Origin of the sequence: Streptomyces canus (assembly GCF_030816965.1) — a bacterium.
GTDB lineage: Bacteria > Actinomycetota > Actinomycetes > Streptomycetales > Streptomycetaceae > Streptomyces > Streptomyces canus_E.
In genome coordinates this window covers 683,334-795,043 of the sequence record NZ_JAUSYQ010000002.1, presented here as the reverse complement: position 1 = coordinate 795,043, position 111,710 = coordinate 683,334, and the positions used below count along the sequence as shown (strand labels likewise).

The 111,710-nt window shown below is 71.1% G+C and carries 106 protein-coding genes and 4 pseudogenes (2 of these 110 cut by a window edge); 61 read left to right on the top strand and 49 right to left on the bottom strand.

The annotated features are described in order from the left end of the window. Positions 1-852 carry the 3' portion of an 8-oxoguanine deaminase gene (locus QF027_RS04640; RefSeq protein ID WP_307072810.1) on the top strand. The gene continues 507 nt to the left of window position 1, outside the view, so 852 of the gene's 1,359 nt are visible here — the last part of the coding sequence; its start codon lies off the left edge, out of view; the stop codon is at positions 850-852. A gap of 64 nt (positions 853-916) precedes the next feature. Here the strand turns inward: QF027_RS04640 and QF027_RS04635 are convergent, their stop codons facing one another. The 3 genes from QF027_RS04635 to QF027_RS04625 all read right to left on the bottom strand — a co-directional run bounded on the left by QF027_RS04635 (position 917) and on the right by QF027_RS04625 (position 3,015). After that, positions 917-1,501, bottom strand: coding sequence for an Rv1733c family protein (locus tag QF027_RS04635; protein ID WP_307072808.1), 585 nt, complete (start codon positions 1,499-1,501; stop codon positions 917-919). Between the two features lie 160 nt (positions 1,502-1,661). Then, positions 1,662-2,417: a ferredoxin reductase gene (locus QF027_RS04630; protein WP_306985770.1), complete on the bottom strand. Its 756-nt coding sequence runs from the start codon at positions 2,415-2,417 to the stop codon at positions 1,662-1,664. Further along, a complete protein-coding gene (locus QF027_RS04625; RefSeq protein WP_307072806.1) occupies positions 2,410-3,015 on the bottom strand; it encodes a sulfite oxidase-like oxidoreductase in 606 nt (201 codons plus the stop codon). Before QF027_RS04625 ends, QF027_RS04630 begins: the two co-directional genes overlap by 8 nt. A 170-nt stretch (positions 3,016-3,185) precedes the next feature. On the opposite strand from QF027_RS04625, the gene QF027_RS04620 reads away from it, so the two are divergent. Both QF027_RS04620 and QF027_RS04615 read left to right on the top strand, forming a co-directional pair. Then, complete coding sequence (locus QF027_RS04620; protein WP_307072804.1) at positions 3,186-4,112, top strand: quinone oxidoreductase family protein; 927 nt, start codon at positions 3,186-3,188, stop codon at positions 4,110-4,112. Then, positions 4,109-4,819: a GNAT family N-acetyltransferase gene (locus QF027_RS04615; RefSeq protein WP_307072803.1), complete on the top strand. Its 711-nt coding sequence runs from the start codon at positions 4,109-4,111 to the stop codon at positions 4,817-4,819. The genes QF027_RS04620 and QF027_RS04615 overlap by 4 nt, the downstream gene beginning before the upstream one ends. Positions 4,820-4,825: 6 nt before the next feature. Here the strand turns inward: QF027_RS04615 and QF027_RS04610 are convergent, their stop codons facing one another. Then, positions 4,826-5,215: a MarR family winged helix-turn-helix transcriptional regulator gene (locus QF027_RS04610; protein ID WP_373432115.1), complete on the bottom strand. Its 390-nt coding sequence runs from the start codon at positions 5,213-5,215 to the stop codon at positions 4,826-4,828. 256 nt (positions 5,216-5,471) lie between these two features. Between QF027_RS04610 and QF027_RS04605 the strand changes: the two genes are divergently transcribed. Beyond that, positions 5,472-6,263, top strand: a complete 792-nt coding sequence (locus tag QF027_RS04605; protein ID WP_307072798.1) for a putative protein N(5)-glutamine methyltransferase — start codon at positions 5,472-5,474, stop codon at positions 6,261-6,263. Here QF027_RS04605 and QF027_RS04600 read toward each other — a convergent pair. After that, positions 6,260-7,186 carry a LysR family transcriptional regulator gene (locus QF027_RS04600; protein WP_307072795.1) on the bottom strand — a complete coding sequence of 309 codons (927 nt, stop codon included), beginning with the start codon at positions 7,184-7,186 and terminating at the stop codon, positions 6,260-6,262. The two genes, QF027_RS04605 and QF027_RS04600, sit on opposite strands and share 4 nt — an antisense overlap. A gap of 133 nt (positions 7,187-7,319) precedes the next feature. On the opposite strand from QF027_RS04600, the gene QF027_RS04595 reads away from it, so the two are divergent. Then, positions 7,320-8,567, top strand: a complete 1,248-nt coding sequence (locus QF027_RS04595) for an MFS transporter (RefSeq protein WP_307072794.1) — start codon at positions 7,320-7,322, stop codon at positions 8,565-8,567. 568 nt (positions 8,568-9,135) lie between these two features. Here the strand turns inward: QF027_RS04595 and QF027_RS04590 are convergent. Next, positions 9,136-11,217, bottom strand: coding sequence for a SpoIIE family protein phosphatase (locus QF027_RS04590; protein ID WP_306985786.1), 2,082 nt, complete (start codon positions 11,215-11,217; stop codon positions 9,136-9,138). A 261-nt stretch (positions 11,218-11,478) separates the two neighbouring features. On the opposite strand from QF027_RS04590, the gene QF027_RS04585 reads away from it, so the two are divergent. From QF027_RS04585 to QF027_RS04570, 4 genes are all read left to right on the top strand, one after another. Further along, positions 11,479-12,354 carry a hypothetical protein gene (locus tag QF027_RS04585; protein ID WP_307072791.1) on the top strand — a complete coding sequence of 292 codons (876 nt, stop codon included), beginning with the start codon at positions 11,479-11,481 and terminating at the stop codon, positions 12,352-12,354. 176 nt (positions 12,355-12,530) lie between these two features. After that, positions 12,531-13,766 carry a cation:proton antiporter gene (locus QF027_RS04580; protein WP_307072789.1) on the top strand — a complete coding sequence of 412 codons (1,236 nt, stop codon included), beginning with the start codon at positions 12,531-12,533 and terminating at the stop codon, positions 13,764-13,766. Between the two features lie 21 nt (positions 13,767-13,787). Further along, on the top strand, positions 13,788-14,057 hold the full coding sequence (locus QF027_RS04575) for a DUF3040 domain-containing protein (RefSeq protein WP_306985792.1): 270 nt from the start codon (positions 13,788-13,790) through the stop codon (positions 14,055-14,057). A 106-nt stretch (positions 14,058-14,163) separates the two neighbouring features. Next, positions 14,164-14,532 carry a hypothetical protein gene (locus QF027_RS04570; RefSeq protein WP_306985794.1) on the top strand — a complete coding sequence of 123 codons (369 nt, stop codon included), beginning with the start codon at positions 14,164-14,166 and terminating at the stop codon, positions 14,530-14,532. Between the two features lie 83 nt (positions 14,533-14,615). Here the strand turns inward: QF027_RS04570 and QF027_RS04565 are convergent, their stop codons facing one another. Next, entirely contained in the window at positions 14,616-15,383 is a 768-nt protein-coding gene (locus QF027_RS04565; RefSeq protein ID WP_306985796.1) for an SDR family oxidoreductase, read from the bottom strand. A gap of 128 nt (positions 15,384-15,511) precedes the next feature. Between QF027_RS04565 and QF027_RS04560 the strand changes: the two genes are divergently transcribed. From QF027_RS04560 to QF027_RS04550, 3 genes are all read left to right on the top strand, one after another. Then, positions 15,512-16,375, top strand: coding sequence for a helix-turn-helix domain-containing protein (locus QF027_RS04560; RefSeq protein WP_306985798.1), 864 nt, complete (start codon positions 15,512-15,514; stop codon positions 16,373-16,375). Between the two features lie 107 nt (positions 16,376-16,482). Continuing rightward, complete coding sequence (locus tag QF027_RS04555) at positions 16,483-18,498, top strand: NADPH-dependent 2,4-dienoyl-CoA reductase (RefSeq protein WP_306985800.1); 2,016 nt, start codon at positions 16,483-16,485, stop codon at positions 18,496-18,498. Positions 18,499-18,519: 21 nt separating this feature from the next. Continuing rightward, on the top strand, positions 18,520-19,062 hold the full coding sequence (locus QF027_RS04550) for a PadR family transcriptional regulator (RefSeq protein ID WP_307072787.1): 543 nt from the start codon (positions 18,520-18,522) through the stop codon (positions 19,060-19,062). 81 nt (positions 19,063-19,143) lie between these two features. Here the strand turns inward: QF027_RS04550 and QF027_RS04545 are convergent, their stop codons facing one another. Both QF027_RS04545 and QF027_RS04540 read right to left on the bottom strand, forming a co-directional pair. Then, a complete protein-coding gene (locus tag QF027_RS04545) occupies positions 19,144-19,695 on the bottom strand; it encodes a hypothetical protein (RefSeq protein WP_306985804.1) in 552 nt (183 codons plus the stop codon). A 167-nt stretch (positions 19,696-19,862) separates the two neighbouring features. Continuing rightward, complete coding sequence (locus QF027_RS04540) at positions 19,863-20,852, bottom strand: fibronectin type III domain-containing protein (RefSeq protein WP_307072785.1); 990 nt, start codon at positions 20,850-20,852, stop codon at positions 19,863-19,865. Positions 20,853-20,964: 112 nt separating this feature from the next. On the opposite strand from QF027_RS04540, the gene QF027_RS04535 reads away from it, so the two are divergent. Beyond that, positions 20,965-21,126, top strand: coding sequence for a hypothetical protein (locus tag QF027_RS04535; RefSeq protein ID WP_307072783.1), 162 nt, complete (start codon positions 20,965-20,967; stop codon positions 21,124-21,126). Between the two features lie 75 nt (positions 21,127-21,201). Further along, positions 21,202-21,918, top strand: coding sequence for a glycoside hydrolase family 75 protein (locus QF027_RS04530; RefSeq protein WP_307072781.1), 717 nt, complete (start codon positions 21,202-21,204; stop codon positions 21,916-21,918). 15 nt (positions 21,919-21,933) lie between these two features. Here QF027_RS04530 and QF027_RS04525 read toward each other — a convergent pair whose 3' ends face one another. Continuing rightward, on the bottom strand, positions 21,934-22,695 hold the full coding sequence (locus tag QF027_RS04525; protein ID WP_306985811.1) for an SDR family NAD(P)-dependent oxidoreductase: 762 nt from the start codon (positions 22,693-22,695) through the stop codon (positions 21,934-21,936). A 160-nt stretch (positions 22,696-22,855) separates the two neighbouring features. Between QF027_RS04525 and QF027_RS04520 the strand changes: the two genes are divergently transcribed. Further along, the gene (locus QF027_RS04520; protein WP_307072779.1) at positions 22,856-23,494 is read left to right on the top strand and encodes a TetR/AcrR family transcriptional regulator; all 639 of its coding nucleotides are present in this window, start codon (positions 22,856-22,858) and stop codon (positions 23,492-23,494) included. 37 nt (positions 23,495-23,531) lie between these two features. Here QF027_RS04520 and QF027_RS04515 read toward each other — a convergent pair whose 3' ends face one another. The 6 genes from QF027_RS04515 to efeU all read right to left on the bottom strand — a co-directional run bounded on the left by QF027_RS04515 (position 23,532) and on the right by efeU (position 29,143). Further along, entirely contained in the window at positions 23,532-23,942 is a 411-nt protein-coding gene (locus QF027_RS04515; protein WP_307072777.1) for a PTS-dependent dihydroxyacetone kinase phosphotransferase subunit DhaM, read from the bottom strand. Beyond that, on the bottom strand, positions 23,935-24,534 hold the full coding sequence (dhaL, locus tag QF027_RS04510) for a dihydroxyacetone kinase subunit DhaL (RefSeq protein ID WP_306985817.1): 600 nt from the start codon (positions 24,532-24,534) through the stop codon (positions 23,935-23,937). Before dhaL ends, QF027_RS04515 begins: the two co-directional genes overlap by 8 nt. Positions 24,535-24,571: 37 nt before the next feature. Then, positions 24,572-25,564, bottom strand: a complete 993-nt coding sequence (dhaK, locus tag QF027_RS04505) for a dihydroxyacetone kinase subunit DhaK (protein ID WP_306985819.1) — start codon at positions 25,562-25,564, stop codon at positions 24,572-24,574. Positions 25,565-25,659: 95 nt separating this feature from the next. After that, on the bottom strand, positions 25,660-25,782 hold the full coding sequence (locus QF027_RS04500) for a hypothetical protein (protein ID WP_306985821.1): 123 nt from the start codon (positions 25,780-25,782) through the stop codon (positions 25,660-25,662). Positions 25,783-25,802: 20 nt separating this feature from the next. After that, complete coding sequence (gene efeB / locus QF027_RS04495; RefSeq protein ID WP_307072775.1) at positions 25,803-27,074, bottom strand: iron uptake transporter deferrochelatase/peroxidase subunit; 1,272 nt, start codon at positions 27,072-27,074, stop codon at positions 25,803-25,805. 38 nt (positions 27,075-27,112) lie between these two features. Further along, a complete protein-coding gene (efeU, locus tag QF027_RS04490; RefSeq protein ID WP_307072773.1) occupies positions 27,113-29,143 on the bottom strand; it encodes an iron uptake transporter permease EfeU in 2,031 nt (676 codons plus the stop codon). Positions 29,144-29,378: 235 nt separating this feature from the next. On the opposite strand from efeU, the gene QF027_RS04485 reads away from it, so the two are divergent. Continuing rightward, positions 29,379-29,570, top strand: a complete 192-nt coding sequence (locus QF027_RS04485; RefSeq protein WP_307072771.1) for a hypothetical protein — start codon at positions 29,379-29,381, stop codon at positions 29,568-29,570. Positions 29,571-29,867: 297 nt separating this feature from the next. On the opposite strand, the gene QF027_RS04480 is transcribed toward QF027_RS04485, so the two are convergent. Together QF027_RS04480 and QF027_RS04475 are read right to left on the bottom strand one after the other, a co-directional pair. Further along, complete coding sequence (locus tag QF027_RS04480) at positions 29,868-31,241, bottom strand: Tat pathway signal sequence domain protein (RefSeq protein ID WP_307072769.1); 1,374 nt, start codon at positions 31,239-31,241, stop codon at positions 29,868-29,870. Between the two features lie 337 nt (positions 31,242-31,578). After that, positions 31,579-32,574 (bottom strand): Lrp/AsnC family transcriptional regulator, encoded by a 996-nt coding sequence (locus tag QF027_RS04475; protein WP_307072767.1) that lies wholly within the window; start codon positions 32,572-32,574, stop codon positions 31,579-31,581. A gap of 149 nt (positions 32,575-32,723) precedes the next feature. Between QF027_RS04475 and QF027_RS04470 the strand changes: the two genes are divergently transcribed. Both QF027_RS04470 and QF027_RS04465 read left to right on the top strand, forming a co-directional pair. Next, positions 32,724-34,331 carry an MFS transporter gene (locus QF027_RS04470; RefSeq protein ID WP_373432402.1) on the top strand — a complete coding sequence of 536 codons (1,608 nt, stop codon included), beginning with the start codon at positions 32,724-32,726 and terminating at the stop codon, positions 34,329-34,331. Positions 34,332-34,853: 522 nt separating this feature from the next. Next, the gene (locus QF027_RS04465; protein WP_307072765.1) at positions 34,854-36,587 is read left to right on the top strand and encodes a glycoside hydrolase family 15 protein; all 1,734 of its coding nucleotides are present in this window, start codon (positions 34,854-34,856) and stop codon (positions 36,585-36,587) included. Between the two features lie 128 nt (positions 36,588-36,715). On the opposite strand, the gene QF027_RS04460 is transcribed toward QF027_RS04465, so the two are convergent. Further along, the gene (locus QF027_RS04460) at positions 36,716-37,093 is read right to left on the bottom strand and encodes a DUF6479 family protein (RefSeq protein ID WP_306985834.1); all 378 of its coding nucleotides are present in this window, start codon (positions 37,091-37,093) and stop codon (positions 36,716-36,718) included. A 107-nt stretch (positions 37,094-37,200) separates the two neighbouring features. Between QF027_RS04460 and QF027_RS04455 the strand changes: the two genes are divergently transcribed. Both QF027_RS04455 and QF027_RS04450 read left to right on the top strand, forming a co-directional pair. Further along, positions 37,201-37,575, top strand: coding sequence for a ferredoxin (locus tag QF027_RS04455; RefSeq protein WP_306985836.1), 375 nt, complete (start codon positions 37,201-37,203; stop codon positions 37,573-37,575). A gap of 128 nt (positions 37,576-37,703) precedes the next feature. Further along, on the top strand, positions 37,704-38,882 hold the full coding sequence (locus QF027_RS04450) for an acyl-CoA dehydrogenase family protein (RefSeq protein ID WP_307072763.1): 1,179 nt from the start codon (positions 37,704-37,706) through the stop codon (positions 38,880-38,882). Between the two features lie 61 nt (positions 38,883-38,943). Here QF027_RS04450 and QF027_RS04445 read toward each other — a convergent pair. Next, positions 38,944-39,917, bottom strand: a pseudogene (locus QF027_RS04445) (AMP-binding enzyme); the annotation flags it as partial. Between the two features lie 180 nt (positions 39,918-40,097). Here QF027_RS04445 and QF027_RS49995 point away from each other — a divergent pair. Then, positions 40,098-40,256 (top strand): hypothetical protein, encoded by a 159-nt coding sequence (locus QF027_RS49995; RefSeq protein WP_444876085.1) that lies wholly within the window; start codon positions 40,098-40,100, stop codon positions 40,254-40,256. Between the two features lie 73 nt (positions 40,257-40,329). Then, positions 40,330-41,340 carry an enoyl-CoA hydratase/isomerase family protein gene (locus QF027_RS04435; RefSeq protein ID WP_307072759.1) on the top strand — a complete coding sequence of 337 codons (1,011 nt, stop codon included), beginning with the start codon at positions 40,330-40,332 and terminating at the stop codon, positions 41,338-41,340. A 53-nt stretch (positions 41,341-41,393) separates the two neighbouring features. Here QF027_RS04435 and QF027_RS04430 read toward each other — a convergent pair whose 3' ends face one another. Continuing rightward, positions 41,394-42,407, bottom strand: coding sequence for an NADP-dependent oxidoreductase (locus tag QF027_RS04430; RefSeq protein ID WP_307072757.1), 1,014 nt, complete (start codon positions 42,405-42,407; stop codon positions 41,394-41,396). Positions 42,408-42,706: 299 nt separating this feature from the next. Continuing rightward, the gene (locus tag QF027_RS04425) at positions 42,707-42,859 is read right to left on the bottom strand and encodes a hypothetical protein (protein WP_307072754.1); all 153 of its coding nucleotides are present in this window, start codon (positions 42,857-42,859) and stop codon (positions 42,707-42,709) included. Here QF027_RS04425 and QF027_RS49520 point away from each other — a divergent pair. After that, entirely contained in the window at positions 42,847-43,083 is a 237-nt protein-coding gene (locus QF027_RS49520; protein WP_373432401.1) for an AMP-binding protein, read from the top strand. The two genes, QF027_RS04425 and QF027_RS49520, sit on opposite strands and share 13 nt — an antisense overlap. Here the strand turns inward: QF027_RS49520 and QF027_RS04420 are convergent. Continuing rightward, positions 43,043-43,510, bottom strand: a complete 468-nt coding sequence (locus QF027_RS04420) for a winged helix-turn-helix transcriptional regulator (protein ID WP_306985848.1) — start codon at positions 43,508-43,510, stop codon at positions 43,043-43,045. The two genes, QF027_RS49520 and QF027_RS04420, sit on opposite strands and share 41 nt — an antisense overlap. Positions 43,511-43,614: 104 nt before the next feature. Here QF027_RS04420 and QF027_RS04415 point away from each other — a divergent pair, with 104 nt between their 5' ends. The 5 genes and pseudogenes from QF027_RS04415 to QF027_RS04390 all read left to right on the top strand — a co-directional run bounded on the left by QF027_RS04415 (position 43,615) and on the right by QF027_RS04390 (position 47,745). Continuing rightward, positions 43,615-44,115, top strand: a complete 501-nt coding sequence (locus tag QF027_RS04415) for a PaaI family thioesterase (RefSeq protein ID WP_307072752.1) — start codon at positions 43,615-43,617, stop codon at positions 44,113-44,115. 346 nt (positions 44,116-44,461) lie between these two features. Next, positions 44,462-45,052, top strand: coding sequence for a TetR/AcrR family transcriptional regulator (locus QF027_RS04405; protein ID WP_307072750.1), 591 nt, complete (start codon positions 44,462-44,464; stop codon positions 45,050-45,052). 140 nt (positions 45,053-45,192) lie between these two features. After that, positions 45,193-45,372, top strand: a pseudogene (locus QF027_RS04400) (PaaI family thioesterase); the annotation flags it as partial. A 131-nt stretch (positions 45,373-45,503) separates the two neighbouring features. Continuing rightward, positions 45,504-46,409: an aminoglycoside phosphotransferase family protein gene (locus QF027_RS04395; protein WP_307072748.1), complete on the top strand. Its 906-nt coding sequence runs from the start codon at positions 45,504-45,506 to the stop codon at positions 46,407-46,409. A 502-nt stretch (positions 46,410-46,911) separates the two neighbouring features. Beyond that, a complete protein-coding gene (locus tag QF027_RS04390) occupies positions 46,912-47,745 on the top strand; it encodes an alpha/beta fold hydrolase (protein ID WP_307072746.1) in 834 nt (277 codons plus the stop codon). A gap of 173 nt (positions 47,746-47,918) precedes the next feature. Here QF027_RS04390 and QF027_RS04385 read toward each other — a convergent pair. After that, a pseudogene (locus QF027_RS04385) lies at positions 47,919-48,040 on the bottom strand (TetR/AcrR family transcriptional regulator); the annotation flags it as partial. Positions 48,041-48,252: 212 nt separating this feature from the next. On the opposite strand from QF027_RS04385, the gene QF027_RS04380 reads away from it, so the two are divergent. After that, positions 48,253-48,726: a winged helix-turn-helix transcriptional regulator gene (locus tag QF027_RS04380; protein ID WP_030618018.1), complete on the top strand. Its 474-nt coding sequence runs from the start codon at positions 48,253-48,255 to the stop codon at positions 48,724-48,726. A 16-nt stretch (positions 48,727-48,742) separates the two neighbouring features. On the opposite strand, the gene QF027_RS04375 is transcribed toward QF027_RS04380, so the two are convergent. Beyond that, a complete protein-coding gene (locus QF027_RS04375) occupies positions 48,743-48,823 on the bottom strand; it encodes a hypothetical protein (RefSeq protein ID WP_307082274.1) in 81 nt (26 codons plus the stop codon). On the opposite strand from QF027_RS04375, the gene QF027_RS49515 reads away from it, so the two are divergent. After that, entirely contained in the window at positions 48,801-49,361 is a 561-nt protein-coding gene (locus tag QF027_RS49515) for an alpha/beta fold hydrolase (RefSeq protein ID WP_373432400.1), read from the top strand. The genes QF027_RS04375 and QF027_RS49515 overlap by 23 nt on opposite strands. On the opposite strand, the gene QF027_RS49510 is transcribed toward QF027_RS49515, so the two are convergent. Together QF027_RS49510 and QF027_RS04365 are read right to left on the bottom strand one after the other, a co-directional pair. Continuing rightward, positions 49,257-49,580 (bottom strand): poly(ethylene terephthalate) hydrolase family protein, encoded by a 324-nt coding sequence (locus QF027_RS49510; RefSeq protein ID WP_373432491.1) that lies wholly within the window; start codon positions 49,578-49,580, stop codon positions 49,257-49,259. The two genes, QF027_RS49515 and QF027_RS49510, sit on opposite strands and share 105 nt — an antisense overlap. Further along, positions 49,516-49,881, bottom strand: a complete 366-nt coding sequence (locus tag QF027_RS04365) for a hypothetical protein (protein ID WP_306985861.1) — start codon at positions 49,879-49,881, stop codon at positions 49,516-49,518. Before QF027_RS04365 ends, QF027_RS49510 begins: the two co-directional genes overlap by 65 nt. A gap of 210 nt (positions 49,882-50,091) precedes the next feature. Here QF027_RS04365 and lpdA point away from each other — a divergent pair, with 210 nt between their 5' ends. The 4 genes from lpdA (at position 50,092) to QF027_RS04345 (ending at position 56,841) form a co-directional block, all read left to right on the top strand. Next, entirely contained in the window at positions 50,092-51,504 is a 1,413-nt protein-coding gene (gene lpdA / locus QF027_RS04360; RefSeq protein ID WP_307072744.1) for a dihydrolipoyl dehydrogenase, read from the top strand. Positions 51,505-52,103: 599 nt separating this feature from the next. Further along, on the top strand, positions 52,104-52,886 hold the full coding sequence (locus QF027_RS04355; RefSeq protein ID WP_307082272.1) for an oxygenase MpaB family protein: 783 nt from the start codon (positions 52,104-52,106) through the stop codon (positions 52,884-52,886). Positions 52,887-52,947: 61 nt separating this feature from the next. Next, positions 52,948-55,197, top strand: a complete 2,250-nt coding sequence (locus QF027_RS04350; RefSeq protein ID WP_307072742.1) for a serine/threonine-protein kinase — start codon at positions 52,948-52,950, stop codon at positions 55,195-55,197. A gap of 72 nt (positions 55,198-55,269) precedes the next feature. Beyond that, positions 55,270-56,841, top strand: coding sequence for a phytoene desaturase family protein (locus QF027_RS04345; RefSeq protein ID WP_307072740.1), 1,572 nt, complete (start codon positions 55,270-55,272; stop codon positions 56,839-56,841). A gap of 522 nt (positions 56,842-57,363) precedes the next feature. On the opposite strand, the gene QF027_RS04340 is transcribed toward QF027_RS04345, so the two are convergent. Continuing rightward, the gene (locus QF027_RS04340) at positions 57,364-58,173 is read right to left on the bottom strand and encodes an SDR family NAD(P)-dependent oxidoreductase (protein ID WP_373432079.1); all 810 of its coding nucleotides are present in this window, start codon (positions 58,171-58,173) and stop codon (positions 57,364-57,366) included. A gap of 54 nt (positions 58,174-58,227) precedes the next feature. Here QF027_RS04340 and QF027_RS04335 point away from each other — a divergent pair, with 54 nt between their 5' ends. Continuing rightward, positions 58,228-59,079, top strand: coding sequence for a helix-turn-helix transcriptional regulator (locus tag QF027_RS04335; RefSeq protein WP_307072736.1), 852 nt, complete (start codon positions 58,228-58,230; stop codon positions 59,077-59,079). Positions 59,080-59,083: 4 nt separating this feature from the next. Here QF027_RS04335 and QF027_RS04330 read toward each other — a convergent pair whose 3' ends face one another. Continuing rightward, on the bottom strand, positions 59,084-60,847 hold the full coding sequence (locus QF027_RS04330) for a serine hydrolase (RefSeq protein WP_307072733.1): 1,764 nt from the start codon (positions 60,845-60,847) through the stop codon (positions 59,084-59,086). Positions 60,848-60,932: 85 nt separating this feature from the next. On the opposite strand from QF027_RS04330, the gene QF027_RS04325 reads away from it, so the two are divergent. Together QF027_RS04325 and QF027_RS04320 are read left to right on the top strand one after the other, a co-directional pair. After that, positions 60,933-62,042, top strand: a complete 1,110-nt coding sequence (locus QF027_RS04325) for an NAD(P)H-dependent flavin oxidoreductase (protein ID WP_306985876.1) — start codon at positions 60,933-60,935, stop codon at positions 62,040-62,042. Continuing rightward, entirely contained in the window at positions 62,039-63,592 is a 1,554-nt protein-coding gene (locus tag QF027_RS04320) for an acyl-CoA synthetase (protein WP_307072731.1), read from the top strand. Before QF027_RS04325 ends, QF027_RS04320 begins: the two co-directional genes overlap by 4 nt. Positions 63,593-63,595: 3 nt before the next feature. Here QF027_RS04320 and QF027_RS04315 read toward each other — a convergent pair whose 3' ends face one another. Next, the gene (locus QF027_RS04315; protein ID WP_307072729.1) at positions 63,596-65,992 is read right to left on the bottom strand and encodes a penicillin acylase family protein; all 2,397 of its coding nucleotides are present in this window, start codon (positions 65,990-65,992) and stop codon (positions 63,596-63,598) included. Between the two features lie 63 nt (positions 65,993-66,055). On the opposite strand from QF027_RS04315, the gene QF027_RS04310 reads away from it, so the two are divergent. Then, positions 66,056-67,552 carry an acyl-CoA synthetase gene (locus QF027_RS04310; RefSeq protein WP_307072726.1) on the top strand — a complete coding sequence of 499 codons (1,497 nt, stop codon included), beginning with the start codon at positions 66,056-66,058 and terminating at the stop codon, positions 67,550-67,552. Here the strand turns inward: QF027_RS04310 and paaK are convergent. From paaK to QF027_RS04295, 3 genes are all read right to left on the bottom strand, one after another. Next, positions 67,549-68,844: a phenylacetate--CoA ligase PaaK gene (gene paaK / locus QF027_RS04305; protein WP_306985883.1), complete on the bottom strand. Its 1,296-nt coding sequence runs from the start codon at positions 68,842-68,844 to the stop codon at positions 67,549-67,551. The two genes, QF027_RS04310 and paaK, sit on opposite strands and share 4 nt — an antisense overlap. A 97-nt stretch (positions 68,845-68,941) precedes the next feature. After that, positions 68,942-70,723: a sulfatase gene (locus QF027_RS04300; protein ID WP_373431028.1), complete on the bottom strand. Its 1,782-nt coding sequence runs from the start codon at positions 70,721-70,723 to the stop codon at positions 68,942-68,944. A gap of 144 nt (positions 70,724-70,867) precedes the next feature. Further along, positions 70,868-72,481, bottom strand: coding sequence for an acyl-CoA synthetase (locus tag QF027_RS04295; protein WP_306985887.1), 1,614 nt, complete (start codon positions 72,479-72,481; stop codon positions 70,868-70,870). A gap of 177 nt (positions 72,482-72,658) precedes the next feature. Between QF027_RS04295 and QF027_RS04290 the strand changes: the two genes are divergently transcribed. The 8 genes and pseudogenes from QF027_RS04290 (at position 72,659) to QF027_RS04255 (ending at position 79,354) form a co-directional block, all read left to right on the top strand. Next, the gene (locus QF027_RS04290; protein ID WP_306985889.1) at positions 72,659-73,459 is read left to right on the top strand and encodes a crotonase/enoyl-CoA hydratase family protein; all 801 of its coding nucleotides are present in this window, start codon (positions 72,659-72,661) and stop codon (positions 73,457-73,459) included. A 149-nt stretch (positions 73,460-73,608) separates the two neighbouring features. Continuing rightward, a complete protein-coding gene (locus QF027_RS04285; RefSeq protein ID WP_307072725.1) occupies positions 73,609-74,550 on the top strand; it encodes a Zn-ribbon domain-containing OB-fold protein in 942 nt (313 codons plus the stop codon). 187 nt (positions 74,551-74,737) lie between these two features. Then, positions 74,738-75,781, top strand: a complete 1,044-nt coding sequence (locus QF027_RS04280; protein ID WP_307072722.1) for a thiolase domain-containing protein — start codon at positions 74,738-74,740, stop codon at positions 75,779-75,781. Continuing rightward, complete coding sequence (locus QF027_RS04275; RefSeq protein ID WP_306985895.1) at positions 75,778-76,944, top strand: thiolase domain-containing protein; 1,167 nt, start codon at positions 75,778-75,780, stop codon at positions 76,942-76,944. The genes QF027_RS04280 and QF027_RS04275 overlap by 4 nt, the downstream gene beginning before the upstream one ends. 95 nt (positions 76,945-77,039) lie before the next feature. Next, on the top strand, positions 77,040-77,282 hold the full coding sequence (locus QF027_RS04270) for a DUF397 domain-containing protein (RefSeq protein ID WP_007379863.1): 243 nt from the start codon (positions 77,040-77,042) through the stop codon (positions 77,280-77,282). A 64-nt stretch (positions 77,283-77,346) separates the two neighbouring features. After that, a pseudogene (locus QF027_RS04265) lies at positions 77,347-77,940 on the top strand (CGNR zinc finger domain-containing protein); the annotation flags it as partial. A 10-nt stretch (positions 77,941-77,950) separates the two neighbouring features. Then, positions 77,951-78,556, top strand: a complete 606-nt coding sequence (locus QF027_RS04260) for a hypothetical protein (protein WP_307082781.1) — start codon at positions 77,951-77,953, stop codon at positions 78,554-78,556. 300 nt (positions 78,557-78,856) lie between these two features. Then, positions 78,857-79,354 (top strand): hypothetical protein, encoded by a 498-nt coding sequence (locus QF027_RS04255; protein WP_306985902.1) that lies wholly within the window; start codon positions 78,857-78,859, stop codon positions 79,352-79,354. A gap of 193 nt (positions 79,355-79,547) precedes the next feature. On the opposite strand, the gene QF027_RS04250 is transcribed toward QF027_RS04255, so the two are convergent. Beyond that, positions 79,548-81,506 carry an N-acetylmuramoyl-L-alanine amidase gene (locus QF027_RS04250; protein ID WP_307072720.1) on the bottom strand — a complete coding sequence of 653 codons (1,959 nt, stop codon included), beginning with the start codon at positions 81,504-81,506 and terminating at the stop codon, positions 79,548-79,550. A gap of 266 nt (positions 81,507-81,772) precedes the next feature. Next, positions 81,773-82,912 carry an aminoglycoside phosphotransferase family protein gene (locus QF027_RS04245; protein WP_307072718.1) on the bottom strand — a complete coding sequence of 380 codons (1,140 nt, stop codon included), beginning with the start codon at positions 82,910-82,912 and terminating at the stop codon, positions 81,773-81,775. 243 nt (positions 82,913-83,155) lie between these two features. Between QF027_RS04245 and QF027_RS04240 the strand changes: the two genes are divergently transcribed. Further along, positions 83,156-84,649: a DNA-binding protein NsdB gene (locus QF027_RS04240; protein WP_306985909.1), complete on the top strand. Its 1,494-nt coding sequence runs from the start codon at positions 83,156-83,158 to the stop codon at positions 84,647-84,649. 46 nt (positions 84,650-84,695) lie between these two features. On the opposite strand, the gene QF027_RS04235 is transcribed toward QF027_RS04240, so the two are convergent. Then, entirely contained in the window at positions 84,696-86,126 is a 1,431-nt protein-coding gene (locus QF027_RS04235; RefSeq protein WP_306985912.1) for a PP2C family protein-serine/threonine phosphatase, read from the bottom strand. A 483-nt stretch (positions 86,127-86,609) separates the two neighbouring features. Between QF027_RS04235 and QF027_RS04230 the strand changes: the two genes are divergently transcribed. Continuing rightward, complete coding sequence (locus QF027_RS04230; RefSeq protein ID WP_306985914.1) at positions 86,610-87,023, top strand: SsgA family sporulation/cell division regulator; 414 nt, start codon at positions 86,610-86,612, stop codon at positions 87,021-87,023. Positions 87,024-87,082: 59 nt separating this feature from the next. Here the strand turns inward: QF027_RS04230 and QF027_RS04225 are convergent, their stop codons facing one another. The 4 genes from QF027_RS04225 to QF027_RS04210 all read right to left on the bottom strand — a co-directional run bounded on the left by QF027_RS04225 (position 87,083) and on the right by QF027_RS04210 (position 92,597). Next, entirely contained in the window at positions 87,083-88,180 is a 1,098-nt protein-coding gene (locus tag QF027_RS04225) for a baeRF3 domain-containing protein (protein WP_307072715.1), read from the bottom strand. Between the two features lie 340 nt (positions 88,181-88,520). Continuing rightward, positions 88,521-90,107 carry an alpha/beta hydrolase gene (locus QF027_RS04220; protein WP_307072713.1) on the bottom strand — a complete coding sequence of 529 codons (1,587 nt, stop codon included), beginning with the start codon at positions 90,105-90,107 and terminating at the stop codon, positions 88,521-88,523. A gap of 781 nt (positions 90,108-90,888) precedes the next feature. Beyond that, the gene (locus tag QF027_RS04215) at positions 90,889-91,368 is read right to left on the bottom strand and encodes a nucleoside deaminase (protein ID WP_307072710.1); all 480 of its coding nucleotides are present in this window, start codon (positions 91,366-91,368) and stop codon (positions 90,889-90,891) included. A 26-nt stretch (positions 91,369-91,394) separates the two neighbouring features. After that, positions 91,395-92,597, bottom strand: coding sequence for an MFS transporter (locus tag QF027_RS04210; protein WP_307072709.1), 1,203 nt, complete (start codon positions 92,595-92,597; stop codon positions 91,395-91,397). A 58-nt stretch (positions 92,598-92,655) separates the two neighbouring features. Here QF027_RS04210 and QF027_RS04205 point away from each other — a divergent pair, with 58 nt between their 5' ends. The 3 genes from QF027_RS04205 (at position 92,656) to QF027_RS04195 (ending at position 94,849) form a co-directional block, all read left to right on the top strand. Beyond that, entirely contained in the window at positions 92,656-93,033 is a 378-nt protein-coding gene (locus QF027_RS04205; RefSeq protein WP_307072706.1) for a MerR family transcriptional regulator, read from the top strand. Positions 93,034-93,074: 41 nt separating this feature from the next. Then, positions 93,075-93,848 carry a GNAT family N-acetyltransferase gene (locus QF027_RS04200; RefSeq protein ID WP_306985927.1) on the top strand — a complete coding sequence of 258 codons (774 nt, stop codon included), beginning with the start codon at positions 93,075-93,077 and terminating at the stop codon, positions 93,846-93,848. A 77-nt stretch (positions 93,849-93,925) separates the two neighbouring features. Beyond that, positions 93,926-94,849 (top strand): NAD-dependent epimerase/dehydratase family protein, encoded by a 924-nt coding sequence (locus QF027_RS04195; protein WP_307072703.1) that lies wholly within the window; start codon positions 93,926-93,928, stop codon positions 94,847-94,849. Here the strand turns inward: QF027_RS04195 and QF027_RS04190 are convergent, their stop codons facing one another. After that, a complete protein-coding gene (locus tag QF027_RS04190) occupies positions 94,850-95,731 on the bottom strand; it encodes a GNAT family N-acetyltransferase (RefSeq protein ID WP_306985932.1) in 882 nt (293 codons plus the stop codon). Positions 95,732-95,934: 203 nt separating this feature from the next. Next, a complete protein-coding gene (locus QF027_RS04185) occupies positions 95,935-96,198 on the bottom strand; it encodes a GlsB/YeaQ/YmgE family stress response membrane protein (protein WP_307072701.1) in 264 nt (87 codons plus the stop codon). A gap of 232 nt (positions 96,199-96,430) precedes the next feature. Between QF027_RS04185 and QF027_RS04180 the strand changes: the two genes are divergently transcribed. Then, positions 96,431-97,867, top strand: a complete 1,437-nt coding sequence (locus QF027_RS04180; protein ID WP_307072700.1) for a hydrolase — start codon at positions 96,431-96,433, stop codon at positions 97,865-97,867. Here QF027_RS04180 and QF027_RS04175 read toward each other — a convergent pair. Together QF027_RS04175 and QF027_RS04170 are read right to left on the bottom strand one after the other, a co-directional pair. Next, positions 97,860-98,405, bottom strand: coding sequence for a hypothetical protein (locus tag QF027_RS04175; protein WP_307072698.1), 546 nt, complete (start codon positions 98,403-98,405; stop codon positions 97,860-97,862). The two genes, QF027_RS04180 and QF027_RS04175, sit on opposite strands and share 8 nt — an antisense overlap. Before the next feature lie 43 nt (positions 98,406-98,448). Further along, positions 98,449-99,000 (bottom strand): GNAT family N-acetyltransferase, encoded by a 552-nt coding sequence (locus QF027_RS04170; protein ID WP_306985940.1) that lies wholly within the window; start codon positions 98,998-99,000, stop codon positions 98,449-98,451. A gap of 29 nt (positions 99,001-99,029) precedes the next feature. Between QF027_RS04170 and QF027_RS04165 the strand changes: the two genes are divergently transcribed. Beyond that, entirely contained in the window at positions 99,030-99,767 is a 738-nt protein-coding gene (locus QF027_RS04165) for a phosphotransferase (RefSeq protein ID WP_307072696.1), read from the top strand. 68 nt (positions 99,768-99,835) lie between these two features. Here the strand turns inward: QF027_RS04165 and QF027_RS04160 are convergent, their stop codons facing one another. From QF027_RS04160 to QF027_RS04150, 3 genes are all read right to left on the bottom strand, one after another. Beyond that, positions 99,836-100,276 (bottom strand): SPW repeat protein, encoded by a 441-nt coding sequence (locus tag QF027_RS04160; RefSeq protein ID WP_306985944.1) that lies wholly within the window; start codon positions 100,274-100,276, stop codon positions 99,836-99,838. Between the two features lie 169 nt (positions 100,277-100,445). Then, positions 100,446-101,819 carry a cryptochrome/photolyase family protein gene (locus QF027_RS04155; RefSeq protein ID WP_307072694.1) on the bottom strand — a complete coding sequence of 458 codons (1,374 nt, stop codon included), beginning with the start codon at positions 101,817-101,819 and terminating at the stop codon, positions 100,446-100,448. Between the two features lie 36 nt (positions 101,820-101,855). Beyond that, the gene (locus QF027_RS04150; RefSeq protein WP_306985946.1) at positions 101,856-103,382 is read right to left on the bottom strand and encodes an SDR family oxidoreductase; all 1,527 of its coding nucleotides are present in this window, start codon (positions 103,380-103,382) and stop codon (positions 101,856-101,858) included. A gap of 218 nt (positions 103,383-103,600) precedes the next feature. Between QF027_RS04150 and QF027_RS04145 the strand changes: the two genes are divergently transcribed. Further along, complete coding sequence (locus QF027_RS04145; RefSeq protein WP_059208846.1) at positions 103,601-103,789, top strand: hypothetical protein; 189 nt, start codon at positions 103,601-103,603, stop codon at positions 103,787-103,789. 26 nt (positions 103,790-103,815) lie between these two features. On the opposite strand, the gene QF027_RS04140 is transcribed toward QF027_RS04145, so the two are convergent. Beyond that, on the bottom strand, positions 103,816-104,736 hold the full coding sequence (locus QF027_RS04140) for a LysR family transcriptional regulator (RefSeq protein WP_307072692.1): 921 nt from the start codon (positions 104,734-104,736) through the stop codon (positions 103,816-103,818). 138 nt (positions 104,737-104,874) lie between these two features. On the opposite strand from QF027_RS04140, the gene QF027_RS49505 reads away from it, so the two are divergent. The 7 genes from QF027_RS49505 to QF027_RS04110 all read left to right on the top strand — a co-directional run bounded on the left by QF027_RS49505 (position 104,875) and on the right by QF027_RS04110 (position 111,294). Beyond that, positions 104,875-104,958 (top strand): putative leader peptide, encoded by an 84-nt coding sequence (locus QF027_RS49505; RefSeq protein ID WP_350760414.1) that lies wholly within the window; start codon positions 104,875-104,877, stop codon positions 104,956-104,958. 121 nt (positions 104,959-105,079) lie between these two features. Then, positions 105,080-106,180, top strand: coding sequence for a dimethylsulfone monooxygenase SfnG (gene sfnG / locus QF027_RS04135; protein WP_307072690.1), 1,101 nt, complete (start codon positions 105,080-105,082; stop codon positions 106,178-106,180). A gap of 29 nt (positions 106,181-106,209) precedes the next feature. Beyond that, a complete protein-coding gene (locus QF027_RS04130) occupies positions 106,210-107,427 on the top strand; it encodes an acyl-CoA dehydrogenase family protein (RefSeq protein ID WP_307072688.1) in 1,218 nt (405 codons plus the stop codon). A gap of 63 nt (positions 107,428-107,490) precedes the next feature. Then, positions 107,491-108,045, top strand: coding sequence for an NADPH-dependent FMN reductase (gene ssuE, locus QF027_RS04125; RefSeq protein ID WP_307072686.1), 555 nt, complete (start codon positions 107,491-107,493; stop codon positions 108,043-108,045). Between the two features lie 5 nt (positions 108,046-108,050). After that, the gene (locus QF027_RS04120) at positions 108,051-109,235 is read left to right on the top strand and encodes an SfnB family sulfur acquisition oxidoreductase (RefSeq protein ID WP_307072683.1); all 1,185 of its coding nucleotides are present in this window, start codon (positions 108,051-108,053) and stop codon (positions 109,233-109,235) included. Between the two features lie 31 nt (positions 109,236-109,266). Next, a complete protein-coding gene (locus QF027_RS04115; RefSeq protein WP_306985959.1) occupies positions 109,267-110,412 on the top strand; it encodes an LLM class flavin-dependent oxidoreductase in 1,146 nt (381 codons plus the stop codon). A gap of 57 nt (positions 110,413-110,469) precedes the next feature. Beyond that, positions 110,470-111,294 carry an alpha/beta fold hydrolase gene (locus QF027_RS04110; RefSeq protein WP_307072681.1) on the top strand — a complete coding sequence of 275 codons (825 nt, stop codon included), beginning with the start codon at positions 110,470-110,472 and terminating at the stop codon, positions 111,292-111,294. On the opposite strand, the gene QF027_RS04105 is transcribed toward QF027_RS04110, so the two are convergent. Beyond that, on the bottom strand, positions 111,291-111,710 hold the final stretch of the coding sequence (locus QF027_RS04105) for an acyl-CoA dehydrogenase family protein (RefSeq protein ID WP_307072680.1). Its footprint extends 630 nt past the window's final position; the window shows 420 of its 1,050 coding nt (coding positions 631-1,050); the start codon falls outside the window, past its right edge; its stop codon occupies positions 111,291-111,293. The genes QF027_RS04110 and QF027_RS04105 overlap by 4 nt on opposite strands.

The following is a 111,710-nucleotide window of genomic DNA, read 5'->3' as shown; positions in this document are numbered from 1 at the left end:
AGCGTCACCCAGACCGAGGAGGAGGTCCTCGCCGACAGTGAGCGACTCATCAAGGCCCACCACGACGCCTCGCCTGGCGCGCTCATCAGGGTCGCCCTCGCTCCCTGTTCGCCTTTCTCCGTCACCAAGGAGCTGATGACGGCGAGCGCCGAACTCGCGGAGCGCTACGACGTCCGGTTGCACACCCACCTCGCCGAGGACCGCGACGAGGACACCTACTGCCTTCAGACGTACGGCTGCCGGCCCGTCGAGTACTTCGAGGAGACCGGCTGGATGAGCGACCGCACCTGGGTCGCGCACTGCATCCACCCGAACGACGCCGAGCTGCGCCGCCTCGCGGCCGCGGGCGTCGGCGTGGCCCACTGTCCGAGCTCCAACATGCTCATCGGCGGAGGGACCGCGCGGGTCACGGAGATGCGCGAGCTCGGGATGCCCGTCGGTATCGGCTGCGACGGTTCGGCCTCCACCGACCACGCCTCGCTCTGGATGGAGACCAGGGGAGCGCTGCTGCTCGGCCGTTACCGGGGCGGGCCCGGAGCGATGACCGCACGCGACGCACTGGACCTCGCGACCAGGGGCTCGGCCCGCTGTCTGGGCCGCGCGGACGAGATCGGTCACCTGCGCCCGGGGGCCTGCGCCGACCTGGTCGTCTGGGACCTGCACGAGGTGGCGCTCGCGGGCGCGCTGACCGACCCGGTGGAGGCGTGGCTGCGCTGCGGTCCGGCCCGCGCTTGGACCACGGTGGTCGGCGGACGCACCCTCGTCGACCGGGGCGAACCCGTGCTGCCCGGGCTGACGGACGCACTGCGCACGCACGGGACGATCGCGCGCCGGATGCAGCAGCGGGCGTAGGCGTCGGCCGTCGGTGATGAGGCCGTCGGTGATGACATGAGGAGCCGGCCGGTGCTCGGCTCGGTCAGGCCCGGCGGCGGGTCCACTGCGGTTCGGTGAGAGCCCAGTCCCGTTCCCACTCGGCGAGCCGGTGGCGGGCGGCCGCACCGCGGACGAGGGAGTGGCCGAGGAGGATCACGGCGATCGTGGCGCCCGCCCCACAGGCACCCATCGTCACCGTGTGCTGCCAGACCGCGGTCTCGTCCGGCGGCGGGGCCACGCTCCGGCCCCGGGAGTCGAACCACACATCGACCTTGTCGCCCTGGTCGGTACCCGACGGGACGCGGGCGGTGGCCGTCTTCGCGGCCCCCCCGGCCTCCGTCCAGCGCACGGTCACCCGGTACGAGCGCTCCCGGCCGGCCTGGACCGAGGGCAGCGCGTCCGGGACCCTGCCGACGACCTCCGCGCGAACGCGGTGGCGTTCGGAGCGCTGTGCGGCCGCCACCGTACGGGCGTCGTCGTGCGCCCACCAGCCCACGACCGCGCCCACCAGCGGGGCGCCCAGCAGCATCAGAGCGGTGACGGCCAGTACCGTCCACGCCTCGACGACGTCCGACCGGCGCCTGAGCGGATTACGCCGCCAGCGCCAGCCGCGCACCCGGGTTCGCATGTCGACCTCCGCACCACGCCCGCCTGCGAGTGGTCACACAGATGTAGTACCCCTCCATCCGCGTCGTTCACTTGTGGGGGAGCGCACATACGCCCGGAGGGAACATGCACGGAGGGAACATGTGGAGGGAACATGTACGGAGGGCACATGAGCACCACCGTCAGCCGAAGCGCTCGATCCGGATACGGTCCACCGGCTGACCGGCCTCCACCAGCAGCCGCGAGGCATGCTCGGCGAACGCGTTGGATCCACACACATAAGCTTCCCACCCGCCCTCGGGCTGCGCAGCCAGGAGCGGCGCCACATGTGCGGCCGCCATACGTCCCACCGGCACCCCCTGGGGAGAGTTTCGAGTGAAGACAGGGGTCGTCTCGGCGCCGAGTTCCCGCGCGTAGATGAGTTCCTCGGGGCTGCGCGCCGACACCAGCATCCGCAGTGGCACGGACAGCCCACGCGCCCGGTGGTGCCGCACCATCGACATCAGCGGTACGACACCGGAGCCGGCCCCGATCAGCAGCGCGGGCCGGTCACCTGGCCAGGCGAAGAACCCGCTGAGCGGCCCGCGCACCTCGACCTCGTCACCGGGCCTCGCGACCGTATGGAACCACCCCGAGACCTCACCGCCCTCGACATGGTCCAAGGTCAGCTCGATGTGCCCGGAGTCCTCAGGCGGGGACGCGATCGAGTAGTGGCGCTGGGCCGTGTAGCCGTCCTCGGCGGTCAGCCTCAGCATCAGATGCTGGCCGGGTAGATGCCCCTGCCAGGCGGGCACGGCGAAACGGAACGTGGAGGCGTACGGGGTCTCGCGGCGGACCTCGGTGAGCGTGGCGGTCTGCCACTCGGCGGCGGCGCGGCTGCTCACCGCGATACGTCCTGGCACCGCGAACCGCGTGACGGGGGCGAAGGTCTCAGTCACCGGAGTACCGCTGCTCCTCCCACGGGTTGCCCCGCGCGTGATAGCCGTTCTGCTCCCAGAAACCCGGTTCGTCGTGGTCCAGCAGCGTCAGCCCCGCGACCCACTTGGCGCTCTTCCAGAAGTACAGGTGCGGCACCAGCAGCCGCGCCGGCCCGCCGTGTTCGGCCGGCAGCGGCTTCCCGTCGTACTCCCACGCGATCCACGCCCGCCCGCCGGTCAGGTCCGCGAGCGGCAGGTTCGTGGTGTACCCGGTGTGCGAGTACGCGACGGCATGGGTGGCGGACCCATGGGGCCGCACCACAGCCAGGAACGCGTCCAGCGACACGCCCGCGAACCGCACCCCGAACTTCGACCAGCTCGTCACACAGTGGATGTCACCCTCGTAGGCCGACGCGGGCAGCGTGTGCGCCTCGTCCCAGTCCCAGGTGCGCGGTTGTTCCACCAGGCCGTCCACCCGGAACGTCCAGTCGGCCGACGAAAGGTCCGGCGTGACCTCGGCGGAGAGCACCGGCCAGTCGTCGCCTGCGTCGTACTGGCCTGGCGGGAGCCCGGTGTTCTGGACGCGGGGGCGTCCGGTGAAGCCTCGGGTGACGTTCATGCCTTAAACCGTACGCTGTCGCCGCGCGTGCTCCGTCCCAGGTCAGTGCCCCGATCATTGCGGCCGTATGAACACTGCGCGGGGCCGGGAATAGCCGTCGCGCACCGCTCCTTGGCGCTGGAGTGCCGGGTCGGTGCCCCGGTGACAGTGCGAGGAGAGCGAGGAAGCAGATGCCCAAGGCGTACGTCTTCACGCGGTACGGCGGACCGGAGACCGAGGCGTTCGTGGACGTGGACCGGCCGAGTCCCGGGCCCGGTCAGCTCCTGGTGGCCGTCCGTGCGGCGGGTGTGAACCCCGTGGACTGGAAGATCCGCTCGGGCTACCGGCGACCCGGCGACAGCGGTGACCGCGCCTTCCCCGCGGTGCTCGGCAGCGAGATCTCCGGCGTCGTGGCGGAACTCGGTGAGGGTGTCGAGGCGTTCGCGGTCGGGGACGAGGTCTTCGGCAACACGCTCAGCGGGGGCTACGCCGAGTACGCCCTGGTGCCGGTCGTCATCGCCGCGCACAAGCCCGCCGAACTGTCCCACCTGGCCGCCGCCACCCTGCCTGTCGCCGCCGCGACCGCCTACGACGGCGTCCGCCAGCTCGATCTGCCCCCGGGCGCGACGCTGCTGGTGACCGGCGCGGGCGGGGGAGTCGGCGCGGCGGCCGTGCAGATCGCCCGTGCCTTCGGGCTCCGCGTGGTCGGTGTCGCGAGCGAGGGCAAGAGGGACTTCGTCGAGTCGCTCGGCGCCGACCACGTCCCCTCCGGGCCGGACTGGGGCGAGCGGGCCCGGGCGGCCGCACCGGACGGCATCGACGGGGTCTACGACCTCGTCGGCGGCGAAGTGCTCGCCGAGGCCGCCGAGTTGGTCACCGACCGGACGAGGCTGATCACCGCCGGCGCACCGGAGGAGGACGTGCGGCGGCTGGGCGGTACCCGCGTGACACGGGCTCGCAACGCGGCCGTACTGGAGGAGCTGGCGCGGCTCGTGCTCAAGGGCGACCTGGACCCGCACATCACCGGAACCTTTCCCCTCGACCGCGCCGACGAGGCGCTGCGCGCGGTCGAGGAAGGCCACGCCCGCGGCAAGACGGTCATCGAGGTTGCCCGATGACCGCCGGCACCCCGCACGTCCTCGACAACCCCGCCCTCGCCTCCTTGACCGGCCCGCACGCCCACTTCGCCGAGAAGCGCGGCCGGGTCCTCCGCTACCCCGTCGACGTCTCGCCGTGGCTGGCCCTGCCCGACGAGCCCGACGCCGGCGACTGGGCCGACCTCGCGGCGCTCGCGGGCCCCGGCACAGAGGTACCGCTGACGGCTTACGCGGGACAGGTCCCGGAGGGCTGGGAGATCACGTTCCACGTCGAGGGCGTGCAGCTGGTGGACGACGGCCTGACCACCGCACCCGACCCGGAGGTGGTCCGACTCGGCCCCGCCGACGTGCCCGAGATCCTCGACCTGATTGCCCGTACCCGACCGGGACCCTTCCTGCCCCGCACCATCGAGATGGGTACCTACCTGGGCATACGCCGGGAAGGCGCCCTCGTGGCGATGGCGGGGGAGCGGCTGCACCCGCCGGGCTGGACCGAGATCAGCGCGGTCTGCACCGACGCCGCTGTCCGCGGCCAGGGCCTCGCGACCCGGCTGATCCTCGCCGTCGCGCATGGCATACGCGAGCGTGGCGAGACCCTGTTCCTGCACACCGGCGCGAAGAACACCGGTGCCATCCGGCTCTACGAGTCCCTCGGCTTCCGGCTCCGGCGCACCACCGCCTTCCTCGCCGCACGGGTGCCCGAGCGGTTGCCGGAGGCGGTGTCCTAGGCACCGTCAGCCGGACCGTGGCCAGGCGTTGTAACGCACCAGGTAGTCGGCGAACCGCTCCAGGTCCTCCTGCGACCAGTCCGCGAGCCGCTCGCCGACGGCCGCGCGGCGGCTCACGGTGACCTGGCCCAGGATGTCCCGGCCCGCCTCGGTCAGATGCAGCACCTGGACACGGTGGTCCTCCGGGTCCTGGCGCCGTTCGACGAGGCCGGCCCGCTCCAGAGCGGCGACCTGGCGGCTCACCGTGGACTTGTCCAGGGCGTAGTGGGCGGCCAGGTCGGTGGCGCGGCAGCCGTCGCGCTCCTCCAGATGCCCGAGGAGCGTGTACGACACCAGCGACAGCTCGGGATGCAGACGGCCCGCCGAGGCCCGGGCCCGTCGCGCGAAGACCGTCATCTCGCGCTGGATCGTCTCCACTGCCGTTGCTGCTTCCACCGGACCTCCCTCGCAGTACTGGTTGCAGAATACAACTCGCTCCGTTCTGGGGTAGGGTGGCGCTCCGGCTGAGGGCGGTCCCAGCCGTGCGGGACCAAGGAGGTGAGACCCATCAACGCTGTGTCAGATCGGGTGCTCTCTCCTCGAATCGGCGCGGATCACCGCCTGTAGGTGACCGCGGGAGCGCCCTTCGGCTCCCGAAAGGCTCTCGGCTTCCATGCCTTCACTCTCTCCCCGCTTCACCTCTCCCGACTCCGTCGTCGCCGCACTCCGCACCGCGGGCTGTGTCTTCGCCGAGGACGAGGCCCGGCTGATCCTCGCCGCCGCCCGCACCCCCGACGAGCTGGCCGACATGGTGGACCGCCGGGTCACCGGCCACCCGCTCGAACTCGTCGTCGGCTGGGCGGAGTTCCGCGGACTGCGCATCACCGTGGGCCCCGGCGTCTTCGTGCCCCGCCGCCGCACCGAGTTCCTCGTCGAACAGGCCCTCGCCCAGGCGCCGGACGCCTCGGTCGTCGTGGACCTGTGCTGCGGCTCGGGTGCGGTCGGCGCCGCGCTCGCCGCCGCGCTGGGCCCGGTCGAGCTGCACGCCGCCGACATCGACCCGGCCGCGGTGGACTGCGCGCGCCGCAACACCGCCGACGCGGGCGGCCGGGCCCACACCGGCGACCTCTTCGACGCCCTCCCCGCCGACCTGCGCGGCCGTGTGGACATCCTCGCGGCCAACGTCCCCTACGTCCCCACCGACGAGGTCGCCCTCCTCCCCACCGAGGCCCGCGACCACGAGCCCCTGGTCGCCCTCGACGGCGGCGCGGACGGCCTGGACATCCTGCGCCGCGTCGCCACCGAGGCCCCTCATTGGCTCGCCCCCGGCGGCTGCCTCCTCGTCGAGACCAGCGAACGCCAGGCCACCGCCGCCGTCGACACCTTCACCCACAGCGGCCTGACACCCCGCCTCGCGGTCTCCGAGGAGCTCTACGCCCACGTCGTGATCGGCACCAGGGCCTAGGCCCAGCCAGGCGCCCACGTCCCCACCCCCGGCGGCTCGGGCCGGGTGACGTGCAGGTGCTCCCGGAGGGCGGCGAGGGCCGGGTGGGGGTTGCCGGCGCGCCAGATCAGGGAGTGGGGGTAGACCGGCGTGGGGCCGTGCACCGGGATGCGGCGCAGGTCCTGGTCGGACGGCCAGACCAGACGGGTCAGCTCGCCGACGAGGGTCGCCAGGGCCGGGGAGTCGGCGATGGTGTCGAGAAGGGGGTCGGTGCCGAAGTCGGGCCCGGTGACCTCGATGGTGAGGCCGAAGGCGGCGGCGAGGTCGTCGTAGTAGGTACCCCACTCGGTTCCCGTGACCAGGCCGGGCATCCAGATGCGGTGCCCGGCCAGCCGGGAGGGTTCCACCGAACGGGCTCCCGCGAGCGCGTGGTCGGGGCCGGTGAGCAGTTGGACCGGCTCGTCGTAGACCCGCACGGACTGGATGTCGTCGGTCGACTGCCCCGCGGAGTGCGGGACCGCGCGGAAGGTCGCGTCGATCATGCCGGACCGGAGTGCGGCGACGGCCGCGTCGGCGTCGAAGAGAGTGACGACGTCGAGCTCGATGTCGGGGTGCGTGCGGTGGAAGGCGCGCAGCAGTTCTGCCGGCGCGAGGCGGCGGCCGATCACGTCGACGCGCAGGGCCCGGCTGCCCGGCCGCACCGAAGCGGCCGCCCGTTCCGCGGCCCGGAGCAGCTCGCGGGCGTGGGGCAGGAACGCCTGTCCGTCGATGCTGAGGCGGGCACCGCGCGGGGTGCGGGTGAACAGCCGCGCCCCGAGGTCCTTCTCCAGCGCGGCGACCCGCTTCGACACGGCCTGCTGGGTGACCGCCAGCCGGTCGGCGGCCTCCTGGAACCGCCCCGCGTCCGCCACGGCGACAAAGGTGCGTACGGCGTCGAGATCCATGACCGAAGCCTAGGCCGCCATGGCACAACCACGGGTTGTGGACCGTCGGTGCCATGGTTGTTTGATCTGCGGGCCCGGCACTGGCTTGGATGGCGTCGGTCAACGTGAGGTTGTCGGCAAGGGGGTTTCGGGCGTGGACGGGAGGCGGTCGCTGGGGCGGCGGTTCGGGTGGCTGTGGGCGGCCTACGCGGTCAGTGCGTTCGGCACCTCGCTGTCGTTCGGCGCTTTCCCGCTGATCGCCGTCCTGGTGCTGCACGCCGGACCTGCCGCGGTGTCCGCGCTGGCGGCCGTGGGGCTCGCGGTCGGGGCCGCGGTGGCGGTGCCGCTCGGACCCTGGGTGGAGTTCCGCCGTAAGAGACCGGTGATGGTCGCGATGGACCTCGTCCGGTTCGCCGCCCTGCTGAGCGTGCCCGCCGCGTACGCGCTCGGTGTGCTCGGTTTCGTCCAGCTGCTGGCCGTTTCGGTGGTCGTGGCGGCGGCCGACATCACCTTCAGCGCCGCTTCGGGGGCCTTCCTCAAGTCCCTCGTCGGCGGGGACGACCTGTTGATCGCCAACGGGCGGTTCGAGGCCACGAACTGGACGACCATCGTGATCGGGCCTCCCCTCGGGGGTGCCGCCATCGGGCTCTTCGGTCCTGTGACGACCCTGCTGGCCGACGCCGTCAGCTATCTGCTGTCGGCGCTGGGGATCCGGGCGATCGGTGGCGGCGAGCCACGGCCCGTGCCCACCGGGGCGGCGAAGGGGTCGCTCCTGGAGGGCTGGGGGTACATCCTGACCAGTCCCGTCCTGCGCCCGCTGTTCTTCAACACGGTCCTGGTCAACGCTCTCATCATGGTGCCGGTGCCGCTGCTGACCGTCCTCATGCTCGGTCCGCTGGGCTTCGCCCCCTGGCAGTACGCCCTCGCCTTCTCGGTGCCCTGTCTCGGGGGCCTGCTCGGCTCACGGATCGCGCGCCCTCTGGTCGCCCGGTTCGGACGGCATCGCGTCCTGCTCACCTCGGGCATCCTGCGCGCGTGCTGGCCGCTCGGCCTGGCCTTCGTCGGCCCCGGCACCGCCGGGCTGCTGCTCGTGATGGCCGTCGAGCTCGGGGTGATCACCTCCTGCGCGGTCTTCAACCCGGTGTTCTCCACCGTCCGGCTGGAGCTGACGCCGACGGACCGGGTGGTCCGCACCCTCTCCGCCTGGTCGGTCACCGGCAAGCTGACCACCGCGGCCCTGACCGCCCTGTGGGGCCTGCTGGCCACCTTCACCGGAACCCGTGAGGCGATCGCGCTGGCCGGTCTGCTGCTGCTGGCCACCCCGCTCCTGCTGCCCCGACGGCCCGTCGCCGTGCCCGAGGCGAGCCCGGACGCCCTGCCCTCTTCCGCCGGGTCCCCGTGACGCCGGTCTCCCGGGCCGTGGCCGGGGGGCCCGCCGGGCCGGTTGTTCGCTGAGGTGGCCGACGGCCTGCCGCTGTGTCCGAGGCGAGTCCGGATGCCTTGCCCTCTTCCGTCGGGTCTCCGTGACGCCGGTCTCCCGGGCCGTGGCCGGGAGGGCGGCCGGGCCGGTTGTTCGCTGAGGTGGCCGATGGCCGTCGCCGTGTCCGAGGTGAGCCCGGATGCCTTGCCCTCTTCCGTCGGGTCTCCGTGACGCCGGTCTCCCGGGCCGTGGCCGGGAGGGCGGCCGGGCCGGTTGTTCGCTGAGGTGCCGGTGAAGAGTCGGGGCGTCGGTCCCTGGTGTCGCTCTTCATCGTGGCCCGGTCGCCGTCGATCTCCTCGCCGGTGCCTGCCCGCCAGTTCCGCACGACCCACTTGCCGAACCCGAAGTCCTTGACGGTCTCCTCGCCGCGCACGGCACCGACCCGAAGCTTCGACGACCACGGCGACGAGGAGGCCGGCGGAGGCCGCGGCGTAGGGGCCGTGCCGTCGGCGGCCAGGACGCCTGTCCGTACCGGTGACGGCAGACCCCGTCAGGTCACAGGCGTCTGCACCCGCGCGATCAGCAGCGCCACGTCGTCGGAGTTGTCCGGCTGGTGCAGTGTGCGCAGCAGCAGGTCGCAGACCTCCTCCAGCGGCCCGTCGGGGCTGTCGAGCAGGTCGAGGAGTGCGTCCAGGCGCTCGTCGAGCGGATGCTGCCGTGTCTCGACGAGACCGTCCGTGTACAGGACGAGCCGGTCGCCGGGTGCGAGGTCGACGGTGGTCGTGGAGAAGGCGACGCCGCCCACGCCCAGTGGCGCCCCCGTGGGAAGTTCGAGCAGCTCGGGTGGACGGCCGGTGCGCAGCCGTACCGGAGGCAGGTGCCCGGCGTTGGCGATCCGGCACTGTCCGAGCCGCGGATCGTACACGGCGTAGACGCAGGTGGCGATGGAGTGGTCCAGGTCCTCGGTGATCCGGTCGAGGTGTTCGAGGAGCTTGGCCGGGTCGAGGTCGAGGGAGGCCAGGGTGTTCGTCGCGGTGCGCAGCCGGCCCATCGTCGCGGCGGCGGTGATGCCGCTGCCCATCACGTCACCCACGACGAGGGCGGTCTTGCCCTCGCCCAGCGGGATCACGTCGAACCAGTCGCCGCCGACCTCGGCGGTGGCGCCAGCGGGCTGGTAGCGCGAAGCGACCTCCAGGCCGCCGGTCACGGACGGGTGGCTGGGCAGCAGGCTGCGCTGCAGGGTGAGAGCGGTGTTGCGGGCGTCCTGGTACCAGCGGGCGTTGTCGATCTGCACCGCCGCGCGGGCCGCCAGCTCCCGCGCGAGCAGCAGGTCGTCCTCGCCGAACGGCTCCGGATTGTGGACGCGCTTGAGGTCGAGGGCGCCGAGCACCTCGCCGCGCGCGATCAGCGGTACGGCCAGATAGGAGTGCACGCCGGCCTTGGCCAGCAGCGCGGCCGCCTCCGGTGAGCGGGCGATACGGGCGAGGTCGTCGGGCCCGACCTGCGCCACCAGGACCGGGCTTCCCGTGCGTACGCACTCGGTGACCAGGCGATCGGGGGCGTAGCGGGCGACCTGCCCGGGCGGATCGGCCGCGCTCAACACCTCCGGGGCACCGGCCGCGTCGACGGCCAGGGGACGCATCACGGCGGGCTCCGTGGGGCCGAGGGTGCTGGGTCTGCCCTGCACCACCGCCTCCAACAGGTCCACGGCCGCCACGTCCGCGAGCTCAGGCACGGCCACGTCGGCCAGCTCACGGGCGGTGCGGTCCAGGTCGAGGGTGGTGCCGATACGGGCGGAGGCGTCGGCGACGAGCGCGAGGCGGCGCCGGGCCGTCTCGGCCTCCACGGTCGCCAGATGCTGCTCGGTGACGTCCAGCACCGAGCCCGCCACTCCCAGGACGGTCCCCAGCGCGTCCTCGAGGCGGTACAGCGAGACCGACCAGGCGTGCTCCCTGTCCGGGTCCGCGGGCGTGTAACCGACCGTGTGCTGGTCGAGGAGCGGTGTGCCGGTACGCAGCACCTCGCGGGCGGCGGCCTCGAAGGCGGCCACGTCGAGATGCGGCAGGACCTCGCCGATCTTCCGCCCGACGTGTTCCTCGGCCGGCACACCGTTCAGCTGCTCCAGCGCCGGATTCACCGAGACGTACCGCAGCTCGGTGTCCAGCACGGCCAGCCCGATCGGGGACTGCGAGATCATGCGCGTCGAGAGCGCCACGTCCCGCTCCAGCCGGCGCACGGTCTCCTGGTCGGCGCACAGCCCCAGCGCGTAGACGTCCCCGTGGTCGTCCAGCAGCCGCATGTTGCGGAACTCGACCAGCTTGGTGCCGCCGTCCTTGTGCCGGACGGGGAAGGCCCCGGCCCAGCTCTGCCCGGTCTCCATGACGTCGGCGAACAGCTTGACGACCAGGTCGGCGTGCTGTTCGTGGATCATCAGATGGGCCGCGTACTGCCCCAGCGCCTCCCGAGCGCTGTAGCCGAACAGCTCCTCGGCCTGCGGGCTCCACAGCACGATGCGCCCCTCGGTGTCCAGCACCACCGAGGCCATGCCCAACTCGTCGAGTAGCCCGCTCGGCCGTACCGCCCCGCGCGGGGGCTCTGCGCCCTCGGCCGCGGGTATTCCGGCTGCACCCATTGCACGAACCGCCTTAGACCGTCCTCGCGGCACGCCGTACCCCCGTGCCGACTCCCCTTGTTCTACCGCGCTCAACCGTCTCCGTGCCCACGCGGTCGTGTTCTTCCACCATCCCTCAACACGGGGGCGTGCGTCCGGTGAAGTCCGACGGGGTGACGAAGGCCGCTCATTCATTCGATTGGCCTGTACATGACCGCCCTGGGGCGCCAGACTGTCCGCCGACCGGCCGCACCCCCGCCCCAGGAGCCTCAGGAGTCATCCATGCCCCTGCGTGCCAGACAGCGTTGTCACGCGCTCCTCGCCGCCCTCGTCACCCTCACCGCGACGGCCCTCCTGGCCGCCGCCCCGCCGGCCTCCGCCGCCGACACCTGGACGGAGACCGGCTCCGACCGCGCCGACCCGCTCACCGAGACCCAGGGCCTGGCCTCGATCGAGGTCCCCGCCGGAGCCGCCAACCGGTACACCGGCATCGGCACCATCCCCCTCAGCGTCTCCAGTCGCGGCTGGAACCACGTGGGCGACCCCGACGCCTCCTACGACGGCCACTACATCGAGCCCTACCAGGCCGACTCCGGCACCGCGAAGATGTACCGCGTGCAGGCGCCGAACGGGACCTGGTCCGAGTACGTCCACACACTCAGCCCGGGCGAGGCGCTCAACAACTCCTGGGTCGCCGTCTCGCCCGACGGACAGTGGATGCTGACCGGTGAGTGGGGCACCATGACCCGCTTCCTGGTCCTCCCCACGCCCGGCGTCAACACGAGCACCTCGCCCTCGGCGAACCTTCCGCAGGCGGCCACCGTCACCCTCGACCACGCCGTCCGCGACGTACAGGGCTGCGACTTCCTGAGCGCCACCCAGCTGCTGTGCTCCTCCGACGACCCGGCGGGCACGCTCTTCGGCTACACCAAGCCGCTCCTCCGGATCGACCTGTCCGCGGCCCCGACCGGCTCGGCGAACGTCACCGGCCATGTCACGGCACTGCGCCAACTGCCCCTGAGGAGTTCCTGCTCGGGCGGGTTCGAGGCGGAGGGCATCGACTACGACCGCCGTACCGGAACCCTGCGTGTGATCGTCGTCTCACCGGGCTTCTGTGTGCTGACGGACAGCAAGACGTACCGCTTCACCAGGAGTTGAGCCCCTCACGGGCGGGTGCCGGCCCTCGCGGAAATGAGGGTCGGCACCGATGGCGGGGCCCTGCGGCCGGATGCGACGGTGACACGAAAACGCCTCGCCGGACAAAGGGAGATCCCGCATCCACCCCCGTCAAGCACAGCACGCACGTCCTTCTGCGCCCTCGCGGGAGGTGCACCATGGGACACGCTGACACCCTGCTCGCCATGGGCGGCGCCTTCCTGGCCGCCGCGTTCCTCGCCCGCCTCGGCGGCCGGATCGGACTGCCGACCATCCCGCTGTTCATGCTCGCCGGTATCCTGCTCGGCCCGCACACCCCTGGCCTCGTCCTCGTCGAGGACGCGCACGACTTCGAGATGCTCTCCGCGCTCGGCCTGGTGCTGCTGCTGTTCTACCTGGGCCTGGAGTTCCACGTCGACGACCTGCGCACCGGCGGCAGGCGCCTGCTCGCCGCGGGCGGCATCTACCTCCTGGCGAACGTCGGCGCCGGTCTCGGTTTCGGGTTCGCCCTGGGCTGGGGGACCCGGGAGGCACTGGTGCTCGCCGGCGTCCTCGGCATCTCCTCGTCCGCGATCGTCACCAAGATCCTCATCGACCTGGGGCGGATCGGCCGCCCCGAGACCCGGCTGATCCTCGGCGTGATCGTGGTGGAGGACATCTTCCTCGCGCTCTACCTCGCCGCGCTCCAGCCGGTCATCAGCGGCGCCCGCGGGCCGATGGAGGTGCTCCTGCAAGCGGGCAAAGCCTTCGGGTTCCTGCTGGTGCTGGCCGTCGCCGCCCGGTACGGGACGCGCTGGATCGGCCGGCTGATCCACGTCCGGGACAACGAACTCCTGGTCATCAGCTTCCTGGGCGCCGCGGTCCTCGTCGCCGGAGTCTCCGAGGTCCTCGGTGTCGCCGACGCCATCGGCGCCTTCATGGTGGGCCTGATCCTGGCCGGCACGCCCTCCGGACCCCGCATCCGACGACTGGTGCACCCGCTGCGCGACGCCTTCGCCGCGATCTTCTTCTTCGCGTTCGGGCTGTCCATCGACCCCGGAGTCGTCACGGCCGTCGCCGGACCCGTCGCCGCCGCGGCGGCCGTGACGGTCGTGATGAACGTCGTCGCCGGCCTGCTCGTCGCCCGTCTCTACGGCTACGGCGCCCACCCCGCGGCCGACATCGCCACAACCCTCGTGGCCCGGGGGGAGTTCGCCCTGATCCTCGGCGCGATCGCGGCCAGTGCGGGACTCGACGCACGTCTGGCGCCGTTCATTGCCGGGTATGTCCTTGTCCTGGCCGTTCTCGGCCCGGTGGCCGCGGGGCGGGCCCATCTGCTGGCCCGGGTGCTGGGGTCACGTCGTGCCCGGGACCAGGGGGACGACGTCACACCGGAGCCGGTCCCGGTCGCGGTGGGGGCTGACGCCGAGCGGTAGGGCCCCTGCGAAGGAGGAGTCATGCGCCAGCCCGACGATGAACACCTGGTCGATCTCGCGGCACGGCTGGAGCGTGACGACCCACGGTTCGCCCGTGCACTGGGGTCGGGCCGCCCCGCCCGGCCCCGTGAGTACCGGCGCACGCGCGCCTGGGGGAGCCTCGCCGTCGCCGTGAGCCTCCTGGCCGCGGGGATGGCTCTGCCCGAGGGCATTCTCGTGGCCGCGGGCCTGGTGCTCGCCGGTATCGCCGTCCCCTTGTTCGACCCGCACCGGGATCGCCCGTCTCGCTGACACCGCCGCCGGTAGTGCTCCGCGAAAGGTGGTGCTTTTCTGAGGGTGTGGCGCGGTTCGCGGGGAACCCGGCGGTCCGGTCATCGCCACGAGAGGAGCGATCACGATGGATCGTGAGCGAGCGCACGAGGAGTCCGTCTCCCTGGAGATCAGCGGTTGCAGCAAGGAGGACGCCCGGATCGTCTTCGACACGCTGGCCGCGTGCTTCGAGTCCGACCGGGGTGCCGACGAGGTGCCGCAGCAGCTTCATGAGTCGCGGCCCATGGTGTGGCTGGGGACGTTCGAAGTGACGGAAGCGCGTTCCTGCCCGCCCCCGGCGCGGTTGTCGTCCTCGGTCGAAGCCGATGCGCAGGGAGGTTACTGGGCCATCGAGAGGCTTCGGACGACGTTGGACTCGATGTTCGCGGTGCGGGATCTCGCGTCCGCGTCGGGGGATCAGGAGCGGGAGCTGCATGTGCGGCTCGAGAGTCGTTGAGGAAATTTTGTTCTTCTACGGCGCCGCGGTGGCCGGTCGCGCCGTCTCCGCACCCCCGCGGGGCGCGACCGGCCACCCTGTGATCAGCCCTGCCGCACCGGCACCACCACCATCTCGGCGACGTTGACGTTCGGCGGGGCCGCGACCGAGAAGGCGACGGCCTCGGCGATGTCCGGGGCGGTCAGAGGATCGAGGTCAGTGCGCATGCGGGACAAGGACGCGCGTGTCTCGTCGTCCCGCATGCCCGCACCCAGCTCGGTGGTGGTGACCCCGGGCTCGATGTTCTTCACGCGGACGCCGCGCGGCCCGAGTTCGGCGCGCAGATTGCGCGTGAGATGGGCGACGGCCGCCTTGGTGGCGCAGTAGACGGACCAGTCGGGGAAGAGGAGATGCCCGCCCACGGAGCCGACGTGGACGAGGTCCGCCGGGCCGCCGCGTGCGGCCGCTGCCAGGAGGTCGTCCGTGAAGGCGCGGGAGGTGTGCAGCAGGCCGCGCAGGTTGACGTCGATCATGCGATCCCACTCGTCGGTCTCGGCCCGCTCGAAGGGGGCGCCGAGCATGACGCCGGCGTTGGCCACGACAAGGTCGACGGCCCCGAGCGCTCCGGTGACGGTCCCGGCCGCCTCCGTGACGGCCTCTGCGTCGGTCAGGTCCACGGCGACGGGCAGGACCGATCCGGTGGCCGTGGCGCGCAGCTCGTCGGCGAGTGCCTTGAGGCGGTCCTCGCGGCGGCCCAGCAGCGCGACGCTCGCTCCGCCGGCGGCGAGGCGCCTCGCGGTGGCCGCGCCGATCCCGCTGGTGGCACCGGTGACGACCGCGACGCGTTGGTTGAGGTTCCAGGTGTGTGTCATGCCGTCAACGGTGGGACCCGCCCTGGCCTGGGACCAGGCCGTATCACCCCGAGGAGAGCGGATCGTAGGAGTACCGCGGCCACCTTGCGGACTCCCGTGGGCCCGCGACCGGACCTAGGGTCGACGGCATGGACAGTGACAACCGGCTCGGCCTCTTCCTGCGCGCCCGCCGTGCCCTCGTCCGGCCCGAGGACGCGGGGCTGCCGACCGGGAGCCGGCGCCGGGTGGCGGGCCTGCGCCGGGAAGAGGTCGCGGTGCTGGCCGGAGTCAGCACCGACTACTACGTCCGCCTGGAACAGGGACGCGAGCGGAATCCCTCGGCTCAGGTGATCGAGGCGCTGGGACGCGTCCTCGGCCTGGAGGAGGACGCCCTGGACCATCTCCACCGGCTGGCGCGCCCCGTCACCGGCCGTACCCAGGACGGTTCGCACCCCCGGGCGGTCAGCCCCGCCCTGCTGCGGATGATGGAGGGGTGGCACCGCACTCCGGCAGTGGTCCTGGACCATTGCCTGACCGTGCTGGCCCACAACGTCCTCGGCGGCGCACTGTTCGCCGGTCACACCCACAGCGGGGACCTGCTGCGGCTGGTGTTCCTCGACCCGGACGCCCGGGAGTTCTACCCGGACTGGGAGCACGTGGCGGTGAACACCGTGGCCGCGCTGCGGGCCGCCGCCGGAACCGGTCACGAGGACCCGCGGCTGTTCGCCACGGTCGGCGAACTGTCGCTGCGCAGCGAGGAGTTCCGCCGGCTCTGGGCCCGCCACGACATCCGCCGCAAGACCCGCGAGAGCAAGCGCTTCCGGCATCCGCTGGTCGGCGAACTGGCCCTGGACTACGAGTCCTTGACCGTCAACAGCGCCCCGGGCCAGCAGCTGGTCGTCTACCAGGCCGATCCGGGCAGCCCGTCCGAGCAGGCGCTCTCCCTGCTGGGGAGTCTCGCCGCGGACGCGGCTCACTCCGACGAGGCCGCCGACAAGGACACGTACACCTGAGGGCACCGACGTGGTTCGTATCACCCCTCCCCGATTGTGCAACTAGTTGCACAAAGAGGCCGCGGTCCTCTACAACAGAGAGGCACGAGACCGCGATGGAGGGGCCCATGAGCCGTTACCCGCACCTGCTGAACCCGCTCGACCTGGGCTTCACCACGCTGCCCAACCGCGTCCTGATGGGCTCCATGCACGTGGGCCTGGAGGAGGCCGAGCGCGGCTTCGAGCGCATGGCCGCCTTCTACGCGGAGCGAGCGCGCGGGGGAGTGGGCCTGATCGTCACCGGCGGCATCGCGCCCAACGACGAGGGGCGGCCGTACGAGGGCGGTGCCAAGCTCACCACCGACGCGGAGGCCCAGCAGCACCGGGCCATCACCCAGGCCGTGCACCGCGAGGGCGGCCGGATCGCGATGCAGATCCTGCACTTCGGCAGGTACGCCTACCACCAGGGCCTCGTCGCGCCCAGCCCCCTCCAGGCGCCGATCAGCCCCTTCCCGCCCCGCGAGCTCACCGACGCCGAGGTCGAGCGGACCATCGGCGACTACGCCCGTGCCGCCCGACTCGCCCGGCAGGCCGGCTACGACGGCGTGGAGATCATGGGCTCCGAGGGCTACCTCATCAACGAGTTCATCGCCGCGCAGACCAACCACCGCACCGACCGCTGGGGCGGGTCGTACGAGAACCGCATGCGCCTTCCCGTGGAGATCGTGCGGCGGGTGCGCGAGGCCGTCGGCGAGGACTTCATCATCGTCTACCGGCTGTCCATGCTGGACCTCGTCCCGGGCGGCTCGACGCTGGACGAGGTGATCACCCTAGCCAAGGCCGTCGAGGCCGCCGGGGCCACGATCATCAACACCGGCATCGGCTGGCACGAGGCCCGCATCCCCACCATCGCGACCTCGGTGCCGCGCGGCGCCTACACCTGGGTGACGAAGCGGCTCATGGGCGAGGTGTCGATCCCGCTCGTGACCACCAACCGCATCAACACCCCCGAACTTGCCGAGGAGTTGCTCGCCGACGGGTACGCGGACATGGTGTCGATGGCGCGCCCGATGCTCGCCGACCCGGAGTTCGTGAACAAGGCGGCCGAGGGCCGTCCCGAGGCCATCAACACCTGCATCGGCTGCAACCAGGCCTGTCTCGACCACACCTTCAGCGGGAAGATCACCTCCTGCCTGGTCAACCCGCGCGCCTGCCACGAGACCGAGCTGGTGCTGTCCCCGACCCGGCTGCGCAAACGCGTGGCGGTCGTCGGAGCCGGCCCGGCGGGACTCGCCTGCGCGGTCTCCGCCGCCGAACGCGGCCATGACGTCACGCTGTTCGACGCCGCGAGCGAGATCGGCGGTCAGCTCAACGTGGCCCGCCGGGTCCCCGGCAAGCAGGAGTTCGACGAGACGATCCGCTACTTCCGCCACCAGCTCGACGCCCACGGCGTGGACGTACGGCTGAACACACCCGTGGACGCGGGGGACTTGTCCGCCTACGACGAGGTCGTCGTCGCCACCGGCGTCACCCCGCGCACCCCCGACATCCCGGGCGTCGACCACCCCAGCGTGGTCGGCTACCTCGATGTCCTGCGCGACGGCGCCCCCGTCGGCGACCGGGTGGCGATCCTCGGCGCCGGGGGCATCGGCTTCGACGTCGCCGAGTTCCTCACCGACGGCGGCGACAAGGCGCACGAGAACCCCGAGACGTACTTCCGCCAGTGGGGCGTCGACATGGACTACACGGCACCCGGCGGACTCGCGGCCCCCGAACGCCCCGCCCCGCCCCGCACCGTGCACCTCCTCCAGCGCAAGACCAGCAAGGTCGGCGCCGGGCTGGGCAAGACCACCGGCTGGATCCACCGCACCGAGCTCAAGCACCGGGGCGTCACCATGGTCCCGGGTGTGCGCTACGACCGTATCGACGACGCCGGACTGCATGTCACCGTCGGCGAGGAGAGCACGGTCCTGGAGGTCGACACCGTCGTGCTGTGCACCGGGCAGGATCCGCGCCGGGACCTGTACGAGGAGCTCGTCGCCGCGGGCCGCAGCGCGCACCTGATCGGCGGGGCCGACGTGGCCGCCGAGCTGGACGCCAAGCGGGCGATCAAGCAGGGCACCGAGGTCGCGGCCGCCCTCTAGGGGCGTCCCTAGGATGACTCCATGTCACTCCCGCACGCGATCCTCACCGCTCTGCTCGAAAGGCCGTCGGCGGGGCTGGACCTGACCCGTCGGTTCGACAGGTCGATCGGCTACTTCTGGTCGGCCTCGCATCAGCAGATCTATCGCGAGCTGGGAAAACTGGAGGCCGAAGGCCTCATCCGGACCCTGCCCGCGGCCCAGCGGACCCGCGGGCAGAAGAAGAGCTACGAGGTCCTGCCCGCCGGCCGCGCCGAACTCGAACGCTGGACGGCCGCGGCGCAGGACCCCAAGCCGCACCGGGACCCGCTGCTGCTACGGCTGCGCGCGGCGGCCGTCGTCGGCACGGAGGGCCTCGAAGCGGACCTGCGCCGCCATCTCGACCTGCACCGGCGGCAGTTGGCCGAGTACGAGGAGATCGAGAAGCGCGACTTCCCGCCCGGGAACGACAGCGCGCAGGCCAGGCTTCAGCACCTGGTCCTGCGCGCGGGCATCGATCTGGAGACCTTCTGGACGCAGTGGCTCACCGAGGTACTGGAGGAGTTCGCCGGCCTCCCGGACAGCTGAAGGCTTCCGGAGGCGTACGGCCGCGACCGGTGACGGAACGCTTTCAGGGGCGGTGAGGCCGCGACCGCCGACCGAACGCTTTCAGAGGCGGTACGGCCGCGACCGGCGACGCAGGAACCAGGCCGCGGCCACCCCGCCGACCGCCACCAGGCCGCCGCCGACTGCCAGCGTCAGGGTGCCGTAGTCCTTGGTGGCGCCGCCCAGGCCGCCCATGACACCGCGGGACGGGGAGGCCGTGGCCGTCGCCGAGATCGTGGGCGTCGCGGCCCCCGAGACGATGATCGACTGGGTGCCCGCGGTGCTGTTGTCGAAGGCGCACCTCACGATGACGGTGTATGTCCCGGGGCTCACGCTCGACCAGGCCGCGGACTGCAGCGAAGTGGTTCCCGACAGGGCCACCTGGCGGCCCTGGCTGAAGTTCGTCTGGCTGCTGGTGAGAAGCGAGGCGGTGCCCCAGCCGCCGGTGGGCGCGGTGCGGGAGCATGTCGTGGTCGTGACGGAGACCGTGGATCCGGAGGTGCTCACGGAGATGCCCGACGCGGCGGCGGCCGGCCCGGCGGTCAGGGCGAGCGGCAGCGCGGCGACGGCCGCGACGGTCAGGCCGGAGCGGAGAAGAAGCTGAGTAGTGCGCATGGACTGCCCTCCGGCGGCACGGTTGGCGGTACATCCGTGGCGCCGCCGAGGTGGGGGAAGGGCCGTGCTGCCTCAAGGAGAGCCAACCCGCACACACTCCGGCCCGCATGGGGAGCGCCGCCGGGCAGGTGACGGGTTCCCTCGTCCGGCGCAGGCGTGAGGAGCCGTCACCCGTCACCGGCAGGGCCCGTCGTCACCGTCCTCTCGGCCGACAGCCCGCCCCAGGTGCCGTCCGGCAGCCGGGCCCGGATCCGCACCCGGTGGCTCTCCCCGGTCTCGCGTCCCAGGTAGAAGCTGTACGTCGCCCTCCCGCGCGGAGGCGTCCCGCCGAACACGAGCGAGGTGGCCGCCCTGCCGTCGAGGTGGACCTGGTACTCCGTGACGACGCCGTCCGTCTCGGGCGGCACCCAGGCCAGGTCGAGGTAGTACGCGCCGTCGGCGTCCCGCCGCGTGGTCGCACGGAAGTCCGTCGGCGCGGTGCCCCGGCCGTCGTCGCGGCCCGGCGTGGTCAGACGGACGCTGTCCCCGGCCGGCGAGAGGTTGTCGGCCGCGTCCCGGGCCCGGACGGTGAAGGCGTAGCGGGTGCCCGGACGCAGGCCGGTGACCACGGCCACCGTCTGGTCGCCGCCCACACTGTGGATCTTCGTATCACCCTGATAGATGTCGTACGACACCACGTCCCGGTCGTCCGCCGAGGCGCCCCACGTCAACTCGACGGCCCGGCTGCCCGCCGTCCGGCCCCGCAGCTCGCCGGGGCGTGTCGGGGCGGAACGGTCCGCCGCCATGGCCGCCGGAGTCGTCGCCCGCACCTCCCGGCTGGGTGGGCCGAGGCGTCCCTCGGTGTCGCGGGCCCGCACGCTGAAGACATACGGGGTGGCGGGTCTGAGCCTGGTGACATCCACCATGTGCTGTGAACCCGGCACATCCTGGACCTTCGTGGTGCCGCGATATACCTCGTAGCCGTGGACGCCCGCCCCGGAGGACACGGCGTTCCACATCAGGTGCACGCTGGTCGCGCTGCCCGCGGCCGCGGTGACACCCACGGGTGCGGCGGGCAGCCGGCCGCTCTCGCCGTCGTCGGCTCCGCCCCACGCGCAGGAGGTGAGCAGCGCGAGCAGTGCGCAGAGCGGCGCGGAACGTCGTAGGGGAACGGGCACGTCGCTGCCTCCCCGGTGAGGACATCACTGCAATGGTCCGGACCAATATGGCGCCGCTGTGCGTGCGTATCAAGAGGGCGGACCGTGTGGGCCGGGCTCGGGAGGGCTACGTATGCTGAGGGTCTTCACGGCCGAACTCTCCATGAGGAAAACGGAGTTCGTGCTGGTGGCGCGGACCGCTGTCGTCGCTGTCCCCGCGCCGGTACGGGTGGCCGGGAGGCTCGGGGTCGTCGAGGGCTCGGGCTCCCGGTCCCTGCCCCGTCCGGACCCCTAGGGTGGCCGCATCGTTGAGTCGGCATCAGATTGGGCTGAGTGCTCGTCGATGCCTCCAAGGAGAGGGTCCCTTATCGTGCGTGTCCAGTCGCTGACGCTGGCCGCGGCAAGTGCCGCTCTGCTCGCCCCGACGACGTCCCCCGCCACGGAGCCTGCCGCCGCCACGGAGCCCGCCGCCGCCCGGACGGAGCCGGCGGTGCGGCACGAGGGTGACGTCAAGGCCGCCGACCTCCTGGCCAGGGTGCGGGAGTGCGCCCCCGTCTCACGCGGCCGCTACCGCAGTGACGACGGCACGGCCGCGACCATCCCGGTCTGCGGCACCCGTCAGGCCGTCTTCTGGAAGGCCGACATGGACATCGACTGCGACGGCCGGCCCGGCAGTCACTGCAATCGCCGCACCGACCCGGCGTTCTCCGACACCACCGCCCACCAGCAGTCCGACGGCCGCTACCTGAGCGCCGAAAGCCTGCCGTACATCGTGGTGCCGGCGGCGAGCGGGATCTGGGACTACCGCGAGCACGGGGTGCGCGGCGGCACGGTCGCGGCCGTCGTGTACGGGGACCGGGTGCAGTACGCCGTCGTCGGGGACGTGGGCCCGGACCACATCATCGGCGAGGCGTCCTACGCCACCGCGAAAGCCCTCGGGATCCGTCCCGATCCGCGCGGCGGCGGAGTGCCTTCCGGCGTCACCTACATCGTCTTCAAGGACACGCAGGTGAAGCCGATCGAGGGCCATGCCGCCGCCGTCGCGACGGGGGAGCGGCTGGCGAGAGTGTTCGTAGGGGCGAAATGACGCGGGGGGAATGCGTCAGACAGCCGACCAGCCGTCGTCCACGGGCAGGACCACGCCGTTGATGTTGCTCGCCGCGTCCGACGCGAGGAACACGATCGCGGCGGCCTGCTCCTCGGGCTCGGCCAAGCGGCCGGCATTGACGAAGTGCGGGCCGAGCGCCGCCGGGCCGTGGGCCTCCTGGTCGGCGTCCACGACGATGGAGGTCGCGGTACCGCCCGGGGCGATGGCGTTCGCGCGGATCCCCTGCTTGCGGTACATCACCGCGAGGTTCTTCGTCAGCCCCACCACGCCGTGCTTCGAGGCCGTGTAGGCGGCGCCCGCCGTGCTGCCGCGCAGGCCCGCCTCGGAGGCGGTGTTCACGATCGCGCCCCTGCCCGCCGCCAGCATGTGCGGGAGTACGGCCCGGGTGAGCAGGAAGGGCGCGGTCAGGTTGACCCGTATGACCCGCTCCCACTCCGCGTCACTCACGTCCGCGAGCGCCGACATCCGGTCCATGATCCCGGCGTTGTTCACCAGGACGTCCACGCCGCCGAACCGCTCCACGGCGGTTCGCGTCACCTGGTCCACCACGGTCTGCTCGCTGAGGTCGCCCGTGACCGCGACCGCGGTGCCGCCCGCCTCGTCGATCTCCTTGACGACGGTCTCCGCGGCCACGGCGTTGAGGTCCGCGACCAGGACCCGGGCGCCCCGGGCGGCGAAGGCCAGTGCTGTCGCGCGCCCGATACCCGAACCCGCTCCGGTGACGATGACGCCGCGTCCCTCGAATTCTCCGGCCATGGGGTGCTCCCGTCGGTCAGTGTCCGGTCCCGCGCGGGCGCTCCACCCTGCGCTGTCGCCACCATACGACTTAATGTCGGTGAGTGACATAAAATCGTGGGAGAGAATTTCCGGGAGAACGGACGCGTGATCACCGTGATCACCGGAGCCGGAGGAACTGATGACCGCAGCGCGCGGACGCACGGGACGACCGCCCCTCACCGAGGAGCGCAAGGCCGAGATACGGCTGGAGATCGCCCGGGCTGCCGTGCAGCTGTTCGTCACCCAGGGCGTGGCGGCCACCACCGGTGAACAGATCGGACAGGCCGTCGGCGTCTCGGCACGGACCGTGTGGCGCTACTTCCCCAGCAAGGAGAGCTGCGTGAGCCCGCTGTTCTCGGAGGGCATCGAGCTGATCGCGGCCCTGCTGCGGGAGTGGGCGCCGGACGAGCCCCTGGAGCGGCTCTTCGACCGGCCCCTGGCGACCGAGATCGGCGTCATCGGCGGACTCGAACGGGCTACGGTCCGCGACCTGGTGCGCCTGACCCGCACCGAGCCGGGCCTTCGCGCCGTCTGGCTCCAGACGTACGACGAGGCGGAGCCGGCGTTCGCCCGCGCCCTGGCCGAGCGCGCCCGACGCCCGGCCGACGGACTCGAACCGACCATCCAGGCGGCCATGTTCAACGCGGCCCTGCGCGCGGCGGTCGAGCACCACGCGTGGCGTACCTCCGACACGCGCACCGATCGTGCGACGGCGGAGACCGAGCTGATGGAGATCCTGCGCTCGGCCCTCGCCGTCGCGGCGGGAGGGATCAGATAGGGGCTGTGGGGTCGGGCAGGGGGCCTTGGCGGGGGTGTCACACCTTCCGGTAGCTGTACGCCTCCGCGGCGGCCGCCTCCACCGCCGCGAGGTCCGCTCCCGTCGCCGCCGTGACGACCGCGGCCACCGCTCCCTCGACGAACGGAGCGTCCACCAGCCGGGTGCCCTCCGGGAGTTCGTCGCCCTCCGCCAGCAGCGCCTTGACCGTGAGCACCGCACTGCCGAGGTCGGCCAGGACCGCGATCCCGGCTCCCCGGTCCACGGCCGCGGCGGCGCCGGCGATCAGCTCCGCACTCGTACCGAGTCCGCCGCCCTCGGTGCCCCCGGCCGCCGCGACGGGCACCTCCGCGCCACCGCCCGCGAGCCCCTTCGCCAGCTCCGCGACGGACGCGGCGACCTCCGCGCTGTGCGACACCAGCACGATCCCGACCAGCTTTCCGTCACTCACCCGAGGCCTCCGCGAGAGCGGCGATCAGCAGGGCGGCCGAGGTCGCGCCCGGGTCCTGGTGTCCGATGCTGCGCTCGCCGAGATAACTCGCCCTGCCCTTGCGGGCCTGCAACGGCGTGGTGGCCAGGGCGCCCTGCTCGGCGGCCGTCCGGGCCGCGGCGAAGCCGGTACCGAGCGCGTCGACGGCCGGCACCAGCGTGTCGATCATGGTCTTGTCGCCCGGCGCGGCCCCGCCCAGCGTCATGACCGCCTCCACCCCCGCCCGCAGCGCCTCCGCGAGCTGTTCCTCACTGACCTCGCCGGCGTCACCGAGTGCCTTGCCGGTCCGTCGCAGCAGGGTCCCGTACAGGGGCCCCGAAGCGCCGCCGACCGTCGAGATGAGCCGGCGTCCGGCGAGGATGAGGATCGCCCCCGGGGTCTCCGGGGCCTCCTTCTCCAGGGTCGCGGCCACCGCGGTGAACCCGCGCTGAAGGTTGCTGCCGTGGTCCGCGTCCCCGATGGGGGAGTCGAGGGCGGTGAGCCGTTCCGCCTCGCGGTCGACGGAGGCGGCGGTCGCCGTCATCCAACGGCGGAAGAAGTCGGCGTCGAGCACTGGATCTCCTTGCGTGGTCGGTACGTTGATCGCTTGCTCACACACCCCAGCGCAGCCCCGGTGTCTTCACCGGCGCGTCCCACAGCCGCAGCAGCTCCTCGTCCACCTGGCACAGGGTGACCGAGGCGCCGGCCATGTCGAGCGAGGTGACGTAGTTGCCGACCAGGGTGCGGGCGACCGCGACCCCGCGGTCGACGAGCACCCGCTGCACCTCGGCGTTGAAGCCGTACAGCTCCAGGAGCGGGGTGGCTCCCATGCCGTTGACCAGGACGAGGACGGGATTGCGCGGGCTCATGTCGTCCAGGATCGCGTGCACCGAGAAGTCGGCGATCTCCCGCGAGGTCATCATCGCCCGCCGCTCCCGGCCGGGCTCGCCGTGGATGCCGACTCCCAGCTCCAGCTCGCCGTCCGGCAGATCGAAGGTGGGGCTGCCCTTGGCGGGTGTGGTGCAGGCGCTCAGCGCGACGCCGAAACTCCGGGAGTTCTCGTTGACCTGCCGGGCGATCGCCTCCACCCGCTCCAGCGGCTGCCCCTCCTCAGCCGCGGCGCCCGCGATCTTCTCCACGAACAGCGTGGCGCCGGTGCCCCGCCGACCGGCCGTGTAGAGGCTGTCCGTCACCGCCACGTCATCGTTGACCAGGACCTTCGCAACCTGAATGCCCTCGTCCTCGGCGAGTTCCGCCGCCATGTCGAAGTTCAGCACGTCCCCCGTGTAGTTCTTCACGATGAACAGCACACCGGCCCCGCTGTCCACGGCGGCCGCCGCCCGCACCATCTGGTCCGGCACCGGGGACGTGAACACCTCGCCCGGGCAGGCCGCGGACAACATGCCGGGTCCGACAAAACCGCCGTGCAGCGGCTCGTGCCCCGAGCCGCCACCGGAGATCAGGGCGACCTGCCCGGCGACGGGGGCGTCCCGCCGTACGATCACACGGTTCTCGACATCCACGGTCAACTCGGGATGGGCGGCCGCCATACCGCGCAGGGCGTCCGCGACCACGGTTTCCGGGACGTTGATCAGCATCTTCATGGGTTCCTCCGGCTCAGGATGGCAGATGGGCTCGTCGTCTGCGTTCTAACAGTTCAGAACCAGTGTGGCCAGTAGCCGACGGTGCCGTCGGCGGGTCAGTCCGCCAGTCCTGGAAGGGCACCGGTGAGTCCGGCTCGAAGCCGATCCGTTCCGGCACAGGCGAGCGGGACACCGTCGCGCAGGGCCAGGTCGGTGTACATCTCCTTCTTCCAGCGCATGCGCCGGTCCGAGCGGCATCTCAGGTCGTGAGCAGTTCCCGGCCCAGCCAGTCGGTGGAGTCGCGGACGCCGGGCAGGGCGAAGAAGTAGCCGCCGCCGGTCGGGGAGATGTAGTCGACGAGGGGTTCGTCGATCAGGCGGGTCTGGGTGGCCTCGAACTGACGCTGTACGTCCTGCTGGTAGCAGCAGAACACCAGGCCCATGTCCAGGTTGCCGACGTCGTCGATCCCGCGGTCGTAGTTGTAACCCCGGCGCAGAATGCGGGAGTTGTCGGTCCTGCTGGTGCGTGGGTTGGCGAGGCGGATGTGGGCGTCGAGGGGTATCGCGGTGCCGTGCGGATCCTTGGCGTAGCGCGGGACGTCGGTCTCCTTGGCGCCGTCGAGCGGGGCGCCGGTGTCCTTGCGGCGGCCGAACATCAGCTCCTGCTCGGTCAGCGAGATCCGGTCCCAGAACTCGACGAGCATCCGGATGACGCGGATGACCTGGTAGGAGCCGCCGGTCGCCCAGGCCGGCTCGCCCTGCCCGGCCCCGACCCACACGAGCCGGTTCATCTCACGGGCCGATGTCACCTCCGGGTTGGCGATGCCGTCCTTGAAGCCGAGGAGGTTGCGCTGGGCGCCGCTGGGGCGGGGGACGTTCTGGAAGCCGTCGACGCGCCACTTGATCTGCATCGCGCCACGGGTGTGCTTGGCGATGTCGCGCAGTGCGTGCAGCACCGTGTCCTGGCGTGCGGCGCAGAGTTGCAGGGACAGGTCGCCGTGGCAGGCGGCCGGGTCCAGGTTGTCGTTGGGAAAGGTCCGCATCGGGGTGAGCCGGCGCGGCTTCGCCTTCGCGAGGCCGTAGCGGTCGTCGAAGAGCGAGGCTCCCACGCCCAAGGTGACGGTGAGGGAGTCGGCGGGGACGTCCGGGCCGAGGATGCCGTTGTCGGAGGGCGGGGCGCCGACACCGAGGTCGGCGGGGGTGCCGCCGGAGGTGAGGAAGCGGGCGCGGGTCGTCAACGTCCTCAGCAGGTCGGCCAGTTGTGCGCGGTCGTCGGTGATGACGTCGAAGGAGACGAAGGTGGCCGCGGCCGGTGCCGGGGTGAGGATGCCCGCCTGGTGGGCGCCGTGGAAGGGCACTTTCGCGGTGCCGGGGGCGTCCGCGGCCTGCGCCTCGGCCGATCCGCCGCTCGCGCTCAGGGCGAAGGCGCCGCCGGCCAGTGCGGCGCCCGCTGCCGAGGCACCGAGGGCCGTCCTCACGAAGGAGCGGCGGCCGGCACCCGCGGGACAGCCTGACGCTTCGGTGGACGGCATGGGGTGGTTCCCTTCGGGGTGTTCGTGGTCGTGGGTCTTCACGCGGACTTCCTGATCTCCAGCAGGTCCGGCACCGGCGAGAGGTCCTCCAGGAGCTGCCCTGTGGCCCCGTTCAGCCGCGCCCGCGCGGTCGCGTCGAGACGTTCGACCGGGGTCCAACTCCCGTCGTGGCGCGCGGAGTCGAGCTGCTTCTGCAGCCGGGTGATGTCCGCGTCGACGGTGCGGAGCAGGTGCGGAGCACGGGTGGTCAGCAACGGCCGCAGGACGGTGAGGAGTTCGCGGGTGCCGGTGAGGTTGGCATCAGCGGTGGCGAGTTCGGTGCCGCTGCCCTGGCCGGCATCGCCGGTCAGTTCGAACTGGAGGGTGTTCTCCAGGATCTCGTGGGCGCGCAGGGGCAGGTCGCCGGGATCGAAGTCCTGGGTGGGGAAGGCTGTGCGCAGCGCGGCGGCGTCGGCGGCGAGTTGCTGTGCGGGCGCGGTCAACTCGCTCGCTGTCTGGCCGTGCCACAGGCCGTACTCGATCCGGTGGAAGCCGGTGAAGTCCTTGTCGTGCACTCCGCCGGGAAGCCCGTCGGGCCGTCCGTCGATCTTCTGGTCGTAGTCCTGGAACGTGCCGTAGGCGGCACCGAGCGAGGCGTAGGTGCGCTGCGCGGTCAGCCAGTCGGTGCGGGCCGCACCGAGATGGCCGGCCGCGATGTCGTCGCTGAGCCGGTGAGTCCGGGCGGCGAGGGTGGTCAGGCCCTGGTTGACGTATGCCTTGTACGACTTGAGCGGCGCGGCCAGGTCGTGGGCGGACACGGGCACGACCGCGGTGGTCCCACCGCCACCCGTGACCCGGACCGCGCGGGAGGTGACCGCCTTGCCGCTGCTGGGCACACAGCGCCAGGCATACGTGCCGCCCGCGACGGTCGCCACCAGGTCACGGGTGGTGCCGGGAGCGAGGCCCTCGACCTCGCCGTAGACCGCGTCGGAGCCCGGATCGACGAGGTACACCTCGGAGGTCTTGTCGCCGGTGTTGCGCATCCGGAAGGTCCGCCGCCCGGCCTTCGGCGCGGTGAAGCCCTTGCCGCAGTCCTTCTCCGACACGGCCACGGTCCGGGCACCGGCGGGCCGGGAACCACCGAGAGCGACGGCTGCTCCCGCCAGTACGGCGGGTGCGGCGACGACCGCGACGGGAGCCACCCAGGCGGGGCGGCGGCGGGCGGGTGCCGTACCGGCGGGCTTCGTCCGCGGTGCCTTCCGGGCGGGGTCCGTGGGCCGCGTCGACGCGCCGCGCAGGAAGAGCGTCATCACGACCGCGAGATAGCCGGCGTAGCCGGCCACCTGCAACCAGGTCATGGTCGGCGTCAGGTTGAACACGCCCTGCACGAGGGTGCTGTACCAGGCCCCCGCGTCCACGCTGCCGCCGAGATCGACGGCGTACGACGTCCCGCCGGGCAGCACCGTGCCCTCCTGGAGGTCGCGCAGCCCGTACCCGAGCACGCCGGCCGCGATGACGATGAGGACGGCGCCGGTGGCGGTGAAGAACTTCGTCAGGTTGATGTGCAGGACGCGGCGGTACAGCCCCCAGCACAGGCCCGCCGCGAGGACCAGGCCGATCCCGGCGCCGGTCAGCGGGCCCGCGGAGTCGCCGGCCGCGCGGGCCGTGGTCCACAGGAACAGCGCGGTCTCCAGGCCCTCGCGGCCCACCGCCAGGAAGGAGGTGACGATCAGCATGCCCGCGCCCATGCCCAGCGCCCCGGTGACCTTCTCCCGGATCTCACTGGAGAAGGTGCGCGCCGAGCGGCGCATCCAGAACACCATGGCGGTGACGAAGCCGACGGCCACCACGCTCAGCGCGCCGCCGAACGCCTCCTGGGCGGTCGCGGGCAGGGACGCGGCGGTGAAGGTCAGCACCGCGCCGAAACTCAGCGCGAGGGAGATCGCGGCCAGGACGCCCGTCCACACCTGTGGCAGCCGGGACCGGGCATCGGACCGCACCAACGTGGCGATGAGAACGGAGAGGATGAGCCCGGCCTCGAGACCCTCCCTCAGCCCGATGAGAAAGCTCGGAAACGCGTCGTCCCACATGGCCGCGGCGACCTTCCTGGCAGTTGTCCTCGGCTGCCGTCGTCGCTGGTTAGCGAAGGCACGCCTTACCTACGCCGACCATCATGCGTGCGAGTCTGCCGCTGTCCGGTCATGGATCAGCAGTTATCCGGTCATGTCCGCGCAACGGGGCAGCAAAGATCGCCGTCATCGGGATGCGCGGCGCGCGGCTCGGACTGAGCAGGTGGGCGCCGAGATCGCGAGTTCACTCACTCCGATGCCGACCGACGGCCGCCTTGTGGGCCGGCATCCCGGCGGGCGCCGTTCTCCTCGCCGTGCCCTGGACAGCACCACCACCGGAGGCCGGCTGGGCGACCGCCGCCCGATGACCACCACGATCACCGACCTGGGTGCCGCCACGCTGCCCCGGCAGGGCAGAGCGATCGATCAGCCGGCGGCATCTCCATGACCTCCACGCAGACCGCGGAGACCTCGGCGTCAGGGCGGTCGAGGGCACCGTCACCTGGGTGGAGCCGGCCGCGACCGTGTAAGACAGCGGCTTCGAGGGGACGTTGAGCAGGACTGCTGGTCTGTGCCGCCGTTCCACATGGCCTGGCGCGCGGCGGAGCCGTCGGCGGTGGCGACTCACCCCTCGGCGACCATGCCGTGGTCGCTGCCGGCATCAGCGGGGACGGCAAGCGGCGCGACGCCGAACTCAGGGACGCACGCCGCCGGTTGACCCTGTCTGTGGTGATCGGGCGGGGAGTCAGGCCCGCAGCGGATTGGCGCGGGCCGCTGCCAGGAGGTACCAGGCGGTGGCGCCGGTGTGCCGGTAGGGGTAGTAGCCGAACCCGAAACCGGTGTCGAGCGGGCTGCTCGCCGAGACGACCCCGGAGCGGGCGGGGACGGCCGTGCCACCGACGGTCTGGGCGTCGCCGAGGAGATCCTGGGCACGCTCGATCGAGCCGAGCAGGCGGCGGGCGCGCTTCTCGTCGCCGGAGTGTCCCCGGTGGCGCAGGGCGAGCGCGAGGTGGGCGGTGCCCTCGAACCAGACGCCGTTGCGGTCCGGCCGGGGCTGGCCGTCAGCGATGGGGGCACCCTCGTTGGCCAGCAGGCTCGCGGAACTGAAGGTGACGCCCTGGTAGGACTGACCGGAGGGGACCGTGCTGTTGGGGCGGCCGGCCGTGTCCAGCACGGCCAGCTCGGTCGCGGCCCAGTCGAGGGAGCGGGAGTGGGCAGGGGAGGCGAGGGCGAGGTGGGTCCAGGTCTGGGTGTCCTCCGGGATCGGGGACTTGTTGATCGTCACGCCGTCGTTGGTGCCTGTGTAGAAGAAGCCCCCCGACGGCTCCCACATCTTCTCGACGAACGCTCTGGCCCGCGCACGACGCTCCCGCCAGACCTTGTCCCCGGTCAGCCGGGCGAGCCGTCCGAACAGGCCGACCAGGTCGGTGTTGTGCTCGGTCGAGGTGAACGGCAGTTTTTCGTCGGCCCCGTTGACCCCGAACTTGTAGCCGCCCAGCGGCTCGTCGGTACGCCCCACCCGCTCGATCCACTCGCCGATCCGTACCGCGCCGGTGAGGAAGCGCCGCTCACCGGTGCGCCCGGCGAGAGCGCCGAGCGCGATACCGGCCCACGCCATGTCGCCCACGGCGGTCCCGGTGAAGCCGAACTGCGTACCGACGTTGGCCGTGCCGTCGGCCTTGACGAACCCGTCCGGCTGCGGGGAGCCGTCGTAGAAGGTGTACGGCCCTACGTTGTAGGCCTGCCGGAGTCGGCCGTCGTCGTGCACGGGGTCGTGGGCCTGGGCGTACAGCAGCGCGTCACCGAGGGCCACGGCCCGCGACTCGCCCGCGGGGCACGCGAGATGGGCCAGGATCGCGAGGGCGTTGTCGTACGTGAACGCCGTGCTGAACAGTCCCGCCTGGTCCGTGTAGCTCTGGGTGAGCCGGATCGTGCCGTGGTCCGGGTAGGCGTCCATGGCGGCGGCGAGGAACGCCTGCGCGCGGCGGGGCGAGGAGGCCGCGGTGGTGTGCTGCGCGGCGCGGGCCGTGCCGGTGCCGGCCGCGGTGAGGACCGCGACACCGAGACCTGTCCCGATGAGCGTACGGCGGCTGAGCGGTGGGCGGGGGCGGCCGGTCATGGGTCTCCTCGGGAGGTGCGAGCGATTCGTGAGAGCGCTCTCACAGTGGCGGGATCATTCTGCTGTTGCTCCGGGGGCGGGTCAACGCTTGCGATCCGAACAGCAGTTGGCGCTCGGAAGAAGCGATGACCGAAAGGAGGGGGCTCAGGAGTCGGCGAGGGCGGCCTCGGTCATTCGGCCGATGCCGCGCGTGGGGACGCGATCAAGATTCGATCAGCAGACGGCGCCATCTGACCGTGTGAGGGCGCCGGACCGCTGAACGAAGACGTCCCCATGACCGCTGCCGTCGCGCTCGCCGGAGTCGGATGCGGGTGGCTGCCGGCCCTTCGGCGCTCCTTCACGCCGGGCCGGGAGGGACCAGCCTGCCGTGGGCGATGAGGGACGCGGCCTGTTTGAGGCGGCGGACGCGGATGCTGACGCTGTAGGCGTCGATGCCGGGGACGGTCGCCACGCGTGTCGTGAGGTAGCGGTAGAAGTCCTCCGTGTCACGGCAGTTGGCGACGACCATGATGTTGTGGTCGCCGCTCATGGCGCCGGCGAAGGCCACCTCGTCGTGTCCGGCCAACTCCTCGCCGACACCGTGGAGATGGGCCGGGGCCACCCGCAACCAGAGGGTGGCGTTGAGGTGGTGGCCCAGACGCTCGGGGAGGAGGTCGACGTCGTAGGAGAGGGCTCCCGAGGACTCCAGTGCGTCGAGCCGGCGGGTGACGCGCGCTTTCGACCAGCCGGTGAGCTCGGCGAGCCGGGTGTGGGTGGTACGGCCGTCCTCGGCGAGGGCTTCGAGGAGCGGGGTGTCCTCGGCGGCCGGCGGCTGGAGGGCGCCGGTGGGCGCGGGCGGCCGGTCAGCGGTGAGCCGGGCCACCTGGTCGGGGGTGAGATGGCCGCCGTATCCGGACCATTCGGAGGTGCCGACCGTGCCGAAGTGGCGGATCAGCAGGTCGATGCTGACGTCCAGCACGGAGGCCGCCTTGGGCAACTGCCGGAGCAGGATGTCGTCGCGAGGAGCGTCGACCGGTGAGTGGATCATGCAGATGATCTCGGAGCCACCGGAGGCGAGACCGACGTAGGCGATGTCGGGCCGACGAGTGAGGGCGTCCGCCAGCGGGGCGACACGGTCGGGACGGCAGCGGATACGGGTGATCCAGCGGGCCTGGCCGTGCGCCTCCGGGTTGATCAGGCCGATCACCCGCATCACGCCCTCGCGCCGCAGGGCCTGGTAGCGGCGGGCGGCGGTCTGCTCCGAGACTCCGGCGACCTCGCCGATGAGCCGGAAGGAGGCGCGGGGGGAGTAGTGCAGGGCGCGGAGGATTTTCCTGTCGATCTCGTCGGGCATGAGGGAAGTCTGGCAGCAGGACGAGGCTGTGTGGATGTTTGTGTTCACTTCTGGCTGTGACGTTGGGGATCTGGCTCGCTGTCACCGATGCTGGCGCCAGCGAATCACCGAACGACCGCGGCGCGCGGCGCCGTAGAGGAGAGTTCCCCGTGAATGTCACGACTCCGGCAAGCGGGTCGGCGGACCGGCGGGCGGCCACGCTCGTCATGGCCTGCCTCGGCGTCTTCGCCGCTTATCTGCCGGTCACCACGGTCGCCGTGAGCCTGCCCGCCATCCAGTCGGCGCTCGGCGCGACGACCGCCCAACTGTCGTGGGTCCAGGACGCGTTCGTCCTGCCCATGGCCGCGTTCATCCTGACCGCAGGTGTCGTCGGCGACGTCTACGGGCGCAAGAAGGTGTTCCAGGCCGGGCTGCTGTTCTCCGTGGCCGGTGCCGTCGTCGCGCTCAGCGCGCAGTCGGTGCAGGTGCTGTGGATCGGGCAGGGTCTCGCCGGACTCGGCGCGGCCACGCTGCTGCCCACCACGCTGGCGCTGATCAGTCACGCGGTGCCCGACCATCGGGAGCGCGGAAAGTTCATCGGCCTGTGGGCCACCTCGCTCATGGCGGCGCTGGCCGTCGGACCGATCGTCGCCGGAGTGATCCTCGACCACTTCGCCTGGCGCTGGATCTACCTGTTGGCGATCCCCGTCTCGCTGCTCGCGACCGTCTTCGCGGCACGGTTGCTGACCGACTCGCGCGCGTCCTACGGGCGGCGGCTGGACTGGCCGGGCCAGCTCACCGCCACGGTGGCGGTCACCGCCCTGGTCTACGGCGTCATCGAGGGCGGCGCCGACTCCTTCACCGCCCCGAAGGTGCTGACGGCCCTCGCGGTGGCCGTCGTGGCCGGTGTCGCCTTCGTGCTCGCCGAACGGCGAAGTGACAGTCCGATGCTCGACCTCACGCTGTTCCGCAGCCCGGCCTTCACCGCGACCACGCTTGTCGCGATGATCGCGTTTCTCGCGCTGATCGGCTTCTTCTTCCTGCTCAGTCTGTACTTCGGGATGGTGCAGCAACTCGGCACCCTGCAGGCCGGCTGGCGGATGCTGGTGGTGACCGCCTGCGCCATCCTGGTCGGCGGGCCCGTCGGGCGCCTTATGCACCGGGTCTCCGCGCGCGTGCTGATCACGGGCGGTCTGATCGTCGTCTCCGCCTCGCTGTTCTCGTTGACCGGTGTCGGCGCGGACACCTCTTTCGTCTCGCTGGCCTGGCGGCTGGCGCCGCTGGGGCTGGGAATGGGGGCCGTCATGACGCCGATGACCGCGACGGCCGTGGCCTCCGTGCCGCATCACCTGGCCGGTATGGCCGCGGCGGGCAACAACGCCTTCCGTCAGCTCGGCGGTGCGCTCGGCCCTGCCGTTCTGGGGGCGCTGCTGACCACCCGGGCGCTGGACAGCTTCCCGGCCCACCTCGCCGACGCCGGGATGACCGGGGCGGCGGGGGAGCGGATCTCGACCGCGGCTGACCAAGGTGGACTGGGCGCGGTCGCCGGGCTCGACCTCGGAGCGGACAGGGGGCGCGTCATGGGCGCCCTGGGGGAGGCCTTCCTGGACGGGCTGCGGCTGTGCCTGACGGTCGCGGGTTCGCTCACGCTGCTGGCCGCGGTGGTGGCCGTCGTTCTGCTGCGCCGGCCCCGGGGTGCGGGGGCAGGGCACACCCAGGTTGCCGCGTCGGGTGGGGCGGGGGGTGCGGCGTCCGTCGAGGTGGTGGTTGAGGTGTGACGGGCCGGGTGGGTGGTGGGGGCCGGTCCAGCGGGTTGCGTTGGCGGGACGCTGCTCCATCGGGTCGCGGGTTGGCTGGGCGTCGGCCTGGGCTGAGTGGTTGAGGTCGGCGGGGTGCCGGGCCGGCGGGTCGCTTTCGGCTCCGGTTCCGTGGATTCCGAGTCGTCTGACAACGGGGGCCGGGTGGCTGGGGGTCATGTCTCCTCGGTGAGGCTCCATGGGCTCCGGTTTCCTGGAGCTTCGAGCCGCCGGGCGAGGGGGGGATGTCGTCCCGTGGTCGGCCTCGTGAACCCGCCTCCCCGGGCTCCCGCTCTGGGGAGGTCCGAGTCGTCGGGTCCGTGGGAGTTTGGGTTGCTGTGGCGTCGGCTTTCTGCGGCTCGGTCCCCGGCTCCTGGCTCGACGCCCGGGGGCATCTCGTCCTCGCCGGTGCCCCGCGCGCTGGTCCTGCGCCCCCCGGCCCCGCGCCCGCCCCACCCTCCGTCACCGCCGTTGACCGCCCCACCTCCGGGGTACCCGAACGCCATGAGCACCCCCTTCCCGCCCCATGCGCTGCACGACTACGCGCTGCTGGCCGACGGAGAGCGCGGGGCGCTCATCGGGCCCGATGGCGCCATCGGGTGGATGTGTGCGCCCACCTGGCACGACGAGGCTGTCTTCAGCGACCTGGTCGGGGGGCGGGGCGCGTACGCCGTCACTCCCACCGGCAGGTATGTCTTCGGTGGCTACTACGAAGAGGGCACGCTCATCTGGCGCAGCCGCTGGGTCACCGATGACGGAATCGTCGAGTGCCGTGAGGCGCTGGCCTTCCCCGGCGACCCGGACCGGCTCGTCCTGCTCCGGCAGCTGCGCGCGGTCGACGGGCCCGCCCGCCTCTCCGTGGTCCTCGACCCGCACAGCGGGTACGGCACAGCACCGGTCGAGTCCGTCCGCCGGAGCGACGACGGAGTGTGGGAGCTGCGCACCGGCAGCCACCGATTGCGCTGGCAGGGCGCCCCACAGGCCGTCGCCGGGGGGCGGGGCCTCACCGCCGACATCGAGCTGAAGCCCGGCGAGCGGCATGAACTGGTCCTGGAGTGCGCCGTATCCCCACTGCCGGCCGACCTTCCCAAGCCGGAGCGGGCCTGGGCGGCGACCGAAGCGGCCTGGCACGAGACGGTCCCCGCGCTGGACGACACCGCCGCACCCGGTGACGCGCGGCGGGCGTACGCCGTCCTGCGCGGCCTCACCACGCAGGACGGGGGCATGGTCGCGGCGGCGACGACCAGCCTGCCGGAGCGCGCCGAGGAGGGGCGCAACTACGACTACCGGTACGTGTGGATCCGCGACCAGAGCTACGCCGGACAGGCCGCTGCCGCCGTAGGAGCCCACGACCTGCTCGACGCCGCCGTCGATTTCGTCACCGCACGCCTGCACGCGGACGGCTCCCGCCTCGTTCCCGCCTACACCGTGCACGGCGACCCGGTCCCCGCCCAGCGCGAACTCGACCTGCCCGGCTACCCCGGCGGGTTCGACCGCGTCGGCAACCAGGTCGGCGAGCAGTTCCAGCTCGACTGTTTCGGCGAGGCCCTGCTGCTGCTCGCGGCCGCCGAACGCCACGGGCGTCTCGACGAGGGCCACTGGAAGGCCGTCGAGATCGCCGTGCGGGCCATCGCCGACCGCTGGCGCCAACCGGACGCCGGTATCTGGGAGTTGAGCGACCGGCCCTGGACCCACAGCAGGCTCATCTGCGTCGCCGGTCTACGGGCCGTGGCCTCCGCAGCGCCTCGCCGTCCACTCGCCGACACCTGCACCGCCCTGGCCGACACCCTCCTCGACGCCGTCGAGCGGACCTGCCTCCACCCGGACGGCCACTGGCAGCGGACTCCGGACGACCCGTCGGTGGACGCCGCCCTGCTGTTGCCCGGCGTGCGCGGCGCCCTGCCCGCCGCCGACCCGCGTACCCGGGCCACTCTCGCCGCGTGCCGGCGCGAACTGGCCGAGGACCACTACCTCTACCGCTTCCGCCACGACGAGCGGCCTCTGGAAGAGGCCGAGGGCGCCTTCCTGCTGTGCGGGTTCGTCATGGCGCTCGCCGAACACCAGCAGGGCCGGACCGTCGAGGCGTTCCGCTGGTTCGAACGCAACCGCGGCGCCTGCGGCGCGTCCGGTCTGTACGCCGAGGAGTTCGACATCGCCCAGCGTCAGCTGCGCGGCAATCTCCCGCAGGCCTTCGTCCACGCACTGCTGCTGGAGACGGCCGCCCGGCTCGGTGAGTGAGTGAGTGAGCCGGGCGGCCGCCTCCAGCTGTGCTGACCTTTCCGCCGACGACCGCCAGCAGAGCGCGCGACACGGCCCGGCGACACGGCGGTAGAGATGTCATCCGGGCGCCGTGGCCGTGGAAGATGTCAGCCGCGCCCCGGCCCGCCACTGCCGAACGAGCCGCTGCTGCCCTCGTTCCAACGAGGCCGTTCCTGTGCCGGGCCCGTCCGGGTCGGACTGTTGCCGTGGCCCGGAAGCTCGTGCGGGGTCAGCCGGGTGTCGCTCCTGGGCACCTCGTCGGGCTCACGGTTCTCCCTGACCTCACGGACCGGCCCGCCCTCCGGCATCCTCGGCTGTTCCTCGGGGGTGGGCGGCGGCGACTCGCGGCGCTTGACGCGGACGCCCAGCCAGAAGGCGCCGATCAGCACCGCCACGACCACCACACCCGCCGCGATCACTCCGGCCGCAAGGGCGCCCCGGCCCGCGGCCATGTCCATCCATTCGGTGTTCAGGGCTTGGTTCATGCCACGCGAGTACCCCTGGCACCCCGGGCGAACCGACTCGTCCCCCGGACGGAGGAAACCCCGGGAACACCGGGTTTGGCGGCCCGGACCGCGGCTACTCGCCCGGTGTGACGACTTCGACTTCCCAGCAGGAGCTCTTCCAGTTCTTGGAGGACCGCTTCGCGTGCGCCCAGGCGTGCACCGAGTGCGCGCGGGCCTGTGCGCTGCGTGCGAGCCTGGTCGATCCGGACGGGACCGAGGAGCAGGAACTACTGCGACGCAAGGGCATCATGTGCGCCGAGGTGTGCGACGCCACCTGCCGCGTGCTGTCCGAGGACAACCATCTCGACGAGGCCGGCATCCGTGTCCAGCTGGAATGGTGCCGGTCGGTCTGCCTGGAGTGCGCGCAGGTCCTCGACCGGCATGCCGGCGCCGAGGACGCCGCCAAGGCGTGCCGCGAGTGCGCCCAGGCCTGCACGGACTTCATGGCGACCCTCGTCTGAAAGAGCCTCTTCCGCGCCCGGGGACGCTCGCCCCGCGCCCGACGGACCCCTCCTGACCGTTCCCAATTTCTGGAACACGTTCTACGGTGTGCGCCGTCAGGACCGGTTCAGGGGAGCCTGGAGGCGCCGTGCATCTCGACCACACACCCGAGCAGCAGCGGCTGCGCATCGAACTGCGCACCTACTTCGCCGAGCTCGTCCCGGACAACGCGCACGCCCGCTTCACCGACCGCGACGCCCAGAAACGCTTCTACCGGGACACCATCCGGCGCCTTGGAACGGACGGCTGGCTCGGCGTCGGCTGGCCCAAGGAGTACGGCGGCCGCGGCCTGACCGCCATGGAACAGTTCATCTTCTTCGACGAGGCCGCCCAGGCCGGCGTACCCCTGCCGCTGATGGCCCTCAACACCGTCGGGCCGACGATCATGCGGTACGGCACCGAGGAGCAGAAGTCCTGGTTCCTGCCGCGCATCCTGTCCGGGGAGATCGACTTCGCGATCGGCTACAGCGAGCCCGGCGCGGGCACCGACCTGGCCTCCCTGAAGACGCGCGCGGTGCGGGACGGTGACGAGTACGTCGTCAACGGGCACAAGATCTGGACCACCAACGGCGACACCGCCGACTGGGTCTGGCTCGCCGTGCGCACCGACCCGGACGCCCCGCCGCACAAGGGCATCACCATGCTCCTGATGCCGACCACCGACCCCGGTTACTCCTGCACCGTCATCAACACCCTCGCCTCGCACGACACCACGGCCAGCTACTACGAGAACGTCCGCGTCCCCGTCTCGCACCGGGTCGGCGAGGAGAACCAGGGCTGGCGGCTGATCACCAACCAACTCAACCACGAGCGGGTCACCCTTGCCGCCCACGGCACCATGGCGATCCGCGCCCTGCACGACGTGCAGCGCTGGGCCACGGAGACCAAGCTCGCCGACGGCCGCCGTGTGATCGACCTGCCGTGGGTGCGCCGCCGCCTCGCCCAGACCCACACCCGCCTCGACGCGCTCAAGCTCCTGAACTGGCGGATGGTGAACGCCGTGGAGGACGGCACCCTCACCCCGCAGGACGCCTCCGCGGTCAAGGTCTACGGCTCCGAGGCCCGCCGGGACGCCTACGCGTGGCTCATGGAGATCGTCGCGGCGGCCGGCGCACTGAAGGAGGGCTCGGCGGGCGCAGTCCTCCACGGCGAGCTGGAGCGGGGCTACCGCTCAGCGGTGATCTTCACCTTCGGCGGCGGCAACAACGAGATCCAGCGGGAGATCATCTCCTGGATCGGTCTGGGTATGCCTCGGGTACGGCGGTAGTCGTCGCAGGTCTCCTCGAGTCACTCCGGGGCTGCTCGGGAGCGTACGCACGGTCAGCCGTTCACGGGGTGTGACCGGCGCGGCGGAGAACCGGGCGCAGGGTTTCGATGACGCCGGGGTCGTCCACCGTGGACGGGATGGGCTCGTCGCGGCCGTCGGCGATGCCGCGCATGGTCTTGCGCAGGATCTTGCCCGAGCGGGTCTTGGGCAGGGCGGCCACGACCGCGACGTCCTTGAGGGAGGCGACGGCGCCGATGCGCTCACGTACCAGCTGGACGAGCTCGGCCTCGACCTCGCCCGGTTCGCGGCCGATGCCTGCCTTGAGGACGACGAAGCCGCGCGGTACCTGTCCCTTGAGTTCGTCGGCGACGCCGATGACGGCGCATTCGGCGACGTCGGGGTGGGCGGCCAGGGCCTCCTCCATGCTGCCGGTGGACAGTCGGTGTCGGCGACGTTGATGACGTCGTCGGTGCGGCCCATGACGAAGACGTAGCCGTCGTCATCGAGGTGGCCGCTGTCGCCGGTGAGGTAGTAGCCGTCGTGGGCGGAGAGGTAGGAGGCGAGGTTGCGGTCGTCGTCGTTCCTGAGCGTGGGGAGCGCGCCGGGCGGCAGGGGGAGCTTCACGACGATCGCGCCGTCGACGCCCGGGGGCACCGGCTCGCCCGCGGGACCGAGGACGCGGACGTCCCAGCCCGGCAGGGGGCGGCTGGGGGAGCCGGGGTTGACGGGGGCGGCTTCGATGCCGACCGGGTTGGCGACGATGGGCCAGCCGGTCTCGGTCTGCCACCAGTGGTCGATCACCGGGATGCCCAGGAGCGCGCTCGCCCAGTGATAGGTCTCGGGGTCGAGACGCTCACCGGCGAGGAAGAGGTAGCGCAGGTGGGAGAGGTCGTAGCCGGCGGTGAGCGCTCCCTTCGGGTCCTCCTTCCTGATCGCCCGGAAGGCGGTGGGCGCCGTGAACATGGTCTTGACCCCGTACTCGGCGGCCACCCGCCAGAACTGGCCCGCGTCCGGAGTGCCGACCGGCTTGCCCTCCCCCTTGCCGTTCCCTTCCGGCATCAGTTCGGCCGCCCGTTCGGCGACCTCATGCCGTAGGGCGGTCCACAGGACGCGTACGGCGGGGTGTGTCACCGCCTCGCGGCGGACGGCCAGGGTGACGCCTTGGCAGCTGACAGGCTCGTAGAGGCACTGCGATCACTGTGTCAGGATCTCGACGTGCCCACCCCTCAAGCCCACGGCGTCGACAGGGACGCGTGGTTCCTCCTGGCGCCCCTCATGGCCGAGCAGGCGCTCGCGTCCGGGTCCCTTGCCAACCACCCCGTCGTACCCACCGTGGACGAGATCCAGGATCTCTACGCGCAGATCTACGCCTGACCCCCGACGAATGAGGAATAGGAACATGATGGCCACGACAGCCAGGTCCGCGCGGACCACGAGGTGCTGACCCATGACTGACACCGCTGCCGCAGAGATTCTCGCCGACGTCCACCGGGGCGTGGGCCGCATCCTGCTGAACCGGCCCAAGGCGCTCAACGCCCTGACCACGGACATGGTCGCCGCCATCGACCGCCGGCTCGCCGAGTGGGAGGGCACCCCGCTGTCCGCCGTGGTGCTCGCGAGCACCAGCACGAAGGCGTTCTGTGCCGGTGGAGACATCCGCACGATCCGCGAGCACAGCCTCGCCGGGGACGCCGAGGCCAGTGAGCGGTTCTTCGCGTCCGAGTACCGGCTCAACGCCCGGATCGCCGAATATCCCGTGCCGGTCGTGTCGCTCATCGACGGCCTGTGCATGGGCGGCGGTCTCGGTCTGTCCGTCCACGGCGGCTTCCGCGTCGTCACCGAGCGCGCGGTGCTGGCGATGCCCGAGACCGGGATCGGGTTCTTCCCGGACGTCGGAGCCAGCTACTTTCTGCCGAGGCTGCCCGGCGCGATCGGCATGTACCTGGGACTGACGGGGCACCGGCTCGACGCGGCCGACACCCTGTACACAGGGCTGGCCACGCACTTCGTCCCCGCCGACGGGCTCGACGCGGTCGGCGACGCGCTGGCCGAGAACCCCGGCGATCCGGTGGACGTGGTCCTGAACCGTCTCGGCAGCCGTTCCCCGGCAGCGGAGAGCAGGCTGGCGGAGGCACGCGGGGAAGTGGACTGGGCGTTCGGCGCGGCGACCCTCGGCGAGATCGAGAAACGCCTGCGTCACCTCGACACCCCCTGGGCGGCAGGCGCACTGGCCGCGTTGGAGTCCGCCTCGCCGCAGAGCCTGGAGATCACTCACGCCCTGCTGTCCCGGGGCAGGCAACGCACGCTGCGCGAGTGCCTCGCCGCTGAACTCGCCCTCGCGCGTACGACCATCCGCACGCCGGACTTCCTGGAGGGCGTCCGTGCGGCCCTGGTCGACAAGGACCGCACCCCCGACTGGCAGCGTGTGGCGCTCGGCGGACGGACATCGCCGTCCTGAAGGGGCGGGTTGCGGTGACCGTGTCGGACGTGGAGTCCGGGGCCGGCACGGTCTCAGTCGTTGTCGGGCACCATCGAGACCACGACCTTGCCCGCCTTGGTGCGGCCCTGCTCGACGTAGGCCATCGCCTCGAGCGTCTGGTCGAACGGGAAGGTGCTGTCGATGACCGGGTGGAGCTTCCCGCTGTCGTAGAGGGCGCCGAGCCTGCGCAGCTGGGAGCCGTCGGCCCGCATGAAGAAAAACTGATAGCGCACGCCCAGCGCCCTGGCCTTCTTGCGGATCTTGCGACTGAGGACGCTCATGACCAGGCCCATGAATGAGGGGGCGCCGAGCTGCTCGGCGAAGCCGGCGTCCGGCGGACCGACGACACCGATGGCCAGACCGCCGGGCTTCAGCACGGTCAGCGACTTCTCGAGGTTCGCTCCGCCCACGGAGTCCAGCACCAGGTCGTAGCCGGCCAGCACCTTCGAGAAGTCTTCCTTGGTGTAGTCGACGACGACGTCGGCGCCGAGACTCCTGACCAGCTTCTCCGTGTCGGTGCTCGTGGTCGTGGCGACCGTGGCGCCGAGGTGCTTGGCGAGCTGGATGACCGTCGAGCCGAGGCCACCGGCACCGGCGTGGATGAGCACCTTCTGTCCCGGCCGCACATGGGCCCGGTCGACGAGGATCTGCCAGGCGGCCAGGGCCACCAGCGGCACGGCGGCTGCCTCTTGGAGGGTGAGGGAGGCCGGCTTGGGGGCGACATCGTCCATGTCGATCGCGATGAACTCCGCGAAGCCGCCGATCCGCAGGTCGCGCGGCCGGGCGTAGACCTCGTCGCCGACTTCGAAGCCGTGTACGGCGGAGCCGACCCGCGTCACGACGCCGGCCACGTCGTGGCCGAGCACGAAGGGAGGCTTGTACTTCAGGAGCTGCTTGAACTCCCCGTTGCGGACCATTTTGTCCAGCGGATTGATACTGGCGGCGCTCACTCTGACCAGGACGTCGCGGTCTCCGACCGTCGGCTCGGGTACGTCTGCCGCGTGTACTCCGTCCTTGCCGTACTTCTCGACGACGAAAGCCTTCATGCCCGGCCGCCTTTCTGTGTGGGTTTTCCAGTGTTTGATGTGATTCTTCGCGCAAGGTGCCCTGCGCGCCCCTTCGTGTGCGGTCAGGTTGGTGCGCCGATCTCGGACGCTACTTCCTGAGTATGTAAAAGTAAACTCAGCTGAGGCTGGGATCACCGTTCACGATCGGCCACTCGATCGGCGGGTTCATTGCCTCACCCTGTCGCTTCGCCTCCGCGACAAGAAGCAGCCGCTGCCCGGCGCCATCGTGTCGATCTCCCCCGGTGTGGGAGGCCTGGGGCGCGGCACGGGCCTCGAGTTCACTCGGTGAGGCCGTAGCGCTCGGCGAGGTAGCCGAAGGCGGCGTGCCGCGGACGGGACGCCGCGGACGGGACGCCGCGGGCGTACGCCGCGGAAGTCGCCGAGCAGCCGACGACTTTTCCGACGGTCGAGCGCGAGGGTGACGACGACACCGCAGGTGGTCCTCTACACCTCCGGCGCGACCGGCCGGCCCAAGGGCGCGGAGTTGCGTCACCGCAACGTGTACGACAACACGCTCGCCGGCGTCGACCTGTTCGCCGCCGACTTCGCGCGCCCCGACACGTACTGCGTCTCACCGTCGGCCGGCCCGCGACCGCGACCGCGAGGTCGATGGATCAGGACCGGAGGCGGGCGCCCTTCCCCAGCCGGGCGGTGACTTCACGGGGAGTGAGAGCGGAGTGGTCCGCGGAGCATTCGACGACGACGCGGACCGGGGCGTCGCAGTCGGTGTGGCGGACGTCCAGGACAGGCCCCTCCGGACCGAGGGCATATGTCTCGCCCCACTGGGTCAGTGCCATCAGAACGGGCCACAGGTCCCAGCCCTTGCGGGTCAGGCGGTATTCGTTGCGGGGGCGGCTGCCGGGCTCCCGGTAGGGGACCGTCTTCAGGATGCCGGCCGAGGTCAGCTTGCGGAGGCGGTCACTGAGCACGGCTTCCGAGAGGCCGATGTGGCGGTGGAAGTCGTCGAAGCGGCGAACGCCGTTGACGGCGTCACGCAGGATCAGCAGCGTCCATTTCTCCCCGATCACATCGAGCGTGCGCTGGACGGGGCAGTTCTCCGTGCTCGCCTCAAGCCACTCCATCCCGCCATCGTAAGGGCCTGACTTCTCCATTGACAGTCAGGCGACCAAAAGCCTAGCTTCGCTTGGAGAAGTCAGCTGACAGTCAGAGGGAAGGGCGCCGGACCGTGGGGCGAACGCGTACGTATCAATGGGACGATCCCGCGATCTCGGCGGAGGCCGCCGGGCGCATGGCCGGCATCGACTTCCTGCGCGAGGTGCAGGCCGGCCGGCTTCCGCCGGCGCCGATCAGTCACGCTGTCGACTTCGCCCTGGACGAGGTGGAGCCCGGCAGGGCGGTCTTCTCGCTGACGCCGGCGGAGGAGCATTACAACCCGATCGGCAGCATGCACGGCGGCGTCTTCGCCACGCTGCTCGACTCGGCGGCGGGCTGCGCCGTCCAGTCGCTTCTCCCGCAGGGGATGGCGTACACCTCGCTCGACCTGACGGTGAAGTTCCTGCGGCGGGTCACCGTGGACACCGGCCCGGTGCGTGCCATCGGCACAGTCGTCAACAAGGGCCGTCAAACCGCCCTCGCCCAGGCCCAGTTGGTCGACGCGAACGACCGTCTCCTCGCCCACGCCACCAGCAGCTGCATGCTCTTCCCGGTACCCGCCCCTCGGGTGTGACCAGTCCGACCCAGCTACGAAAGGATCAACGACCGCAACCTCCGCAGAGGCTCACGTACCGCCCTCGAGGTCACCAGCGAGGCCGGGCGCCCCCGGGCCACCGCCGAAGGCGTCGTCACTCTGCACGGACCCGGCGCCGCGCCCGCCGTCGAGTGGGGATGGCCGCTTCCGCCGCTGACCCGAGTGGCGGTGCAGGGCTGCGCACTGGCCTGCCCTCACCGATGAAAGCCCCACGCTCGCCCGCCCGTCGCCTCTGCCGACTCTTTGGATTACGTTTGCAATACCATAGAATGGCTGAGTCGGTGAAGGGCAACGGGTCCTTCCGGCCGGCGAGGGAGCGTGTGGCGTGGTGCGGTACGGAAAAGAGCACAAGTCGGAGACCAGGCAGCGGATCATCGAGACGGCGGGCCGCCGGTTCAAGCAGGACGGTATCGACGGCTCCGGGGTCGCGACGCTCATGAAGGACGCGGGGCTGACCAACGGGGCTTTCTACGCTCACTTCGCATCCAAGGATGACCTCGTCACCACGGCCGTCGCCGACCAGTTGAAGGCGCAGGCCGAGAACGTCGTCGCGCTGGCCGCGCCCGGCCGGGCCGGACTTGAGCAGATAGTGCGGGGGTACCTTTCGCCCCAGCATCGGGAACAGCTTGGCGACGGCTGCCCCAACGCCGCTCTGCTCGACGAGATCGGGCGCTGTACCGAGACGACCAGGCAGGCGTACACCGACGGTGTGCTGATCCTTGTCGAGGGCATTGCCGACCGCATGGCGCCCGAGGCCCCGTCCTCCGCACGTGTGAAGGCACTCAGCCTGCTCGGCATGATGGCCGGGACGCTGCAGCTTTCCCGCGCTCTGACCGACAGCCGCCTCGCCAACGAGCTCCTCGATCAGGGGATTGACAACGCCCTCGCCCTGCTGGACAGCTGGCAGCGCGTCTGACGCGCTTCCGTGCGCGGACCGGCCGCTCCAGTCCGCCTTCGCGCCGGACGATCCGATTCGGGCGCGTCGGCGACCTGGACCGGTGCCGGTTCCAGACTGAGCGAAGCGGCGTTGGGCCGGTACGGCGGCTGAGTCCCCCTCTAACCGTGAAGTTCCTCCGGCGGATCACGGTGGACACCGGCAAGGTCCGCGCCATCGGTACGGTCGTCGACAGAGGACGGCAAACCGCTCTCGCCCAGGCGCATTTGGTCGACGAGGCGGACCGCCTGCTCGCCCACGCCACCAGCAGCTGCATGCTCTTTCCCCTCTCCGCGCCCTGATCCGCTAAAGGCAAGGCCGTGGCCGGGAGAGCTGCCCGGTGCGACCCGCATGCGGCGGACAAGCAGACGTACGGCATCGATGAGCTCAGAAATGGGTTGCGGCTCAAGATCGTGACGCGAATGCTTCCCCCATGAAGATGCACGCCAACCAGCTGACCGTGTCATCTGAGACGGTGCGCATATTGGTAGAGCGGCAGTTTCCTGAGTGGCGGAACCTGCCAGTCAGGGGCATCGCGGCGCAGGGCACGGTCAACGCCGTCTTCCGTATTGGCGACCGGTTCGCAGCCCGATTTCCTCTTGAGGCCGCAGACGTCGAGTCGACGCGGCGCTGGCTGAAGTCCGAGGCGGAAGCGGCTCGCGAGCTGGCAGGTCGCACGCGCTTCCCGACGCCCGAGCCGGTCGCGCTCGGTGAACCTGGGGCAGGTTATCCGCTTCCGTGGTCGGTGCAGACGTGGCTGCCCGGCGTCGTGGCCGCCGACGAGGACCCTGGCGAATCGTCTGCGTTCGCCCGTGACTTGGCCGATCTCATCGGCGAACTGCGCGCGATCGACACGCATGGCCGCACGTTCGCCGGCACAGGTCGAGGAGGCGACCTGCGGTCCCATGACGCGTGGATGGAGACCTGTTTCAGACACAGTGAGCAACTCCTGGATGTCCCTCGGCTGCGCCGTATCTGGGCGACTTTGCGTGATCTGCCGCGAGGTGCAGCTGAGGACGTCATGGCCCATTGCGATCTGATTCCTGGCAACGTGCTCGTGTCCGCCGGTCGGCTTGCGGGGATTCTCGACGTCGGCGGCTTCGGGCCGGCTGACCCTTCGCTGGATCTGGTGAGTGCGTGGCATTTGCTCGAGGCTGGGCCGCGGCAGGTGCTCCGTGATCACCTGGGGAGCGACGACCTTGAATGGGAGCGAGGCAAGGCGTGGGCTTTCGTTCAAGCGATGGGATTGGTCTGGTACTACGTCAAAAGCAACCCGGTCATGAGCCGGACGGGTCAGCGATCCTTGGAACGCGTCCTGGCGGACAAGTCACCCGCGTGACTTGAGGCAGTTGCCGGTCGCGGGTGAGGAACCTTGATGGGGAGGCTCCCGCTAATCAAATTACGTTCATCATTCCAAGTGGCTGTTCGGCGGTTCGCAAGCGGGGCCGTTGCCCTGCACGTGTCACGCCTCGTGGCCGGTGGCCCGCATGACGGTGATGTCCTCGTCGCTCCAGTGTCTCGCCCACGCCACCCCGGTGCTCCGCACCGGCGTCTGTCGCATCGGTTGGCGCTGGGGGCAGGTCATGGTCATGGTGTCCGACCCGGCCGCCAGTCGGTGTGTCCCGGCGGCGTGACCTCGCGTGCGGCGCATCTCTTGCCAAGCACATTAAAGTATGGTCATAATTCAATGGTCGGCGTGATGCTGAAGGCTCAACCGGACAGGGTTCCGACCCCTGCGGGCCTTCTGCCGTTGACGGAAAACTGACTGCAGCCGCAGTCCGGAAATCCCCATGCGGAAGGGCACGGCCGTGAACAACGCACATGGAGCAGGAGGCGACGTGGTGACGTCGTACAGGAAGGCGCCCACCCACACCGTCACCGCCGGGGCGGTGACCTTCGCCTACCGTGACCTAGGCCCGAAGACCGGCGTCCCGGTCATCTTCATCACCCACCTCGCCGCGGTCCTCGACAACTGGGACCCCCGGGTCGTCGACGGCATCGCCGCCAGGCATCGCGTCATCACCTTCGACAACAGGGGCGTCGGCGCTTCCAGCGGCTCGACACCGAAGACCATCGAGGAGATGGCGAAGGATGCCGTCACCTTCATCCGGGGACTCGGGCTCGAGCAGGTCGACCTGCACGGCTTCTCGATGGGCGGCATGATCGCCCAGGTGATCGCGCAGAACGAACCGCGGCTGGTACGCAAACTGATCCTCACGGGCACCGGCCCGGCGGGCGGCGAGGGCATCAAGAACGTGACGCGACTGTCCCATCTGGACACCGTCCGGGCCCTGTTCACCCTCCAGGACCCGAAGCAGTTCCTCTTCTTCACCCGCACCGCGGGCGGGCGCCGAGCCGGAAAGCAGTTCCTGGCCCGGCTCAAGGAGCGCACCCACGACCGTGACAAGGCGATCTCCCGCACGTCGTACTTCTCCCAGCTCAAGGCCATTCATCGCTGGGGACTCGCGCAGCCGCAGGACCTCTCCGTCATCCGTCAGCCCGTGCTCGTCGCCAACGGCGACAACGACAGGATGGTGCCCACGAAGAACTCGTACGACCTGGCCCGGCGACTGCCGGACGCCGACCTGGTCGTCTACCCCGACGCCGGCCACGGAGGCATCTTCCAGTTCCACGAGCGGTTCGTGGCGGAAGCCCTCGACTTCCTCGAGCGGTAGTGGGCGTAGGGGGGCGAGCGGCGCATGTCGCCGGGAGTGGCCGGGCCGGACGCCCGGAAGGCTCCTCGCATCCGGGCTCGGCTGGATGCCTTCGCGCACCGCTCGCCGCAAGCTGACGTCGAACAGCCGCCGTCGTTGCGGCGCGGTCGTGCCTCTCGGTCGATGAACGTGCGGGCGTCCGCCGTCAGCGTCGAGATGCCCGAGCCGTCTATCCCGTCCTGTTTGAACCGGTGGCCGGCCTTCTCGATGATCCGTTGCCGCGTCACCTGCTTGTGCCCTTGGCGTAGCGCGTCACGGGCTTACTCCCGTCGCGTGAGGCTGTTGCCCGGCAGGCTGAGCCTCAGCCCATGGCCTGACGTCCATAATATTACATCCGTGAGGCAATGCTGTGGCGGTCGGCGACCCGAGGTGACGCTCGGCGCCGGGTGGCTGAGTCTCTGAAAGTAAACTCAAACGGTTAGAATCGCTCACATGGATGCGTGGACCGAAGTTCTCCAAGACACCGGCATGGATCCCCGGCTCGACCGGGACACGTCGAACTGTTCGATCGCGCGGACACTTGAGGTCGTGGGGGAGAAGTGGACGATCCTGATCTTGCGTGAGGTCTGGTACGGCTCGTCCCGGTTCAGCGAGTTCGAACGGGTCCTCGGTTGCCCTCGTAACCTCCTCGCGGCACGGCTTCGGATGCTGGTGGAGGAAGGGATCCTGGCCACCGAGACCTACAAGGAGCCGGGCTCGCGGAGCCGGCCGAAGTACGTGATCACGTCCAAGGGGATGGATCTGGTGCCGGCCGTGATGGGGCTGCTGCAGTGGGGCGACCGCTACCGGGCCGACCCCGAGGGGCCCGCGGTCCTGGCGCGCCATCGCGAGTGCGGTGCGCACGTCGACGTGCAGATCCGCTGCGAACAAGGCCATCCGGTGCAGGCGAAGGACATCGAGAGCGTCCCCGGCCCGGCCTTTCGCGTGAGGTCGCCCGAGTGACCTGAGGACGCCTCGGTCAGTTTTCCGTCGTCGGGCCGCTCTGTCGTGAACGCGCCTGATGGAAGCGGACCTTCGTGCGGTTTCCGCAGCGGGACATGGAGCACCGTCGGCGGGTTTCGGGCGGGCGAGCGGTCCAGGAAACGCAGAGCGCAGCGGTCGGCTCCACAGACGCGTACGCGCCGGATCTCGGCGGACAGACGCAGGTCGACGGCGTCCACGGCTGGCCGCAGAACTCCGACTGCTGGCGGCCGGTACTGGCGGATCTCGCCGCCGACTACACCGTCGTTGCGCCCGACCTGCGTGGATACGGCCTGAGCGACAAACCCGCCACGGGATACGACAAGCGGCGGATGGCAGCCGATGTGGCAGGCCTCGTCGAGGTGCTCGGCTTCGAGCGGGCCATGGTCGTGGGCCACGACCGCGGCGCCCGCGTGGGGCACCACTGGGCACTGGACCGCCCGGACCAGGTGGAGCGGCCGGCCGTGCTCGACATCGTTCCCACTCGGAAGGTGTCCCGCCGCCTGGACGTCTTACTCGCCTCCGGATACTGGCACTGGCTGTTCCACCATCGCGGGCGCCCTGCCGCGGACTCTCGTCGTCAGATCCCGGACGAGCACGGGGGTCATCCTGAGTGAGGCGAGCGGGCCCAGCGCGAGCGCGGAGGCCAGCCCGTCGGTGAACGGGCACTGGGCCACGGCCGCGCGCAGTTCGGGATGGCGCGAGGCGACGGTGATGCCGTGCCCGCCGCCGAAGGAGCTGCCCCAGACCGCGACGCGGGAGCGGTCGACGTCAGGACGGGGCTTGGCGTGGGCGAGGGCGGCGTCCCAGTCGGCGAGCTGCCGCTTGGTCGACAGGAGCGGGCGCGGGGTGGCCGCCGCTGTCGCCGAAGTGCCGGTAGGTGAAGGCCACGGCGGTGATGCCGGCCTGTGCGAAACGCTCGGCGAGGGCGTCCAGGCGCATCTCGCGGGTTGCGCCCAGCACGTGCCCGAGGACGACGACGGGCGGGGAGGTGATGCCCGTGGGGAGGTAGAGCCCCCCGGCGCAGGTGCTGTCACCGGAGGGAAACGTGATGTCGTGACGGGTGAAGGAGTGAGCGGCCTGTGCGCCTGTCCATGCGGGGCGCCGGTCCGCCGTCGATGATGGCGGAGCGGGCATAGATCACGGCGCCGGGGCGCTGAAGGGGACGTCCGGGGAACCGCTGCCGAGGTGGTGCACCATGTGGTCGCCTCACTCGTCCTCCACCGCTTCCCCGGCGGCGGGCGGTGGCGGATGCCGCCGTTGCCGAGTTGATGACCAGGTTGTTCGATCGGGTGTGAGTCGGCCCCTCGCGGGGAGCCGGCCGCCCCAGCGGAAAGGAACCCGTCCATGGACGAGCAGGGTGAGCGCTTCGACGTCGTCGTACTCGGCGCGGGCCCCGGCGGATACGTAGCCGCCATCCGGGCCGCCCAACTGGGCAAGAGCGTTGCGGTCGTCGAGGAGAAGTACTGGGGCGGCGTCTGTCTGAACGTGGGCTGTATCCCCACCAAGGCCCTGCTGCGCAACGCCGAGCTCGCGCACCTCTTCACGCGCGAGGCGAAGACCTTCGGCATCAAGGTGGACGGTGAGGTCTCCTTCGACTACGGGGAGGCCTTCCGCCGTAGCCGGAAGGTCGCGGACGGCCGGGTCAAGGGCGTCCACTACCTGATGAAGAAGAACAAGATCACGGAAATCAGCGGTCGCGGCACGTTCCTCGACCCGCACACGCTCCAGGTGGCCGACTACGACGGCAACACCCGGACCATCGGCTTCGACCACTGCATCATCGCCGCCGGGGCGAGTCCCAAGCTGCTGCCCGGCACCCGCCGTACCTCCCGCGTGGTGACGTTCGAGGAGCAGATCCTGGCCGAGGACCTGCCGCAGTCCATCGTGATCGCGGGTGCCGGCGCGATCGGTGTCGAGTTCGCGTATGTGCTGCACAACTACGGCGTGAAGGTGACGATCGTCGAGTTCCTGGACCGGGTCGCACCGCTGGAGGACGCCGAAGTCTCCGCCGAACTCGCCAAGCAGTACCGGAAGCTGGGCATCGACGTCCTCACCTCGACCCGCGTCGAGTCGATCGACGAGTCCGGCCCGCAGGTCCGCGTCACCGTCACCGGCAAGGACGGCGCCCAGCACGTCCTGGAGACGGACAAGGTCCTGCAGGCGATCGGCTTCGCCCCGAACGTCACCGGGTACGGCCTGGAGAACACCGGCGTGCGCGTCACCGAGCGCGGCGCGATCGACGTCGACGGCCGTTGCCGCACCTCCGTCCCGCACATCTACGCCATCGGCGACGTCACCGCGAAGCTGATGCTCGCGCACGCCGCCGAGGCGATGGGCGTGGTCGCCGCCGAGACGATCGCGGACGCGGAGACCATGGAGCTGAACTACGTGATGATCCCGCGGGCCACGTTCTGCCAGCCGCAGATCGCCAGCTTCGGCTACACCGAGGCGCAGGCGAGGGAGAAGGGCTTCGACGTCCAGGTCGCCAAGTTCCCGTTCACCGCGAACGCCAAGGCGCACGGTCTGGGCGACGCGACCGGCTTCGTGAAGCTGATCAGCGACGGCAAGTACGGTGAGCTCCTCGGCGGTCACCTGATCGGCCCGGACGTCACCGAACTTCTCCCCGAGCTGACCCTGGCCCAGCAGTGGGACCTCACCGTCCACGAGGTGGCCCGCAACGTCCACGCCCACCCGACCCTGGGCGAGGCGGTCAAGGAAGCCGTCCACGGCCTCGCCGGCCACATGATCAACATGTAGCAGGAGGCCTTCGACGAGGCGGGGACAGGGCCCGTGGGCGCTCGGATCGGTTCCGCGAGCCCGAGCTGTCAAGGGCCCTGATCCATGGGTGAGGGCGATCCGGGGTGGGCGTGGGTTGTCGGCCGGAACCATTCGCGGCAACCGGCGCTCATCCATGCTCGGCAACTCCCTGACAGTCGGCCCGACCGTGGGAGGTGCCAGCAGGCGAACGCCTTCGTTCCCACCCCGGCGCGGCCCGCGCACTCGGAGAGCTCGTCGGCGCTCTCGGTCAGAGGACGGTGGCCGTCGCGTTCGGCGGGTCCAGCGCGATCATCGTGCTTTTCCCGGGACGGTCGCCGGCCCCAGAGAGGATCAGCTCGGGGAGGCCGGCGACTGGATTTCCTCCAACGGGGCCGCGCATCCCTCTACGAGGGAATGACCCAGCGGCGTTGTGGGAACGATCCGCAGTGACCTCGTGTTCGGGGAGCGGTGTGATGCTCTGGAGACAGGTGGAGGCTGTGGTCACACCTGGGCGTGCGGCAGGCGCAGCCGGCTTCGAGGCCGGCGACCCCGGGCTGTTCACCCCGGACTCGGTGACCTGGCAGTTGCACGGCGACCCGATGATGTGGGTCGCCGGCATTCGCGCGCTCTACCTCCAGGCCCTGCATCCGCGCGCGCTGCGCGGGGTCATGCAGAACTCCGACTTCCGGCGTGAGGCCTGGGGCCGGCTGATGCGCACCGCCCACTTCGTCGGCACGACGACCTACGGCACCACGGAGGCCGCGGAGAAGGCCGGCGCCCGGGTCCGGAAGATCCACAGCATGCTCGGCGCGACCGACCCCGACACCGGCGAACGCTACGGCGTCGACGAACCCGGACTCCTGCTCTGGGTGCACTGCGCCGAGATCGACTCCTACCTCCAGGTCGCCCGCCGCTCCGGCTTCCGCCTCACCGACGAACAGGCGGACCGCTACATATCCGAACACCGGGTCAGCGCCCGCCTGGTGGGCCTGGACCCCGACGCCGTACCGGCGAGCCAGTCGGAGATGACCGCCTACTTCGAGAGGATGCTCCCCGAACTCGCCGCTACGCCCGAGGCCCGCGAAGTGGACGACTTCCTCCGCCGCCCGCCGACGCACCCCCTCCTTGTCCCGGCGCGTGAGGTGCTCTGGCGGCGCGTGGCCCAGCTTGCGTACGCCGCCCTGCCGCCGTACGCCCACGAGTTGTACGGCAGGAAAGCGCCCGAACCCACCACCGTCACCCGCCAGTTGCGCGCCACCGGCACCCTGCTGCGCTGCGTTCCCGCACGTCTGCGCTGGCAACTCCCGCCCAAACACATCCTCCGCGCCATGGCCCGCCTCGGCCCCGGCTCGCGGCCCGCCCCGTACAAACTCGGACGATAGGTCGCCATACTGGACGAGCCATGGGAGGGCGGGGCGAACTTTACGGGGGCGGTCGCAGGAGATGGGGGACAGCAGGCTCATCCAGGGGCGGTACCGGCTGCTCGATCTGATCGGGCGCGGCGGCATGGGCGAGGTGTGGCGGGCGCGCGACGAGTCGCTGGGCCGCCATGTCGCCGTGAAGTGTCTCAAGCCGCTGGGCCGGCAGCACGACCAGACCTTCACCCGGGTCCTGAGGGAGCGGTTCCGGCGCGAGGCGCGCGTGGCCGCCGCCCTCAGCCACCGCGGCATAACGGTCGTCCATGACTTCGGCGAGTCCGACGGCGTCCTCTACCTGGTGATGGAGCTCCTGGACGGCCGCAACCTCAGCCAGCTCCTGGAGGACAACAAACAGCACCCGCTGCCCGTCGCCGATGTCGTCGAGATCGCCGACCAGGTCGCCGCCGCCCTCGCCTACACCCACCAGCAGGGCATCGTGCACCGGGACCTGAAGCCCGCGAACATCGTCCGGCTCACCGACGGCACGGTGAAGATCTGCGACTTCGGCATCGCCCGCCTCGGCCACGACGTCGACTTCACCTCCCGGCTGACCGGCACCGGCATCGCGATGGGCACCCCGCACTACATGTCGCCGGAGCAGATAGGCGGTTCCGAGGTCGACCAGCGCAGCGACCTGTACTCCCTGGGATGTGTGCTGTACGAGATCGCCACCGGGGCACCGCCGTTCGACCTGGAGGACGCGTGGGCGATCCTCGTCGGCCACCGCGACACCCCACCCCGGCCACCGCGCAGCCATCGTGCCGAGCTCCCGGAGTACCTCGAGAAGGTCATCCTCGACCTGCTGGCCAAACAGCCCGAACAACGCCCGCACGACGCACGTGAGCTGGGCCGCCGGATCACCCTGGGCCGCACCACCCCGGCGTACGTGCCCACCGTGGTGACCCCGCGGCCCGACTTCCGGCCGCAGGAGTCCGCCGAGCCCTCCCGCCCCCGCGAGACCCGGCTGCCGTCCTGGACCCGCGGCATGACCACCGGCCACAAGGCCACCGGCGCCGGCCTCGTCACCACACCCCCGGACACCGGGGCCGGTCTCACCGGCGAGTGGATCGCCCGCCCAGCCACCGGCCGCACCGAGGAACCCCTGCCGGACGAGCCGCCCGTGCCCTCCGCGCAGGCCCTCGCGGTACTCGCCGGACGCCACAACGCGGGGCTCAGCCTCGGACGCCTGGGCCGCTGGGCCGAGGCCGGCGAGGTGCACCGAGCGGTCGCCGCCGAGCGCGAGCACCTGCTCGGCCCCGACCACCCCGACACCCTCGCCAGCCGCTACGAGGTCGCCTTCACCCTCAGCCGCACCGGCCGCGCCGCCGAGGCCCTGCGCGAGTACAAGCACGTGGCCGCGAGCAGAACCCGCGCCCTGGGTGCCGATCACCCCGACACCCTCGCCGCCCGCCAGGAAATGGCATACGTCCTCGGCCAGTTGGGCCGCCACTTCGACGCCCACCAGGTCTACAACTCGGTGCTCACCGCACGGGAACGCGGTATGGGCCCCGACCATCCCGACACCCTCCGCTGCCGCCACAACCTCGCCTTCAACCTCAGCAGGCTCGGCCGTCTGGAGGACTCGTACCGCATGGCCTGCGAGGTGGCCACCGCCCGCACCCGGGTACTGGGCCCCCATCACCCCGACACGCTGGTCACCCGTTACGAAGTCGCCTACGCGCTCGGCCAGCTGGGGCGCTGGGCGGAGGCTCTGCGGACCTACCACGAGGTCGCCGAAGCCCGCGCCCAGGCCCTCGGTCCCGACCACCCCGACACCCTCGCCGCCCGCTACGAGGTCGGCATCAGCCTCGGGCGCCTCGGCCGCAGCGCGGACGCACTCCAGCTCTACCGCGATCTGATCGAGGACCGCACCCGCATCCACGGCCCCACCCACCCCGAGACCCTGCGCGCCCGGCACGGCCTCGGCGTCAACCTCGGCCGCCTCGGCCGCTGGGAAGAAGCCCTCGCCGAGTCCCGTGACGTGTGCGCGATCCGCGAACGTGTCCTCGGGGCCGACCACCCGGACACCCTGGTCAGCCGCCGCGAGGTCGCCGTGGGTCTGGGCTGGCTGGGCCGCTGGGCGGACGCCCTCACCGAGTACCGCAGTGTGGCCACCGCCCGCGAACGCGTCCTCGGCGCCGACCATCCCGGCACGCTCGCCAGCCGCAACGACGAGGCCCACTGCCTGGAGCAGCTGGGGCGGGGTGCGGAGGCGGTGGAGCTGTACCGCCGGGTGGCGGTCCTGCGGCAGCAGCGGGCGTCGGGAGCGCAGTGACCGAGACCAGCGCTGTGGGCCGGCTGCGGTCCACCTCTGGCCGACCTAGATCACCACGTGTTACGAAGAACCATGCCTGCACACGAGGGACACCACCGCAGCTACGACGCCGTCATCGTCGGCGGGGGCCACAACGGACTGGTCGCCGCCGCCTATCTGGCCCGGGCCGGGCGGTCCGTACTGGTGCTCGAGCGGCTCGGGAACACCGGGGGCGCCGCGGTTTCCACGCGGCCGTTCGCGGGGGTGGACGCCCGGCTGTCGCGCTACTCGTACCTGGTCAGCCTGCTGCCCAAGAAGATCGTCCGCGACCTCGGCCTGGACTTCCGCGTCCGCACGCGCAATGTCTCCTCGTACACCCCCGTGGAACGCGACGGCACGCCGACCGGTCTGCTCGTCGGCGGCGGAGAGCGCCGCACCAGGGAGGCCTTCGCCCGGCTCACCGGTGGCGAACGCGAGTACCAGGCCTGGCAGCGGTTCTACGACATGACGGGCCACGTCGCGCAGCGGATCTTCCCCACCCTCACCGAGCCCCTGCCCACGCGGGACGAACTGCGCCTGCGGGTGGACGACGAGGAGGCGTGGCGGGTCCTGTTCGAGGAACCGATCGGCGCAGCCGTCGAGGAGCGTTTCGCCGATGACCTGGTCCGGGGCGTCGTCCTGACCGACGCGCTCATCGGCACCTTCGCCGACGCCCACGACCCCTCCCTGAAACAGAACCGCTGCTTCCTCTACCACGTGATCGGCGGCGGGACCGGCGCCTGGGACGTCCCCGTCGGCGGCATGGGCGCCCTCACCGACGCCCTGGCCACAGCGGCACGGGACGCGGGCGCTGTTCTCGCCACCGGGCACGAGGCCGTACGGATCGACACGGACGGAAGCGCGGCGGAGATCACCTATCGCACGGCCGACGGAGAGGGCGCCGTCGCGGCCCGGCACGTCCTGGTGAACGCCTCACCGCAGCAACTCGCCGTGCTCACCGGCGACCAGCCGCCCACCCCCGCCGAGGGTGCCCAGCTCAAGGTCAACATGCTGCTCAAGCGCCTGCCGCGGCTGCGCGACAGCGAGGTCGACCCGCACGAGGCGTTCTCCGGCACCTTCCATGTCGCCGAGGGCTACCGGCAGCTGGCCACCGCCCACGCCCAGGCTGCCGCCGGCCGGCTTCCCACCGCACCGCCCTCCGAGATCTACTGCCACTCCCTCACCGACCCGACGATCCTCGGCCCGGACCTCGTCGAGCAGGGCTACCAGACCCTCACCCTGTTCGGCCTGCACACCCCGGCCCGGCTCTTCGACCGGGACAACGACGCCGTACGCGAGGAACTCCTCAAGTCGACCCTCGCCCAGCTCGACGCCCACCTCGCCGAGCCGCTGGCCGAGTGCCTGGCCACGGACGCGGACGGCCGGCCCTGCATCGAGGCCAAGACCCCGCTCGACCTGGAGCGGGACCTGCGGCTGCCCGGCGGCAACATCTTCCACCGGGAGCTGTCCTGGCCGTACGCCCAGGAGGGCACCGGCCGCTGGGGCGTGGAGACCCGGCACGCGAACGTGCTCCTGTGCGGGGCGGGCGCCGTGCGCGGCGGCGGGGTGAGCGGCGTGCCGGGGCACAACGCGGCGATGGCCGTGCTGGAGGAGCTCGCGGGCTGACACACCTCGCAGGTAGGCGCGTGTCATCGGGCGGGGCTACCGCGTCCCGCGTGTGTGCGCCGGTCCCGGGCCCGGCCGCCTGTCTTCAGGCTGGGCTGCTGCGTCCCGCTGCATGCGGCTGTCTTGGAGCCGGGCTGCCGCGTTCCGCCTGCGTGCGCCTGTCTTCGGGCTGGGCTGGTGCGCTCTGTCTGCGTGTGCCTGTCTTCGGTCCGGGCTGGCGTGTCCCGTCCGGTTGCGGCTGTCTTTGAGCCGGGCTGCCGTGTCTCACCTGCGTGTGCCTGTCTTCGGGCTGGGCTGGTGCGCTCTGTCTGCGTGTGCCTGTCTTCGGTCCGGGCTGGCGTGTCCCGCCCGGTTGCGGCTGTCTTTGAGCCGGTCCGGCGCGTCCTCTCTGCGTACGCCTGGCTTCGGGCTCGGCTGCTGTGTCCCGTGCCTGGGGGCTTATCCTCAGGGCGACTGCCGTGTCCCGTTCGCGTGCGTCTGCCCTCAGACCGGCTGCCGTGCGCCGCTCGCGGCGCCCACCCCTCACGCCCGGCTGCCGCCGTCGACCCGGAGCACCACTCCGGTGACGTACGAGGCCCGGTCGCTCAGCAGCCAGGCCGCGGCTTCGGCGATCTCGGCCGGGTCGGCGCCCCGCCCCAGCGGTGTCTGCGCGACGAGCTGCTCGACGATGCCGGGGGAGTTCGCCTCCCATTCGTCGATCATCTCGGTCAGCGTGGTGCCCGGGGCGATGGCGTTGACACGGATGCCCTCCGGGCCGTAGGTGGCGGCGGCCGACGCGGTCAGGCTGTTGACCGCCCGCTTGGCGGCGCCGTACGCGGGCAGCCAGGGGTTGGCCATCAGGCTGCCGACACTGGAGTTGTTGACGATCGCGCCGGTGCCCGCGGTGGCCCGGATGGCGGCGATCTCGGCATTCATCGCCAGCCAGGGGCCCTTGAGGTTGACGGAGATGACGTGGTCGAAGTCGGCCTCGGACAGCTGGTCCATCGGGCTGGGCTGCTGGATGGTGGCACCGTTGTTGAAGGCGATGTCCAGCCTGCCGTACAGCTCGACGGCCCGGTCCACGGCGGCCTGGACGCTCATCGGGTCGGCCAGGTCGCACAGGACGTAGTCGGCGGTGCCGCCCGCCGCCCGGATCTCCTCGGTCACGGCCTTGAGCTGGGTCTCGGTGCGGGCGGCGAGCAGAACGCGGGCGCCCTCCCGGGCGAACAGCCGTGCGGCCGCCGCGCCGATGCCACGTCCGGCACCGGTGACGAAAGCGACCTTGTCGGCGAGCAGAGGTGTGATCGTGTGGTGGGTCATGCCGACGAGCCTCTCCCCGGCCGCGATCCTCATCCAGGCACAGGTGGTACCTGGCTGGGTGGCCCGGAACCCGCGCACACTGGGAACGTGGACCGACAAGAACTGGCCGACTTCCTGCGCAGCCGACGCGAGCGCATCACCCCCGCCGACGTGGGCCTGCCCACCGGACCGCGCCGCCGCACTCCGGGCCTGCGCCGCGAGGAGGTGGCACAGCTGGCGTACATCTCCACCGAGTACTACACCCGGCTGGAGCAGGCGCGCGCACCCCGTCCCTCCCTCGAGGTCCTGGCCCAGGTCGCCCGCGCCCTACGCCTGTCGGACGCCGAACGCGACCACCTCCACCATCTCGCCGGCACCCCGCCGGGCCCGCCGCCGGGCCCCTCCCGCGAGGTCCGCCAGAGCATCGTCGACCTGCTGCACCGGCTGCCGCAGGCCGCCGCGATCGTCATCTCGGCCACCCACGAGGTCATCGCCTGGAACGACCTGGCCGCGGCCCTCATGGAGGACTTCTCCGCGCTTTCCCGCCGCGACCGCAACCTCGTCCGGCGCGCCTTCCTCGGCCCGCACCCGGAGGGCAGGCGGTTGTACGGGGTGTCGGACGCGGAGGAGTTCGCGGTCTCCTCGGTGCAGCATCTGCGCGCCGCCTCCGCCCGCTATCCCGACGATCCCGAGCTGACCGGTCTGGTGGAGGAACTCCTCGACGGGAGCGAGGAGTTCGCCCGGCTGTGGGCCGCCCACGACGTCGCGTCCCGGCCCACCCTGTGCAAGACGTTCGACCATCCCGTCGTCGGCCCGGTCGCCGTCAACTGCGACGTCCTGGACATCGCCGACCGCGACCAGCGCGTCGTGATCTACACGGCCACTCCAGGTTCCCCGTCCGAAGAGGCGCTACGACTGCTGTCGGTCGTCGGCACCCAGCGACTGGACGTCCCCGGCTGAGCCGTCAGTCCCCGGACGCGGTCCAGCCGACGGCCTCGATCCGGGCCGCGTCCGCGGGACGTGACTCGTCGAACAGGACGCAGTCACCCGTGCCGATGCGCAGCCCGTCGACGTACGCACCCCGGCCGGCGTACAGCCGGTCGCTGGAGTACCGCCAGCGCAGCGCGAGTCGGCGAGCTGCCGGGAGGCGGGCCGAGAGCCGGTACCAGGTCCGTCCCGACCAGCCGGTGACCGAACCGCCGGGGTGATCCTGCGCGCCGTCGTGCTCCGTGGTGAACGGCACCGGCTGCCAACTCGCCCCGCCGTCCGTCGTGGCCTCCAAGGTCAGGGTGTCCGCGGGCTCGATGTCCCACCACAGCGCGCACCGCAGCCGCGTGTCGCCCGACGACGTGTCCAGCGCGGGCAGCGTGAGGGTGGCGTCCGTGGCGTTCGCCATCCCGGAGAACCATGCCGTACGGCCATGAGCCGGGCGGACCGCCACCGCGCGGGCCATGCTGTTCCCGGCGGCCACCCGCGGAGCCGATCCGGAGCGCCAAGTGCGCACCGGATGGACCGAGTTGCCGAGCACGATCAGGAAGGAGTCGGTCGTCGGGTCGAGCACCAGCGAGGTGCCGGTGAAGCCGGTGTGACCCGCCGTGCGCGGCGTGGCCATCGCGCCCATGTACCAGTGCTGGTAGAGCTCGAAGCCGAGCCCGTGCTCGTCACCGGGGAAGGCGGTGTTGAAGTCGGTGAACATCAGCTCCACCGACTCCGGGCGCAGGATGCGGGCCTTGCCGTACGTTCCGCCGTTGAGCAGGGTGCGGCCCAGCACCGCCAGGTCCCACGCGTCGGAGAACACCCCCGCGTGACCGGCGACCCCGCCGAGGCTGAAGGCGTTCTCGTCGTGCACCTCGCCCCACACCAGCCCCCGATCCAGACCTGACCAGGGCTTACGGGCGTCCTCCGTGGCGGCGATCCTCGGTCTCCAGGAGGCCGGCGGGTTGTAACGGGTGCTGGTGAGGCCGAGCGGTGCGGTGATCTCCTCGCGCAACAGGACATCCAGCGCCCGGCCCGTGATGCGCTCCAGCACCAGGTGCAGCGAGATGAGGTTGAGGTCGGAGTAGAGATAGGTCGAGCCCGGCGGGTTGAGTGGCGCCTGGTTCCAGACGAGCTGGAGCTTCTCCTCGTACGTCGGAGCGTTGTAGAGCGGGATCCAGGCCCTGAACCCCGAGGTGTGCGTGAGCAGTTGACGAATCGTGATGTCCTGCTTGCCCGCCGCTGCGAACTCCGGGAGGTAGGCGGCGACCTTGCCCTCCAGCTCCAGCGCGCCCCGCTCGATCTGCTGCACGGCGAGGAGCGAGGTGAACAGCTTCGACACCGAGGCGAGGTCGAAGACGGTGTCCTCGGCCATGGGGATCTGCCGGCCGGCCGGGAACTCGACGCCGCTGTCCGTCTTCTCGTCGTACGACTGATAGCGCACCGCCATCCCGACGGGCCGGTGCAGGGCCACCGTGCCGCCGCGCCCGGCGAGCAGGACGGCGCCCGCGTACCAGGGGTGTTTCGGCGAGGGGCCGAGGAACGTCTCGGCGTCGGTGACGAGTTGGCGCAGGTGGGCGGGGAGGAGCCCCGCCCGTTCGGGGGTGCCGTGGCGGAGGGCCGGGTGGCTCCTGGAGGCCGCCGCTTCGGCGGGGCCCGCGGGAAAGGGGGCGACGGCGAGCGCGCCGCCCAACGCGAGGGCCCTTCGGACCAGCTGACGGCGGGTCACTCCGGTGCTCACCTCATCGGCCATCGTCGAACTCTATCCGGCGACCTGAATCTGACGGAGCATCAGAAAACCTCTTCCGTCGTCCGGTGGTCTGCGGCATCCTGCGGCCATGCAGACGGAGCTGAGCAAGAAACTGGGAGTCGAGCACGCCGTCTTCGGCTTCACGCCGTTCCCCGCCGTCGCGGCGGCCATCAGCCGGGCCGGCGGTTTCGGAGTGCTCGGCGCGGTCCGTTACACGGCCCCCGACGAACTCAAACGCGACCTCGACTGGATCGAGGCGCACATCGACGGCAAGCCGTACGGCCTGGACGTCGTGATGCCCGCCAAGAAGGTCGAGGGGGTGACCGAGGCGGATGTCGAGGCCATGATTCCCGAGGGCCACCGGCAGTTCGTCAAGGACACCCTCGCCAAGTACGGCGTGCCCGAACTCGCCGAGGGCGAGGCGTCGGGGTGGCGCATCACGGGCTGGATGGAGCAGGTCGCCCGCAACCAGCTGGACGTCGCCTTCGACTATCCGATCCGGCTGCTCGCCAATGCGCTCGGCTCCCCGCCCGCCGACGTGGTGGCCCGCGCACACGATCAGGACGTCCTCGTCGCGGCCCTCGCGGGCAGCGCCCGGCACGCCGTCAAGCACAAGGAGGGCGGCATCGACATCGTGGTCGCACAGGGCTACGAGGCCGGCGGCCACACCGGTGACATCGCCTCCATGGTCCTCACGCCCGAGGTCGTCGACGCCGTGGACCCGCTTCCCGTGCTGGCAGCCGGTGGCATCGGCAGCGGACAGCAGGTGGCGGCCGCGCTGGCACTCGGGGCTCAAGGCGTGTGGCTGGGCTCCCTGTGGCTGACCACCACAGAGGCCGAACTGCCGTCGCCCAAGCTCATCGAGAAGCTGCTGGCGGCCGGCTCCGGCGACACCGTCCGCTCCCGTGCGCTGACCGGGAAACCCGCGCGCCAGCTCCGTACGGAATGGACCGACGCCTGGGACTCCGCCGACGGACCCGGCACCCTCCCGATGCCCCTTCAGGGCCTGCTCGTCGCCGATGCGGTGTCCCGCATCCAGAAATACGAGGTGGAGCCCCTGCTGGGAACGCCCGTCGGCCAGATCGTCGGACGGATGAACAGCGAACGCAGCGTCCAGGCCGTCTTCGACGACCTCACCCGCGGCTTCGAGAAAGCCGTCGACCGGATCAACCGCATCGCCGGAAGGAGCGGCCAGTGACGAGCACACCTCCCGCGGGCTTCTGGGCCCAGGCCACCCAAGACCCTCCGCGTACGGTCCTCATCGCCCCGGACGGCTCCCCCTGGACCGCCGGTCGCCTCCACGCCGCCGCCAACCAGCTCGTGCACGGCCTGCGCGCCGCCGGACTCGAACGCGGTGACGCCTTCGCCGTCGTCCTGCCCAACAGCGCCGAGTTCTTCACCGCGCACCTCGCCGCCAGCCAGGCCGGCTTCTACCTGGTCCCGATCAACCACCACTTCGTCGCCCCCGAGATCGCCTGGATCGTCGCCGACTCCGGCGCCAAGGTGCTCATCGCCGACGAACGCTTCGCCGCCGCGGCACGGCAGGCGGCCGACGAGGCGGGCCTCCCGGCGAGCCACCGGTACGCCGTCGGCGAGATCGAGGGCTTCCGGCCGTACGCCGAACTCCTCGACGGTCAACCGGAGTCGGCACCCGCGGACCGCGAGCTCGGCTGGGTCATGAACTACACCTCGGGTACGACGGGCCGCCCGCGCGGTATCCGCCGGCCCCTGCCCGGCAAGCGGCCGGAGGAGGCGTACCTCGGCGGCTTCCTCGGCATCTTCGGCATCCAGCCCTTCGGCGACAACGTCCACCTGGTCTGCTCGCCGCTCTACCACACGGCCGTCCTCCAGTTCGCGGCCGCGTCCCTGCACATCGGCCACCAACTGGTTCTGATGGACAAGTGGACGCCCGAGGAGATGCTGCGGCTGATCGACGCGCACCGGTGCACCCACACCCACATGGTCCCGACCCAGTTCCACCGCCTGCTGGCCCTGCCGGAGGAGGTCCGGGCGCGCTACGACGTCTCGTCCATGCGGCACGCCATCCACGGGGCCGCCCCCTGCCCCGACCATGTGAAGCGGGCGATGCTCGACTGGTGGGGGCCCTGTGTGGAGGAGTACTACGCGGCCAGTGAGGGCGGCGGAGCCTTCGCCACCGCCGAGGACTGGCTGAAGAAGCCCGGCACGGTCGGCAAGGCCTGGCCCATCAGCGAACTCGCGATCTTCGACGACGACGGCAACCGGCTGCCGCCCGGCGAACTCGGCACCGTGTACCTGAAGATGAACACGGGCGGCTTCGCCTACCACAAGGACGAGGCCAAGACGAAGAAGAACCGCATCGGAGACTTCTTCACCGTGGGCGACCTGGGGCTCCTGGACGAGGACGGCTACCTCTTCCTCCGCGATCGCAAGATCGACATGATCATCTCCGGCGGGGTGAACATCTACCCCGCCGAGATCGAGTCCGTCCTGCTGCAGCACCCCGCCGTCGCCGACGCCGCCGCCTTCGGCATCCCGCACGACGACTGGGGCGAGGAGGTCAAGGCCGTGGTGGAACCGGCCCCGGGCCACGCGCCCGGGCCGGACCTGGCCGACGACCTCCTCGCCCACTGCGCCGCACAACTCGCCGGCTACAAGCGCCCGAAGAGCGTCGACTTCATCACCGAGATGCCCCGCGATCCCAACGGCAAGCTGTACAAGCGACGGCTGCGGGATCCGTACTGGCAGGGGCGCTCGCGGCCGGTGTGAGCCTCATGAACGGACCCGGACGACCCGCAGCGCCGGCGACGACAGGATGTCCTTCTCGCAGAACCGGGACGTCACCCACTTCTCCGCCGAGAACAGCCGCGTCTGGTCGCTGAAGTGCGGTGAGTTCGGGTTCGAGGACTGCGAGTACGTCAGCAGGGTCCGGGCCACCGGGCAGCGGCCGCCGTCCCAGCCCACCGCCTGGATGTAGCTGGACCCGGTCGTCACCTCCGTGTATCCGCCGCCCGCCGGGTTCCACACCGGCTCGACCTTGTTCCACACACCCAGCGACTCGGTGCCGCCCGGAACGGCGATGCGCTTGCCGTTCCGTACGACGAACTGGTGCTCCCCGAGCCGCGAGTCCAGCGGGACACCGGCCGCCCTGAGCTCGGTCACCGTGTCTGCGAGGGCCGTGGCGAAGGCCGGCGCGTCGGTGTTGAGCGTGTTCGGGGTGCCCACCGGGTCGGCCGCCGAGAACGGCACCTTCCACAGCGAGGAGTTGGGCAGTTTCCGCCAGAGCCGGTCGAAGAGCAGCGCACCCCGGCTGTCGGTGTTCGCGGTGCGGTCCCAGGCCGCGAGCACCCCGCAGGCCTCGCGGACGTCAACCGCCGTGCCATCACTGCCCGTTGCCGTGCCACCAGGAAGAGCGGCACATGCCTTCGCCGCGTCCGCCGCCGCGAGATCGCCCGCGGTCACCCGGTTGGCGAACTGCTGCGCCTGGAGGTCCCGTACGGTCAACCGCCCCCGTCCGGCCATCGCGGACACGTCCTGGAGGGCGCCGCGGGTGCGCATCGAGCGCTGCGTGCCCACGGTGCCGAAGACCCGCTCGTACCCGGTGATCGGCCGCTCGGCGTTGGCCAGCCAGGCGCTGTCGTTGGAGTTCTCCGCGTACGGCGCGTCCGTGAGGACCGGCATCTTCGCGGGTCCGAAGATGCCCGGCTGTACGGCGTCCTGATCACTGCCGAGGGCACAGTCGCCGCGCGAGCCGTCGAGGATCGCCACCCCCGAGGCGGGGTAGGTGGCCCTGCCCAGGGGAGTGGAGCAGCGCTGGGCCAGCTCGTCGGTGATCCGGGGGAGCACCTGGGACTGCGTGAACAGCGTGTGCCCCCGCGAGTCGGCGGCGATCGTGTTGACCCACGGCAGACCCTGGGTGCGCTGCAACGCGGCCAGGACGTCGCTCGTACTGCGGGCCCTGCTGAAGCCGAGGGCCGTGTCGGAGGCGCGCAGGTTGGTGGCGTTCGGGTCATTGAGGGCGTACGCCGTCGTGGTCGTCCAGGGCAGCGGCAGCGCGGCCCCGAGCGAGGTGACGACCGGGCCGTACCGCGTCCACCACTGGGTCCTCGTCACCGGTTCGCCGCCCTGGACGGCGACGGTCACCCGGCGCTCGGTCATCCGCTCCGGTCTGCCGTCGACGAGATACGTGGTCGGGTCGGCGGGGTCCAGGGTGAGCTGGTGCAGGTTGAGGGTGACACCCGTGGCCACGGTGTGACTCCAGGCCACCTGCGCGTTGTGGCCTATGGAGATCGTCGCGGAGCCGAGCAGCGAGCCGCCCGCGATGTTCAGTTCGCCGGGGATGGTCTGCTGCGACTGCCAGAAGCGGCGGCCGCCCTGCCAGGGATAGTGCGGGTTGCCGAGGAGCAGCCCGCGGCCGTTCGCCGTCGTGGCCCCGCTGAAGGCCACGGCGTTGGAGCCCATGTCGGCGGAGTCGGCGGCGAAGAGTTCCCGGGCCGCGCGGGCGGTGTCCCGGGCGTCCGGCGCGCCGGACGTCGCAGTGGTGGACGCGGGCGGCTGCGCGGCCGTGATGCCGTCCACGGCCCGGCCCTGACCGCCGAGCACGGCCAGCGCGAAGTTGCGCGCGGCGACGTCCTGGACCGTCACCGGGCGCACCCAGTCGGCACCCTTGCACGCCGGGTCGGTGATCCGGTTCTTCCGCAGCCAGGCGTTGTAGCCCGCCGCGAAGCCTCGCATCAGCTCCTTCACCGCACGGCTCGGACCGCGCGGCGCCGGCGTGGCCATCAGCTTGTCCACCGTTCCCGCCTCCCGCACCCCGCGGAAGTACAGGTCGCTGGAGAGGTTCCGGGTGGCCGAGGAGAGCGCGGTGTCGGAGGCGGCGTCGGCCCCGAAGAAGCGCGAACGTTCGCCGCGCACGGTCACGAACCCGTCGGCGAGCGTGCACACCTGGTCGGTGGCCTGCGCCCACCCGGTGCCGAAACCGAGGTCCGCGTAGTTCTTCGCGAGGATGTGCGGGATGCCGTACTCGGTGTAACGGATGGTGGCGGACAGACCGCCGTGGGACGGATGTTCCTGTTGCTGCTGGTTCTGCGCGGCTACGGCCGGCAACGTGGCGACGGCGGCGAACAGGGCCACGGCCGCGACGACGGCGCGTCTGAGACGGGTGCGCATCGTGCCTCCCAACGTCATTGAGGGAAGGAGCGGTTGAGCGTACCAACCGGTAGGTTGTCCCGTATGACGCCTGGACACGGCAGTACGGTTGACGGGGTGCTGCGGCGCAGCGCCCGGCGCACCCCGGCGCGCGTCGCGGTGGAGTACGGCGAGCGCTCATGGACCTACGAGGAACTCGACGACGCCGTCTCCCGAGCGGCGCGCCTTCTCCTCGACGAGGGCCTCGACCGCGGTGACCGGGTCGGTGCCTACGGCCACAACTCGGACGCGTATCTGATCGGCTTCCTCGCCTGCGCCCGCGCGGGGCTGGTCCATGTACCGGTCAACCAGAACCTCACAGGCGACGACCTCACGTACATCGTCGGCCAGTCGGGCAGCACACTCGTCCTCGCCGATCCCGACCTCGCGGGGCGGCTGCCGGAAGGTGTGCGCACGGTGCCCCTGCGGGACGCCGACGAGTCGCTGCTGGCCCGCCTGCCCACGGCATCGCCGTACGACGGCCCCGAACCGCGCAGCGAGGACCTGGTCCAGCTGCTGTACACCTCGGGGACGACGGCCCTGCCCAAGGGCGCGATCATGACCCACCGGGCCCTGGTCCACGAGTACCTGAGCGCGATCACCGCCTGCGATCTCAGTGCGGGTGACCGGCCCGTGCACTCGCTGCCGCTCTACCACTCGGCCCAGATGCACGTCTTCCTGCTGCCGTATCTCGCGGTCGGCGCGACGAACATCATCCTTGACGCGCCCGACGGCGACCGCCTCTTCGACCTGATCGAGCAAGGCCGCGCGGACAGCCTGTTCGCGCCGCCCACGGTGTGGATCGGACTGTCCAACCGCCCCGACTTCGCCACGCGTGACCTCAGTGGACTGCGGAAGGCGTACTACGGCGCCTCGATCATGCCGGTGCCCGTCCTGGAACGACTCCGCGAGCGGCTGCCGAAGCTGGCCTTCTACAACTGTTTCGGCCAGAGCGAGATCGGCCCGCTCGCCACCGTCCTCGCGCCCGACGAGCACAAGGGGCGGATGGACTCGTGCGGCCGTACCGTCCTGTTCGTCGACGCACGGGTCGTGGACGAGAACGGCAAGGACGTGCCGGACGGTACCCCCGGCGAGATCGTCTACAGGTCACCGCAGTTGTGCGAGGGCTACTGGGACAAGCCCGAGGAGACGGAAGCGGCTTTCCGGGACGGCTGGTTCCACTCCGGCGACCTCGCGGTGCGGGACGCGCACGGCTACTTCACGATCGTCGACCGGGTGAAGGACGTCATCAACTCCGGTGGCGTGCTGGTCGCCTCACGCCAGGTCGAGGACGCGCTGTACACGCACGACGCCGTGGCCGAGGTCGCCGTGATCGGCCTGCCCGACGAGCGGTGGATCGAGGCCGTCACGGCCGTCGTCGTCCCGCGCGGCGAGGTCACCGAGGCCGAACTCATGGACCACGCCCGGGAGAAGCTCGCCCACTTCAAGGCACCCAAACGGGTGGTGTTCGTGGACGAGTTGCCCAGGAACGCGAGCGGGAAGATCCTCAAGCGGGAGCTGCGGGACCGGTTCGCGGGCTAGCGGGGGCGCAGGTCGACGATCCTGCGGATCTTTCCGACGGACCGCTCCAGGGACTCCGGTTCGACGATCTCGACGGCGACCGACACTCCGATGCCGTCCTTGACGGCCGTCGCGATGGTCCGCGCGGCCGCCTCCCGGGTCTCGGGTGTGGCGCCCGGCCGGGCCTCCGCGCGCACGGTGAGGGCGTCCAGGCGGCCCTCGCGGGTGAGGCGGAGCTGGAAGTGGGGTGCGACGCCCGGGGTGCGCAGGACGATCTCCTCGATCTGGGTGGGGAAGAGGTTCACCCCGCGCAGGATCACCATGTCGTCGCTGCGGCCGGTGACCTTCTCCATCCGCCGGAACACCCGGGCCGTGCCCGGCAGCAGCCGGGTGAGGTCCCGGGTCCGGTAGCGGACGACGGGCATCGCCTCCTTGGTGAGCGAGGTGAACACCAGCTCACCCCTCTCACCGTCCGGCAGCACCTCCCCGGTGACCGGGTCGACGATCTCGGGGAAGAAGTGGTCCTCCCACACATGCAGCCCGTCCTTGGTCTCCACGCACTCCTGCGCGACGCCCGGGCCGATCACCTCCGACAGCCCGTATATGTCGACGGCGTCGATCGCGAACCGCTCCTCGATCTCCCGGCGCATCTCCTCGGTCCAGGGCTCGGCGCCGAAGACGCCCACACGCAGGGAGGTGCCGCGTGGATCGACGCCCTGCCGCTCGAACTCGTCGAGAAGCGTGAGCATGTACGACGGGGTCACCATGATGATGCCGGGTTCCAGGTCCTGGATGAGCTGGACCTGGCGTGCCGTCATCCCACCGGAAGCGGGGACGACCGTACAGCCGAGCCGTTCGGCGCCATAGTGTGCGCCGAGTCCACCGGTGAACAGTCCATAGCCGTACGCCACATGCACCACGTCCCCGGGCCTGCCGCCGGCCGCCCGGATGGAACGCGCCACCATGTCGGCCCACAGGTCCAGATCGTTGTCGGTGTAGCCGACGACCGTGGGGCGCCCGGTGGTGCCGCTGGAGGCATGGATGCGCCGCACATGGTCCCGGGGCACGGCGAACATCCCGTACGGGTAGTGCTCGCGCAGGTCCGCCTTGGTGGTGAACGGGAACCGGGCCAGGTCGGTCAGGGAGCGGCAGTCGTCCGGGCGGACACCCGCCTTGTCGAAGGACTCCCGGTAGAACGGCACGTGCTCGTACGCGTGCCGCAGTGACGCCCGCATGCGCTCCAGCTGCACCGCCCGCAACGCCCCGGCGTCCAGTCGTTCCCCCGAGTCCAGCAGCTCCGCCGCATCCGCCATCGGAACGCCCCTTTCGCCAACCGTGTCATCACGGGCGACCGATCATTCGGTCGCGGTGCTGGGGATCAGTAATCCAGGCGATCGGTGCGGAGGCAAGTCACTTCGCGAACGCCGTCATGAAGCGGTCGCGGAACTTGTCCATGCCCCACTCGGGCGCGTCGTCCGCGGGCTTGAGGCCGTCCGTCCAGTTCCAGTCGTCGACCCGGTCCAGCACCTTCGGGTCCTTGGCGACGATCGTCACCGGCACGTCCATGCTGGTGGAGCCCTTGGTCACCGTGGGAACGGGCTGATGGTCGCCGAGGAAGACCAGGACCGTGTTCTCGTCGCCGTAGCGCTGCATCCACTGGGTCAGGCTGTCCACGGAGTACTGGATGGCCTTGCGGTACTCGGTGCGCACCCGCTCCTGGCTCTTCCAGACCTCCGTCGGGTTCGTGCCCTCCTTCTTGATCTGCTCGAAGACCGAACCGTCGCCGAGGTCGTTCCAGTCGATCGTGTGGGCGATCGGCGACCAGGGGTTGTGGCTGGACGCCAGGATGATCTCCGCCATGATCGGGTCACGGTTCTTCTTGCCGTGCTCCAGCTTCTGGAAGGCCTCCAGACTGAACTGGTCCGGCACCGGCGTCCAGCTGAAGTAGGGGCCCTTGTAGCCGAGGTGCGTCGAGTCGTAGATGTGGTCGAGGCCGAAGTACTTGCCCTCGGGCCAGGACTTGCGCACACCCGGCACGATGCCGACCGTGCGCCAGTCTCCGGTCTTCTGGAAATAGCTGGTGAGGGTGGCCCGGTCGCTGTTGGTGAGGTTCAGGTACCGCTGCTGGTTCTTGACCCACAGCCCGGACAGGAACGTCGAGTGGGCCATCCAGCTGCCGGCGCCCGTCACGGGGGACCTGAGCCAGCCGCTGCGGGACGCGAAACCGGCCGCCTTGAGCGTCGCGTCGCCCTTCTTGAGGGTCGCGTCCATCTCCGGTGCCATCGCCGGGTCGTCGATCGCCACCCGGCCGTAGCTCTCGATGAAGGTGAACAGGACGTCCTTGCCGTGCAGTCCGGTCAGCAGCTGGTCGGGAGGGGTGGCGGCGAAGGCGTCGACGGCGGACTGCTTCTCGAAGACCTTGGCGTCCCCCAGTCCGTTGCGCACGTTCTGGACCCGGTTGAGGAAGAACCCGGTGTAGCCGTTGGTGGCGAAGGTGACCCCGCCGAACTGCACGCCGACGTTGAAGCAGGTGACCCACACGGTTCCGAGGACCAGTGTGGTGAGAACCGCCCTGGGGCGGTGCCGGGACATGACGTTCGTCAACCGCAGCACCGCGAGCGTGCACAGCACGAGGACCGCGAGGAACAGGACGATCACCCCGGCGATCGCGAGCACCTCGCCCGTGCGCCCGAACGACTCCCCGAGCCAGTCCGTCGCGTTGCCCAGCATGATCCAGTCGAAGACCAGGTCGAACGGCCGGGCCAGGGTCTGGCGGAAGCCCATGTCCATCAGCTTCAGGAGGGTGAGCAGCCCGATGAACACCCCGAAGAACACCGCCGCGATCCGGCGGACCTTCGGCGGCAGCATCAGCAGGACGGCCGCGAGGACGATCCCCTCGACGGGCAGCCGGATGAACGCCCCGAGGTCCATGCGGTCGAGTCGGGCGGGGGAGAGCAGCACGACCAGCAGCAGAAGACCGGCCAGCACACTCGTCCCCACGGACACACCACGGGCCGCACGGGGGTAGCGGCGGCGCCAGCCGAACCAGCCGGGGCGCACCAGGTCGTTCTGCGCCCGAGCCTCCTCTACGGTCTCCTCCGTCACTTCGTCCCCCGTGGCACCCCCACCATCCGCTTGCGCCTCGTCCCCAGTGGTGTCCGGTAGTTGACGAGAGCGAGTGAAGAGCGACACCCGGTGGTCCTTCCGTGCGGTCTTGCTATGGCGTGCGGTCCTGCCACGACGGCATGACGAACAGGGCCCGCCGGCCGAGCCTGCCACCACCAGTACGTTCGCACGTCACGTTCGGTTCAATCGCACGGGCCCGGGATCGGACCGTCACACGTCGGCCGCCACCGCCACCTTCTGCGCCCACCGGTAGTCCGCCTTGCCGCTCGGCGAGCGGCGGATGGACTCCGCGATCACCAGCTGGCGCGGCACCTTGTACCCCGCGAGCCGCGTCCGGCAGTGCGCCTGGAGGTCGTCCAGGGACATCCGCACCGCACCCTCGCGCAACTGCACGACGGCCGCCACATGGTGCCCCCACTTCACGTCCGGCACCCCGGCCACGAGCGCGTCGTACACATCGGGATGCGCCTTGAGCGCCTGCTCGACCTCCTCCGGGTACACCTTCTCGCCGCCCGTGTTGATGCACTGCGAGCCCCTGCCGAGGACGGTGACGACCCCCTCCTCGTCGACGGTGGCCATGTCCCCGAGCAGCACCCACCGCTCGCCGTCCTTCTCGAAGAAGGTGTCGGCGGTCTTCCGCGGGTCGTTGTAGTAGCCGAGCGGCACATGGCCGCACTGGGCGACCCGGCCCACCTCACCCACGGCCACCGGCTCGTGCGTGGCCGGATCGACCACCTGGGTACGGGAGTTCACCCGGACGCGGAAGCCACGCTCGGGGCCGGAGTCCTCCGTCGCCGTCCCGTTGAACCCGGACTCGGAGGAGCCGAAGTTGTCGAGCAGCATGGCGTTCGGGACGAGTGCCCGGAACTGCCGGCTCACCGTGTCCGACATGATCGCGCCGGACGAGGACACACTGAACACCGACGACATGTCGGCGCCCTTCATCGGACCCTCCAGCGCGTCGATGAGCGGCCGCAGCATCGCGTCACCCACCAGCGACATGGCGCTGACCTTCTCCCGCTCCACGGTCCGCAGCACCTCCTCGGGCACGAACTTGCGATGCAGTACGACCCGTTGACCGAAGTTGAAGCCGATGAGGGTGGTCAGCGTGGAGGTGCCGTGCATCAGCGGCGGTGTGGGGAAGAAGGTGAGCCCCGCCCCGCCCGCGGCGACCCGCTCGGCGAGTTCCTCGGGCCGCTTGACCGGCTCACCGGTGGGTGCGCCCCCGCCCAGCCCCGAGAAGAACAGGTCCTCCTGACGCCACATGACACCCTTGGGCATCCCGGTGGTGCCGCCCGTGTAGATGATGAACTGGTCGTCGGCCGAGCGCGCCGGGAATCCACGCTCCGGCGACCCGCCGGCCTCGGCGTCCGTGAAGTCCACCGCCGAGAGCCGACCCGGTTCCCCGTCCCCGACCCGCACCAGGTGCCGCAGCCGTTCCACCTGCGGCAGCGCGGCCGCCACCCGGTCCGTGAACTCCGCGTCGAAGACCAGCCCCACAAGATCCGCGTCCCGGTAGAGGTAGACCAACTCCTCTTCCACGTAGCGGTAGTTGACGTTGACCGGGACGATCCGTGCCTTCAGGCAGCCCAGCAGCGTCTGCACGTACTCCACCCCGTTGTAGAGGTGCAGCCCGACGTGCTCACCGGGCCGTAATCCGCTGTCGAGCAGATGGTGGCCGATGCGATTGGCCGCGGCGTCCAGTTCCGCGTACGTCAGCCTGCGCTCCGCGCCCGTACCGGGAATGTCGATGTACGCGAGCGCCTCACGGTCCGGCACCACATCGACGACGGACTCGAACAGGTCGGCAAGGTTGTACTCCACCGCTCCTCCTGACCCAACACGGCCTGCTTCTCCGACGGTTCGCCGGTCATCAGAGCAAAGGGCGGCGTGACTGTGAAGGGGTTCGCGCGAATAAATCTGACTGACTGTCAGAAAACCCTTGAAGTGCGTCGGCGCCTCCTGCAACCTGTTCTCGTTCTGGCAGAGGGGAGACGGGCGATGGGTGGGACGGAACACCTCAACATCCAGCGCGAGGGCGCCACACTGGTGCTCACGCTCAACAGGCCGGAGGCGAAGAACGCGCTCTCGTTGCCGATGCTGGTCGGCCTCTACGACGGCTGGCTGGAAGCGGACGCGGACGACTCGATCCGCTCGGTCGTCCTCACCGGCGCGGGCGACTCGTTCTGCGCCGGCATGGACCTCAAGGCCCTCGCGGGCAAGGGCACCGGCGGCGAGCAGTACCGGGACCGGCTGACCGCCGACCCGGACCTGCACTGGAAGGCGATGCTGCGGCACCACCGCCCCCGCAAACCGGTGATCGCGGCGGTCGAGGGCTACTGCGTCGCGGGCGGCACGGAGATGCTCCAGGGCACCGACATCCGGGTCGCCGGCGAGTCCGCGACCTTCGGCCTCTTCGAGGTCAGGCGCGGCCTGTTCCCGATCGGCGGCTCCACGGTCCGGCTGCAACGCCAGATCCCGCGCACCCACGCGCTGGAGATGCTCCTCACCGGCCGCCCGTACACCGCACGCGAGGCCGCCGACATCGGCCTGGTCGGTCACGTCGTCCCGGACGCCACGGCACTCACCAAGGCCTTGGAGATCGCCGAACTGGTCAATGCCTGCGGCCCGTTGGCGGTGGAGGCGGTGAAGGCCTCGGTGTACGAGACCGCCGAGTTGACCGAGACCGAGGGCCTGGCCGCCGAACTCAAGCGCGGCTGGCCGATCTTCGACACCGCCGACGCGAAGGAGGGTGCCCGCGCCTTCGCGGAGAAACGGCAGCCCCTCTACCGGCGCGCGTAGGCGACTTCCTGGCAGGTGCGTCGGACACTGCGGGCCGTCGGAGGCCGGTCGCGCAGTTCCCCGAGCCCCTCGGGCGTTGCACCGCGGAGCCTGTCGAGCCACCGTCCGCCCACCCACGCGCATCCGTCCTCGAAGGAGGCACGCCCTCGATGCCCGAAGTACTCAAAGCCCCCCTGGTCGTCGAATTCCCCTTCACCCGCTCCCTCGGCCCCGTCCAGAGCGCCTTCCTGACCGGCCTGCGCGAGCGTGTCGTCCTCGGCGTGTCGACTCGCGACGGCCGCACCCTGGTCCCGCCCGTCGAGTACGACCCCGTCACCGCCGAGGAGATCCGCGACCTCGTCCACGTGGGGATCACCGGCACCGTCACCACCTGGGCCTGGAACCACGAACCCCGCCGCGGTCAGCCGCTGGACACGCCCTTCGCCTGGGTCCTGGTGAAGCTCGACGGTGCCGACACCGCCCTGTTGCACGCCCTCGACGCCCCCGGCCCCGACGCCGTCCGCACCGGCATGCGCGTCCGGATCCGCTGGGCCGAGGAACGCTGCGGCGCCATCACCGACATCGCCTGCTTCGAGCCGTACGACGGAGACGACTCCGCAGTCACCGTCCACGCGGGCGAGTTCGAGGACCCCGTCCACGGCATCGTCGCCCAGGCCCGCCTCGACTACACCTACTCACCGGGCCGCGCCCAGGCCGCCTACATCAACGCCCTCGCCGAGCACCGGGCCGTCGGCGAGCGCTGCCCGGCCTGCCGCAAGGTGTACGTCCCGCCGAGGGGTGCCTGCCCCACATGTGGTGTGGCCACATCGGAACAGGTGGAAGTGGGTCCTGCCGGCACGGTGACCACCTTCTGCATCGTCAACATCAAGGCGAAGAACCTCGACATCGAAGTGCCCTACGTCTACGCCCACATCGCCCTCGACGGCGCCGACCTCGCGCTGCACGGCCGGATCGGCGGCATCCCGTACGACCAGGTGCGCATGGGCCTCAGGGTCGAGCCGGTGTGGACGGAAGGGGGCCGGTTTCCCGACCACTTCCGTCCCACCGGTGAACCCGACGCTCAGTATGAGACGTACAAGGAGCTCCTTTGAATCCGCCCCCTCGCGGACGACGGGGCTTCCTGGCTCACGCTGCCCGATCGTTCAGCGAACGATCGAGTCTCACGCGATCAGCACCAGCCGGGTTGAGACCAGCCCGGGTTTATGAAGTTTTGGAAGGAACTGCTCTGCGGGTTTGGTTCTCGCTCCGCAGCCGACGACTCTACCGCCTGGAGCCCCAGTGATGCGTGAGATCGCTGTGATTGCCTTCGCCCAGTCCGACACCCTGCGCTCCACCGCGGAAGTCTCCGAGGTGGAGATGCTCATGCCGGTCCTGCACGACGTCGTCGCGCAGACCGGTCTGAAGACCGCCGACATCGGCTTCACCTGCTCCGGTTCCTGTGACTACCTCGCGGGGCGTGCCTTCTCCTTCACCCTGGCCCTCGACGGCGTGGGCGCCTGGCCGCCCATCTCCGAGTCGCACGTCGAGATGGACGGGGCCTGGGCCCTGTACGAAGCGTGGACCAAGCTGCTGTCCGGGGACGCCGACACCGCGCTGGTGTACGCGTACGGCAAGTCCTCACCCGGCTCCCTGCGCGATGTGCTCACCCGGCAGCTGGACCCGTACTACGTAGCCCCCCTGTGGCCCGACTCCGTCGCCCTCGCCGCCCTCCAGGCCCAGGCGCTGATCGACGCGGGTGACACGGACGAACCCGAGCTGGCGACCATCGGCGCCCGGAGCCGCGCGACCGACAACCCGCGCGCACAGCTCAAAGGCCCTGTACCGCAGGGGGATTACCTCGTACGGCCACTCCGCACCGGAGACTGCCCGCCCATCGGCGACGGGGCCGCCGCCGTGGTCCTGGCGGCGGGGGAGCGGGCCAGGGAGCTGTGCGAGCGCCCCGCCTGGATCCGCGGGATCGACCACCGTATCGAGGCGCACTCGCTCGGCGTCCGCGACCTCACCGACTCTCCCTCCACCCGACTGGCGGCCGAGCGGGCCGGGGCCTTCGAAAGGCCCGTCGACACCGCTGAGTTGCACGCGCCGTTCACCTCGCAGGAAGTCGTCCTGCGCAAAGCGCTGCGGCTGGACGACTCCACACGGGTCAACCCGTCCGGCGGCGCCCTCGCCGCCAACCCGATGATGGCCGCCGGGCTCGCCCGTATCGGTGAGGCCGCCGCCCGGATCCACCGGGGCGAGTCCGACCGGGCCCTCGCCCACGCCACCTCCGGGCCCTGTCTCCAACAGAACCTGGTCGCCGTACTCGAAGGGGATCCGCGATGAGCAAGGAGCTCGTGGCCGTCGTAGGAATCGGCCAGACCAAGCATGTCGCGGCCCGCCGGGACGTGTCGATCGCCGGGCTCGTCCGGGAGGCCGCCCGAAGGGCGCTCGACGACGCCGAGTTGACCTGGGCCGACATCGACGCCGTGGTGATCGGCAAGGCGCCCGACTTCTTCGAGGGCGTCATGATGCCGGAGCTGTACCTGGCCGACGCCCTCGGCGCGGTGGGCAAGCCGATGCTGCGGGTGCACACGGCGGGCAGCGTCGGCGGCTCCACGGCGCTGGTCGCCGCGAACCTGGTGGCGGCCAGGGTGCACTCCACCGTCCTCACCCTCGCCTTCGAGAAACAGTCCGAGTCCAACGCCATGTGGGGCCTGTCCCTGCCGATCCCCTTCCAGCAACCCCTTCTGGCCGGAGCCGGCGGCTTCTTCGCACCGCACGTGCGCGCCTACATGCGGCGCACCGGCGCACCGGACACGGTCGGCTCGCTGGTCGCGTACAAGGACCGACGTAACGCGCTCAAGAACCCGTACGCGCATCTGCACGAGCACGACATCACGCTGGAGAAGGTCCAGGCCTCGCCCATGCTCTGGGACCCGATCCGCTACTCCGAGACCTGCCCGTCCTCGGACGGCGCCTGCGCGATGGTGCTCACCGACCGGGCGGGCGCCGCGCGGGCCCCCCGGCCACCGGCCTGGATGCTGGGCGGCGCCATGCGCAGCGAGCCGACGCTCTTCGCGGGCAAGGACGCCGTGTCGCCCCAGGCGGGCAAGGACTGCGCGGCCGACGTGTACCGGCAGGCCGGGATCGCCGACCCGCGCCGGGACATCGACGCCGTCGAGATGTACGTGCCGTTCTCGTGGTACGAGCCCATGTGGCTGGAGAACCTCGGCTTCGCCGACGAGGGAGAGGGCTGGAAGCTCACCGAGGCCGGCGTCACCGAGCTGGACGGTGACCTGCCCGTCAACATGTCGGGCGGCGTGCTGTCCACCAATCCGATCGGCGCCTCCGGCATGATCCGCTTCGCGGAGGCCGCGCTCCAGGCACGCGGACAGGCCGGGGAACACCAGGTGGAGGGCGCCCGCAGGGTGCTGGGGCACGCCTATGGCGGCGGATCCCAGTTCTTCTCCATGTGGCTCGTGGGGTCTGAGCCACCTGATGCGTGAATCGACTCCTGAAAGGTCCCCCTCACGTGGCCTGTCGGCGGTCGGGCACGATCGCTAGGCTGGCCGCGGACGACGCAATCGGGAGGAGCACGGACGTGGCCGAGACCACCATCCAGCAGCAGCCGCTCATGGGCTGGGAGAAGCCGGAGCTGGACCTGAGCAACGCCGATTGGCACTCGAGCAGCCGCGGTCTGGGGGATGTCCAGATCGCCTTCGTCGAGGGGTTCATCGCGATGCGCAACAGCGGCCGCCCGGAGAGCCCTTCCCTGATCTTCACCCCCGCGGAATGGGGCGCGTTCGTGTCAGGGGCGCGGGAAGGAGAGTTCGACCTCACCTGAGGGTGAGCGCAAAGGGGCCCTGGCCCACGTGTTAATGGATGCGGCGGAACCTATCATTAGCCGTATGCAGGACACGATCAACAGGGATGCCCGTCTCACCCTGGACCTGGCCCTCACCATCCGGCACGACGGACATGGTGGCGTCGCCGACGACCTGGCCGACCTCGCGGGTCTCACCACCTGGGTCCGGGAGCATGCCGAGACGTTGCCGGACGCCTCGCCCTTCGTCGCCGACGAGGGGACCCTCGCGGCGGTCCGCGACCTGCGGGCCGCCGTCCGAGCCCTCTTCGCCCGCGCCGTGCGTCCCGGTGAGCCCAGCCCCGCCGACGCGGCCCGCCTGCTGCCCGTCCCCGAAGCCGTCGCCCGCCTCAACGCGGCAGCCGCCCGCACCCCGACCGTCCCCGTGCTGCAGTGGACCGACGACGCCGAACCCGTCGTGCACCGGCAGCCGGTGCCGCGGGGGACCGACCTCACGGCCGTACTCGCGCAGGCCGCGATCGCCTTTCTCGCGGGTGCCGACCGGCGGCGGTTGCGCGCTTGCCATGCCCCGCGCTGCGTGCGCTACTTCCTGAAGGATCATCCGCGCCAGGAGTGGTGCAAGCCCTCCTGCGGCAACCGGGCGCGGGTGGCACGGCATCATGAGCGTCACAGGGAGCAGGGGAGAGGCAGTGACGTCGAAGGCGGGCAGACGGCGGTTCAAGAAGACCGAACGCCTGCGGACGTTCCGGCAGACGCAGTGGAAGAAGCGGGGAGAGGAGCGGGGTGAGCGGTTCCGTTCGGCCGTGGCCGCTCTGTTCGCCCTCGTGTTCGGCGTGGTGCTGACCGGCTACTGCGGGCTGATGCTCGCGGGTGCCGTCGGACTGTCCGGGACCGCGGGGCGACTGCACGTCGACTCGTGCGCGGTCGTGCGGACGTACAACAACAAGCCGACCACCGAATGCCATGGCCAACTGCTGTCACCCGGCGGTCGGTTGATCGACACCGACGCGGTCATCGAGGCCGACGCCCGCATCGGTTCCACGATCGCGGTACGCGACCAGCCACTGACCGGGCTCGAAACGCTCGGCTTCAGGGCGATCGCCGGCTGGGCGGCCCTGACGGTGATGGGGCTCTTCGTCCTCGCCTTCGCCATCGTCACGGCGCTCACCCTGTGCGGATGGGGCGCCGCCGCGACGGCCGGGTCGCGCTACGGCGCCGCGTTGGGCGTGGCCGCCGGCGCCGGGGGGCTGGTCTACTTCCTCGCCGTGCTGTACGAACACGTCTTCCAGCCCTGATCCGGCTGGGTCGACACGGACCCGCCCGGCCCCCCGTCTCAGCACGGGACGGACACGGCACACGAACGCACGGTGGCGACCTGGCGGCGCAGGGGCACACCGAGGAGGAGATCGCGAAGGAGTTGAACGCCGATGAACAGACGGCGACACGGTCGCTGTCGGCCGTCTGCCGCAAGCTGGGAACGGACAGTACCGGCCTGCGAACGGTGAGTGGTCCACCATAGGGGCGCGGGGGAATCGCGCGGCCGGCCCCCACACCTGGACCCGCACGAGTGCGTGACTGCCCCTTACCATTGGCGCATGTCGTTTCTCCGCCGCCGTAGTGCCACCCCCGCCGGTCCAGACTTCGATGTCCTGGCCATGGACCCGGGCGACTGGCCCGGCAACCTCGGCGCGGGGCTCCTGCCCGCCCCCGACGGCACCTGCCAGGGCGTCTTCCTGCGCTACGACCTGTTCGGCGGCCGCGGCCCCGCGATGATCATCGGCAACCTCCCCGAGGGCTCCCCGGCCCGCGAGGTCCCCGACGGCCAGGTCCCCTTCGAGGTGGCGCAGCTGCTGATCGCGCTGGAGAACGACGAGGAGGTGACCGTCACCGACACCGAGGAGATGCCGGTGATGCAGGGCGACAACCTCCTGATCGTGCGCCGCCTCAAGCTCTCCGAGAGCCGGATCTCCTGCGTCCAGTTCGACCGCAGCGACAACGTCCTGGTGACCATCGCCGCCTGGGACCGACCGATCACGGACGACCTGTACGCCCTCCTCAAGCCCTTGCCGGCGGAGCTCTTCCAGCAGGACTGAACGTTTGGCCACGCCCCTGGCCGACACAACGCCGTAGGCTCCGGAAGCCAGGTTCCCCCGACCCGTGGCCTTCCCGAGCCACCGCCGTATGCTGCTGCGCCTGGCCACCCCCTACAGGGCATCCCGGACACCCGGTGAACGGCCGGTGGCGGCCACACCCAGACGAGTGGAGCCGCCATCCGCCGGACGTTGCCTACCGGCGCTGGACCGAGGGCTTCACATCGACGTCCGCCGCTCGCACGAACTCCACCCGGTGGCCGTACTGGATCTCGTAGTACAGGTCCTGGCCGACCACAACCCTGTGCGAGTCCGTCGTGAAGGTGACCGCGTAGTAGTACTCGCCGGGCACCTTGTCACCGATCACGTACGTCTGGCCCTTGAGCACCTTGTACGGCAGCGGCGACACCGCCTGGGCGGGGACCCCCGTCGGATAGGCGGAGGCCTCGGGGTAGGCGCGGCCGTACACCGGGACGCTGTCGAGGCCCTCCTTGGGGGTGACGACGAGACCGGAGGCACTCACCGCGGTCGGGTTGCTCCTGGGGTTCTTGAACCAGGCCTTCTGGCCGAGGTACCAGATCGCCGTCCAGTCGCCGTCCCGGTCCGCGACCGCGTACTGCTGGCCTGTGGAGACCCGTGACGAGAGGTCGTTCACGTCGATCGTCGGGGCCCTGCCGGCCATACCGATGTCCGTGACGAGAGCGGATTTCTCGTCGGGGGCCGAGTAGAGCCGTACCGCGCTCGAACCGTGCGACGCGCAGGGCTCGCCCTTGGCGACGCAGCCCGTGTACTGCGGCTGGTTGGTCGCGTAGTCGGGCCGGATCGTCACCAGGCCGCCCCGCTTGGTGGAGGTCGCCTTGAACGGGTGGCCCAGCAGCTCGAAGTAGTGCCGCCAGTCCCAGTACGGGCCGGGGTCGGTGTGCATGCCCGAGACGGTCGAGGTCGTCGGGCCCGGCACGTTGTCATGGCCGAGGATGTGCTGCCGGTCCAGCGGGATGCCGTACTTCGCGGAGAGGTACTTCACCAGCCGCGCCGAGGACCGGTACATCGCCTCCGTGTACCAGGCGTCCGGATTCGCCAGGAAGCCCTCGTGCTCCAGACCGATCGACTTGGCGTTGATGTACCAGTTGCCCGCGTGCCAGGCCACGTCCTTCGCCTTCACGTGCTGGGCGATGTGACCGTCGGTCGAGCGCAGGGTGTAGTTCCACGACACATAGGTCGGGTCCTGCACCAGGTTGAGGACCCCCTCCCAGGTGCCCTCCGTGTCATGGATGACGATGTACTTGATGCTCTGCGAGGCCGGACGGTCACCCAGGTCGTGGTTGCCGTAGTCGTTGTCCCCGAACTCCTCGTGAGGTGCCGGGATCCACTCGCAGGACACGGTCCTCGGGCACTCGGTGTTGCCGCTGCCCAGCGTGCGCAGGCCCGTCCGGGTGAGCTGCGCGGTGTCGGGGGCGAGCGTCGGCTGAGCGGTCAGGGCGATCCGCTGACCGGCGTCCGTGGTGCGCTCCTCGCCGGTGCGCAGCACGTCGAAGACGTCGTTCGCGTACGCCGCCGCCGTCGCGCTGTCGTCCGCGCCGGAGAAGCGGGCCACGGCGCCGTACCAGTCCGCCGGGTCCTGGCTCAGCGGCTCGCCCAGGTCCTTCTGGGCGGTGGCCAGCAACGCGGCACCGCCGGCGATGTTCGCCGCGGGATCGGTGCGCAGGTCCCCGGCGCTCAGGCCGCTCAGCTTGGCCGCCTTCGGCAAGGTCTCCAGACGGGCCGGGAGCTCGGTGGGCGTCGGCACCTTCGTCGCCGGGAGCAGCGCCGGGCTGGCGCTGTTGCCGCGGGCGTCCTCCGTGCCCTCGCTGTGGTGCGGTTCCGAGGCGAGTGCGGTGCGGGCGTCGGTCAGGTGCATCGGGCCGTAGCCACCGGTCACACTCGGCGCTCCGGCGTGACCGTCCCAGCGGGACTGGAGATAGGAGACGCCGAGGAGGACACTCTGCGGGACGTGGTACTCGGCGGCCGCCGAGGCGAAGGCCTGCTGGAGGCCGGCCGAGGAGTCTTCGGCCTGCGACGGGGCCGCGCCGAGCAGGGGCAGCAGCAGGGCGGTGCCGGCCAGCGTGCCGACCACCCTCCGGGTGGCTCTGTTGGGGTCGGTCGTGGATCCTCGCAATGCAGCCTCCTGGGACGGTCGGGCGCGATGAGCCGTGCGGGGCCGGGCGTGCGTCAGTGGTACCGGCTTGCCGACGATCCGTCAATCATGCCCAGGAGCAGACGATTTCCCATGTCAATGAGGGGTGCCGGGAGTTTCGTGGCGGATGCTTCCAGGCCTGCGGGGCGTCAGTGGCGTATACCAATGTCCCCTGGCGTGGAGCCGCACATACGACGGTCCGCGGCGCGCCCCCGGTCTTCGGGGCGCACCGCGGACCGTCGTCCCCGTCAGCGAGTGCCGACCGCCGCGCGCACGGCCCGACGGGCCAGCTGGCAGTCGTCGTGCAGCCGCCTCAGCAGCAGGCGCTGTTCCTCACCGGACGGCGCAGCGCCCGGGTGGGCCAGGCCCGGTGCCGCCGGGGTCGAGTCGTGCATCGAACGCTGCACGGCCGTCTCGTAGGTACGGATCTCACGGGTCAGTACGAGCATCAGGTTCACCAGGAAGGCGTCCCGCGAGGCGGGGCCCGCCGACTGGGCGATCTGGCTGATCTGACGGCGGGCCACCGGGGCGTCGCCGAGGACCGACCACAGCGTCGCCAGGTCGTAGCCCGGCAGATACCAGCCCGCGTGCTCCCAGTCCACCAGCACTGGACCGGCCGGTGAGAGCAGGATGTTCGAGAGCAGTGCGTCGCCGTGGCAGAACTGGCCCATGCCCTGTCGGCCCGCCGAGTGGGCGATGCCGTGCAGCAGCTTCTGCAGGTCCCCCATGTCCCGGTCGGTCAGCAGCCCCAGCTCGTGGTAGCGGGAGATACGGGCCGCGTAGTCGAGCGGGGCGTCGAAGGTGCCCGCGGGCGGACGCCAGGCGTTGAGCCGGCACACCGCGCCGAGCGCCGCCCTGATGTCCGCGCGCGGCGGAGCCTCCGCCGGATGCCGGTGCAGAGCCGCCGCCCGGCCGGGCATCCGCTCGATGACCAGGGTGCAGTTGTCCGGGTCCGCCGCGATCAGCCGCGGGACGCGCACCGGGGGCCGGTGTCGGACGAACGAACGGTATGCGGCTATTTCGTGCCGGATCCGCTCGGCCCATACGGGGGAGTGGTCGAGTAAGCACTTGGCGACAGCCGTGCTGCGTCCCGTCGTACCGACCAGGAGCACGGAGCGTCCGCTGCGGCGCAGCACCTGCACCGGGGCGAACTCCGGGCAGATCCGGTGCACCGACGCGAGCGCCGTGCGCAGCTGGGCGCCCTGAGGGCCGGACAAGTCGAGTCTCCCGCTGAGCGGTTGGGTGCCGAGCCCCGGAACGCGCCGCGTCCTGCCCGTACCCGGTACGGGGGCCGTCGGCCGCGCGGGGTCGAGGTAGGGGCCACCGCCCGCAGGTCGGAGATGCGGCGACCGGGGCGGGGCGGACACGGAGGACGATGCTGCGTACATGGGCGAGACAGATCCCTTCGTGTGCCTGCTGTGCCTGGAGAAGCAGTGCGCTGCCCGACCCGGACCACCGGGTGCACCCTGGGGAATGTCCCTGTGAGGTCCGGGTCGGGGTGGCGCGTTCCTACCTCACCGCAGAGGCGCACTGGCACACCATCTGGCGCACCCTGGCGAACCCTGGCGAATAGTCCCGGAGCAACTGACACGGGGCTACTGTCAACTCAGCCGAGAACCTGGGGGCTTGACGTGAGCGGACAACCCAACACCCGACTTTCGGACCTGTTCGGCCTCGCCGGCTGGTCCAAGGGTGAACTCGCGAGGCTGGTCAACCGGCAGGCGGCGGCCATGGGCCATCCCCAGCTCTCGACCGACACCTCGCGGGTGCGGCGGTGGATCGACATGGGAGAGATCCCGCGCGATCCGGTGCCGCGGGTGCTGGCGGCTCTGTTCACCGAGCGTCTCGGCCGTGTCGTGACCATTGAAGACCTCGGTCTGGTCCGGCACGGGCGTACGGGGAAACGGCAGGGCGACGGGAGCGTGGAACATCCCGACGGCATGCCGTGGGCGCCCGACCGAACCGCCGCGGTCCTCACCGAATTCACGGGAATGGACCTCATGCTCAACCGACGCGGCTTGGTGGGCGCGGGTGCCGCGCTCACCGCGGGATCCGTACTCAGCAGTGCCATGCACGACTGGCTGCACACCGATCCGGCCCTCACCGCCGATGCCCCCCAGTTCGACGACCCCCTGCACGCCGACCCCGCTGGGTTCGACCGTTACGAGGCCGCCCCCATCGGGTCGCAGGAGATCGAGGAACTGGAGCGCTCGGTCGAGGTGTTCCGGGCCTGGGACGCGGCCCGCGGCGGCGGGCTGCAACGCAAGGCGGTCGTGGGCCAGCTCAACGAGGTGGGCGGCATGCTCGCCTACCGGCACCCCGACCATCTCCAGCGGCGCCTGTGGGGCGTCGCCGCCAACCTGGCCGTCCTCGCGGGCTGGATGTCGCACGACGTCGGCCTCGAACCGACGGCTCAGAAGTACTTCGTCATTGCCGCCCATGCCGCGAGAGAGGGCGGTGACCGGCCCCGCGCCGGCGAGGCGCTCTCCCGGGCGGCCCGCCAGATGGTGCACCTGGGCCGGCCCGACGACGCGCTCGACCTGATGAAGCTCGCCCGGTCGGGCTCCGGCGAAGAGGTGCTGCCCCGCACCAAGGCGATGCTCTACACCATCGAGGCCTGGGCACAGGCCTCCATGGGCAAGGGCCAGGCCATGCGCCGCACCCTCGGACAGGCGGAGGACCTCTTCGTCTCCGACAAGAGCGACGTGCCACCGCCGAGCTGGATGCAGACCTTCAAGGAGGAGGATCTGTACGGCATGCAGGCCCTGGCCTACCGCACGCTGGCGGAGCACGAGCCCGGTGCGGCCGTGCACGCCCAGCACTACGCGGAGAAGGCCCTCGCCCTGCGGGTCGACGGACGGCAGCGGTCGAAGATCTTCGACTTCCTGTCGATGGCCTCGGCCTGCTTCATCGCCGACGACCCCGAACAGGCGGACCGCTATGCGCGGCTGGCGCTGGTGTCGATGGGCTCCAACTCCTCCCACCGCACCTGGGACCGGCTCCGTCAGATGTACCGGCTCACCGCCGAGTACTCCAGCTACCCGAGGATCAACGAGCTGCGCGAGGAGATCAGGCTGGCGCTGCCGAAGCCGAAGGGAAGGGGTGGCAACAGCGCGCGGGCGTGAGCACCGGCCCAGCGGGACCGTACTGTCGTCACCCTTCTGTCTGTCGTCATGAAGTCACCTTGGCGATGAGCACGCAGGCGTCGTCCTCGCGTTCGGTCTCGCCGAACTCCTCCATGACCATGCGCACACAGTCCTGCGCGGTGCGCGCCCCGTCGAAACGGGGGGCCAGGTCGAGGAGCCGGTTCACGGTAGCCGTACTGCTGCGCCCGGGCACCAGTCCGTCCGTGTGCAGCAGGAGCAGGTCGCCCGGTTCGAGGGCCTCCTCGGCCTGCGCGTAGACGGCTCCGGAGGTCGCGCCGAGGAGCACGCCGTCGGGTGAGTTCAGCCTGCGCCCCGTCCCGCTCCGGAACAGCAGCGGGGCGGGGTGCCCGGCCTGCGCCCAGACCAGGGTGCGGGTCGCGGGACGGTAGCGGCAACAGACCGCGCTGCCGAGGGCCGGCTGCACGGTGGCATCGAGCAACTGGTTGAGCAGGGACATGAGTTGGCCGGGCTGGGTGCCCGCCATCGCCATGCCGCGCACGGCGCCGAGGAGAGTCGCCATGCCGGAGGCGACGGCGACTCCGTGCCCGGTGAGGTCGCCGACGCTGAGCAGGGTCTCGCCGTCGGCCAGTTCGAGTGCGTCGTACCAGTCGCCCCCGATCAGGGCGCTGGCCGACGACGGCAGATAGCGGGCGGCCAGGTCCAGGGTCTCGGTGCCCTGGTGCGGGAGCCGCAGGGAGCCACGCCACGGCGGCAGCACGGCTTCCTGCAGCTCGACCGCGAGCCGGTGCTCGCTGTGCGCGCGCTGCCTCTGGCGTTGTAACGAGTCACGGGTCTCGCTCACCGCCCGTTCACTGCGCCGCAGTTCGCTGACGTCCCGCAGCACGGCCCACATCGAGGCGGTGCTGCCGTCGGCGTCGAGCACGGGCTCGCCCATCATGTGGACGGTGCGCACCTCGCCGTCCGGGCGCACGACCCGGAACTCGCCGTCTATGCGCTTGGCGTCGACCAGACAGTCCGTGACCATGCCCGTCAGCGTCGGCCGGTCCTCGTCGAGCACCAGGGAAGGGAGCTCGTCGAGGGTGAGCGGGGGAGCGGTGCGGTCGCGGCCGAGTATCTCGTACAGCTCCCCTGACCAACTCGCCTCGTCCGTAAGGAGGTTCCACTCCGCGCTGCCGACCCGGCTGAGCAGCGAGCCGCGCCGGGGAGCGGGCGGCGCGGTTCGCGCGGCGGACTGTGCCGCGGGCAGCGACGGCACGGGCGGCGGGCCGTCCCGCAGCTGCGCCAAGTGCTCGTCCAGGTCGCTGAGTTGGTGAAGGGCGAGGTCGTACAGCGCGCGCTGCCAGCGCTCCTGGGGGTCCGAACCATCACTGGGCGCGTCCCGTCGTACGGCGTCCACGTCGCCCTTGAGCCGCCGCGTCTGCGATATCAGCGCGTCGACCGAGCCGCGTCCTGGCGGCTGGGCGGCGGGGTGGTCCGCGGAGAGGTGGGACGGCATGACGCACTCCGATGCGGGGACGGTTCGACCTAGGCGGGACGGAGGGACCGTTACGACTGTTGCACAGGGCGCGACGCGCTGTAAGGGATTTGGCAGCACACGATACGGTGGTGCTTCTGGCATATGCCACAGTCTTCACAAGGCGGTCGGGCGGGGCGCGTCGTCTACGCCCTTTGGTGTCTCAAGTCGTAGGCGATGTACGCGACTTGGCGGGTCGGTGGGTGGCCGATCCGATGTTCATTTGTGTGTTCGACGGTCCTGTGTTCTAAGGAGTCTGACATACGGGGCTCGGGCCGTACCAGGGGGTGGGTGCTGACGGGGGTGGGGGCCGCTTGGTGAACGCCTGGTGAAGTCGGGGAGTCTTGTCATGTGACGCAGGTCACGTCAATTCACCCCTGCTCAGGCGTAATGCAAACGGCACCTGCGAGGTCGTAAGTACACACAGGCACAACCGGCCGACCTCACGACCGCAGTGGAGACCGCATGGACACGACCTTCGAGCAGCCTGCCCGCGCCCGGCTGATCACCGCGGAGAACCAGGAACTGCCCGTCCCCGCCGTCCTGCGCTACGACTCCACCGACCCGCTGGCCGTCTGCGTCGACTTCCCGCCCGAGGTCTCCCTGGACGGACAGGGAGCGACCTGGGCCTTCGCCCGTGCCCTGCTGGAGGAGGGGCTGCTCGGACCGGCCGGCGGCGGGGACGTGCACATCTGGCCGTGCGGACGGAGCACGACGGTCGTGGAGTTCCACTCGCCGTACGGCCTCGCCCTCCTCCGGTTCGACACGCCCGCCCTGCGAAGCTTCCTGCTCCGGACCTATGCGGTGGTCGGCATCGGACAGGAGAACCTCGGCGAGGCCGTCGAACAGGGGCTCAGCGCGCTCTTCGGGGGTGTCTGAGGGGCGTACGGCGGTCTCGGCGCCCGCGGTGGCCGTGGAGCCGTCCAGCCGTCCCCGCCTCAGTACCGCAGCACCCCCGCGATGCCGTCGGAGCCGCCCAGTGTGCCGTCCGGTACGAAGCGGACGTCGGCACCGGTCTCCAGGCACTGTTCGACGATCTCGTCCACGATGTCCTCGCGGGCGTCGAGGTCGCCGCTCTCGGCCGGGATCAGATGGTCGCCGTCCACGTCGCGGACCGTCACCCGGTAGTTCTCCTCGACGGCCAGCAATCGCAGTCGGCCCTCCCGGGCGCTCTGCCAGATCTCGTCGACACCGGCCGCGAACGCCCGCCGTCCGCGCGCCGCTTCGAGCTCCAGGGTCACCGCGTCGGTGCTCTTGCGGGCCTCCGCGGCGACCAGCGGCCGGACCGCCTGCCAGACCGCGTCCGGGGTGCCGTGCGCGAGACCGCCGTGCGGGACGTGCACCGCGTCCTTGGTGACGCTGCCGACGTCGTCCAGCGCGGACAGCGCCGCGGTCTCGCCGGTGACGTACAGCGGCCGCGGCTCCTCGCGCAGGAGCTTGGCCAGCGCAGTGTCGGCGTCCCGCAGGAAGTGCCGCGTGTCCTCGTCCCGGAAGGTGCTCGGCATGTCACCGATCCGCTCCAGCCGCTCGGCGTCGAAATTCTCGCGGGTCCTGGTCAGTGGAAAGCCGGCGGCGCGGTGCTCGGTGACGCGGTCGACGTCGCCGTTCCACAGTGTGGCGCGGTCGGCCGAGACCGACAGTACCCAGAACGGCCGCTCCGAGGCCTGGGCGGAGACGAGGTTGCGGGTCAGGAAGGTGTCCGAGAGCACCACGCGCTCCGGTACGGCACGGGACAGGGACCACACCTGGTGCTCGCCCGGAGCGGCGAAGATCGCCAGACCGTCCTCGGCGTGCGCCAGATCGATCTCGGCGAGGGCCAGGTCGAGTTGCCGCATGACGTCGGCGCGCCGTTCCCGTGGGACCGCCGGGTCGGCCTCCAGCTGTTTCTTGGCCTTGGCCACCACATTGCGCAGCCGGACCGGATCCTGGGCGTTCTCGGGTTCACGGCGGTGGGTCGGCGTCAGTACGGACACCGCCGGATAGGCGCGCGGGCGGCGCAGTTCGGAGAGGGTCGCAGGGCTGAGTGCGTGCTCCATAACAGCACCATAGGCCCGATCGGCCGACCGGGCATTTGGGGCAACGTGATCGGGCATTCAGGGCACTCCTCGGGCTGCCGGAGCTGCGGGCGCCCTGGAGCCCGGTGCGGTCTTCCGTATGACCCGCCCGATCGTGCGGGACCCGGTAGCGCTGTTCGGCCTCCCCACGCCGGGTGAGTGCGTCGGAGGGGTTGTGCGCGCAGGTCTCGGGGTCGCTGTGGACGCCGAGGATCACGTCGATGTCGGCTTCGGCCGGGCGCCGCAGACACAGTCGGGCGGTCTTCAACTCCTCGCCGTGTCGTCCCGTTCACTCATGCCGGGATCGTGGACGGAGTGGATCTCAGTGGTCGCGTTCGGGCCCGCAGGAGCTGCCGTCGGGCGGGAGGCTGCCGTACAGCAGGAAGTCGTCGACCTTGCGGTGCACGCACTTGGAGGAGCCGTAACCGGTGTGGCCCTCGCCCTTGTTGTCGAGGACCACGGCCGAGTCGCCGAGGCGCTTCGCGGTCTCCACGGTCCAGCGGTACGGCGTCGCGGGGTCGCCGCGGGTGCCGACGAGGAGCATCTTCGGGGTACGGACCTCGCGCACTTTCTCGCGGATGAAGTCGGTACCCTTCGGGCGGCCGTAGCAGATCAGGTACTCGGTGAGCCGGTATCGGCCGAAGACCGGCGACGCCTGCTCGTAGGCGGCGCGCAGCCGGGCCAGGTCCTTGGTGATCCGGTCGGCGCCGGGGCGGTCGGGATCGTCCGCGCAGTTGACCGCCATCAGCGCCGCCGGAAGATTGTCGAACGGCACGTCCTCCACGTCGGTGAGGGTGCTGTGCGTCGGGTCGTCGGAGGGAGGGCGCGTGCGGGTGAGGACATCGGAGCCGCCGCCCGCGAAGCCGAGGACGCCCGTCGTGTCGCCCTGCTCCACCAGCTCGGCGAGCGCCCGCTCCAGCGAGGGCCACAGATCCTTGCTGTAGAGGGCCTGGCCGATGGCGCCCACGAGGTCCTGTCCGGTGAAGTCGGGGCCGAAGTCCGTCGGCACGGGGTCCTCGTCCAGCGACGCCACGAGTTGCAGGACCTGTTCCCGGGCGCCGCGCGCGTCGGTGCCGAACGGACAGGCGATGTCCTTCACGCACCAGTCCACGAAGTCCTCCAGCGCCGTCTGCTGCCCGGCGGCGCCCGCCACGCCCTGTTCCGCCAGCGGCTCGGTGAGGGTGTCCACACCGTCCAGCACCAACCGGCCCACCTTCTTGGGGAACTGGGCCGCGTACACCGCGCCGAGTCTGCTGCCGTACGAGAAACCGAGGTAGTTCAGCTTCTTGTCGCCGAGGGCCTGGCGCATGATGTCCAGGTCGCGGGAGACGTTCACCGTGCCGATGTGCGGGAGCACGGGTCCGGAGTGCTTGGTGCACTGGTCGGCGGCCTTCCGCAACGTCCCGAGCACGGCCTGCGGGTCCTGCTTGAAGGCGGTGTCGTCGCCGGTGGCCGCCAGCGCCTCGTCGGTGCCGTTGCCACAACTGACCGGGGAGGACCTGCCCACCCCGCGCGGATCGAAGGACACCACGTCGTACTCGTCCGTGAGGGCCATGAAGTCGTCGCCGTTGGCCGCGAGTGCGGGCACGCCCGCGCCGCCCGGGCCGCCGAAGTTCAGCAGCACCGAGCCACGTTTGTGCTTGGTCGTCGCCCGGTAGCGGGCGAGTGCCAGTTCGAGGGTGCCCGTGCGGGGCTTCGCGTAGTCGAGGGGAACAGTGACCTTTCCGCACTGGAGGTCGTTCGGGGCCTCCATGCCCACGCACTTCGACCACTTGATCTCCTGGCGGTAGAAGCGCGACAGGTCCGGTCCGGAGCCGTCCGTGACCACGGACGGCAGTCCGGCGCCGAGCAGGGCCAGCCCCACGGCTCCGGAGAGAGCGCATCGCCGCCTCGTCACCTTGGCGAGCATCCATGCCTCCAAGGACGCCCATCGGCGCCCTCGATCACGATAAGCGGCCCTTCGACGGGACGCCTCCGGGGGAGCGCGATCATGGAATGTGCCCTGACCTGTGCCCGCTCGATGCCCGTGAGCCGGTGTTCGCTGGCCCCGTCCCGCTCGGCCGGCCGTGTCGGCCGTGCGGCGCGGTGCTCGCGCCCGGTCGTTCGCTGGACCTTCCCGCCCGCCCTCGGCCGACACGCCATGCTCACGCCGGCCGTCCATCGGACCTTTCCCGCCCGGCTTCGGTTGTCGGCTGCGCGGTGCCGCGTCCCTCCTATGCCTCCGCCGTACGGCCACCCCCGCCCCCCGCCGCGCGGCGCTGCGCTGGCCCGCGGCCTTTCGCCGTACGGCGACCGGTTCGGCCCCACGCTCTTGCGCCGGGCGGTGGCCTGTCCGTCTGCGGTGCCGTGCGGTGCTCGCGCCTTCGCCAGGCACTGTCTGGCAGATCACGTGGCCAGGAGCCGGAAGGCCATCCTGACTGGCACCGGTTGGCACGACAGCCCTTTCAGTTCTTACGGATGCGGTGGGCCTTGGCAACGAGTCTCCGAGGCAGCTTCGGCCCTGCACACGCGTAGTCGATCAGCGGGTTCCGGTAGGTGGTGTTCGCAAGATCTGGCGCCAGGGTGATCAGGGCCCTCAGGTCGTCGGACGAGCCGGCAAGGCGTGTGCGGACGGCATGTACCGGGCTTCCACCTGGTCCCATTTCGATCGGAGGCTCCGGGGCGCGGGCCTGCATCCGGGAGAGCGTGTGTCAGCGTTGATGGAACCGGCCGTGCAACTGCCGCACACGCTCGGTCAGCTCGGGCACCGGACCCTCCACGATCACGCCGGGGGCGACCTCGTTGACCGGCAGTGTCCGTACCGGTGGTGCCGGGACGCCCAACTGGGTGAGCCACTGGGCCAGTTGCTCGGACGAGGCGACGTACACGATGCGTCCGAGGCCCACCCAGGCGTGCGCGGCCGCGCACATCGGACAGTGCTCGCCCGAGGTGTACACGGTGGCCGCCGCCCGCTCCTCGGGCGTCATGTGCGCCGCCGCCCAGCGGGCCAGCTCGAACTCGGGATGCCGGGTGCGGTCCCCCGAGGCCACGCGGTTGTGGTCCTCGGCGAGGATCTCTCCGTCAGCGCTCACCAGGACCGAGCCGAACGGTTCGTCCCCGGCCTCCAGTGCCTCGGTGGCCAGCTCGACGCAGCGGCGCAGATACGGCAGTTCGGTGTCCTTCACGACCATGGAATACAGCCCTCCTCGCCACGAGCCTAAGGTCGTCGCCGCGTCGCCGGAAACGCCTTTCGGGCCACGGTGACCACCCCGAGGGCCACCGCGACCAACGGCAACGCGGCCCACGGCAGCGCCCCGGCGCCCCCGCCCTCCAGTACGAGCCCCCCGGTCAGCGAACCCAGCGCGATCCCGGCGTTGTACACCGTGGTCTGCAACGACGTCGCCACGTCCGCCTGCTCCGGCCCCGACGCGTCGATCAGTGCCGTCTGGATCAGCGTCGGCGCACCCCCGAAGGCGACGCCCCACATGGCGACCGAGATCAGCAGCACACCAGGGACCCCGGCGGCGAGCCCCAGCGCGAGCATCACGGCCACGCACAGTGCCAGCGCGCCCACGAGCGTCGGCCGCAGACGCCGGTCCACCAGCACCCCGGTGATCCAGATCCCCACCACCGTCGCCGCCCCGAACACCAGCAGCACCAGTCCCGTACGGCCGAAACCGGCATGCGTCGCGAACGGGGCGACGTACGTGTACATCACCTGGTGCCCCACCAGCAGGAACAGCGTGACGGACAGAACGGCCGGGATGCCCGGCAGCGCGGCGACCCGGACGAGCGGCACGCGCGCGTGCCGCGCCTCTCCCGGGAAACCGGGCACCCGCCACCGCACCCAGCCCACCAGCAGCACCGCGAGCCCGGACAGCAGCCCGAACGCCGTGCGCCAGCCCACCGTCCCGGCCAGCGCGGTCCCGGCCGGAACGCCCAGGGCCAGAGCGAGGGTGATCCCGGCGAGGACGATCGCGATCGCCCGGCCGCGCCGCTCGGCCGGCACCATCCGTGCCGCGTATCCGGCGAGCATCGCCCAGAGCGTCCCGCCCATGCCCCCGGCCACCAGTCGTGCCCCGAAGGTGAGGGCGTACGACGAGGACACCGCCACCACCGCGTTGCTCACCGCGAAGCCGAGCAGCGCCCCGACGAGCACCGGCCGACGTGGCAGCCCGCGCAGCACAGCCGTGAGCGGGATCGCGGCGGCGAAGGACGCGAGCGCGTACCCGGTGACGAGGAAGCCGATCCGGGCCTCTGAGACGCCCAGGTCCGGGGCCATGCGGGGCAGCAGACCCGCGGGCAGCAACTCGGTCAGCACAGCGGTGAAGGCGGTCGTCGACAGGGCGAGGAGCCCGGACCACGGAAGCGGGGCGGACGCGGGCGGGGCTGTGCCCTTGGCCGGGCAGGTGGTGGACATGCGACCATGTTCGGACCTTCACATCAGTGTGAAGGCAAGGGTGACCCGGGAGTACGTGATGAGGATCGGTGAGCTGTCCCGCCGCACCGGCGTCCCCACCCGGCTGCTGCGCTACTACGAGGAGCAGGGCCTGCTGCACCCCGAGCGCACCGACAACGGCTACCGCGCCTTCGGAGAGGCGGCGGTCCAGGACGTCCAGCAGATCCGCGGGCTGCTGGACTCGGGCCTGACCACGGAGATGATCCGCGCGATCCTGCCGTACCTGTCGGGGCCGGAGGAGATCCTGTTGCCGCCCGAGCACCTGACACCTCGGACCGCGGCCCTCCTGGAGGCCCACGTCGATCGCATCCAGGCCCGGATCGACTGTCTGGCCCGCAACCGCGACCGGCTCAGCGCCTACCTGGCGGCGGTGCGCGCGGAGGCCGGGCGACCGTAATCGCCATTGCCGCGGAGGCGTCCGGGTGATGAAGTGGGGCCATGGATCATGTTGCGGTACTCGCCCTCTTCGACCGGGACATGCGCGAAGGCGCACAGCCGGACGGTCCCGGTGCCCGTGTCGAGCGGGTCGGCGGGGTGGTCCGCCAGGTCGCCGCCGAGCACGGCTGGAACGGCGTCGTCTGGTCCGACCTGGACGCGTCGAGCGCCGACAAGGCGATCGCCGAGCAGATCGCGTACTACACCGGCCTCGGCCGCGAGTTCGAGTGGAAGCTGTACGGTCACGACCTGCCGTTCGACCTCGGACAGCGGCTCAGGGCGGCCGGGTTCACCCCCGAGCCCGAGGAGACGCTGATGATCGCCGAGGTCGCCGACCTCACCCTGGACGTCGAACCGCCCGAGGGGATCCGTTTCCTTCCGGTCACCGACCGGGCGGGCGTCGACCTCGTGGCGGATGTGCACGAGAAGGCCTTCGGCACCGACAGCTCCCGGCTGCGGCACCAGCTGCTCGCCCGGCTGGACGACCCCGACACCGTGGTCGCCGTCGTCGCGCTCGCCGGAGACGTGCCGGTCAGCGCGGCCCGCATGGAACTCGTGCCCGGCACCCGCTTCGCAGGCCTGTGGGGCGGCGGCACCGTCGAGGGCTGGCGCGGCCGCGGGATCTACCGCGCCCTGGTCGCGCACCGGGCCCGCGCCGCCGTGGAGCGTGGATACCGCTACCTCCAGGTCGACGCGCTGGCCACGAGCCGGCCGATCCTGGAACGCCTCGGGTTCGAGCCGCTGACGATCACGCAGCCGCATGTGTACCAGCCGTAGCGCCCGGTGGCCGGGACAGCTGTAGAGCCCGGCGGCCGGGATGTCACATCCGGGCCCGCCCGATCCGTCGCACCGGTATGACGACGAACCAGCGCCAGAGCATCCTCCTCGCCGGCGCGAGCGGCGTCCTGGGCCGCCACATCGCCAAGGCCCTGACCGACGCGGGCCACAAGGTCACCGGACTCGGCCGGAGCGAGGGCAACGGCGTCCGGGCCGACCTCATGGACCGCGACACCCTGCTGCGGGCCGTGGACGGGCAGCACTTCGACACGGTCGTCCACGCGGCGACCGCCCTGCGCAAGCCGCCCATGCGCCACCGCGACATGAACGCCACCGACGCGCTGCGCATCGAGGGCACCGCCCACCTCGTCGAGGCCGCCCGGGCCACCGGCGCCCGCCGCTTCGTCACCGAGTCGATGGTCTTCGGATACGGGTACGGCGACTTCGGCGACCGACCGATCACGGAGGACGACGAGTTCGGGCCGCGCGGCACCGACCCGGAGCTGGAACGGCACCTCGCCGGCATGCGCATGAAGGAACAACTCACCTTCGAGGCAGCCGGATTGGAGGGCATCGCCCTGCGCTTCGGCCTCTTCTACGGCCCCGGCGGCACCGACAACATCCTGACCCTGCTGCGCAAGCGGCAACTGCCCGCCCCCGCCGACCACGGCCGGGTCCTGCCGTGGGTCGAACTCACCGACGCGGCCCGCGCGGTGGCCGCGGCGGTCGCCCACGGGCGCCCGGGGCATGCGTACAACGTCGCGGACCGCACACCGCTCGGCTTCCGCGCCCATCTGCTGTGCGTCGCCGAGGAGTTCGGACTGCCGAGGCCGATGACCGTACCTTTGTGGCTCACGCGGCCGATGAGCTACGCGCACACGATGTTCTCGGCGAACATGAGGGTGTCGGCGGAGAAAGCCGAGCGGGAACTGGGCTGGACGCCCGCATACCCGTCCAGCCGCGAGGGCCTGGCCGCACTGCGGGCCGCGACGGCCCGGTGATCACAGGTCGAGCTGGTACTCCACGGACTTGTGCGTCGGCAGGTATCCGAGTGAGTCGTTGACGGCGAGCATCGGCTTGTTGCTCTCGGCGGTGTCGGTGCACAACCCGGACAGTCTCGGGTGCCGTTCGAGAGCGTGGCGGACGGCCGCGGCCTTCATCCAGCGGGCGAGTCCCTTCCCGCGGTGCTCGGGCAGCACGGCGGTGCCGTAGTGCTGGCCGTCCCCCGACCCGTCGCCCGGCACGACCAGTTCGGAGAAGCCGACCACGCTGCCGTCCGTCGCGTCCACGGCGGCGACGGTGTGCAGCAGCTCTCCGCGTCGCGCGATCGCCTCCGCGGCCGCGACCACGCGCTCCACGTCCCAGACGACCCTGCCGAAGTCCGTCCCCTCCATCGGCATGTCGTCCATCGCCCGTCGAGAGTCGGCGAAGGACCGCGCCAGCGCGTCCGGCACGGTGCCCTCCCACTCGGTCAACCGGTAACCGGGGTGCGGTAGTTCGACGAGTGCGTCGATCGCGGCACGATCGACGTCGGCCAGCGGGAGCCGGGCGTACGTGAGCGCCAGGACCTGCCGGAATCCCCGCGCGGCCAGGAACAGATCGGCGGGGGAGCCCTGTACGGCCTGCGCGATCACCGACCGCCGTCGTTCCGCCTTCGCGGCGCCCACGGCGGCCTTCAGCAGCCGGCTTCCGACGCCCTGCCGCCGCTCGGCGCCGTGCACGGCGAGGTGCAGTTCGGCGAGGTGCTCCTGCCCCTCCTTCGTGAACAGCCGCAGGAAGGCGGACCCGAGCGGGACACCGTCGTCCCCGGAGGCCAGCCAGGCCAGACGGCGGCTGGAGGCGGCGGGTTCGGGGTCGGCGAGCGGGGTGACGTGGTAGGGCAAGCGAGTCTCCGTCACGGGAAGAGGGGCGGCGGGCGCTTGAAGCCTGCCGTCGTGTCCCCGCGGGCGCAACGGGATTTGCCGTCGGGGCACCCACACTCGTCGGAGCAACCGCACTCAGGGCATCCACGCCCGGCGGCGCGCCGGAGACTCCGGCGCGCCGCGTTCTCGCGCGTGCTCGTGTCGTGCCTTGTGCCGTACGACCGTCAGCGGCGCGCCTTCGACCGGTCCAGCGCCGCCACGCCGAGCGCGGCGAGGCCGATCTGGATGAGCCACTCGACCCAGTCGATGCCCTTGGTGTCGGCCACGTCGAAGGCTCCGGCGATCGCCGAGCCGATCAGCGCGGCCGCGATGCCGACCAGAATGGTCCACAGGATCCCGATGCGCTGGCGGCCCGGAACCACGAGCCGGCCCAGGACACCGATGACTATGCCGATCACGATGGCACTGATGATGCCGTCGACTTCCATCTCCGCCCCTTTTCCGATGAGCCCCGATGTAGTCCGGATGCCCGCTGGGGGCGGCGTCAGTCCGGCTCCGTCCCAACGGTCGGTCAATACCCGGTCAATCCTGGTCGGGTGGACCTGGGCTGTTCTGTTCAGCCTTCTTAGTGTCATGTACCGTTCAAATTGGTCGTATATCTATGCGCGTAGTTCCCCTCCCCGCATCACCCTTCCCCAACTCCTCACGGAGGTATGCCGGATGCTCGGACTTACCGTTCCCCGCCACAGACTCGGCGCGGTCCTCGCCGGATTCAGCCTTGTCGCCGCAGGTGTCGCCGTGCAGGTCACCGCCACCCCCGCCGCCGCTGCCACCCCGCACCGGATCCTTTTCGACAACGCCCACGCCGAGACCGCCGGCAACGCAGACTGGATCATCTCCACCAGCCAGCCCGACCCCACCGGGCAGGGCTCCTCGCCCTCGAAGGAGACCGACTGGACCGGCGCCCTCTCCTCCTGGGGCGTCGCCCTCCAGAAGACCGGCGACTACAGCCTCAAGACCTCGACGAGCGCCCTCACTTACGGCGGCTCCACGGCCACCGACCTGTCGAACTTCGACACCCTGGTCCTGCCCGAGCCCAACACGCTCTTCACCACCGCCGAGAAGACCGCGATCATGACCTTCGTGAAGAACGGCGGCGGCCTCTTCATGATCTCCGACCACACTGGCGCCGACCGCAACAACGACGGCGAGGACGCGCTCGAGATCCTCAACGACCTGATGACCAACAACAGCGTCGACTCCACCGACCCGTTCGGCTTCTCCATCGACTCCCTGAGCATCAGCTCCGACTACCCGTCGGCCATCAGCGACAGCAGCAACCCCGTCCTGCACGGCTCCTTCGGCACCGTCACCAAGAGCCTGATCGCCAGCGGCACCACGGCCACCCTCAAGCCCGCCGACAACTCCGCCGTCAAGGGCCTGCTCTACCGCACCGGTTACTCCGGCAACACCGGCGCCTTCTTCGCCACCAGCACCTTCGGCAGCGGCAAGGTCGCCTTCTGGGGCGACAGCTCACCCATCGACGACGGCACCGGCCAGTCCGGCAACACCCTCTACGACGGCTGGAACGACACCGGCGCCACCAACGCCGCCCTCGCCCTCAACGCCACGGAATGGCTGGCCGGCGGCAGCGGCAGCGGCGATGGCGGCGGCGGTTCCACCTGCACGTCCGCCCAGCTCCTCGGCAACAACGGCTTCGAGTCCGGCAGCAGCACGTGGAACACCACCAGCGGCGTGATCACCAACTCCGGCGACGAGTCCGCCCGCACCGGCTCCTACTACGCCTGGCTCGCCGGCTACGGCTCCGCGCACACCGACACCCTGTCCCAGTCGGTGACCGTTCCCACCGCGTGCACCACGGCCACGCTCAGTTTCTACCTGCACGTCGACACCGCCGAGACCAGCACCAGCACCGCCTACGACACCCTCAAGGTGCAGGTCCTGAACAGCTCGGGCACGGTACTGAGCACTCTGGCCACGTACTCGAACCTCAACGCGGCCTCCGGCTACACCCAGCGCAGCTTCAGCCTGGCGGGCTACGCCGGCCAGACCGTCACCCTCAAGTTCACCGGCACGGAGGGCTCCACCCTCCAGACGTCGTTCGTCATCGACGACACGGCACTGAACGTCAGCTGACCCACGCCGGGACCCACCCGGTCGCGGCCGTCACCTCGGCCGCGATGTCGATCACCGTGCGCCCGTCGGTCACCACGCGCAGCGTGCCGGCGGGCGCACGCACGTCCAGCATCCGGGCCTTGCGGGCGCTGCCCCGCAGCTCCTGCTCCAGCTCGGAGCCGAGCTCCCGCCCGGCCAGCCGCCGCTCGGTCGTCTCGTCGCTCGCGGTGAGCAGGACCCGTACGATCCGGACGCCGTCGCCCATCGCCCGCCGGAACACGCCCGTCGACTCCTCCAGCACGCTCACGGTGTTGGTGTAGACGAGACGCCGGTAGCCGAGTTCGGCGTAGTTCCCCCACACGGCGGTCAGGTTGCGCTCACCGATGGCGGCCCGGTGCGGATCGCCCTCGGGCGCCGGATGCACCTGCCCCATGAAGTCACCGTCGATCACGGCATGGGCGACCCGAGCGGCCCGCAACCGCGCCGAGACCTCCCAGCCCACGGTCGCCTTGCCGACTCCGGCGCGTCCTCCGAGGAGCAGAACCTCCGCGTGATCCATACGGTGAGAGTGGCACGCCAAGTCCCCGCAGGACCACGGAGTTTCAGGCACGCAGGTGCCAGGTGCGCAGGACGACCTCCCGGCCGCGCGACACCCTCCTGACCGGCGGCTCGTCCGTGAGCTCGAACGCACAGGACCGGGCGACCGCCTCGCTCGCCGCGTTGGCGGCGTCGATGCACAGGACCACCCGGCGGGGCAGGATCTCCCGGACCGCGTACTCGGCCGCGAGGCGCACCGCCCGCCCGGCGAGCCCCTGGCCCCGGTGGGCGGGCCCGATGCCGTAGGCGAGCTCCAGGTCACGCCCGTCCGAACCGCTGCGGAACAGCAACACCTCCCCGAGGGGAAGCAGCCCGTCCGTGGTGACGGCCAACTGGATCTTCCGTCCCTCGGCCTGCCCCTCCCGCGCGCCGGCGAGATAGGCGCGGGCCGCGTCCAGGTCGAACGGCGAGGCCACCGGCGTCCAGCGGGCCATCTCCGGGTCGTCGTAGAGCGCGACCAGGTCGGCGAGGTCCGCGTCCGCCCACGCGCGCAGCAGGACGCCGTAGCCTTCGAGACGTGCGGGCGGGACGAGGGTGAAGGTCTTGTTCGTGTCCATGGGTCGATCCTGCCCCGGGAGGCGGTCGGATGGAGGAGTCGGTGCTCGGCGGCGGCGCGGTCAACGCGGTCGTCCGGGTCGGAGAGACCGTGCGGCGCACACCGTCGCAACGGTCGGCGTTCGTACGGGAGTTGCTCGCGCTGTTCGAGAGTGCCCGCTGGCGGGGCGCGCCCCGGTTCCTCGGCGTCGACGAACACGGCCGGGAGACGTTCGGCTACCTCGAGGGGAGGGCCGCGGTGACCTCGTCCGAGCGTGTCGCCGCCCGTGACGACGAAGCCCTCGTGGAGGTCGTCCGACTCGTCCGGGCCTTCCACGACCTGACCCACGGGACGCCGCTCGCCGGCGATCGGGACGTCGTCTGCCACAACGACCTCGCGCCGAAGAACACCGTGTACGCCGTGACGGACGGCGTATGGCGCCCTTCGGCGTTCATCGACTGGGACCTGGCCGCTCCGGGCGCCCGGATCCACGACGTCGCCCACGTGTGCTGGCAGTACCTCGACCTGGGGCCGGCTGTCACCGACGTGTCGGAGGCCGCTCGCCGGATTCGGCTGGTCTGCGACGCCTACGGCCTCGACGGGCGGGACCGGCTGCTGGACACGGTGCTGTGGTGGCAGGACCGGTGCCGGCGAGGGATCGAGGCCGGGGCGCGGCGTGGCGAGCCGGCCATGGTCGGGCTGCGGGACCAGGGGGCCGTGGACGAGGTACGGGCCGCGTGGGAGTGGGTCGCCGCTCACCGGCGTGAGCTGGGCTCCCTCCTGGGGTGACGGCGTGCGGAGGGAGGGCCGGCCCACCGAGCGTGGACCGGCCCCCCTTCTTCTGGGTCGAGGATCCTCTACGGCTTGGGGGCGCTCTTCGCCGCCGTGACGGTGCACATCATCCCCAGGATCACCGCGAGGGCGCCGATGATGATGTTGTTCAGCGCCACACCGGCGTCGGGGCTGTCGCCGACGACCCAGGGGGCGATGATCATCCAGATGCCGACCGCGCAGAAGGCCCAGCTGAGGCCGTACATGCGCTCAGGGGTCTGGGTGAACCCGAGAGCCAGCAGACCGATCGCTATGCCCACGATGAGGTTGTGGGTCACGAGGGCGGGCTGGCTCGTCGTGTAGTGGAGTATCCAGGGGGATACGGCGCAGTACAGACCGAGCAGGAACACCGGTCCGTCCACGAGCGCCACATCACGACCGCCGAGCATGCGGGCGTAGCGTTCCCGCATTTCCGGAGCGTCGGGGTGGCTGGTGATGTCACCTCTGGTGTGCGAGACGTTGGCCATGACTCGTCTCCTTTGACTCACTGGCCTGACCGCGTCTGGTGCGGTGTGCGGTAAGCGCCGCCTGTGTACATTCTGCGCTTATTTTCCCTTTATGTGTAGAGGAGGCAGGGCTCGTCTCCCGGAGAGCGCCATGCCACGGCCGAGCGGTACCCCCGGTTCCCGGATGGCCTCAGTCACGGCCACGGGCCCGCTTGAAGCGGGCGAGCCCCTCGGGCAGCTCCACGATCGGATCCGGATAGTCGAGCGCCGCGCGGTCCAGGCCCCGCAGCTTCCACGGCTCGTGCACCAGGGGCCCCCGCAGCGCGGCCAGTTCGGGCACCCAGCGGCGGACGTAGCTGCCGTCGGGGTCGTACCGCTTGGCCTGGGTGACGGGGTTCAGGACGCGGTGGGGCCGGGTGTCGGTGCCGGTACCCGCCATCCACTGCCAGTTGAGCTGGTTGTTGGCAAGGTCGCCGTCGACCAGCAGATCCAGGAAGTGCCGGGCACCGACGCGCCAGTCCACGTACAGCGTCTTGGTCAGGAAGCTCGCCGTCAGCAGACGGCACCGGTTGTGCATCCACCCCTCGTGGCGCAGCTGGCGCATCGCCGCGTCGATGACCGGGTAGCCGGTGCGGCCCTCCTTCCACGCCCCGATGTCCTCGGCGGCGTCCCGCTCGGAGCGCCAACGGTCGTGCCGGGTGCGGTAGTCGGCGGTGGCCGCGGCAGGGCGGGCCGCGAGCACCTGCCGGTTGAAGTCGCGCCAGGCGAGCTGCCGTACGAAGGCCTCGGCGCCCGGACCACCTGCCCGGCGCGCCCGGTGGACGAGTTCGACGGGGGAGAGGGTGCCGAAGTGAAGGTGCGGGGAGAGCCGGGAGGTCGCGTCGCCGGCCAGGTCGTCGTGGCGGTCCTCGTACGCGGTCACGCCCGCCCGCAACCAGGTGGTGAGCCGCTCGCGGCCCTCCGTCTCACCGCCGTCGGCGAGTCCTTCCGAGAGTCCGGACACGTCGGCACGGGACGGCAGGAGCTCGGACCCGACGCCGGCCGGGACCCGCACGGTCCGCGGGGCGGGGAGCGGGTCCCGCAGCCGCTCCTGGGACCAGCGCCGGAAGTAGGGAGTGAAGACGGCGAAATGGTCCGAGGCGGCCGGGACCACCGCGCCGGGGGCGACGGCCGTGATCACCGTGTCGTGGACGTGCAGCCGTAGGCCCTCCGCCTCCAGGGCCCGGCGCAGCCGCTCCTCCCGCCGGTGGGCGTGGGCGCTGACGTCGGACGCCATGTGCACCTCGTCGGCGTCCGCCTCGGCGGCGACCTTGCACACTTCCTCGACGAGGCTGCCGTGGCGCACGACAAGCCGGCCGCCCCGCTCGCGCAGACCGGCGTCGAGGTCGCGCAGACAGTCGGCCAGGAACGCCAGCCGGTTGGGGGCGGCGAATCCGGCGGCGTCCACGGCCTGGTCCCGCACGAACAGCGGGACGACCTGCTCGGTGCCGTTGAGCGCGGCTCTGAGCGGCGGGTGGTCGTGCAGCCGCAGGTCGCAGGTGAACAGGACGACCGAGATGCTCATGGTGCGTGCTCCGGGAGGCAGGGAGGAGCCGGGAGGTCAGCGGGCAGGGGTGTGCTCCGGACCGCGGACCGCCGAACCCGCCGCGGCCCGGGCGATGTTGCGGGCCATGCCGCCGAAGACGATCGCGTGGAAGGGGGAGACGCTCCACCAGTAGGCCTGGCCGAGCAGACCATGAGGATGGAACAGGGCGCGCTGCCGGTAACGGGTGCGGCCGTCCCCGTCCGTGACCGCGCACATCTCCAGCCAGGCCAGTCCCGGCAGCCGCATCTCGGCCCGCAACCGCAGCAGCCTGCCGGGCTCGATCGCCTCGACCCGCCAGAAGTCCAGCGAGTCACCGACCCGCAGCCGGGCCGCGTCCCGGCGCCCCCGGCGCAGCCCGACCCCGCCCATCAGCCGGTCCAGCCACCCCCGAACCACCCAGGCGAGCGGGAAGGAGTACCAGCCGTTCTCGCCGCCGATGCCCTCGATGACCCGCCACAGCGCCTCCGGCGAGGCGTCGACCCGGAGCTCCCGGTGGTCGCTGTAGAGACTTCCGCCCGCCCAGTCGGGGTCGGTGGGCAGCGGATCGCTGGGGGCGCCCGGCACCGAGGCCGAGGACCATCGTGTCGTGACCCGCGCTTCCCGCACCCGTTGCAGAGCCAGTCGTACGGCCTCGTCGAAGCCGATCGGACGACCGGGCGGGCCGGAGAGATGGCGGTCGATGTCGTGCTCGTGGCAGACCACCTCGTGCCGCAGCGACTCGGTGAGCGGCCGGGCGATCGAGGCGGGCACCGGTGTCACCAGGCCCACCCAGTGGCTGGAGAGCCCGGGGGTGAGCACCGGCACCGGCAGGATGATCCGGCGCGGCAGTCCGGCGACCGCCGCGTACCTGAGCATCATCTGCCGGTACGTCAGCACCTCAGGTCCGCCGATGTCGAAGGCACGGTTGACGTCCGACGGCATGCGGGCGCTGCCGACGAGGGCCCGGAGTACGTCGCGGACCGCCACGGGCTGGATGCGGGTGTGCACCCAGCGCGGGGTGACCATCACGGGAAGGCGTTCGGTCAGGTACCGCAACATCTCGAAGGACGCGGAACCCGAGCCGATGACGACGGCCGCCCGCAGGACCGTGGTCGGGACCCCGGAATCGAGCAGGATGCGGGCCACCTCGGCACGGGAGCGCAGGTGCGGGGAGAGCTCGTGCTCGGGCACGCCCGCCGGGATGAGCCCGCTGAGGTGCACGATCCGCCGCACGCCCGCGATCCGGGCCTGCTCGGCGAAGATCAGCGCCGCCCTGCGGTCGGTCTCCTCGAAGTCCTTGCCGGAGCTCATCGAGTGCACCAGGTAGTACGCCACATCCACCCCGGCCAGACCGCGGGCGACGGACGCGGCGTCGGTCACGTCACCGGCCACCACCTCGGCACGGTCGGCCCAGGGATGGTCGCGCAGCCGGTCGGGGGAGCGGGCAAGGCAGCGCACCCGGTGTCCCGCCGACAGGAGTTCGGGGACGAGACGGCCGCCGATGTACCCCGTGGCGCCGGTCACCAGGCAGCGCAGTCCCTCTCGCGTGTCGTCGTGCTCCATCGGCCCTCGGTCCTTCGTCCAGGCCCCCCTGCTGATCACTTCCGTGCCGTGGCTCGCCTCGGATGCGGTGCCTCGTGAACTCGTCGGCGGGCCGGCCGCGGGCTCGGTTCCTGCCTACGGCCGGCACCCGTGGACGAAAACGCGGGCTCGGGAACATGATCGCGCCCATCGCGGGAAGCCGCACTCGTACGAGACAGGACGGTTCGAGTCGTACATCGATGCTGGAGGTGTTCGCCGCTATGGGCGCGAAGGTGTTGGAGCGGTTTCCTGCGGGAGCTCCTCGCGGATCGTGGCCGGCGGAAGAGTACGCGGCGGAGCGACGGGCCAAGGGTGAGCCCGCGACCGTCGTGATGGATCTGAAGTCGGACGCGTTCCTCGTGGTCGTCCCGGGGCGGGACGAGGACTGAACGACCGCGCTCCTCCTGGGAGCGGCTCAGCCGGGCGGGGTGAGCGTCCCGCCCAGGTGCCGGGCCCGGCGGACGAACACCTCGTGCAGGTCCCGGGCCGCCCGCGGCACGGACTCGGCCCTGCGGCGCTGAAGCATCAGCAGCACCCGGGTCGTGTCGCCCTCGATCGGCCGGTGGGTGATCGTGCCCTGCCGCTCCAGCGGATCCCCGACCACGCTGAAGTCGGGCAGCACGGTCACCCCCAGCCCCTCGGCCACCATCAGCTTGCCCATCTCGGCACCGTCGGTGGAGTACGCGAAGGACGAGCCGGGGTGGCCCAGCAGCCGGTGGACGAAACGGTGCATGACATAGCCGGTGCGCATCGCGATCAACGGCTGGGTGAGCAGGTCGTCCACCGACACACCGGGCCGCGCGGCCAGCGGACTGTCCGGGCGCAGGCACACCACCGGCCGCCCCCGCAGCAGCTGCGTGGACTCGAATCCCGCGGGCGTGTCGTCGCCGTCGAGGTGATTGACCAGACCGAGGTCGAAACCGCCCTCGGACAGGGCCCGGTGGATCTCCGTCTGCTGTGCGCCGACCACCTCGACCTGGGTGACCGGATGAGCGGCCCGGAAGTCCTCGACCGCCGGAATGAGCAGCGGCACGGTCGCCGCGTTCACCGTGCCGACCCGGACCATACGGCTGATGCGGTGCTGCTCGCCCGCCGCCGCCCGCAGCCGGTCCACCGCCTCCAGCACGCCGACGATGTGCGGCAGCAGCTCCCGGCCCTCCGCGCTCATCGTCGCCCCGGACCGCTTGCGCTCCAGCAGGTCGACCCCGAGCTCCCGCTCCAGGTTCCGCACAGTCTCGCTCAACGCGGGCTGCGACAGGCGCAGTTCGTCCGCCGCCCGGCGCAGTGAGCCGAGCCGGGTCACCGCGGCGATGTATTCCAACTGTTCCGTCCGCATGCCCCGCAGAATGCGGGTCATTTCCCGCCCGGTTCAAGGGTTTCCCTGTCACACGTTCGTGAAATTCAATGGTCCGCGATACGAGACCGGTCGGGTTTTCCTTGACGCCTCTCGCCACCGGCTGTCACGATCGACGACATGAAGATGCGACTGGACCTCACGCGGCGACGCCATGTCGACCTCGCGCGCGTCTCCAGTGCCTCCTGTTGCGCCGCGGCCTGATCAACCTCCTGTGATCCGCCGCGCTTTCCCTCTTTCTGAGGCTTTCCCCGCCTGAATTCCCTGTGCCCGCGCACCTCTTGAATTCGGCGTGCCCGAAAACATTCCGCAACAGGAGTCATGCATGCCTGCCGCGCCCGTGAAATTCGCCTACTGGGTCCCCAACGTCAGTGGGGGACTGGTCACCAGCAAGATCGAGCAGCGCACCGACTGGGGCTACGACTACAACCGCGAACTCGCCGTCCTCGCCGAGAACAACGGCTTCGACTACGCCCTCAGCCAGGTCCGCTACATGGCCAGCTACGGCGCCGAGTTTCAGCACGAGTCGACCAGCTTCAGCCTCGCTCTGCTGCTCGCCACCCAGCGCCTGAAGGTCATCGCCGCCGTCCACCCCGGTCTGTGGCACCCGGGCGTCCTCGCCAAGCTCGGCGCGACGGCCGACCACCTCTCCAAGGGCCGCTTCGCCGTGAACGTCGTATCGGGCTGGTTCAAGGGCGAGTTCACCGCCCTCGGTGAGCCCTGGCTGGAGCACGACGAGCGCTACCGCCGCTCCGAGGAGTTCATCACCGCCCTGCGCAAGATCTGGACGGAGGACCACGCCGAACTCGCCGGTGACTTCTACCGGTTGCGGGACTTCTCCCTCAAGCCCAAGCCCCTCAACACCGAGGACCGGCCGCACCCGGAGATCTTCCAGGGCGGCAACTCCAGCGCCGCCCGCGCCATGGCCGGCCGGGTGTCCGACTGGTACTTCTCCAACGGCAAGGACTTCGACGGAGTCGTCGAGCAGATCACCGACGTCCGCAAGTCCGCCGCCGAAGTCGGGCGCAGGGCACCGAAGTTCGGCCTCAACGGCTTCCTCATCGCCCGGGACACCGAGGCCGAGGCCCGCGAGACGCTGAGGGAGATCGTCGCCAAGGCCGACACGGAGGCCGTCGAGGGATTCGGTGCGGCCGTGAAGCAGGCCGGACAGTCCACCGGCGACAAGAAGGGCATGTGGCAGGACTCCACCTTCGAGGACCTCGTCCAGTACAACGACGGCTTCCGCACCGGCCTCATCGGCACGCCGGAGCAGATCGCCGAACGGATCGTCGCCTACAAGAAGCTCGGCGTGGACCTCCTCCTCCTCGGCTTCCTGCACTACCACGAGGAGGTCGAGTACTTCGGCAAGCGAGTGCTGCCGCTCGTGCGGGAGCTGGAGGGCCAGCTCCCGGACTCCGACGCCTGATCCCCCCACCTGCGAAAGAGGTCATCCGCATGAGCACCGTCACGCCCACCGACTGGCAGACCCGCCCCGCCCCCGAGACCACCCAGGACTGGATCGCCCGCGCCGCCGAGGTCGCCGCCGTCCTCGCCACCGACGCCGCCGAACGCGACCATGTGGGCGCCACCCCGTACGCCGAGGTCCAGCTCCTGAAGGACGCCGGTCTCGTCACCCTGCTCGGCCCCACCGAACACGGCGGTGGCGGCCAGGACTGGCCCACCGCCTACCGGGTCGTCCGCGAGGTCGCCAAGGCCGACGGCTCCATCGGCCAGCTCCTCGGCTACCACTACCTGTGGTTCTGGGCCGCCCGCCTGGTCGGCACCCGCGAGCAGTGGGAGCATGTCGAGGCCGAGGCGTCCCGCAACCGCTGGTTCTTCGGTGGCGCGGTCAACCCGCGCGACAAGGACGTCGTGGTGACCGAGGACGGCGACGACCTCGTCTACACCGGCCGCAAGTCCTTCTCCACCGGCAGCAAGGTCTCCGACGTCACCGTCCTGGAAGGCGTCCTGGAGGGCACCGACCAGCACATCTTCGCGATCGTGCCCTCCGACTCGGAAGGCCTGACCTTCCACGACGACTGGGACAACATCGGTCAGCGCCTCACCGAGAGCGGCGGCGTCACCCTCGACGGAGTGCGCACCCCATGGGCGAACGCGGCCGGCTATGCCGACAAGGTGTTCCAGCCGCGCGTCTACAACACCCTCAACGTCCCCACCATCCAGCTGGTCTTCGTCAACTTCTACCTGGGCATCGCGGGTGGTGCCCTGGAGACGGCCGCCACCTACACCCGCGAGAAGTCCCGCTCCTGGCTGCACGGCGGCTACGAGCGCGCGGTCGACGAGCCGTATGTCATCGACATCTACGGTGACCTCACCGCCAAGCTCTGGGCGGCCGAGGCCCTCGCCGACGCCGTCGCCGCCGAGGGACAGAAGCTCCACGACGACCCCGACGCGGTCACCGAGCAGACGCGAGGGGACTTCGAGGTCCGGGTGGCCGCGGTCAAGGCCCGCGCCACCGACGTGGCCCTGGAGATCTCCCACCGGATCTTCGAGGTGACGGGCGCCCGCTCCACGGCCACCTCGGAGGGCCTGGACCGCTTCTGGCGCAACGTCCGCACCCACACCCTCCACGACCCGGTCGCGTACAAGCGGCGCGAGGTCGGCCGCTGGGTCCTCGAAGGCGAGCTGCCCGAGCCCACCTGGTACTCCTGACCGCTTCCCCAGGGGCGCCCCCTCCTGAACCGGGGGCGCCCCTCCTCCCCGAAAGAGGACCGCATGGCCACCGTCCTGTCCGTCTCCGGCAGTCCCTCCGCCTCCTCCCGCACCAACCGGCTGCTGCGCCACCTCGACCGGCGCCTGACCGCGCAGGGCCACGAGGTGATCCCGCTCGACGTCCGCACCGTCCCCGCCGAGGCCCTGCTCGGCGCCGACTTCAAGCACCCGGCGATCGTCGAGGTGACCGAGCTCTTCGAGCGCGCCGACGGGATCGTCGTAGGCACTCCCGTCTACAAGGCCTCGTACTCCGGTGTCCTCAAGGCCCTGCTCGACCTGCTCCCGCAGTACGCCCTCCTCGGCAAGACCGTGCTGCCTCTGGCCACCGGCGGCTCCACCGCCCACGTCCTGGCCATCGACTACGCGCTCCGCCCGGTCCTCAGCTCCATGGGCGCGGCCCACATCGTGCAGGGCTGGTTCACCCTCGACAAGGACATCGCCGTGCAGGAGGACGGCTCGCTGACCGTCGCACCGGCCGCGACCGAGGCGCTCACGCAGGTCGTCGACCAGTTCTCGACCGCGCTGGGACGGCGGCCGGTGCTCGCGGCGGCGAGCTGATCCCCATGACCGCCCATGTGATCGCCGACGACGCGGAGGCCCTCGCGGTCGCCGCGTCACTTGCCGCGGAGTTCCGCGCGGGCGCCTCCACCAGGGACGCCGAACGCAGGCTGCCGCGCGAGGAGTTGGACCGGCTCTCCGCCTCCGGGCTGCTCGCCGTCACCGTCCCCGCAGAGCACGGGGGAGCGGACGTGAGCTCCTCCACCCTCGCCGAGATCTTCCGGCTGCTCGCCTCCGCCGACGGAAGCCTTTCCCAGATCCCGCAGAGCCACTTCGCCTACGTCAATGTGATCCGCCGTCAGGGCACCGAGGAACAGCGGAAGTTCTTCTTCGCCGAGCTGCTCGCCGGCCGCCGCTTCGGCAACGCCCAGTCCGAGGCCGGAACCAAGCACGTCCAGGACATCCGTACCCGCCTGCACCCCGGGCCGGCCGGCTCGTACGTCCTCGACGGCGTGAAGCATTACTCCACCGGTGCCCTGTTCGCCGACTGGATCCCCGTGCTGGCCCGCGCCGAGGACGACAAACTGCACGTCGCCTACGTCCCCAGCAACGCTCCCGGCCTCACGGTGATCGACGACTGGGACGGACTCGGCCAGCGTACGACGGCCAGCGGCACCGTCCGCCTCGAAGGCGTCGAGGTCCCGGCCGACCGGGTCCTGCCCCACCACCTCACCTTCGAGGGCCCTCAACTCCACGGAGCCGTCGCCCAGTTGCTGCACGCCGCCATCGACGCCGGGATCGCCGGGGGAGCGCTTGCGGAGGCAGTGGAGTTCGTCCGGACGAAGAGCCGTCCGTGGTTCGAGAGCGGTGTCGAGACCGCCGCCGAGGACCCCCTGCTGATCCAGCGCTTCGGCGAACTGGCCATCCAGGTGCGGGCGTCCGAGGCCCTGCTCCGGGAAGCCGCCCGTGCCGTGGAAGCAGCCCGGGCCGATCTCACCGACGACTCGGCGGCCGAGGCGTCCATCGCCGTGGCCGCGGCCAAGGTGTCGGCGGCGCAGGCCGCGGTCGAGGTCGCGAGCGCCCTGTTCGAGGTGTCCGGCACCCGCTCGGCACTCAACTCCCTGAATCTGCACCGGCATTGGCGCGACGCCCGCACCCACACCCTGCACGACCCGAGCCGCTGGAAGATCCAGCACATCGGAAGGTACGTGCTCAACGGCACCCGGCCACCCCGCCACGGCCTCCTCTGACGAACTGCGGACCTTCCAGATCGGAGCCCCCATGTCCCTCACCTTCCACTGGTTCCTGCCCACCAACGGCGACAGCCGCCATGTCGTGGGCGGCGGTCACGGCACGCCCGCCACCGTCTCCGGACGGGACCGTCCGCCGACGGTCGCCTACCTGAGCCAGATCGCCCGCGCGGCCGAGGACCTGGGCTTCGTGGGGGCGCTCACGCCCACCGGCGCCTGGTGCGAGGACGCGTGGCTGACCACCGCCATGGTCAGCCAGAACACCGAGCGCCTGAAGTTCCTGGTCGCCTTCCGGCCCGGCTTCGTCTCACCCACCCTCGCCGCGCAGATGGCGTCCACCTTCCAGCGGCAGACCGGCGGTCGGCTGCTGCTCAACGTGGTCACCGGCGGTGAGAGCCACGAACAGCGGGCCTACGGGGACTTCCTCGACAAGGACGCCCGCTACCGCCGTACCGGGGAATTCCTGGACGTCGTACGGGGGTTGTGGGAGGGCAAGACCGTCGACCTGCACGGCGAGCACCTCCACGTCGAGGACGCGAAGCTGGCGCGTGTGCCCGACCCGGTGCCCGAGGTGTACTTCGGCGGGTCCTCGCCCATCGCCGGGGAGGTCGCCGCCAAGTACGTCGACGTGTACCTCACCTGGGGCGAGCCGCCTGCACAGGTCGCCGAGAAGATCGCCTGGATCCGTGGGCTCGCGGCCAAGGAGGGCCGCACCCTGCGCTTCGGAATCCGCCTGCACGTCATCACGCGCGACACCTCCGAGCAGGCCTGGGCCGAGGCGAACCGCCTCCTGGAGGGTTTCGACCCCGAGACCGTCAGGTCGGTGCAGGCCGGGCTCGCCCGCAGCGAGTCCGAGGGGCAGCAGCGCATGCTCGCCCTGCACGGCGGCGGCGCCCGCGACGGCCTGGAGATCCACCCCAACCTGTGGGCCGGCATCGGCCTGGTGCGCGGCGGCGCGGGCACCGCGCTGGTCGGCAGCCACGACGAGGTCGCGGAGCGGATCAAGGAGTACCACGCCCTCGGCATCGACGAGTTCGTGCTCTCCGGCTACCCGCATCTGGAGGAGGCCTACTGGTTCGGTGAGGGAGTCCTGCCCCGCCTGGCCGCACAGGGGCTGTGGCAGCACCCGGCCGGCGATCGGGTCGCGCCCTCGGCGCAGGTGCCGTTCGCGAGCTAGGCCGTCACCACATACGCTCACGGGCTCGACCTGCGAAACCGTCGAGAGGAACAGCCCGTGAGCGACTGGCCGTTGACCAGGACCTTCCGCAGCAGCTCCGGTGAGGTCCGCTGGGACAGCCTCGGAGACGTGGGCCGGGACCCGGTCGTCCTCCTCCACGGCACGCCCTTCTCCTCCTATGTCTGGCGTGCCGTCGCCCGCGCCCTCGCCCGCCGCCACCACGTGTTCGTGTGGGACATGCCCGGCTACGGGGCCTCGGAGATGTTCGCCGGCCAGGATGTCTCCCTGGCGGCCCAGGGCCGGGTCTTCACCGAGCTCCTGGCGCACTGGGATCTCGACCGACCCCGGGTCGTGGCCCACGACTTCGGCGGTGCCGTGTCCCTGCGGGCCCATCTGCTGCACGGCGCCCGCTACCGCTCGCTCGCCCTGGTCGACCCGGTCGCGCTGGCCCCTTGGGGGTCGCCGTTCTTCCGGCTCGTCGGCAAGCACTCCGACGTCTTCGACCAACTGCCGCCCGCCCTGCACCGGGCCCTCGTCCGCGAGTACGTCAGCTCCGCCAGCCGCCCCGGCCTGCACCCCGCCGTCCTCGACCGCCTCGTCGAGCCCTGGCTCGGCGACCCGGGCCAGGCGGCCTTCTACCGCCAGATCGCCCAGGCCGACCAGCGCTACACCGACGAAGTGCAGGACCGGTACGGCGAGATCGCGGTCCCGACCCTGGTGTGCTGGGGCGAGGACGACACCTGGATCCCCGTCGACAAGGGGCGCGAACTCGTCGCGCGCATCCCGGGCGCACGCCTCGAAACGGTCCCGGGCGCCGGTCACCTCGTCCAGGAGGACGCCCCCGCACACCTCACGGCCGCCCTCGTCGACTTCCTGGCCTAGAGCTGCGCCAGTGCGTCCAGATGCGCGCGGCGCACCTCGGTGGTCTGTCCCTGCACAAGCAGGAACATCCCCTCGCGGAACAGCCGTTGGGCCGTACCGTCCAGGCCCATGGCGCGGCCGCCCCCGGCCACGACGGCCGCGGTCGTGGCGGCGCGCATCAGGTCGTACGACCGTGTCTTGAGCGCCAGTCGTTCGGCGACGCGCTCATACGGGACGGGGTGGTCGGCCAGGGCGTACACCTGCCCGCGCACGTCGTCGAGGCGGCCACGGAGGGCACCCGCGGTCCCGGACTCCCCGGCCTCCTCCAGTACCCGGAGCGCCGCGTACGCCACCCCGAAGACGGCGGGGGAGGCGTTGGTGTTGCGGGGCCGGTCCACCAGCGCGAACTTCTCCTGCGGAGTGTGCAGCACCACCGC

What these genes read in the sequence shown, in the direction of transcription:
- QF027_RS04635 (WP_307072808.1), bottom strand. Translation starts at nt 1,501, where the DNA reads ATGCGAACCCGGGTGCGCGGCTGGCGCTGGCGGCGTAATCCGCTCAGG.
- QF027_RS04625 (WP_307072806.1), bottom strand. Translation starts at nt 3,015, where the DNA reads ATGAACGTCACCCGAGGCTTCACCGGACGCCCCCGCGTCCAGAACACC.
- QF027_RS04620 (WP_307072804.1), top strand. Translation starts at nt 3,186, where the DNA reads ATGCCCAAGGCGTACGTCTTCACGCGGTACGGCGGACCGGAGACCGAG.
- QF027_RS04615 (WP_307072803.1), top strand. Translation starts at nt 4,109, where the DNA reads ATGACCGCCGGCACCCCGCACGTCCTCGACAACCCCGCCCTCGCCTCC.
- QF027_RS04610 (WP_373432115.1), bottom strand. Translation starts at nt 5,215, where the DNA reads ATGACGGTCTTCGCGCGACGGGCCCGGGCCTCGGCGGGCCGTCTGCAT.
- QF027_RS04605 (WP_307072798.1), top strand. Translation starts at nt 5,472, where the DNA reads ATGCCTTCACTCTCTCCCCGCTTCACCTCTCCCGACTCCGTCGTCGCC.
- QF027_RS04600 (WP_307072795.1), bottom strand. Translation starts at nt 7,186, where the DNA reads ATGGATCTCGACGCCGTACGCACCTTTGTCGCCGTGGCGGACGCGGGG.
- QF027_RS04590 (WP_306985786.1), bottom strand. Translation starts at nt 11,217, where the DNA reads ATGGGTGCAGCCGGAATACCCGCGGCCGAGGGCGCAGAGCCCCCGCGC.
- QF027_RS04585 (WP_307072791.1), top strand. Translation starts at nt 11,479, where the DNA reads ATGCCCCTGCGTGCCAGACAGCGTTGTCACGCGCTCCTCGCCGCCCTC.
- QF027_RS04580 (WP_307072789.1), top strand. Translation starts at nt 12,531, where the DNA reads ATGGGACACGCTGACACCCTGCTCGCCATGGGCGGCGCCTTCCTGGCC.
- QF027_RS04575 (WP_306985792.1), top strand. Translation starts at nt 13,788, where the DNA reads ATGCGCCAGCCCGACGATGAACACCTGGTCGATCTCGCGGCACGGCTG.
- QF027_RS04570 (WP_306985794.1), top strand. Translation starts at nt 14,164, where the DNA reads ATGGATCGTGAGCGAGCGCACGAGGAGTCCGTCTCCCTGGAGATCAGC.
- QF027_RS04565 (WP_306985796.1), bottom strand. Translation starts at nt 15,383, where the DNA reads ATGACACACACCTGGAACCTCAACCAACGCGTCGCGGTCGTCACCGGT.
- QF027_RS04560 (WP_306985798.1), top strand. Translation starts at nt 15,512, where the DNA reads ATGGACAGTGACAACCGGCTCGGCCTCTTCCTGCGCGCCCGCCGTGCC.
- QF027_RS04555 (WP_306985800.1), top strand. Translation starts at nt 16,483, where the DNA reads ATGAGCCGTTACCCGCACCTGCTGAACCCGCTCGACCTGGGCTTCACC.
- QF027_RS04550 (WP_307072787.1), top strand. Translation starts at nt 18,520, where the DNA reads ATGTCACTCCCGCACGCGATCCTCACCGCTCTGCTCGAAAGGCCGTCG.
- QF027_RS04545 (WP_306985804.1), bottom strand. Translation starts at nt 19,695, where the DNA reads ATGCGCACTACTCAGCTTCTTCTCCGCTCCGGCCTGACCGTCGCGGCC.
- QF027_RS04535 (WP_307072783.1), top strand. Translation starts at nt 20,965, where the DNA reads ATGCTGAGGGTCTTCACGGCCGAACTCTCCATGAGGAAAACGGAGTTC.
- QF027_RS04525 (WP_306985811.1), bottom strand. Translation starts at nt 22,695, where the DNA reads ATGGCCGGAGAATTCGAGGGACGCGGCGTCATCGTCACCGGAGCGGGT.
- QF027_RS04520 (WP_307072779.1), top strand. Translation starts at nt 22,856, where the DNA reads ATGACCGCAGCGCGCGGACGCACGGGACGACCGCCCCTCACCGAGGAG.
- dhaK (WP_306985819.1), bottom strand. Translation starts at nt 25,564, where the DNA reads ATGAAGATGCTGATCAACGTCCCGGAAACCGTGGTCGCGGACGCCCTG.
- QF027_RS04500 (WP_306985821.1), bottom strand. Translation starts at nt 25,782, where the DNA reads ATGCGCTGGAAGAAGGAGATGTACACCGACCTGGCCCTGCGCGACGGT.
- efeB (WP_307072775.1), bottom strand. Translation starts at nt 27,074, where the DNA reads ATGCCGTCCACCGAAGCGTCAGGCTGTCCCGCGGGTGCCGGCCGCCGC.
- efeU (WP_307072773.1), bottom strand. Translation starts at nt 29,143, where the DNA reads ATGTGGGACGACGCGTTTCCGAGCTTTCTCATCGGGCTGAGGGAGGGT.
- QF027_RS04485 (WP_307072771.1), top strand. Translation starts at nt 29,379, where the DNA reads ATGCCGACCGACGGCCGCCTTGTGGGCCGGCATCCCGGCGGGCGCCGT.
- QF027_RS04480 (WP_307072769.1), bottom strand. Translation starts at nt 31,241, where the DNA reads ATGACCGGCCGCCCCCGCCCACCGCTCAGCCGCCGTACGCTCATCGGG.
- QF027_RS04475 (WP_307072767.1), bottom strand. Translation starts at nt 32,574, where the DNA reads ATGCCCGACGAGATCGACAGGAAAATCCTCCGCGCCCTGCACTACTCC.
- QF027_RS04465 (WP_307072765.1), top strand. Translation starts at nt 34,854, where the DNA reads ATGAGCACCCCCTTCCCGCCCCATGCGCTGCACGACTACGCGCTGCTG.
- QF027_RS04460 (WP_306985834.1), bottom strand. Translation starts at nt 37,093, where the DNA reads ATGAACCAAGCCCTGAACACCGAATGGATGGACATGGCCGCGGGCCGG.
- QF027_RS04435 (WP_307072759.1), top strand. Translation starts at nt 40,330, where the DNA reads ATGACTGACACCGCTGCCGCAGAGATTCTCGCCGACGTCCACCGGGGC.
- QF027_RS04430 (WP_307072757.1), bottom strand. Translation starts at nt 42,407, where the DNA reads ATGAAGGCTTTCGTCGTCGAGAAGTACGGCAAGGACGGAGTACACGCG.
- QF027_RS04420 (WP_306985848.1), bottom strand. Translation starts at nt 43,510, where the DNA reads ATGGAGTGGCTTGAGGCGAGCACGGAGAACTGCCCCGTCCAGCGCACG.
- QF027_RS04395 (WP_307072748.1), top strand. Translation starts at nt 45,504, where the DNA reads ATGAAGATGCACGCCAACCAGCTGACCGTGTCATCTGAGACGGTGCGC.
- QF027_RS04380 (WP_030618018.1), top strand. Translation starts at nt 48,253, where the DNA reads ATGGATCCCCGGCTCGACCGGGACACGTCGAACTGTTCGATCGCGCGG.
- QF027_RS04375 (WP_307082274.1), bottom strand. Translation starts at nt 48,823, where the DNA reads ATGTCCCGCTGCGGAAACCGCACGAAGGTCCGCTTCCATCAGGCGCGT.
- QF027_RS04365 (WP_306985861.1), bottom strand. Translation starts at nt 49,881, where the DNA reads ATGCCCGCTCCGCCATCATCGACGGCGGACCGGCGCCCCGCATGGACA.
- lpdA (WP_307072744.1), top strand. Translation starts at nt 50,092, where the DNA reads ATGGACGAGCAGGGTGAGCGCTTCGACGTCGTCGTACTCGGCGCGGGC.
- QF027_RS04355 (WP_307082272.1), top strand. Translation starts at nt 52,104, where the DNA reads ATGATGTGGGTCGCCGGCATTCGCGCGCTCTACCTCCAGGCCCTGCAT.
- QF027_RS04350 (WP_307072742.1), top strand. Translation starts at nt 52,948, where the DNA reads ATGGGGGACAGCAGGCTCATCCAGGGGCGGTACCGGCTGCTCGATCTG.
- QF027_RS04345 (WP_307072740.1), top strand. Translation starts at nt 55,270, where the DNA reads ATGCCTGCACACGAGGGACACCACCGCAGCTACGACGCCGTCATCGTC.
- QF027_RS04340 (WP_373432079.1), bottom strand. Translation starts at nt 58,173, where the DNA reads ATGAGGATCGCGGCCGGGGAGAGGCTCGTCGGCATGACCCACCACACG.
- QF027_RS04330 (WP_307072733.1), bottom strand. Translation starts at nt 60,847, where the DNA reads ATGGCCGATGAGGTGAGCACCGGAGTGACCCGCCGTCAGCTGGTCCGA.
- QF027_RS04325 (WP_306985876.1), top strand. Translation starts at nt 60,933, where the DNA reads ATGCAGACGGAGCTGAGCAAGAAACTGGGAGTCGAGCACGCCGTCTTC.
- QF027_RS04315 (WP_307072729.1), bottom strand. Translation starts at nt 65,992, where the DNA reads ATGCGCACCCGTCTCAGACGCGCCGTCGTCGCGGCCGTGGCCCTGTTC.
- QF027_RS04310 (WP_307072726.1), top strand. Translation starts at nt 66,056, where the DNA reads ATGACGCCTGGACACGGCAGTACGGTTGACGGGGTGCTGCGGCGCAGC.
- paaK (WP_306985883.1), bottom strand. Translation starts at nt 68,844, where the DNA reads ATGGCGGATGCGGCGGAGCTGCTGGACTCGGGGGAACGACTGGACGCC.
- QF027_RS04290 (WP_306985889.1), top strand. Translation starts at nt 72,659, where the DNA reads ATGGGTGGGACGGAACACCTCAACATCCAGCGCGAGGGCGCCACACTG.
- QF027_RS04285 (WP_307072725.1), top strand. Translation starts at nt 73,609, where the DNA reads ATGCCCGAAGTACTCAAAGCCCCCCTGGTCGTCGAATTCCCCTTCACC.
- QF027_RS04275 (WP_306985895.1), top strand. Translation starts at nt 75,778, where the DNA reads ATGAGCAAGGAGCTCGTGGCCGTCGTAGGAATCGGCCAGACCAAGCAT.
- QF027_RS04255 (WP_306985902.1), top strand. Translation starts at nt 78,857, where the DNA reads ATGTCGTTTCTCCGCCGCCGTAGTGCCACCCCCGCCGGTCCAGACTTC.
- QF027_RS04245 (WP_307072718.1), bottom strand. Translation starts at nt 82,912, where the DNA reads ATGTACGCAGCATCGTCCTCCGTGTCCGCCCCGCCCCGGTCGCCGCAT.
- QF027_RS04235 (WP_306985912.1), bottom strand. Translation starts at nt 86,126, where the DNA reads ATGCCGTCCCACCTCTCCGCGGACCACCCCGCCGCCCAGCCGCCAGGA.
- QF027_RS04230 (WP_306985914.1), top strand. Translation starts at nt 86,610, where the DNA reads ATGGACACGACCTTCGAGCAGCCTGCCCGCGCCCGGCTGATCACCGCG.
- QF027_RS04225 (WP_307072715.1), bottom strand. Translation starts at nt 88,180, where the DNA reads ATGGAGCACGCACTCAGCCCTGCGACCCTCTCCGAACTGCGCCGCCCG.
- QF027_RS04220 (WP_307072713.1), bottom strand. Translation starts at nt 90,107, where the DNA reads ATGCTCGCCAAGGTGACGAGGCGGCGATGCGCTCTCTCCGGAGCCGTG.
- QF027_RS04215 (WP_307072710.1), bottom strand. Translation starts at nt 91,368, where the DNA reads ATGGTCGTGAAGGACACCGAACTGCCGTATCTGCGCCGCTGCGTCGAG.
- QF027_RS04210 (WP_307072709.1), bottom strand. Translation starts at nt 92,597, where the DNA reads ATGTCCACCACCTGCCCGGCCAAGGGCACAGCCCCGCCCGCGTCCGCC.
- QF027_RS04205 (WP_307072706.1), top strand. Translation starts at nt 92,656, where the DNA reads ATGAGGATCGGTGAGCTGTCCCGCCGCACCGGCGTCCCCACCCGGCTG.
- QF027_RS04200 (WP_306985927.1), top strand. Translation starts at nt 93,075, where the DNA reads ATGGATCATGTTGCGGTACTCGCCCTCTTCGACCGGGACATGCGCGAA.
- QF027_RS04195 (WP_307072703.1), top strand. Translation starts at nt 93,926, where the DNA reads ATGACGACGAACCAGCGCCAGAGCATCCTCCTCGCCGGCGCGAGCGGC.
- QF027_RS04185 (WP_307072701.1), bottom strand. Translation starts at nt 96,198, where the DNA reads ATGGAAGTCGACGGCATCATCAGTGCCATCGTGATCGGCATAGTCATC.
- QF027_RS04180 (WP_307072700.1), top strand. Translation starts at nt 96,431, where the DNA reads ATGCTCGGACTTACCGTTCCCCGCCACAGACTCGGCGCGGTCCTCGCC.
- QF027_RS04175 (WP_307072698.1), bottom strand. Translation starts at nt 98,405, where the DNA reads ATGGATCACGCGGAGGTTCTGCTCCTCGGAGGACGCGCCGGAGTCGGC.
- QF027_RS04170 (WP_306985940.1), bottom strand. Translation starts at nt 99,000, where the DNA reads ATGGACACGAACAAGACCTTCACCCTCGTCCCGCCCGCACGTCTCGAA.
- QF027_RS04165 (WP_307072696.1), top strand. Translation starts at nt 99,030, where the DNA reads ATGGAGGAGTCGGTGCTCGGCGGCGGCGCGGTCAACGCGGTCGTCCGG.
- QF027_RS04160 (WP_306985944.1), bottom strand. Translation starts at nt 100,276, where the DNA reads ATGGCCAACGTCTCGCACACCAGAGGTGACATCACCAGCCACCCCGAC.
- QF027_RS04155 (WP_307072694.1), bottom strand. Translation starts at nt 101,819, where the DNA reads ATGAGCATCTCGGTCGTCCTGTTCACCTGCGACCTGCGGCTGCACGAC.
- QF027_RS04150 (WP_306985946.1), bottom strand. Translation starts at nt 103,382, where the DNA reads ATGGAGCACGACGACACGCGAGAGGGACTGCGCTGCCTGGTGACCGGC.
- QF027_RS04145 (WP_059208846.1), top strand. Translation starts at nt 103,601, where the DNA reads ATGCTGGAGGTGTTCGCCGCTATGGGCGCGAAGGTGTTGGAGCGGTTT.
- QF027_RS04140 (WP_307072692.1), bottom strand. Translation starts at nt 104,736, where the DNA reads ATGCGGACGGAACAGTTGGAATACATCGCCGCGGTGACCCGGCTCGGC.
- QF027_RS49505 (WP_350760414.1), top strand. Translation starts at nt 104,875, where the DNA reads ATGAAGATGCGACTGGACCTCACGCGGCGACGCCATGTCGACCTCGCG.
- sfnG (WP_307072690.1), top strand. Translation starts at nt 105,080, where the DNA reads ATGCCTGCCGCGCCCGTGAAATTCGCCTACTGGGTCCCCAACGTCAGT.
- QF027_RS04130 (WP_307072688.1), top strand. Translation starts at nt 106,210, where the DNA reads ATGAGCACCGTCACGCCCACCGACTGGCAGACCCGCCCCGCCCCCGAG.
- ssuE (WP_307072686.1), top strand. Translation starts at nt 107,491, where the DNA reads ATGGCCACCGTCCTGTCCGTCTCCGGCAGTCCCTCCGCCTCCTCCCGC.
- QF027_RS04120 (WP_307072683.1), top strand. Translation starts at nt 108,051, where the DNA reads ATGACCGCCCATGTGATCGCCGACGACGCGGAGGCCCTCGCGGTCGCC.
- QF027_RS04115 (WP_306985959.1), top strand. Translation starts at nt 109,267, where the DNA reads ATGTCCCTCACCTTCCACTGGTTCCTGCCCACCAACGGCGACAGCCGC.